The 115,343-nt window shown below is 54.0% G+C and carries 109 protein-coding genes and 1 tRNA gene (1 of these 110 only partly in view); 54 read left to right on the forward strand and 56 right to left on the reverse strand.

Going from position 1 to position 115,343, the window contains the following annotated elements; genetic code table 11:
• The 4 genes from gorA to QT230_RS16100 all read left to right on the forward strand — a co-directional run.
• Positions 1-57 carry the final stretch of a glutathione-disulfide reductase gene (gene gorA / locus QT230_RS16085; protein ID WP_308323043.1) on the forward strand. Its footprint begins 1,326 nt before the window's first position, so 57 of the gene's 1,383 nt are visible here — the last part of the coding sequence; the start codon falls outside the window, past its left edge; the stop codon is at positions 55-57.
• A gap of 166 nt (positions 58-223) precedes the next feature.
• Positions 224-802, forward strand: coding sequence for a diaminobutyrate acetyltransferase (gene ectA, locus QT230_RS16090; RefSeq protein ID WP_308323044.1), 579 nt, complete (start codon positions 224-226; stop codon positions 800-802).
• A 103-nt stretch (positions 803-905) separates the two neighbouring features.
• Positions 906-2,174 carry a diaminobutyrate--2-oxoglutarate transaminase gene (gene ectB, locus QT230_RS16095; protein ID WP_308323046.1) on the forward strand — a complete coding sequence of 423 codons (1,269 nt, stop codon included), beginning with the start codon at positions 906-908 and terminating at the stop codon, positions 2,172-2,174.
• 103 nt (positions 2,175-2,277) lie between these two features.
• On the forward strand, positions 2,278-2,670 hold the full coding sequence (locus QT230_RS16100; protein ID WP_308323048.1) for an ectoine synthase: 393 nt from the start codon (positions 2,278-2,280) through the stop codon (positions 2,668-2,670).
• Positions 2,671-2,691: 21 nt separating this feature from the next.
• Here the strand turns inward: QT230_RS16100 and idi are convergent, their stop codons facing one another.
• A complete protein-coding gene (gene idi / locus QT230_RS16105) occupies positions 2,692-3,279 on the reverse strand; it encodes an isopentenyl-diphosphate Delta-isomerase (protein ID WP_308323050.1) in 588 nt (195 codons plus the stop codon).
• Positions 3,280-3,351: 72 nt separating this feature from the next.
• Positions 3,352-4,272: a UbiA family prenyltransferase gene (locus QT230_RS16110; RefSeq protein ID WP_308323052.1), complete on the reverse strand. Its 921-nt coding sequence runs from the start codon at positions 4,270-4,272 to the stop codon at positions 3,352-3,354.
• A gap of 589 nt (positions 4,273-4,861) precedes the next feature.
• Between QT230_RS16110 and QT230_RS16115 the strand changes: the two genes are divergently transcribed.
• Positions 4,862-5,476 (forward strand): NAD(P)H-dependent oxidoreductase, encoded by a 615-nt coding sequence (locus tag QT230_RS16115; protein WP_308323054.1) that lies wholly within the window; start codon positions 4,862-4,864, stop codon positions 5,474-5,476.
• A gap of 16 nt (positions 5,477-5,492) precedes the next feature.
• Here the strand turns inward: QT230_RS16115 and QT230_RS16120 are convergent, their stop codons facing one another.
• Positions 5,493-6,899, reverse strand: a complete 1,407-nt coding sequence (locus QT230_RS16120) for a PLP-dependent aminotransferase family protein (RefSeq protein WP_308323056.1) — start codon at positions 6,897-6,899, stop codon at positions 5,493-5,495.
• Between the two features lie 171 nt (positions 6,900-7,070).
• Here QT230_RS16120 and QT230_RS16125 point away from each other — a divergent pair, with 171 nt between their 5' ends.
• From QT230_RS16125 to yidD, 8 genes are all read left to right on the forward strand, one after another.
• A complete protein-coding gene (locus QT230_RS16125; protein ID WP_308323058.1) occupies positions 7,071-8,159 on the forward strand; it encodes a redoxin family protein in 1,089 nt (362 codons plus the stop codon).
• A gap of 39 nt (positions 8,160-8,198) precedes the next feature.
• Complete coding sequence (locus QT230_RS16130) at positions 8,199-10,331, forward strand: protein-disulfide reductase DsbD domain-containing protein (protein WP_308323059.1); 2,133 nt, start codon at positions 8,199-8,201, stop codon at positions 10,329-10,331.
• A gap of 331 nt (positions 10,332-10,662) precedes the next feature.
• On the forward strand, positions 10,663-11,499 hold the full coding sequence (locus tag QT230_RS16135; protein ID WP_308323060.1) for a RimK/LysX family protein: 837 nt from the start codon (positions 10,663-10,665) through the stop codon (positions 11,497-11,499).
• A gap of 38 nt (positions 11,500-11,537) precedes the next feature.
• On the forward strand, positions 11,538-13,061 hold the full coding sequence (locus QT230_RS16140) for an inactive transglutaminase family protein (protein ID WP_308323062.1): 1,524 nt from the start codon (positions 11,538-11,540) through the stop codon (positions 13,059-13,061).
• Complete coding sequence (locus QT230_RS16145) at positions 13,058-14,056, forward strand: alpha-L-glutamate ligase-like protein (RefSeq protein WP_308323064.1); 999 nt, start codon at positions 13,058-13,060, stop codon at positions 14,054-14,056. Before QT230_RS16140 ends, QT230_RS16145 begins: the two co-directional genes overlap by 4 nt.
• 48 nt (positions 14,057-14,104) lie before the next feature.
• Positions 14,105-14,560 (forward strand): transcriptional repressor, encoded by a 456-nt coding sequence (locus QT230_RS16150; protein ID WP_308323066.1) that lies wholly within the window; start codon positions 14,105-14,107, stop codon positions 14,558-14,560.
• A gap of 13 nt (positions 14,561-14,573) precedes the next feature.
• A complete protein-coding gene (gene hisI, locus QT230_RS16155) occupies positions 14,574-15,050 on the forward strand; it encodes a phosphoribosyl-AMP cyclohydrolase (RefSeq protein WP_308323068.1) in 477 nt (158 codons plus the stop codon).
• Positions 15,051-15,103: 53 nt separating this feature from the next.
• Positions 15,104-15,412, forward strand: a complete 309-nt coding sequence (yidD, locus tag QT230_RS16160) for a membrane protein insertion efficiency factor YidD (RefSeq protein WP_308323070.1) — start codon at positions 15,104-15,106, stop codon at positions 15,410-15,412.
• Between the two features lie 11 nt (positions 15,413-15,423).
• Here yidD and QT230_RS16165 read toward each other — a convergent pair whose 3' ends face one another.
• Positions 15,424-15,840: a SufE family protein gene (locus QT230_RS16165; protein WP_308323072.1), complete on the reverse strand. Its 417-nt coding sequence runs from the start codon at positions 15,838-15,840 to the stop codon at positions 15,424-15,426.
• 42 nt (positions 15,841-15,882) lie between these two features.
• Entirely contained in the window at positions 15,883-17,028 is a 1,146-nt protein-coding gene (locus QT230_RS16170; protein WP_308323229.1) for a site-specific integrase, read from the reverse strand.
• A gap of 250 nt (positions 17,029-17,278) precedes the next feature.
• On the opposite strand from QT230_RS16170, the gene QT230_RS16175 reads away from it, so the two are divergent.
• Positions 17,279-18,328: a DNA-binding protein gene (locus QT230_RS16175; protein ID WP_308323074.1), complete on the forward strand. Its 1,050-nt coding sequence runs from the start codon at positions 17,279-17,281 to the stop codon at positions 18,326-18,328.
• Positions 18,329-18,390: 62 nt separating this feature from the next.
• Here the strand turns inward: QT230_RS16175 and nfuA are convergent, their stop codons facing one another.
• On the reverse strand, positions 18,391-19,014 hold the full coding sequence (nfuA, locus tag QT230_RS16180) for a Fe-S biogenesis protein NfuA (RefSeq protein ID WP_308323076.1): 624 nt from the start codon (positions 19,012-19,014) through the stop codon (positions 18,391-18,393).
• Positions 19,015-19,280: 266 nt separating this feature from the next.
• Here nfuA and metH point away from each other — a divergent pair, with 266 nt between their 5' ends.
• From metH to QT230_RS16200, 4 genes are all read left to right on the forward strand, one after another.
• Positions 19,281-22,976, forward strand: coding sequence for a methionine synthase (metH, locus tag QT230_RS16185; protein WP_308323078.1), 3,696 nt, complete (start codon positions 19,281-19,283; stop codon positions 22,974-22,976).
• A gap of 54 nt (positions 22,977-23,030) precedes the next feature.
• Positions 23,031-24,302, forward strand: a complete 1,272-nt coding sequence (locus QT230_RS16190; RefSeq protein WP_308323231.1) for an MATE family efflux transporter — start codon at positions 23,031-23,033, stop codon at positions 24,300-24,302.
• A gap of 156 nt (positions 24,303-24,458) precedes the next feature.
• Positions 24,459-26,111, forward strand: coding sequence for a nitrite/sulfite reductase (locus QT230_RS16195; protein ID WP_308323080.1), 1,653 nt, complete (start codon positions 24,459-24,461; stop codon positions 26,109-26,111).
• Complete coding sequence (locus tag QT230_RS16200; RefSeq protein WP_308323082.1) at positions 26,104-26,658, forward strand: DUF934 domain-containing protein; 555 nt, start codon at positions 26,104-26,106, stop codon at positions 26,656-26,658. Before QT230_RS16195 ends, QT230_RS16200 begins: the two co-directional genes overlap by 8 nt.
• An 81-nt stretch (positions 26,659-26,739) precedes the next feature.
• Here QT230_RS16200 and smrA read toward each other — a convergent pair whose 3' ends face one another.
• Entirely contained in the window at positions 26,740-27,330 is a 591-nt protein-coding gene (gene smrA / locus QT230_RS16205; RefSeq protein WP_308323084.1) for a DNA endonuclease SmrA, read from the reverse strand.
• Positions 27,331-27,518: 188 nt separating this feature from the next.
• Between smrA and QT230_RS16210 the strand changes: the two genes are divergently transcribed.
• The 3 genes from QT230_RS16210 to QT230_RS16220 are packed head-to-tail and all read left to right on the forward strand — an operon-like array spanning position 27,519 to position 29,045.
• The gene (locus QT230_RS16210; protein ID WP_308323086.1) at positions 27,519-27,998 is read left to right on the forward strand and encodes a gamma-glutamylcyclotransferase family protein; all 480 of its coding nucleotides are present in this window, start codon (positions 27,519-27,521) and stop codon (positions 27,996-27,998) included.
• A gap of 28 nt (positions 27,999-28,026) precedes the next feature.
• Positions 28,027-28,650 (forward strand): NAD(P)H:quinone oxidoreductase, encoded by a 624-nt coding sequence (gene wrbA / locus QT230_RS16215; RefSeq protein ID WP_308323087.1) that lies wholly within the window; start codon positions 28,027-28,029, stop codon positions 28,648-28,650.
• On the forward strand, positions 28,647-29,045 hold the full coding sequence (locus QT230_RS16220; RefSeq protein WP_308323088.1) for a DUF2069 domain-containing protein: 399 nt from the start codon (positions 28,647-28,649) through the stop codon (positions 29,043-29,045). Before wrbA ends, QT230_RS16220 begins: the two co-directional genes overlap by 4 nt.
• On the opposite strand, the gene QT230_RS16225 is transcribed toward QT230_RS16220, so the two are convergent.
• Positions 29,042-29,731: a cytochrome b/b6 domain-containing protein gene (locus QT230_RS16225; RefSeq protein ID WP_308323089.1), complete on the reverse strand. Its 690-nt coding sequence runs from the start codon at positions 29,729-29,731 to the stop codon at positions 29,042-29,044. The genes QT230_RS16220 and QT230_RS16225 overlap by 4 nt on opposite strands.
• Before the next feature lie 299 nt (positions 29,732-30,030).
• Between QT230_RS16225 and pdxH the strand changes: the two genes are divergently transcribed.
• Positions 30,031-30,675, forward strand: a complete 645-nt coding sequence (gene pdxH / locus QT230_RS16230; protein WP_308323090.1) for a pyridoxamine 5'-phosphate oxidase — start codon at positions 30,031-30,033, stop codon at positions 30,673-30,675.
• A gap of 71 nt (positions 30,676-30,746) precedes the next feature.
• Here the strand turns inward: pdxH and QT230_RS16235 are convergent, their stop codons facing one another.
• Positions 30,747-33,494, reverse strand: coding sequence for a bifunctional acetate--CoA ligase family protein/GNAT family N-acetyltransferase (locus QT230_RS16235; RefSeq protein ID WP_308323091.1), 2,748 nt, complete (start codon positions 33,492-33,494; stop codon positions 30,747-30,749).
• Positions 33,495-33,596: 102 nt separating this feature from the next.
• On the opposite strand from QT230_RS16235, the gene QT230_RS16240 reads away from it, so the two are divergent.
• Together QT230_RS16240 and QT230_RS16245 are read left to right on the forward strand one after the other, a co-directional pair.
• The gene (locus tag QT230_RS16240) at positions 33,597-34,541 is read left to right on the forward strand and encodes a histone deacetylase family protein (RefSeq protein WP_308323092.1); all 945 of its coding nucleotides are present in this window, start codon (positions 33,597-33,599) and stop codon (positions 34,539-34,541) included.
• Between the two features lie 113 nt (positions 34,542-34,654).
• Positions 34,655-35,287 (forward strand): XRE family transcriptional regulator, encoded by a 633-nt coding sequence (locus QT230_RS16245; protein ID WP_308323093.1) that lies wholly within the window; start codon positions 34,655-34,657, stop codon positions 35,285-35,287.
• Positions 35,288-35,327: 40 nt separating this feature from the next.
• On the opposite strand, the gene QT230_RS16250 is transcribed toward QT230_RS16245, so the two are convergent.
• The 5 genes from QT230_RS16250 to QT230_RS16270 form a co-directional block, all read right to left on the reverse strand.
• On the reverse strand, positions 35,328-35,678 hold the full coding sequence (locus QT230_RS16250; protein ID WP_308323094.1) for a TusE/DsrC/DsvC family sulfur relay protein: 351 nt from the start codon (positions 35,676-35,678) through the stop codon (positions 35,328-35,330).
• Between the two features lie 2 nt (positions 35,679-35,680).
• Positions 35,681-35,971 carry a sulfurtransferase complex subunit TusB gene (gene tusB / locus QT230_RS16255; protein WP_308323095.1) on the reverse strand — a complete coding sequence of 97 codons (291 nt, stop codon included), beginning with the start codon at positions 35,969-35,971 and terminating at the stop codon, positions 35,681-35,683.
• Between the two features lie 20 nt (positions 35,972-35,991).
• Positions 35,992-36,357 (reverse strand): sulfurtransferase complex subunit TusC, encoded by a 366-nt coding sequence (gene tusC, locus QT230_RS16260; protein WP_308323096.1) that lies wholly within the window; start codon positions 36,355-36,357, stop codon positions 35,992-35,994.
• Positions 36,358-36,368: 11 nt separating this feature from the next.
• Complete coding sequence (gene tusD, locus QT230_RS16265; RefSeq protein ID WP_308323097.1) at positions 36,369-36,758, reverse strand: sulfurtransferase complex subunit TusD; 390 nt, start codon at positions 36,756-36,758, stop codon at positions 36,369-36,371.
• A gap of 97 nt (positions 36,759-36,855) precedes the next feature.
• Positions 36,856-37,536: a Bax inhibitor-1/YccA family protein gene (locus tag QT230_RS16270; RefSeq protein WP_308323098.1), complete on the reverse strand. Its 681-nt coding sequence runs from the start codon at positions 37,534-37,536 to the stop codon at positions 36,856-36,858.
• 161 nt (positions 37,537-37,697) lie between these two features.
• On the opposite strand from QT230_RS16270, the gene QT230_RS16275 reads away from it, so the two are divergent.
• Complete coding sequence (locus QT230_RS16275) at positions 37,698-38,456, forward strand: dienelactone hydrolase family protein (RefSeq protein ID WP_308323099.1); 759 nt, start codon at positions 37,698-37,700, stop codon at positions 38,454-38,456.
• Positions 38,457-38,550: 94 nt separating this feature from the next.
• Here the strand turns inward: QT230_RS16275 and QT230_RS16280 are convergent, their stop codons facing one another.
• The gene (locus tag QT230_RS16280; protein WP_308323100.1) at positions 38,551-38,721 is read right to left on the reverse strand and encodes a hypothetical protein; all 171 of its coding nucleotides are present in this window, start codon (positions 38,719-38,721) and stop codon (positions 38,551-38,553) included.
• Between the two features lie 112 nt (positions 38,722-38,833).
• On the reverse strand, positions 38,834-39,016 hold the full coding sequence (locus QT230_RS16285; RefSeq protein ID WP_308323101.1) for a hypothetical protein: 183 nt from the start codon (positions 39,014-39,016) through the stop codon (positions 38,834-38,836).
• A 131-nt stretch (positions 39,017-39,147) separates the two neighbouring features.
• Between QT230_RS16285 and QT230_RS16290 the strand changes: the two genes are divergently transcribed.
• The 5 genes from QT230_RS16290 to QT230_RS16310 all read left to right on the forward strand — a co-directional run bounded on the left by QT230_RS16290 (position 39,148) and on the right by QT230_RS16310 (position 41,669).
• Positions 39,148-39,630, forward strand: a complete 483-nt coding sequence (locus QT230_RS16290; RefSeq protein WP_308323102.1) for a hypothetical protein — start codon at positions 39,148-39,150, stop codon at positions 39,628-39,630.
• Positions 39,631-39,733: 103 nt separating this feature from the next.
• The gene (locus QT230_RS16295; RefSeq protein WP_308323103.1) at positions 39,734-39,904 is read left to right on the forward strand and encodes a hypothetical protein; all 171 of its coding nucleotides are present in this window, start codon (positions 39,734-39,736) and stop codon (positions 39,902-39,904) included.
• Between the two features lie 71 nt (positions 39,905-39,975).
• A complete protein-coding gene (locus QT230_RS16300) occupies positions 39,976-40,302 on the forward strand; it encodes a hypothetical protein (protein WP_308323104.1) in 327 nt (108 codons plus the stop codon).
• The gene (locus QT230_RS16305) at positions 40,299-40,442 is read left to right on the forward strand and encodes a hypothetical protein (RefSeq protein WP_308323105.1); all 144 of its coding nucleotides are present in this window, start codon (positions 40,299-40,301) and stop codon (positions 40,440-40,442) included. Before QT230_RS16300 ends, QT230_RS16305 begins: the two co-directional genes overlap by 4 nt.
• Positions 40,443-40,697: 255 nt before the next feature.
• Positions 40,698-41,669 carry an ion channel gene (locus tag QT230_RS16310; protein ID WP_308323233.1) on the forward strand — a complete coding sequence of 324 codons (972 nt, stop codon included), beginning with the start codon at positions 40,698-40,700 and terminating at the stop codon, positions 41,667-41,669.
• Between the two features lie 220 nt (positions 41,670-41,889).
• On the opposite strand, the gene QT230_RS16315 is transcribed toward QT230_RS16310, so the two are convergent.
• Positions 41,890-41,980, reverse strand: a tRNA-Ser gene (locus tag QT230_RS16315).
• 49 nt (positions 41,981-42,029) lie between these two features.
• Complete coding sequence (locus QT230_RS16320; RefSeq protein WP_308323106.1) at positions 42,030-43,736, reverse strand: potassium/proton antiporter; 1,707 nt, start codon at positions 43,734-43,736, stop codon at positions 42,030-42,032.
• Between the two features lie 152 nt (positions 43,737-43,888).
• Here QT230_RS16320 and QT230_RS16325 point away from each other — a divergent pair, with 152 nt between their 5' ends.
• Complete coding sequence (locus QT230_RS16325) at positions 43,889-45,091, forward strand: ABC transporter substrate-binding protein (RefSeq protein WP_374694477.1); 1,203 nt, start codon at positions 43,889-43,891, stop codon at positions 45,089-45,091.
• Positions 45,092-45,418: 327 nt separating this feature from the next.
• Here QT230_RS16325 and QT230_RS16330 read toward each other — a convergent pair whose 3' ends face one another.
• The 3 genes from QT230_RS16330 to QT230_RS16340 form a co-directional block, all read right to left on the reverse strand.
• Positions 45,419-46,222, reverse strand: coding sequence for an alpha/beta fold hydrolase (locus tag QT230_RS16330; RefSeq protein WP_308323108.1), 804 nt, complete (start codon positions 46,220-46,222; stop codon positions 45,419-45,421).
• A 53-nt stretch (positions 46,223-46,275) separates the two neighbouring features.
• A complete protein-coding gene (locus tag QT230_RS16335) occupies positions 46,276-46,944 on the reverse strand; it encodes a 7-cyano-7-deazaguanine/7-aminomethyl-7-deazaguanine transporter (protein ID WP_308323109.1) in 669 nt (222 codons plus the stop codon).
• 150 nt (positions 46,945-47,094) lie between these two features.
• Positions 47,095-49,056: a propionyl-CoA synthetase gene (locus QT230_RS16340; protein WP_308323234.1), complete on the reverse strand. Its 1,962-nt coding sequence runs from the start codon at positions 49,054-49,056 to the stop codon at positions 47,095-47,097.
• Between the two features lie 330 nt (positions 49,057-49,386).
• Between QT230_RS16340 and QT230_RS16345 the strand changes: the two genes are divergently transcribed.
• Complete coding sequence (locus tag QT230_RS16345; protein WP_308323110.1) at positions 49,387-49,707, forward strand: metalloregulator ArsR/SmtB family transcription factor; 321 nt, start codon at positions 49,387-49,389, stop codon at positions 49,705-49,707.
• A 19-nt stretch (positions 49,708-49,726) separates the two neighbouring features.
• On the opposite strand, the gene sohB is transcribed toward QT230_RS16345, so the two are convergent.
• Positions 49,727-50,770 (reverse strand): protease SohB, encoded by a 1,044-nt coding sequence (sohB, locus tag QT230_RS16350; protein WP_308323111.1) that lies wholly within the window; start codon positions 50,768-50,770, stop codon positions 49,727-49,729.
• 169 nt (positions 50,771-50,939) lie between these two features.
• Between sohB and QT230_RS16355 the strand changes: the two genes are divergently transcribed.
• Positions 50,940-51,251, forward strand: a complete 312-nt coding sequence (locus QT230_RS16355; RefSeq protein ID WP_308323112.1) for an SCP2 sterol-binding domain-containing protein — start codon at positions 50,940-50,942, stop codon at positions 51,249-51,251.
• A gap of 25 nt (positions 51,252-51,276) precedes the next feature.
• On the opposite strand, the gene nudC is transcribed toward QT230_RS16355, so the two are convergent.
• From nudC to QT230_RS16375, 4 genes are read right to left on the reverse strand one after another with little or no spacing between them, the layout of a single operon-like run.
• Positions 51,277-52,059, reverse strand: a complete 783-nt coding sequence (gene nudC / locus QT230_RS16360; RefSeq protein ID WP_308323113.1) for an NAD(+) diphosphatase — start codon at positions 52,057-52,059, stop codon at positions 51,277-51,279.
• The gene (dnaQ, locus tag QT230_RS16365) at positions 52,052-52,789 is read right to left on the reverse strand and encodes a DNA polymerase III subunit epsilon (protein ID WP_308323115.1); all 738 of its coding nucleotides are present in this window, start codon (positions 52,787-52,789) and stop codon (positions 52,052-52,054) included. Before dnaQ ends, nudC begins: the two co-directional genes overlap by 8 nt.
• Positions 52,790-52,803: 14 nt before the next feature.
• Positions 52,804-53,259, reverse strand: a complete 456-nt coding sequence (gene rnhA, locus QT230_RS16370; RefSeq protein WP_308323116.1) for a ribonuclease HI — start codon at positions 53,257-53,259, stop codon at positions 52,804-52,806.
• A gap of 15 nt (positions 53,260-53,274) precedes the next feature.
• Positions 53,275-54,081 (reverse strand): methyltransferase domain-containing protein, encoded by an 807-nt coding sequence (locus QT230_RS16375; RefSeq protein WP_308323117.1) that lies wholly within the window; start codon positions 54,079-54,081, stop codon positions 53,275-53,277.
• A 111-nt stretch (positions 54,082-54,192) separates the two neighbouring features.
• Between QT230_RS16375 and gloB the strand changes: the two genes are divergently transcribed.
• The 6 genes from gloB (at position 54,193) to QT230_RS16405 (ending at position 62,031) form a co-directional block, all read left to right on the forward strand.
• Positions 54,193-54,960, forward strand: a complete 768-nt coding sequence (gene gloB / locus QT230_RS16380) for a hydroxyacylglutathione hydrolase (RefSeq protein ID WP_308323119.1) — start codon at positions 54,193-54,195, stop codon at positions 54,958-54,960.
• A gap of 30 nt (positions 54,961-54,990) precedes the next feature.
• Positions 54,991-56,217 carry a transglycosylase SLT domain-containing protein gene (locus QT230_RS16385; RefSeq protein ID WP_308323121.1) on the forward strand — a complete coding sequence of 409 codons (1,227 nt, stop codon included), beginning with the start codon at positions 54,991-54,993 and terminating at the stop codon, positions 56,215-56,217.
• Between the two features lie 43 nt (positions 56,218-56,260).
• On the forward strand, positions 56,261-58,225 hold the full coding sequence (locus tag QT230_RS16390) for an extracellular solute-binding protein (protein WP_308323123.1): 1,965 nt from the start codon (positions 56,261-56,263) through the stop codon (positions 58,223-58,225).
• Between the two features lie 77 nt (positions 58,226-58,302).
• Positions 58,303-59,376 (forward strand): microcin C ABC transporter permease YejB, encoded by a 1,074-nt coding sequence (locus QT230_RS16395; protein WP_308323125.1) that lies wholly within the window; start codon positions 58,303-58,305, stop codon positions 59,374-59,376.
• 2 nt (positions 59,377-59,378) lie between these two features.
• Positions 59,379-60,455, forward strand: a complete 1,077-nt coding sequence (locus tag QT230_RS16400; RefSeq protein ID WP_308323127.1) for an ABC transporter permease — start codon at positions 59,379-59,381, stop codon at positions 60,453-60,455.
• Positions 60,448-62,031, forward strand: coding sequence for a dipeptide ABC transporter ATP-binding protein (locus QT230_RS16405; RefSeq protein WP_308323129.1), 1,584 nt, complete (start codon positions 60,448-60,450; stop codon positions 62,029-62,031). The genes QT230_RS16400 and QT230_RS16405 overlap by 8 nt, the downstream gene beginning before the upstream one ends.
• Positions 62,032-62,161: 130 nt before the next feature.
• Here the strand turns inward: QT230_RS16405 and QT230_RS16410 are convergent, their stop codons facing one another.
• Together QT230_RS16410 and QT230_RS16415 are read right to left on the reverse strand one after the other, a co-directional pair.
• Positions 62,162-62,866, reverse strand: a complete 705-nt coding sequence (locus QT230_RS16410) for a pseudouridine synthase (protein WP_308323235.1) — start codon at positions 62,864-62,866, stop codon at positions 62,162-62,164.
• A gap of 2 nt (positions 62,867-62,868) precedes the next feature.
• Positions 62,869-63,681 carry an amidohydrolase gene (locus QT230_RS16415; protein ID WP_308323131.1) on the reverse strand — a complete coding sequence of 271 codons (813 nt, stop codon included), beginning with the start codon at positions 63,679-63,681 and terminating at the stop codon, positions 62,869-62,871.
• Positions 63,682-63,744: 63 nt separating this feature from the next.
• On the opposite strand from QT230_RS16415, the gene rarD reads away from it, so the two are divergent.
• From rarD to QT230_RS16460, 9 genes are all read left to right on the forward strand, one after another.
• Positions 63,745-64,653, forward strand: coding sequence for an EamA family transporter RarD (gene rarD / locus QT230_RS16420; RefSeq protein WP_308323132.1), 909 nt, complete (start codon positions 63,745-63,747; stop codon positions 64,651-64,653).
• Between the two features lie 129 nt (positions 64,654-64,782).
• Entirely contained in the window at positions 64,783-66,483 is a 1,701-nt protein-coding gene (locus tag QT230_RS16425) for a sulfate permease (RefSeq protein ID WP_308323133.1), read from the forward strand.
• Between the two features lie 223 nt (positions 66,484-66,706).
• Entirely contained in the window at positions 66,707-67,867 is a 1,161-nt protein-coding gene (locus QT230_RS16430; protein WP_308323135.1) for a TAXI family TRAP transporter solute-binding subunit, read from the forward strand.
• A 50-nt stretch (positions 67,868-67,917) separates the two neighbouring features.
• Positions 67,918-69,924 (forward strand): TRAP transporter fused permease subunit, encoded by a 2,007-nt coding sequence (locus QT230_RS16435; RefSeq protein WP_308323136.1) that lies wholly within the window; start codon positions 67,918-67,920, stop codon positions 69,922-69,924.
• A 28-nt stretch (positions 69,925-69,952) separates the two neighbouring features.
• On the forward strand, positions 69,953-71,101 hold the full coding sequence (locus QT230_RS16440) for a TAXI family TRAP transporter solute-binding subunit (RefSeq protein ID WP_308323137.1): 1,149 nt from the start codon (positions 69,953-69,955) through the stop codon (positions 71,099-71,101).
• Between the two features lie 75 nt (positions 71,102-71,176).
• Positions 71,177-72,586, forward strand: coding sequence for an enoyl-CoA hydratase/isomerase family protein (locus tag QT230_RS16445; protein ID WP_308323138.1), 1,410 nt, complete (start codon positions 71,177-71,179; stop codon positions 72,584-72,586).
• Complete coding sequence (locus tag QT230_RS16450; protein ID WP_308323139.1) at positions 72,586-73,779, forward strand: acyl-CoA dehydrogenase family protein; 1,194 nt, start codon at positions 72,586-72,588, stop codon at positions 73,777-73,779. Before QT230_RS16445 ends, QT230_RS16450 begins: the two co-directional genes overlap by 1 nt.
• A 10-nt stretch (positions 73,780-73,789) precedes the next feature.
• Complete coding sequence (locus QT230_RS16455) at positions 73,790-74,908, forward strand: acyl-CoA dehydrogenase (protein WP_308323140.1); 1,119 nt, start codon at positions 73,790-73,792, stop codon at positions 74,906-74,908.
• Positions 74,909-74,918: 10 nt separating this feature from the next.
• A complete protein-coding gene (locus QT230_RS16460) occupies positions 74,919-75,698 on the forward strand; it encodes an enoyl-CoA hydratase-related protein (RefSeq protein WP_308323142.1) in 780 nt (259 codons plus the stop codon).
• Here the strand turns inward: QT230_RS16460 and QT230_RS16465 are convergent.
• The 7 genes from QT230_RS16465 to QT230_RS16495 form a co-directional block, all read right to left on the reverse strand.
• On the reverse strand, positions 75,680-76,639 hold the full coding sequence (locus QT230_RS16465; RefSeq protein ID WP_308323143.1) for a nitronate monooxygenase family protein: 960 nt from the start codon (positions 76,637-76,639) through the stop codon (positions 75,680-75,682). The genes QT230_RS16460 and QT230_RS16465 overlap by 19 nt on opposite strands.
• 79 nt (positions 76,640-76,718) lie before the next feature.
• Entirely contained in the window at positions 76,719-77,645 is a 927-nt protein-coding gene (locus QT230_RS16470; RefSeq protein WP_308323144.1) for an FAD-binding protein, read from the reverse strand.
• 42 nt (positions 77,646-77,687) lie between these two features.
• On the reverse strand, positions 77,688-78,437 hold the full coding sequence (locus QT230_RS16475) for an electron transfer flavoprotein subunit beta/FixA family protein (protein WP_308323145.1): 750 nt from the start codon (positions 78,435-78,437) through the stop codon (positions 77,688-77,690).
• 155 nt (positions 78,438-78,592) lie between these two features.
• A complete protein-coding gene (locus QT230_RS16480; RefSeq protein ID WP_308323146.1) occupies positions 78,593-79,981 on the reverse strand; it encodes a hypothetical protein in 1,389 nt (462 codons plus the stop codon).
• Complete coding sequence (locus tag QT230_RS16485; RefSeq protein WP_308323147.1) at positions 79,978-80,421, reverse strand: PaaI family thioesterase; 444 nt, start codon at positions 80,419-80,421, stop codon at positions 79,978-79,980. The genes QT230_RS16480 and QT230_RS16485 overlap by 4 nt, the downstream gene beginning before the upstream one ends.
• A complete protein-coding gene (locus tag QT230_RS16490) occupies positions 80,418-82,019 on the reverse strand; it encodes a class I adenylate-forming enzyme family protein (RefSeq protein ID WP_308323149.1) in 1,602 nt (533 codons plus the stop codon). The genes QT230_RS16485 and QT230_RS16490 overlap by 4 nt, the downstream gene beginning before the upstream one ends.
• Complete coding sequence (locus tag QT230_RS16495) at positions 82,019-83,170, reverse strand: acyl-CoA dehydrogenase family protein (RefSeq protein ID WP_308323151.1); 1,152 nt, start codon at positions 83,168-83,170, stop codon at positions 82,019-82,021. Before QT230_RS16495 ends, QT230_RS16490 begins: the two co-directional genes overlap by 1 nt.
• 205 nt (positions 83,171-83,375) lie before the next feature.
• On the opposite strand from QT230_RS16495, the gene QT230_RS16500 reads away from it, so the two are divergent.
• From QT230_RS16500 to QT230_RS16510, 3 genes are all read left to right on the forward strand, one after another.
• Positions 83,376-84,899, forward strand: a complete 1,524-nt coding sequence (locus QT230_RS16500; protein ID WP_308323152.1) for a 3-hydroxyacyl-CoA dehydrogenase — start codon at positions 83,376-83,378, stop codon at positions 84,897-84,899.
• A 29-nt stretch (positions 84,900-84,928) separates the two neighbouring features.
• Positions 84,929-86,137 (forward strand): 3-oxoadipyl-CoA thiolase, encoded by a 1,209-nt coding sequence (locus tag QT230_RS16505; protein ID WP_308323153.1) that lies wholly within the window; start codon positions 84,929-84,931, stop codon positions 86,135-86,137.
• Positions 86,138-86,240: 103 nt separating this feature from the next.
• Positions 86,241-87,068, forward strand: coding sequence for an IclR family transcriptional regulator (locus QT230_RS16510; protein ID WP_308323154.1), 828 nt, complete (start codon positions 86,241-86,243; stop codon positions 87,066-87,068).
• Here QT230_RS16510 and QT230_RS16515 read toward each other — a convergent pair.
• The 10 genes from QT230_RS16515 to QT230_RS16560 all read right to left on the reverse strand — a co-directional run bounded on the left by QT230_RS16515 (position 87,061) and on the right by QT230_RS16560 (position 99,727).
• Positions 87,061-88,917, reverse strand: a complete 1,857-nt coding sequence (locus QT230_RS16515) for a protein kinase (protein ID WP_308323237.1) — start codon at positions 88,915-88,917, stop codon at positions 87,061-87,063. The genes QT230_RS16510 and QT230_RS16515 overlap by 8 nt on opposite strands.
• Before the next feature lie 41 nt (positions 88,918-88,958).
• Positions 88,959-90,215 carry a 2-oxo acid dehydrogenase subunit E2 gene (locus tag QT230_RS16520; protein ID WP_308323156.1) on the reverse strand — a complete coding sequence of 419 codons (1,257 nt, stop codon included), beginning with the start codon at positions 90,213-90,215 and terminating at the stop codon, positions 88,959-88,961.
• A 16-nt stretch (positions 90,216-90,231) separates the two neighbouring features.
• Positions 90,232-91,209 carry a transketolase C-terminal domain-containing protein gene (locus tag QT230_RS16525; protein WP_308323157.1) on the reverse strand — a complete coding sequence of 326 codons (978 nt, stop codon included), beginning with the start codon at positions 91,207-91,209 and terminating at the stop codon, positions 90,232-90,234.
• 1 nt (position 91,210) lies between these two features.
• Entirely contained in the window at positions 91,211-92,413 is a 1,203-nt protein-coding gene (locus QT230_RS16530; protein ID WP_308323158.1) for a thiamine pyrophosphate-dependent dehydrogenase E1 component subunit alpha, read from the reverse strand.
• A 184-nt stretch (positions 92,414-92,597) separates the two neighbouring features.
• The gene (locus tag QT230_RS16535) at positions 92,598-93,299 is read right to left on the reverse strand and encodes an ABC transporter permease (RefSeq protein WP_308323239.1); all 702 of its coding nucleotides are present in this window, start codon (positions 93,297-93,299) and stop codon (positions 92,598-92,600) included.
• Positions 93,300-93,363: 64 nt separating this feature from the next.
• Complete coding sequence (locus QT230_RS16540; RefSeq protein ID WP_308323159.1) at positions 93,364-94,326, reverse strand: ABC transporter ATP-binding protein; 963 nt, start codon at positions 94,324-94,326, stop codon at positions 93,364-93,366.
• A complete protein-coding gene (locus tag QT230_RS16545) occupies positions 94,323-95,522 on the reverse strand; it encodes an ABC transporter permease (protein WP_308323160.1) in 1,200 nt (399 codons plus the stop codon). Before QT230_RS16545 ends, QT230_RS16540 begins: the two co-directional genes overlap by 4 nt.
• A gap of 26 nt (positions 95,523-95,548) precedes the next feature.
• Positions 95,549-96,478: an ABC transporter substrate-binding protein gene (locus tag QT230_RS16550; RefSeq protein WP_308323161.1), complete on the reverse strand. Its 930-nt coding sequence runs from the start codon at positions 96,476-96,478 to the stop codon at positions 95,549-95,551.
• Positions 96,479-96,636: 158 nt separating this feature from the next.
• Positions 96,637-98,028: a cysteine--tRNA ligase gene (cysS, locus tag QT230_RS16555; RefSeq protein WP_308323162.1), complete on the reverse strand. Its 1,392-nt coding sequence runs from the start codon at positions 98,026-98,028 to the stop codon at positions 96,637-96,639.
• A gap of 19 nt (positions 98,029-98,047) precedes the next feature.
• Positions 98,048-99,727, reverse strand: a complete 1,680-nt coding sequence (locus QT230_RS16560; RefSeq protein WP_308323163.1) for a glutamine--tRNA ligase/YqeY domain fusion protein — start codon at positions 99,725-99,727, stop codon at positions 98,048-98,050.
• A 180-nt stretch (positions 99,728-99,907) separates the two neighbouring features.
• On the opposite strand from QT230_RS16560, the gene QT230_RS16565 reads away from it, so the two are divergent.
• Positions 99,908-100,408, forward strand: a complete 501-nt coding sequence (locus QT230_RS16565; RefSeq protein WP_308323164.1) for a peptidylprolyl isomerase — start codon at positions 99,908-99,910, stop codon at positions 100,406-100,408.
• A 13-nt stretch (positions 100,409-100,421) separates the two neighbouring features.
• Positions 100,422-101,195 carry a UDP-2,3-diacylglucosamine diphosphatase gene (locus QT230_RS16570; protein WP_308323166.1) on the forward strand — a complete coding sequence of 258 codons (774 nt, stop codon included), beginning with the start codon at positions 100,422-100,424 and terminating at the stop codon, positions 101,193-101,195.
• A gap of 82 nt (positions 101,196-101,277) precedes the next feature.
• Here QT230_RS16570 and QT230_RS16575 read toward each other — a convergent pair whose 3' ends face one another.
• From QT230_RS16575 to QT230_RS16610, 8 genes are all read right to left on the reverse strand, one after another.
• Positions 101,278-103,098: a SurA N-terminal domain-containing protein gene (locus QT230_RS16575; RefSeq protein WP_308323167.1), complete on the reverse strand. Its 1,821-nt coding sequence runs from the start codon at positions 103,096-103,098 to the stop codon at positions 101,278-101,280.
• A 126-nt stretch (positions 103,099-103,224) separates the two neighbouring features.
• On the reverse strand, positions 103,225-103,497 hold the full coding sequence (gene hupB, locus QT230_RS16580; RefSeq protein WP_308323168.1) for a nucleoid-associated protein HU-beta: 273 nt from the start codon (positions 103,495-103,497) through the stop codon (positions 103,225-103,227).
• Positions 103,498-103,690: 193 nt separating this feature from the next.
• Positions 103,691-106,102, reverse strand: a complete 2,412-nt coding sequence (lon, locus tag QT230_RS16585) for an endopeptidase La (RefSeq protein ID WP_308323169.1) — start codon at positions 106,100-106,102, stop codon at positions 103,691-103,693.
• Between the two features lie 256 nt (positions 106,103-106,358).
• Positions 106,359-107,639 (reverse strand): ATP-dependent Clp protease ATP-binding subunit ClpX, encoded by a 1,281-nt coding sequence (gene clpX / locus QT230_RS16590; RefSeq protein ID WP_308323170.1) that lies wholly within the window; start codon positions 107,637-107,639, stop codon positions 106,359-106,361.
• A gap of 75 nt (positions 107,640-107,714) precedes the next feature.
• Positions 107,715-108,332: an ATP-dependent Clp endopeptidase proteolytic subunit ClpP gene (clpP, locus tag QT230_RS16595; protein WP_308323172.1), complete on the reverse strand. Its 618-nt coding sequence runs from the start codon at positions 108,330-108,332 to the stop codon at positions 107,715-107,717.
• 67 nt (positions 108,333-108,399) lie between these two features.
• Positions 108,400-109,752, reverse strand: a complete 1,353-nt coding sequence (gene tig / locus QT230_RS16600; RefSeq protein WP_308323173.1) for a trigger factor — start codon at positions 109,750-109,752, stop codon at positions 108,400-108,402.
• Positions 109,753-110,014: 262 nt separating this feature from the next.
• Positions 110,015-110,383, reverse strand: a complete 369-nt coding sequence (locus QT230_RS16605; RefSeq protein ID WP_308323174.1) for a hypothetical protein — start codon at positions 110,381-110,383, stop codon at positions 110,015-110,017.
• Between the two features lie 3 nt (positions 110,384-110,386).
• The gene (locus QT230_RS16610) at positions 110,387-110,851 is read right to left on the reverse strand and encodes a flavodoxin domain-containing protein (protein WP_308323175.1); all 465 of its coding nucleotides are present in this window, start codon (positions 110,849-110,851) and stop codon (positions 110,387-110,389) included.
• 143 nt (positions 110,852-110,994) lie between these two features.
• On the opposite strand from QT230_RS16610, the gene QT230_RS16615 reads away from it, so the two are divergent.
• Positions 110,995-111,201: a DUF2788 domain-containing protein gene (locus tag QT230_RS16615; protein WP_308323176.1), complete on the forward strand. Its 207-nt coding sequence runs from the start codon at positions 110,995-110,997 to the stop codon at positions 111,199-111,201.
• Positions 111,202-111,373: 172 nt separating this feature from the next.
• On the opposite strand, the gene QT230_RS16620 is transcribed toward QT230_RS16615, so the two are convergent.
• The 3 genes from QT230_RS16620 to pheS form a co-directional block, all read right to left on the reverse strand.
• Positions 111,374-111,676, reverse strand: coding sequence for an integration host factor subunit alpha (locus tag QT230_RS16620; protein WP_308323177.1), 303 nt, complete (start codon positions 111,674-111,676; stop codon positions 111,374-111,376).
• Positions 111,677-111,807: 131 nt separating this feature from the next.
• A complete protein-coding gene (pheT, locus tag QT230_RS16625) occupies positions 111,808-114,189 on the reverse strand; it encodes a phenylalanine--tRNA ligase subunit beta (protein ID WP_308323178.1) in 2,382 nt (793 codons plus the stop codon).
• A gap of 26 nt (positions 114,190-114,215) precedes the next feature.
• Positions 114,216-115,235, reverse strand: coding sequence for a phenylalanine--tRNA ligase subunit alpha (pheS, locus tag QT230_RS16630; RefSeq protein WP_308323179.1), 1,020 nt, complete (start codon positions 115,233-115,235; stop codon positions 114,216-114,218).
• Between the last annotated feature and the right edge of the window lie 108 nt (positions 115,236-115,343).

The following is a 115,343-nucleotide window of genomic DNA, read 5'->3' on the forward strand; positions in this document are numbered from 1 at the left end:
ATACATCCTACCGGGGCGGAGGAGTTCGTGACGCTACGGACGCTTACGCGCACCTAGGCGCTGGTGTGTAAAATTAACTGCCTATATGTAAACCGCTGGGGCTTTAAATCTCAGCCTCATAACAAATAATTATGGAAGAGGGCGTAGGCAATAATATGATTTTTGAATTGGTAATAATCAGCTGTTATAGTAATCACCAAATTCGCAACAGCGAAGCATAACTATGAGCACGCCGATACAACCTTTTACGCCCTCTGCTGATCTTGCTCGACCGACGGTTGCAGATGCCGTGGTGGGTCATGCGGATATGCCGCTTTATATTCGCAAACCCAATGCGGACGACGGCTGGGGGGTATATGAGCTTATCAAGGCTTGTCCACCGCTGGATGTAAACTCTGCCTACGCTTATCTACTGCTCGCCACTCAGTTTCGCGATACCTGTGCCGTAGCTACTAATGAAGAGGGCGACGTAGTTGGTTTTGTCTCTGGTTACGTCAAGGACAACGCCCCAGATACTTTTTTCCTCTGGCAAGTGGCCGTGGGTGAAAAAGCACGTGGTACAGGGCTTGCGCGGCGTTTGGTAGAAGCGATTATGTCGCGCCCGGAGCTTGACGATGTGCACCATTTAGAAACAACCATCACGCCTGACAACCTCGCTTCATGGGGCTTATTTCGTCGGTTGGCCGCGCGCTGGCATGCGCCACTCAACAGCCGCGAATACTTCTCTACCGAACAGCTCGGTGGCGAGCATGACCCGGAGAATCTGGTTCGTATTGGGCCATTTCAAACCGACCGCATCTAATGCGGCTTTGAGCCTATGAGTCTCCAGCTCATGATTTTCCCGCTTATGCTGCTCATAGCAGCTAGTGCCTGAAAGGCAAAATGATTAACTAAGGAGGTCGCTAATGCAGACCCAGACGCTTGAACGCATGGAATCCAATGTACGCACTTATTCTCGTTCATTTCCGGTGGTATTTACCAAAGCGCAAAATGCGCGCCTGACCGATGAGAACGGCCGTGAGTACATTGATTTCCTCGCCGGCGCGGGCACTCTGAACTACGGTCACAATAATCCGCATATGAAGCAGGCAATGATCGATTATCTGTCGACTGACGGTGTCGTTCACGGTTTAGATATGTGGACTAATGCCAAACGCGATTATTTAGAAACGCTCGAAGAAATCATCTTCAAACCACGCGGGCTTGATTATAAAGTGCACCTGCCTGGCCCAACGGGCACCAACGCGGTTGAAGCGGCTATTCGTTTGGCGCGTGTTGCTAAAGGTCGTCACAACATTGTCACGTTCACCAACGGCTTCCACGGTGTCACCATGGGAGCGCTGGCCACCACGGGTAATCGTAAGTTCCGTGAAGCGACTGGTGGCATCCCAACCCAGGGCGCTAGCTTCCTGCCTTACGATGGCTACATGGGTGAGCATACCGACACCCTGGACTATTTTGAAAAGTTGCTGGGCGACAAGTCTGGTGGCCTGGATATTCCTGCTGGCGTGATCATTGAGACTGTACAAGGCGAGGGCGGTATCAACGTTGCAGGCCTGGATTGGTTGAAGCGTTTGGAGAGCATCTGCCGCGCTCACGACATTCTGCTGATTATTGATGACATTCAAGCTGGCTGTGGCCGTACCGGTAAGTTCTTCAGCTTTGAGCATGCGGGCATTACACCCGATATTATTACCAATTCAAAGTCACTTTCTGGATTTGGCTTACCGTTCGCCCATGTGCTGATGCGACCAGAGCTGGATAAGTGGAAACCGGGCCAATATAACGGCACCTTCCGTGGTTTCAGCCTGGCAATGGTAACGGCCACTGCCACACTAAAAAAATACTGGTCCAACGACACCTTTGAGCGCGATGTTCAGCGCAAAGGATGCATTGTTGAAGAGCGTTTCCAAAAGCTAGCGGCGCTACTTACCGAAAACGGTATGCCTGCCACTGAACGTGGCCGTGGCTTGATGCGCGGTATTGACGTGGTATCGGGTGATATCGCCGATAAAATCACCGGCAAGGCCTTTGAGCATGGCCTAGTGATTGAAACCAGCGGCCAGGGCGGCGAAGTAGTTAAGTGCCTGTGCCCGTTAACGATTACTGATGAAGATCTGCTTGAAGGCCTGGATATTCTCGAAATGAGCGTTAAGGCTGTTATTAGCGAGTAATTAGGCGTTAGTATTTGGTGCTAGGATAAAGTGTCAGTTAACGTATCCTGGTTAGAGATATCGCGGCTGGTAGTCGCCAGCCGCTTTGCAACGGAGTACTCCTATGATCGTTCGTAATCTTGAAGAAGCGCGCAAAACAGAACGTCTAGTGACCGCTGAAAACGGTAACTGGGATAGCACACGCCTTGTTCTGGCCAACGATAATGCTGGTTTTTCGTTCCATATTACCCGTATTTTTCCTGGTACTGAGACCCACATTCACTATAAAAACCACTATGAAGCGGTATTTTGCTACGAAGGTGAAGGTGAAGTCGAAACTTTAGCTGACGGCAAAATCTGGCCAATCAAAGCCGGTGATATTTACCTCCTTGATCAGCATGACGAGCATCTATTACGCGGTAAAGAGAAAGGCATGACCGTTGCGTGTGTCTTCACGCCGCCGATTACCGGCAATGAAGTTCACCAGGAAGATGGCTCTTACGCAGCATCAGAGTAAACTGTGTCGGCTGGGGCGACCCTAGCCGTTCAGCAGATCGACCACCGTAGACCAGTACGCGTCGCGAATGCGCGGCCACTCGAGCTTGACCCACGGCGTGTAGTTATCCGGATGCTCGGTCAATGCCACGTCGAGTAGTTCGGGCGACATAAAGGAGAAGTCGGCGATTTCGTTTGGATTACCCACCACCGGTGCATCCGAACAGGCTATGAATACCGAACAGAGCTCATGCTCGGCCCCGATGTCGCCGAACTGGGCTTGGTATTCGAATTTGTACAACCAGGTGACATCCGCGTCGACACCGATTTCTTCGTGCAACCGACGTTTAGCGGCCTCAGCTATGGTCTCGCCGCGACGCGGGTGGCTACACACACTGTTCGACCAAAATCCGCCCCAGAGCTGTTTGGACTCGGCACGCTGTTGCATCAACACGTCGCCCACACTGTTGAACAGGAAGATCGAGAACGCGCGGTGAAGAACACCCTCGCCAGCATGGGCTTGGGCCTTGAGCATGTGACCGAGCACATTATCGTCCGAATCGACCAAAATTAGCGGTTCATCGTCGAAGGAGACGATGTCGGCGACAACTGCATCGATACTCGTGCTCATGGCGTTTCCCCCCAACCGATATAGATTAAAACTTCCGCCATACTGCCTATGGCCGCGCTCATGCCCTTGCGCTTACGTCAGCAGGAGCGGGGCGGACGCGCAGGTCAGGACCCATGTGAGGCAGTATAATAGATACGTTCGCTTGTCGGCGTCGTGACCTTGCAGGCAAAGTGCACGGGCGGCGCAAGTCCAGGATAGAGCACCGATAATAACTGCAGCCAGCAAGCCTCTCCAATCATCTGCGCCGGACATGCGAGCCAGCACAAAATAAAAGACTGGCAGAAATATCATGAATACGGCGAAAAAACGACATATAAAAGCTCGGCCTAATACTATGGCCAGAGTGATGCGTCCAATAGCCCTGTCTCCCTTTATGTCGCGAACGTCTTCGATGACGTAGGCTAAAGTAAAGTAGGCTGACACAGCTAGAATCCAAGACCACGCGCTGGCATCAAGGCTGGTCGAAAGATGCCACCCGGTGGCGAACATTAAAACCTGACAGATGTAATTGCTTACAGGTTTCCACCACAGATAGCCTCGCTCAGGAGCCCAACGAGACTGCACCACGATGATAAATGGCCACAATAATGCCCATACCCAAAGGCCGAGAAGCCACACCATCACAATATATAAAACTGAGCCGATCCAGGCGCGCTGTTGTAGACTCTGAGGAGTGGCTAGGCCTGCTGGGATAGGGCGATATGGTTTGTTGAACGCGTCTTCTTTGAGTGAGTGGATTTGGCCCCAAGAATCATATACGTAAGCAAATAGAAATCCGATCACTAGGGCTTTACTAGCATTTTCCAATATGTCTGCGCCGCTCAGACCTTCGCCAATGCCAGAACTTAAAGCGAACAGGGATACGGGAAAGATGCCTATGGGCAAGTTGTCGCGGACCATGCGCCACGTAATAAGGGCCTCCGCGCGTATCCATTTCCGAGCCAGTGCTAATGTCGACGTACCGCTAACGCCTTGTTCTTCTGTCGTATTCATTAGTGTTATCCCCTGCGAGCCTCAATGACCTGCCGCGTGCGGCGTATTGTTCGCTGCTACATTTTCGTGGGGGGCGACGGGAAGTCGATGTTCCAGAACACGTCAAATGTCCCAATTCTTCGACATAATAGCCGTGTAGGGCATTCGAGACTGTTTGCGTGCTGTGCCTCAATTCGGCTGATGGATGTGCCAATTTCAGAACAGCCAAGACAGCTATTCATTGGATCCCTGCACCCGCGTTTCTGTTCCAGGCTGGTCAAGCCAGAAAGGTCTAGCACTTGGAATAAGATTTAGCACTTGGAATTATGCTCGGCTTCTTGCGATTTTGTTTTTAAGATAAGGATTATTAAGTTTTAACTTACCGTAGAAGGCCGCCGAGCTGATGTCAAGATACCGGAATTACCACTGTATTCGCATAATATATATTATGTTAAATAATACGGCTATCCATTTTGATGCATGCGATTTGGGTCCGTATCTTCCAAATTCTTTGTTTGAGCTCTCTCTCCAAAAATTCCAAACTAAATGACACCTTCCGCGCAATCCGGCGTGGTTTAGCATTGCAGTTTGCCATTAAGAAGAGAGTTTCATGAATAACATCTTATTCATTCACGCCAGCCCGCATGGTAAGTATGCGTTAGGCTATCGCTTGGCTCAAAAAATTCTGACAGAGGGAACATTCTCCAGGGTGAGTTTGGTAGAGCGTGATTTGCTAGCCGCCCCGCTGTCGCCTCTGACTCACCGTTATGCCTCTGCGCTGGCCAGCCACAACATCGGTGACAGAATTGATGCTGCCCTGACAGAGTCCGAGCAGTTGATTAGTGAGCTGGAACAGAGTGACCGTTTATTAATCGCGACGCCAATGCACAACTTCAGCGTACCGGCGGCGCTGAAGCTTTGGATAGATCATGTGGTGCGTGTTAACCGTACCTTTATCGCCTCGGCTGAGGGCAAGCAGGGATTATTGCACGATCGCCCGACCACTGTGCTGGTGAGCGCTGGTGGCATGTTGCAAGGAGATAACCCGCAGCCGGATTTTCTTACTCCCTACCTCACGCTTATTCTCAACACCATCGGTATCCAGAATATCCACTTCGTGTATCTGCAGGGTTTAGCGTTTGGTGAACCCGCTATCGCCAACGCATGGAACCAGGCACAGGCTGCACTGACCAGGGCTGGCGTACTGACTAACGAAATACCATAACGTGAAAGCCCAGCCTTTATGGCCGATAGCGAGCGACAAGCTCCGCCAGCTGCTGATAACCCTCTTCGAGTGCAGGGCTCGATAGATTGGTCATGCCCAAGAGTAAACCTTTTCGCACCTGGGTGTGCGTGGCATACCAGGGTGACAGCGGTGCCGGTGCCAAGTTAAAGGCCTTGGCAGCCTCGGCAATAGCAACATCATCTGCGTTATCATCCAGGGGAAGCAATAGTGACAAGCCTGCTATATTGTTCACTGAAGCCGATGGGCCCATGAACGCAAGCAGTGCATCCCGGCGCTGTATATATAAACGCTTCATACGCCGAATATGGCGCAAGTAATGACCATCGCGCAGAAACTCCGCAACAGCCAGTTGGCCAGGCAGTCCAGACGCTGGCGACAATGCGGCAGCCGTATCGCCAGCGCGCTCCGACAAGCTGGCCGGTACTACCATAAAACCCAGCCGCAAGCGTGGGCTGATGGTTTTACTGAAAGTGCCGATGTGAATCACCCTGCCGTCCCGATCCAGCGAGGCGAGTGCCGGTGTTGCTTGGCCCCTTAGTTGCAGCTCGCTTAGATAATCATCTTCGATGATCCAGCCAGCCTTTTCTTGAGCCCATGCTAGTAGTGCCTGACGCCGCTCCAGCGACAGCTGTACCCCCAAGGGGGCTTGCTGGCTTGGCGTCACAATCGCCAAGCGGGCATCCGCTGCCAACGCTATCCCCTGCTCCACACAAATCCCCTGATCATCCACAGGAACGGGAACCGCAGTATATCCTGCCAGCGATAAGGCGTGCCCCGTCAGCGGATAACCCGGATTCTCGACCCATACTCGGCGTGAATTCAACCGCAGCAAGTGCAATGTCAGGCCCAGCGCACCCGCATAACCATTGGTGATGATAATTTGGTCGGCAGAGCAAAGCAGCCCGCGGGACACGGCCAGATAAGCAGCAATTTCTTTGCGCAATACCCGTTCTCCGCGTGGGTCTGGATAACGCAGTGGCTCGGCCACCGCCTGTCGCGAACAGCGCAGCATGATGCGCGACCAATGCTTAAAGGGAAACCCGTCTTGTGCAGGCACGCCCACTTGAAAAAGCTTGGGTGCGCTATCCAGATCCTGATAAAGGTCAGGCAGTGGCAGGCGGGAGGCCGCAGCGAACTCTTTCGGCGCTGCGGGCAGCGCGGAGCTAACGAAGGTGCCCGCAGCCCCCTTGGAAATAACTAGCTGATCATCGTTTAGCCGATCATAAGCCGCTTTAATGGTGCCCCGCGAAACGCCCAATTGCGCCGCGAGATCACGCCACGAAGGCAGTCGCGCGCCCTCATACAAATGCCCCTGACGAATGGCATCAGCGATGCTCGATCGTATTTGCTCTGGAAGAGATTGCGCGCCTTGGCGATCAAGTGAAAAGCGAAGTCTGCTCATGGCGCTATGGTACATTAAAGTCCGTCATTCTTGGTGCTTTTTTTAGACCATGGTGTCGCTCACAATCACACCCTACACGACTTTTATCGGTCTGAATCTTTATGCTCGTTCTTTGTATTAGCCCAGAACGATTGAGCCAGGCCCGAACAATTTGCCAAAAGGATCAAACCAATGCGGATAACAAACACGCGGTTTTCAGTTGCGTTACTGCTCGCCATGTTGGTCGGCTACGTTGGGCCGGTGCCAGCGAGCGAACCCGCCGATCAACAAGAAGCCGATCAAACCTATGATCAGGACGCCGATGGTGAACAGCGTGCCAGAGCGGCTGGCGAGTCGCTAATTGGTCAACCTGGTCCCGAGCTGAGCGTTACCACGCTGGATGGTGACATCATTGATCTCAGTGCGCTGTATGGTGTCAAGCCGGTGTATATAAAGTTCTGGGCAACCTGGTGCGTGCCCTGCCGTCAGCAGATGCCGGGGTTCCAGGCCTTCCAGGAAGCGCATGGTGACGACGTTCAAGTCATCGCAGTGAACACCGGTTACGCTGATACCGAAGAGTCTGCACGTGAGTATCGTGAGGAAATGGGCCTGACCATGCCTATCACGGTGGATGACGGCACGTTGGCCGAAGCACTGAATCTACGCGTCACCCCGCAGCACGTACTGATCGATCGCAGTGGCCACATCACTCACATTGGCCATCGTGACGATCAAGCGCTGGAAGAGGCGCTACAGGCAGTGCTGGAACCCACTGACTTAAACTCAGCAATAACCGAAGGAACCGCTGTCGAGGATATCGACACCAACGCCTTAAAGGTAGGCGATGAGGTTACTGATTTAAACGTTACCACGCGTGACGGCGATACCATCGACCTGACCCGAGCAGCGACAGATAAGCCACTGGGTGTGGTGTTCTTTGCCACGTGGTGCGAGTCTTATCTTGCCGAGAGCCAGCCGGACACCTCCGCCGCTTGCCGCCGCGTGCGCGAAACCGTCAATCAACTGAGCAAAGACCAAAACGTACAATGGGTGGGCATTATTTCTGGCCTTTGGACCAAAGAGTCGGATGTCGAAAGCTATCTTGAGTCCACCGAGACGGCGATTCCCGTACTGCTCGACGCCGACGGCGAAATACACCGTCGCTTCGGCATTCAACAGATACCAACCGTTGTGTTAATCGATACCGACGGCAAGGTAGCCGAAAAGCTAGGGCCACAAGATACCGCATTAGCCGAATCCGTCGAGCGCATCAGCCAATAACCCTCATGGAGCAGCCCGTCTCAAGCGGGCTGATAGCCAATGCCCCCATTCCTTTACCGCTACTGTGTCCTCTTTTGTCTGGCTTGCGTGTTGATACCTCAACTCGGCGCTGCTCAGGAGTTTCCCGGCACCTCGGGCGAGGTACTGATCACGAACAGCTTGATAGCGGAAACGGACCAACCCGCAGCCGGCACTTCCAGCACGTTAGCTGTTTTCATGGAGCCGCAGTCGGGGTGGCATGGGTATTGGAAACAGCCGGGCAGCATTGGCCTGGCACCTCAGTTCGACTGGCAATTGCCGGATGGTGTCAGCGTGGGCGATGCCGCCTTTCCAGTGCCGCATACGCTGATGACCGGCGACCTGATGAATCATGTCTATGAGCATCCTTATGCGCTATTGCTACCCGTTGAAATAGATGCCTCGGTGGCGTCGGGAACGTCACTGCCAATCAGCGTCTCTTTCAACTATCTTGCTTGCCGCGCTGACGCCTGTGTTCCCGAACAATCAACGCTTGCCATTACCCTCACCGCAGGCGATGGCCGCATTACAGATGAGCGCAAGGCGCGCTTCGATGAATGGCGCCAGAAACTACCCAGGCCACTAGGATCACAAGCCAGCTTCGTGACGAACGACGATAACCGGCTGCGTGTCAGTATTCCCCTTCCCGCTAGTGTCGAACTCAACAATCCACACTTATTTGTTGCCACCGACAACATCGTGGATCCCGCGGCTGAGCAGATATTCAGCCGTGAAGACGATACGTTGACGGTCGAAACCAAGTTGTCCAAATCCTGGTCGGCAAGTAGCCCGCCTAGCGAGTTCGAGGCGCTGTTGTCATTGGGCACCGGTACCGGTTTGTCACTGGTTGGCCATAGTGGTGGAACGCCTGCGGCGATTGAAAGCGGGTCTCAAAGCTCTTCCACCGCAAGTGCCGCCAGCGTACAAAGCAGTTCTACTCTATTACTGACAGCATTTCTCGGCGCCATACTGGGCGGCGTTCTGCTCAATATCATGCCCTGCGTTTTTCCAATTCTGAGTCTCAAGATACTTAGCCTTGCGCATCTATCCGGTGGTGAGCGCGAGGCCCGGCGCGAGGCGTTAGCCTATACTGCCGGTGTGGTTATCGTTTGCTTACTACTTGGCGCAACGATTATTGCCCTGCGCGCAGTGGGTACTCATGTTGGCTGGGCATTTCAACTGCAAGACCCGCGAGTTATCGTGGTGCTGACACTGTTGACCGTCGCCATCGGTTTTAATCTGGCAGGCCTTTTTGAGCTGGGCTCCATCAATGCCGGTGGCGACTTGGCAAGCCAGGACGGCGTGGCTGGTGCATTCTGGACAGGCGTACTGGCCGCCTTCGTCGCAACGCCTTGCTCCGGCCCGTTTATGGCCACGGCTCTTGGTGCCGCCTTGGTACTCCCCGCGTTTGCCGCCCTGACGGTGTTCGCGGGCCTGGGTTTGGGCATTGCCCTGCCGTTTTTGCTGCTTGGTTTCGTGCCGGTGCTGCGTCGCCTCCTTCCTCGCCCGGGCCCTTGGCTTGCCAGCTTCCGGCATATCATGGCCATCCCCATGTTCCTAACCGCTCTAGCCTTGGCTTGGGTGCTTGGCCGCCAGCTCAGTAACAACGGCATGATTGCGAGCCTCGCTCTGATCTTGTTGCTGGCGATAGGGCTTTGGTTCACCGGCCTGCGCCAACGAAGCGCTAAGCAACTGAGCTGGCTTCCGGCAGGACTAGCGGCCGGGCTCGCGTTAGCAGGAAGTGTCCTCGTCCCTGGCTCTTTTGCCCAGCAAGAGGAGGAGGTCAATGCGCAGGTTAGTTCAGCCGAAACACGCCTACTCGACTTCGACGCGGCCCGCTTGAGCGAACTTCGGCAACAGGAGCACGCCATCTTCGTCTACTTTTCCGCAGACTGGTGTGTCACTTGTAAGATCAACGAACAGCGAGCCATCGATATACCCAGCACGCAGCAGGCATTCGAGCAGGCGGATGTGATCACAATGAAGGGCGACTGGACCAATGGCGACCCCACCATCACCGCTTTTCTGGAGCAGCACGGTCGTTCAGGGGTGCCTCTCTATTTATGGTACGCCCCAGGCGAAACAGAGCCAGACGTTCTTTCACAGATCCTCGCGCCCAATGTTTTACCTACGCTAGCGAACAAGTCTGATTAACTCCCCCCCCCCCTTTCTGGTAATCCCCTCTTTTTAAAGGAGGCAACCTGTTTTTGTAGGGGGATTACTCTACAATTATTCCCTGTCAGTTCATGCGTTGACACAAATCCAGCTGTACGAACAAACTTCATGCAACAACATCTTTTTTGATTCTGTTAATATCATTGGCTTCCTTTCTTCGGTCAGGCTCATGAACCTAGTCACCGTGCATGATTTAAATTAAATAAACTATGTGTTTGAAATTAGACGTTCAAAAGCCGCTATGGCGTTGGACACTAGTCTCCCTTCTCCTTATCATTCCCCCACCTATTGTCCAAGGATATCTCATGTTATGCGCCCAGGTGTTTTGTGGCTAATAGCTGGCTTGTCGCTTTCGATCGCTGGCTGCGCAACTACCCAGCCCGAATCCAATGCCCCGCCACCTTTAAGCGAAGCCTCTTTTAATTCCCGAATTGTCGAGTTGGAGATCCAGTTAGCCCAGCAATGCGACTCCAGCGCTGAGCTACAGGAACGCCAGTTGAACCAACAGCAAGTGCTGACCGCCGATATGCGCGAAGTAGGCAGTCTGCTGCGTTATTTGCGTCAAGATGTACAGCAGTTGGAAGCGCGCGGCGATGAGCCCGTCATTATTCGCGAAGAGTGCGAAATTGATGAGACCTTAACCACTAAAACACTGCTGGGTCGCAGTGAATGGGTGGGCTTGCCGAGCCTGGGCACTTATCTTAAGGCACGGATTGATTCAGGTGCCAACACTTCATCGCTTTCAGCCTCCGATATCACGCGTTTTGAACGTGATGGCGAAGACTGGGTGCGTTTCAAGTTAGCCCTTAACGATGACGATGTGGTGGTTGAGTCACAGCGTGACGAATGGATCGAGGCGCCTATTGTGAGGCGTGTACGTATCTTACAAGCCTCTGGAGAAGATTCACGCCCTGTGATCTCACTGCTTATGACGTTAGGCCCGATTCGTGAAAACGTTGAATTTACCCTCAATGATCGCTCGCATCTGGATTACCCCGTGCTGCTTGGGCGCCGCTTTTTGATGGATATTGCGGTGATTGACGTCGCCGACACCTATTTATATGACCGCCCCGAGTTTCCTGGTGGCGAGCCAGCCGATGAAGCTGCTGAAGATGAAGCAGTGGATGAAGACGATACCGAAGAGTAACTGTTCTCCCCTGGCGCTTTACACTGAAAGGAATCTCCATGTCACGGTTAATGTTTTATATTATTGTCGGCCTGCTATTGGTCGTGGGTATTGCAACCAGTGTGCATCGCCATGTGCAGTTTGAGATCCCCTGGCTGCCTGGAGAGCAGCGCCAGGTGTGGGAAATTGAAGCCGGCATTAACTTTAATGCTCAGGGCGGCCCCGTCGAAGTCGACATGGCGTTGCCTTCGCATCAAGCAGGCTATCGGGTGTTAACTGAAAACACGGCATCATCAGGCTATGGGCTTGCCTATCGGTCAGATGAACTAGGCCGCACCGCCCAGTGGACAATTCGCGAAGCGGCAGGAAGCCAAACCCTCTACTACTCGGTTCAGATGCTGGTCTCGCAAGATGCCCGCTCGCCGGTTCAGACACCACCTGAAATGACGCCTGCAACGCCATGGGAAAGCCCCTATGACAGTGCCGCCGAACAATTAATTGAGCAAGCATGGGCGCAAAGTGCCAATAACGTCACTTTTGCTCGTGAGCTGATTCGTGATATCAACGGTGAGCGACAGGAAGAGAATGCCCGGCTGCTGCTATCACAAGAGAGCCCGGCTGCGTTAGTGGTGCGTCTGCTCAACCAAGCGGGTGTGCTCGCACGAGAAGTCAGTGGCCTGCTGCTGGAAGATGGTCGCCGTCGCCAAACACTCAGCAGTTGGGTTCAGGTATTTGATGAAACTGGTGAGCAGTGGGAGATTTTCAACCCGTTGACCGGTGAGCAAGGTAAGCCTGACAACCTGTTGTTATGGGAAACCGGTGGCCGTGCCGTACTCGAAGTGCTGGGTGGCACCAACTCGCGGGTTACCTTCTCGATGATGACCCACGACCAGCCAGCCTCAGCGGCAGTGCGTAACCATTATTCAGAAGACACGCTGCTGAATTTCTCGATTCACAGTCTGCCGTTGGAAGAGCAAGCCCTGTTCCAAACCATTCTGCTGATACCAATTGGCGCATTGATGGTAGTATTTTTAAGGGTGCTGGTTGGCATCAAAACGTCCGGGACGTTTATGCCGGTGCTGATCGCCCTCGCCTTCATTCAGACCACTCTGCCGACGGGCTTGATTGGCTTTCTGCTCATTGTTGCCGTGGGGTTGGTGATTCGTAACTACCTCTCCTATTTGAATTTACTATTGGTGGCCAGGGTGTCGGCGGTGATCATAACGGTCATTGCGATCATCTCGATATTTACCGTCTTGGCTTACCGGATGGGGCTCAGCGCAGGTTTAACGATCACCTTCTTCCCGATGATTATCCTTGCTTGGACTATTGAGCGGATGTCGATTCTATGGGAGGAAGAAGGTCCTAAGCAGGTGTTAATCCAGGGCGGTGGCAGTTTGATTACGGCTATCCTGGCCTACTTGGCAATGAATAACCCTTGGGTGCGGCACATCACATTTAACTTCCTTGGCGTTCAGCTGATATTGATGGCGCTCATTCTATTGCTGGGCAATTACACGGGCTATCGTCTGCTAGAGCTGCGACGTTTCAAACCAATTACTGATGATGAGAAACCCTCATGAGCTGGTTGAAAAACTGGGCCTGGCCCACGCACTTGCGTGAAAAAGGTATCATTGGCATGAATCGACGCAATATTCGCTATATTGGCCGCTATAATAGCCGTCGCCTTTATCCATTAGTGGACGATAAGCTCAAAACTAAATTGCTGGCCCAGCAGTATGGGATTACCACGCCAGAACTTATCGGTACGGTCACCACCCAGTTTGGTGTCAAGCATATTGGCGAGATGCTCACCGGCCACGCTGGCTTTGTCATCAAGCCAGCCAAGGGCAGCGGCGGTAAAGGTATATTAGTGATTGAAAAGGTAGAAGATAATACCTTTATCAAGCCCAGTGGGGCGCATCAGTCGCTTACCGATGTTGAGCGGCATGTGTCGAATATTCTATCCGGCCTCTATTCATTGGGCGGCTCGCCTGATGTGGCGGTTATTGAAACGCTGATTAATTTTGATGAAAGCCTGATGGACTACACCTATGAGGGCGTTCCCGACATCCGGGTCATCGTGTTCAAGGGCTATCCTGTGATGGCCATGATGCGCCTCTCCACCGCGGCGTCTGATGGTAAAGCTAACTTGCACCAGGGTGCGGTGGGCGTTGGTTTAAATATTGCCTCAGGTGCTGCTTTGAGGGCCGTTCAGTTTGACCGCCCCTGCTTTAGCCATCCCGACACCGGGCACGATTTGGCCAGCTTAGTAGTGCCTCAGTGGGAAACGCTGCTCAACTTGGCCGCCGGCTGCTATGAAATGACCGGGTTAGGTTATCTTGGTACTGACATGGTGCTCGACCGCAACCACGGGCCGATGCTGCTCGAATTGAACGCGCGGCCAGGCTTGGCTATTCAAATGACCAACGGTGAAGGCTTGCGCCGCCGCCTTGACCTTATTGAGCGTCAGCCCGACGGCGTGCCAGCCAAAGAGCGTGTGGCCTTTGCCCAGCACCACTTTGCTCGCCAAAGCGAGCTGGTAGAAAGCCCTGACACCACCTCCGCCAGCGCGTAGACTAGGCTTTTACCAAGCCTAGGCTGAATAACGTCCAGCGAGTTGCCCATGACCCAAGCGAATATAATACTGCAGCAGGCTGAGTCTCAGTGCCATATTAATGGGGTAAGATTCACCCCTATTCGGCGACGCGTGCTCGAACTGATTGCTGAAAATGGCGGTGGACTGAAAGCCTATGATCTGCTCGACAAGCTATCCACCGAGCATGCGGCGGCTCGCCCGCCAACGGTTTATCGTGCATTAGAGTTTTTGATTGATCAGGGCTTAGTGCACCGTATCGAGTCACAAAACTCCTACGTAGCGTGCGCCTGCCCAGAACATGTTCATGGTTTTCAACTATTGATCTGCCGTCGCTGTGGCTATGTGGAAGAGCTGCATTTAGATGAGATCAGTGACCAGCTGGCGGCGCTGGCAAAACGCCAAGGCTTTAACGTTGAGCGCCAAACCATTGAGCTGCAAGGGCTCTGCCAAGACTGCCGAACAGCTACCGCCTCAGACAGCTAGCGAGTAATAACCCATGTCTCAGTTTGATCATGTCGCGCCCGAGGCTTTATTTAAACAATTGGAGCGCGCAACTCCCCAAGATAGCCTGCCCGCTGTCGCCACCCTACTGGCGGCCGTCCGCTTTAACGACGACGGTTTGATACCGGCGATTGCCCAGCAGCACGACTCCAAAGACGTGCTGATGATGGCATGGATGAACCGTGAAGCCTTGGAAGAAACCTTAACCACTCAGCGGGTCTGCTACTACTCGCGCTCGCGGCAAAAGCTCTGGCGCAAAGGCGAGTCATCGGGCCAGCAGCAGCAGTTAGTATCCGCGGCGCTCGATTGCGATGGCGATACGCTTTTACTGCAAGTTGAGCAAACCGGGCCTGCCTGTCACACTGGTCGGCGTAGCTGTTTCTATATTGCTGTGGATGATGGTAAGGCGGCGATCACTAGCACACCGCTGATTGATCCTGACCAACTCTACGGCAACAGAACCTCGTCTTAATTATGAATTTTCGCTGGCTTTCTTCATGGCGTTCAGGTCCGCGTTGGGCAGTAATGAAGGTGATGATTGGTTGCATCAGGGTTTATCAGTACACGCTTAGCCCACTGTTAGGCCCTCGCTGCCGCTTCTGGCCTAGCTGTTCGTCTTATACCATTGAAGCCATTCAGGTCCATGGGCCATTTAAAGGTGGCTGGATGGCGGTTAAGAGAATCGTTAAGTGTCACCCGGGCAACCCAGGTGGCATGGATCCGGTACCCGGTGGCCGCAGTGAGCGGCTTTGCCAGGAGGATGAGCAAGAGAATCAGCAAAAGAGTGAGAGAGTATCACCCCCTCCACCCTGTTGTGATCATCACTCCCGTTAAACCACTTTTGGTTAGTTCTGCTGGGCAACCTGGTAAATCTTCTCCAACATGGCGTGTAAACCATTGCTGCGCGTCGGCGAAAGGTGCTTATCCAAGCCCAAGTCCGCCAAAAAATGCGGTTCGGTCGCGCGGATTTCAGCCGCGGTGCGATTGCTGTAAATTCTTAGTAGGACGGCAATCAAGCCGGAAACTATCGCCGCATCGGAGGTCGCTTTAAAAACCAGATTATCGCCCTCCTCTTCGTGGCGCATCCACACGTTTGACTGGCAGCCCTGAATCTTAAACTCTTCGGTTTTCCATGCCTCAGGGAAATCAGGTAACTGCTTGCCCATATCGATAATGTATTGATAACGATCCATCCAGTTATCAAATATTTCAAAATCTTCAATCAGCTCTTGCTGGGCCTGCTCGGCGCCGGAAGTGCTCATGGTGTTTCCTTCTGCTGGGTATTTTTAACTAACGTCTTCAACTCAATCTACCCCATTATAACGGCTCGACGAGGGCTTGAGGGGCGTTGTCTCAGAATTGGTTAGCCGATGGCGCTGCTGTTCGCGGTGCCACTCACTATCTTCGTTATGTAAATAGCGTGAGGTGGTATCGAGCCGCGCGTGACGGGCGCTCTCGGCCAGGTGGCGCAAGCTGATACCTGCCTGAGCTTGGTGGGTGATGGAGGTGTGGCGTAACCAGTGTGGCGTCGCTTGGCGCAGCGCAGAGACATATTCAGGCGTGCCCCCGTTGGCTTCAAGGAGGAGTGCTGCCTGCTGAAACGTCGCTTTAATAAGACGATAAAGCTGATTATGACCAAGGCCTCGCTGACCGTCTAAGGCTCGCAGCGCAGGGGCTGTGGCTTCTAACGAGCTAGGGTATTTAGACAAGCCCAATGTCTGGCGCCACTCGGTTAGGCACTCGAGCATGTCCTCAGGTAACGGAATGCGCGCCACCTTACTGCCCTTACCCACCACGTGCCACCACCAGCGCCCTTCGCTGCGCTGGAAATCGCCCATATGCGCATCTGCCATCTCGCTAATGCGTGGTGCGAGCAGATAGGCAAAGCCAAAAATAAATCGCCGCCTCGCCTGTTCAAACTCGCCGCGACTGCCCTTCTCTATTGATGGTCTATTGAGCCACTGCCATAGCCAAGCCCAAAGATCACTCTCTAGATAGCGTTCAATGCGTGGCGTTTGATTATTTAAGCGCCGCGATTTATCGCGCATAAGGCGAAACGGATTGTGGCTAACCCATCCAGCCTCGACTAACCAAGCGAACATCCCTTGCAGAATGACCAGGCTCTGGCGTCGACTAGCAGGCGATAAAGCGCCGCGAAATGGCCGCCATGCAGGGTGCGCGCGCGGTTTCGAAGGGCCCACCCACTGCTCCCTGGGCTGAGGGTCGGCCAAAAAGGCTTCAAATTGGCGGAGGGCTTCACGATTTAAGTCGGCCAGCGACAGCCGTTGACTCGCTAGCCATAGCAAAAGCCGCTCCGATTCACGGCGATACGCTTTCCAGGTTTGCGGGCTGTCAGTGTACTCATCAAGCCACGCCATCACCGCCTGGGCATCGTTTTGGGCATCAATTCGCGCGCTCAAAAGCTCATCATTGCCTGCTTTTTCAAGCATTGATGGGGTTTCTAAGCTAGCGGTCAGCTTATTTGCCATTGCTAAAAGCCCTCTTCGCTGCCTGTTTAAAATGACGCTCAAGTAGCGAAGTGTGACGCTGTAGCGATAGAAATTCAAGATAATACGGGTAATCTTGAATTTATACGGCTATTGATAAATATTATTACGTTTTATGTATTACGTAATATTGCCTTTTGGTTAGTCAGCGCTGACAATAGAGGCATTAAATACCGCAAAGAAGGAATCACCCATGGCCCGCAACGGCATTCAATACAGCGACGTTCAACAAGCCATTGATGCACTGCTCGCCCGTGGTGACACGCCTAGCGTTCAGCGCATTCGTGATGTTTTGGGCACCGGAAGCTTTACGACGATCAGCGATCATTTTCGCCAGTGGCGCAGCGAACGAGAGCAAAATCGTGATGTGCCGCCGCCCAAGGGTGTTCCTGAAGTCGTTGTGACGATGGCGAGTGAGCTGTGGCGGGAAGCGCAAGAGGTGGCCAATCAAACCCTGCTCCACTATCGCGAGGATGCTAATCGTCAAGTGGAGGCTGCCCAGCAGCTCGCCGAAGAGGCTAAGCAGCAGGCGGCAAACGCTGAACAGCGTGAAAGCGCCCTTGCTGAGCATTTACGCCATATAGACCAGCGCATGGAAGCGCTAAGCCGTGAATTGGCGACCAGCCAAGCGAGCGAAAGCCACTGGCAGCACTTAGCCGAGGAGGCACGACGAGATGCTACCCAGTTAAAACAAGTACAGCAGCAGTTAGAGACTCAGACTGAGGCGCAGCGGAAGGCTCATAATCAAGCCCTCAGCGAGCAGCAAACAGAATTTGAACAGCGACTTACACAGGAAGAGCAGCGCCACGAGGCGGCGGAAGGCAGACTGATGGCCATGCTGGATAATGCCCAGCAGGCGCGCGCCCTAGAAGAGAAGAACTACCAAAAACGGATACAGCAAGGTGAGCAGCGTATTGAGGCATTGAGCCAAGAGCTAACCGCCAAACAGCAGGTTGTTCATCAGTTGCAGCTAGATGTCCGCGAGCGGGAGCAGCAGCTTACTGCAAGCCAGCAAAAAATGACCGCGCTGGAGAAGCAAGCTGAGTCATTAAGCCAGCAAAATGAGCAGGCGCAAGCGGCGCTAACTCGACAGGCCGAGCAGCAAGCAGAGCGTGAAGCGGCGCTACAACAGGCATGGCAAGAGAAGCTCTGGAGTCGCATGGAAGCACTACAAACGCAGCTAACAGCGCTTCCCGATACACTTTCAAAACAGAGAAATGAGGATAGTGGCGCTAAAAATTGAACAATCCTAAGGCATAAAAAAGCCCAGCTACCGAAGCTGGGCCTTGGCTCTAGATAGCGAGTTTAGCGGTAGTAAGCGTTGGTCGTATCGGTATGGTCGGTGACATCGCGAATACCGGCAAGCTCGGGAATGCGCTCCATCAGGGTTTTCTCAACGCCGTCTTTCAGGGTTAAATCAACCGCTGCACAGCCCTGGCAACCTCCACCAAAGGCTAAGATGGCGTATTGTTCCTCAGTAAGCTCCACCAGCTTGATTTCGCCACCGTGGGCCGCCAGACCTGGATTGATTTCGCTGTAAAGCACGTAATTAACGCGGTCTTCCAGCGGGCTGTCGGCATTTACCTTGGGCATCTTGGCGTTGGGCGCTTTGATGGTTAGCTGGCCACCCATGCGGTCGGCGTTGAAATCCACCACCGCCTCTTCCAAAAAGGCGAGGCTATTTTTGTCGAGAAAGACGTTGATTTTCTCGAGCTCCAGTAGCACATCAGTAGGTTCTTCTTCGCCGGGACGGCAGTAAGCCAAGCAGGTTTCCGCGTAGGGCGTGCCCGGCTGAGTAATAAAGATGCGTACAGCAATACCTTCAACGTTCTGCTTTTCCAGCAGTTCTGACAGGTACTCTTGCGCGCTGTCCGTAATATCAATACCTTGGGTATCGACTTTAGTTTCTTTTTCGCTAGTCGTGGTCATGAGGGCTGTCTTCCTCCCGTGGTAGTGGCGGCGCCACTTCACATGTCATTTGTCCCTATGGTAAGCAAAACGGCGCGCTGACACAATCCCGACTGTTTTAGTCGGCTATTTTAATTATCTTTCCTTATGCAGCGGATAGCCTTCCCAGGGGCGCCTTTTGCCCTCCCTTTTGTTATCATTATGCGCCTCTAAACGACAGATGCTGCTTTTTCCGACGATAACAACATCCCCTTTGACGACTGTGACGCTGGAGAACTCCCCCTGCCATGGCTGATAGTGCTTTGATCGCGACCCTCACCCAACGCCTTGCCGAACGTATCCTGATTCTGGACGGCGGCATGGGCACCATGCTGCAGAATGCTCAGTTAAGCGAGGAGGATTTTCGTGGCGAACGGTTCAGCGATTGGCCTTCGGATCTCAAAGGGAATAATGATCTGCTCGCGCTCACCTGCCCCGATGTGGTCAAGCGGATTCACCGCGACTACCTGGAAGCTGGTGCCGACATTATTGAGACCAACACCTTTAACAGCACTCAGCTGTCACAGTCCGATTACGGCATGGAGTCGCTGGTGGTTGAGCTCAACCGCGAATCAGCGCGCCTGGCTCGTGAAGTATGCGATGCGGTGGCCGCTGAAACCGGCGTACCCCGCTATGTTGCGGGTGTATTAGGCCCCACCTCGCGCACCGCCTCGCTCTCGCCGGATGTGAATGACCCCGCCAAGCGTAATGTCACCTTTGATGAGTTGCGCGAGAACTACTATGAAGCCGCCGAAGCGCTGATTGCGGGCGGTGCCGATCTGATCATGATTGAAACCATCTTCGATACGCTCAACGCCAAAGCAGCGATCTATGCCCTTGAAGAGCTGTTCGATGCCCGCGGTGAGCGTTTGCCGGTAATGATCTCCGGTACGATTACTGATGCCTCGGGCCGCACGCTTTCGGGTCAAACCACAGAGGCTTTCTGGAACTCGGTACGCCATGCTCAACCCCTCTCGGTAGGCTTAAACTGCGCGCTGGGCGCCGAAGAGTTGCGCCCCTACCTGGAAGAGCTCTCTACCAAGGCTGACACCTTTGTCTCCGCGCACCCCAATGCGGGCCTGCCTAACGAGTTTGGTGAGTATGACCAAACACCGGAGGAGATGTCGGAAATCGTCAGCGAGTTTGCCGCCAGTGGGCTGGTCAATATTATCGGAGGATGCTGCGGCTCGACGCCTGAGCATATCCGCGCGATTGCCGACTCTGTGCGCGATATGGCACCACGGGTAATCCCTGAGCGCAGCCGCGCCTGCCGTCTGTCCGGTCTAGAGCCGTTCAACATTGAAGCTGACTCGCTGTTCGTCAACGTCGGCGAGCGCACCAACGTCACCGGCTCGGCACGCTTTAAGCGCTTGATTGTGGAGGAGGACTTCACCACCGCGTTGGAAGTCGCTCTTGAGCAGGTCGAGAGCGGCGCCCAGGTCATCGATATCAATATGGACGAGGGCATGCTCGAGTCCAAGGAAGCCATGGAGCGCTTTCTTAACTTGATCGCTGGTGAGCCGGATATCGCCCGTGTACCAATTATGATCGACTCCTCCAAGTGGGAGATCATCGAAGCGGGATTGAAGTGCGTTCAGGGCAAGGCTGTGGTGAACTCCATCTCACTCAAGGAGGGTGAAGCCGCTTTCCGCGAACAGGCCACCAAGTGCCGCCGCTTTGGCGCCGCCATCGTGGTTATGGCCTTTGATGAAGAGGGCCAGGCGGATACCTTCGCGCGCAAAACCGAAATCTGTCAGCGCGCCTACCGTCTGCTAGTCGATGAGATCGGCTTCCCCGCCGAAGATATCATCTTCGACCCCAATATCTTTGCTATCGCCACGGGCATTGAAGAGCACAATAACTACGCGGTCGACTTTATCGAAGCGACCCAGTGGATTCGTGACAACCTGCCCCATGCCATGGTTTCCGGCGGCGTGTCCAACGTCTCGTTCTCGTTCCGTGGCAATAACCCGGTACGCGAAGCGATTCACTCAGCTTTCCTGTACCACGCCATTCGCGCGGGCCTCACCATGGGGATCGTCAACGCGGGCCAGCTCGCCGTTTATGACGACCTGCCTGCCGAACTGCGCGAAGCGGTTGAAGATGTGGTGCTTAACCGGCGTAGCGACGGCACCGAACGGCTGCTGGATATTGCCGACAAGTATAAAGGCGACGGTAGCGGCGCAGTCAAGAAAGAAGACCTGGAGTGGCGCAGCTGGCCGGTTAACAAGCGTATTGAGCACGCGCTGGTGAAAGGCATTACCGTCTATATCGAAGATGACACCGAACAGGCTCGCGCCGAGGCCGAGCGGCCCATTGAAGTCATTGAAGGCCCGCTGATGGACGGCATGAACGTGGTGGGCGACCTGTTTGGCGATGGCAAGATGTTCCTGCCTCAGGTGGTTAAGTCAGCGCGGGTAATGAAACAGGCCGTGGCTTACTTGATCCCCTACATCGAAGCCGAGAAGAGCGAAGACACTAAGGCCAAAGGCAAGATCGTGATGGCCACGGTCAAAGGCGATGTCCACGATATCGGCAAAAATATCGTCGGCGTAGTGTTGCAGTGTAATAACTACGAGGTCATTGACCTTGGCGTAATGGTGCCCGCCGACAAAATCCTCCAGGCGGCCAAAGAGCACAACGCCGATATTATTGGTCTCTCCGGCCTGATCACTCCGTCGCTGGATGAAATGGTTCACGTGGCCAAAGAGATGCAGCGCCGTGGTATGGATCTACCGCTACTGATTGGCGGTGCCACCACCTCTAAAGCGCATACCGCAGTGAAAATTGAGCCCCAGTATGAGCACCCGGTGATTTACGTTACCGATGCCTCCCGCGCCGTTGGCGTAGCGGGTAAATTGCTCACACCTGCTTTAAAAACACCCTATGTTACCGAGATTCGCGAAGAGTACGAAAAGGTTCGTGAGCGTAACGCCAAGCGTCGACCCAAGGCGGCGGATCTGGACTACACCCAGGCGCGCAAGCGGCGTTTCCGCACCGATTGGAGTACCTACACCCCCGCCGAGCCCAATATGCTCGGGCTGAAAACCTTTGACGACTACGATCTCGAAGAGCTGATCGAGCGCATCGACTGGACGCCCTTCTTTATGAGCTGGCAGTTGGCGGGCAAGTACCCCAAAATCCTCAACGATAAAGTCGTCGGTGAAGCGGCTCGCAACCTGTTTGAAGACGCCAAAGTCATGCTGCGCAAGCTAGTTGAAGAGAAGCGCGTCCAGGCCCGCGGTGTTATCGGTCTATGGCCCGCTAATAGCGTCGATGATGACGTCATTGAAGTCTATGCCGACGAGTCGCGTAGCGAAGTCGTGGAGCGATTGCATCATATTCGTCAGCAGACCACTAAAGGCCGTGACGGTATCTGCTACAGCCTGGCCGACTTTATTGCCCCCAAAGAGAGCGGCAAAGCCGATTGGATTGGTGGCTTTGCGGTCACTACCGGTCATGGCGTCGATCAGCTTTCCAAAGCTTATGAGGCCGCTGGCGACGATTACAATGCGATTATGGTGCAGGCATTGACGGATCGCCTTGCGGAAGCCTTTGCCGAGCGCATGCACGAACGCGTGCGCAAAGAGTTCTGGGGCTATGTGCCGGAAGAAACCCTGGATAACGATGCCTTAATCGCGGAGAAATACCAGGGCATCCGCCCTGCCCCTGGTTATCCCGCCTGCCCGGATCACACCGAAAAAGCCACGCTGTTCCGGCTGCTCGATGCCACTGAAAACACGGGCTTAGCGCTAACGGAAAACTTCGCCATGTGGCCTGCGGCGGCGGTGTCTGGCTGGTACTTTGCGCATCCACAGTCGAAATACTTCTCGACCGGCAAAATTACCCGGGATCAGGTCGAAGCCATCGCCACGCGTAAGCAGATGCCCCTGGAGGAGATGGAGCGCTGGCTCTCACCGGTACTCTCCTACGACCCGAGTTGATTAGTGCTGTTTGCAAACCGCCATGGCAGGGTGTTGCGCCTTGCCTTACCCATCATGCTGGGCATGCTCTCGCAGAGCATGCTCAACTTGATCGATGCTGCATTGGTAGGGCATCTAGGCGAGGTAGCACTAGCGGGTGTTGGCGTGGGCGGTTACGCCATGTTTATGCTGACCGCGGTAGTGTTTGGTCTATCTTCCAGCGTACAGTCACAAACTGCCCAGCGCGTGGGGGCTGCCCATAGGCATATCGCCCACCCGCTTAACTCGGGGCTAGCGATAGGGTTTGCGGTAGGCCTGCCGCTATCACTCTGGGCGTGGTGGCAAGCGCCCCTGCTGATGGGCTTGATTAGCCAGGCCGATGATGTTCAAAGCGTTGCGGTTAGCTATTTTCGTTGGCGGGTGGTGTCACTAATCGCCATTGCGTTAACACTCTGCTTTCGTGGTTACTGGAACGGTCGCCAGCAGACGCATCTCTATTTGCGTATCATCGTGTCAGTTCACTTGATTAACGTGGCGACCAGCGCTGGTTTAATCTACGGTTTAGCCGGGCTACCGCAAATGGGTGCGAGCGGTGCGGGTGCGGGAACGACACTGTCACTGTTTATTGGCTTGATGGTGTGGTGCTGGGTGAGCACCAAAAGCTTTTCTTTAAAACGTTTTTTAAAACAGCTGCCACGTTTGGCCACCCTGCGCACTACCCTGATACTGGCTGCTCCCCACTCTTTACAGCAGCTTCTATTCGCAGCGGGTTATGCGGTACTCATTGGGCTCTTGAGCCAGCTGGGCACCGCCAGCGTCGCGGTTGGCCACGTGTTGATTAATTTATCACTGCTGCTGATTTTGCCAGGAGTCGGAATAGGCGTTGCGGCGATGAGCCTGGTAGGCGAAGCGTTAGGCCGGGATGCTCAGTATGAAGCCCACCGCTGGGGGCTGGATGCGCTGCGGGTGGCTTGGCTGTTACTCATTATGTTGGCGCTACCCATGCTGGTCTTGCCCGAGCAGGTACTCGCCCTCTTTTTCACCAACAGCGAGCTAATCGCGCTGGGTAAACTCCCGCTACAGCTAACCGGCGTGATGATTGTGCTGGATGCTGCGGCCCTGGTGCTTGCCCAGGCATTAATGGGCGCGGGCGCTCAGCGCACGGTGATGATGCTTACCCTGGGGATGCAGTGGCTGCTTTTTTTACCTCTGGCCTGGTGGGTAGGCATCGGTTTAGACCAAGGCTTATTAGGTATCTGGCTTATGCAACTGCTTTACCGATTGGTAAACTCGGCCGGATTTTTATGGGTATGGCAGCGCCGCCGCTGGTTGGCCCCCGCCTTCTAACGGGCTGCCAAACTCATACTATGGTTTCTAAATAGCTTTTAGAGATAAAAAGATAATTATATATTCTTTTGTAGAATATGACGCCCGCGTTAAGGTGAGGCTACATTAACGTCCGTCTCAACGTGACTATTTCGCTTTTTAGCAGGATCGTGCCACATGTACCGTTATGATATTCACGACCAAACCCTAGTTGATGAACGCGTTGCTCAGTTCCGCGATCAAATGGAACGTTACAGCGCTGGGCGTTTGGGAGAAGAAGAGTTCCGCCCACTGCGGTTGCAGAACGGCCTCTATATTCAACGCCATGCGCCCATGCTACGTATTGCGATCCCTTACGGCATGCTAGCGGGTCATCAGCTACGTGCCCTGGCCGAGATCACTCGTCGCTATGACCGCGGCTACGGTCATTTTACCACGCGGCAAAATTTGCAGTTGAACTGGCCTGCCCTTGAAGACGTGCCAGACATTTTGGCGGATCTGGCCAAGGTGCAGATGCACGCGATTCAAACTAGTGGTAACTGCATTCGTAACACCACCAGCGACCAGTTTGCCGGCATTGCCAACGATGAAGTGGAAGACCCGCGCCCCTGGTGTGAGTTGATTCGCCAGTGGTCTACCCTGCATCCGGAATTCGCCTATTTACCGCGCAAGTTTAAAATCGCCGTCAGCGGTGCGGCCCAAGACCGCGCTGCCATTCAGGTGCACGATATTGGTTTGCGCCTATGGCACAACGCCGACGGCGAGTTGCGTATCAAAGTGTTAGCCGGTGGCGGCCTGGGCCGTACGCCGATGATTGGGGACGTGGTTCGTGAAGACCTGCCTTGGCAGCATCTACTGACCTACCTAGAAGCCTGCGTGCGGGTTTACAACCAGTTTGGTCGTCGGGATAACAAGTTCAAGGCGCGGATTAAGATTCTGGTCAAAGCTCTGGGCATTGAGGAGTTCCGCCGTCGGGTGGATGAAGAGTGGGCGCACCTGAAAGATGGCCCACAAACGCTTAACCAAGCAGCGGTTGATGCGGCCAAAGTGCACTTCCCCGAGCCTGATCGTCGCCCGGTGGCAGCAAATGCTAGCGAAGAATTTGATCGTTTACGTGCTGAAAACCGCAGTTTCGCGCGCTTTGTTACCAACAACGTAACTGATCACAAGGTGTCTGGCTATAAAGCCGTGACGCTGTCGCTAAAACGCCGCGAGCACGCACCTGGTGACGTTACTGCCGACCAAATGGAAGCTGTCGCTGATCTAGCCGACCGCTACAGCTTTGGTGAAGTGCGCGTTACCCACGAGCAGAATCTGGTGCTTTCTGATGTGCCGGTGGATGAGCTGGAAGCGCTGTGGCAAGAGCTTGAGGCACTGGGTATGGCTAACCCCACTGTGGGCACGCTCAACGATATTATTTGCTGCCCCGGCGGTGACTACTGCAGCCTGGCCAATGCGGTCTCTATTCCCATTGCCCAAGCGCTACAGGAGAAGTTTGAAGACTTGGACTTCCTGTATGATCTTGGCCCGCTGGACCTGAATATCTCCGGCTGCATGAATGCCTGTGGGCACCACCACGTGGGCCATATCGGCATCTTGGGCGTGGATAAAAAAGGCGAAGAGTATTACCAGATTTCGATTGGGGGAAACTCCACCGACGATGCCTCGCTAGGCAAGATTCTGGGCCCGTCGTTTTTCCGCGAAGACGTACCCGGCGTGGTCGAGAAAGTGCTGGACGTCTATGTCTCACAACGCCATGAGGACGAACGCTTCTTGGATACCTATCGCCGTATTGGTCTAAAACCCTTTAAGGAGCGTGTTTATGCCTGATAAATCCTTGCCAAACGACACGCAAGCTGAAGCAACTGAACTGATGCCGGTTCATGTTGATCACTTGATTGCTAACGGCGAGCTGGCGGCAGAGAACGCTTGGTGCGTCTCCTATGATGCAGACACCCTGCCCGAACAGCGCCCAGCGTTTGTACCGCTGGCGCTGTGGCAAGCTAATCAGGATGACGCTGAACTGGCGCCGTTACTTACCAGTGATACCGAGCTGACGGCCGAATTGGCTCAACAGCTGGGTCAATCAGCGGCGATTGCCGTTGATTTCCCTGCTTTTACCGATGGCCGAGGCTACACCATCGCTCGTCTACTTCGCGAGCGTTATGGCTACAGTGGCGAAGTCCGTGCGGTGGGCGACGTATTGGTTGATCAGTTGGATTACATGCGCCGCTGTGGTTTCAATGCGATGGCACTGCGCGACGACCAGCACCCAGAGGATGCCCTGCGCGCGCTAAGCTTTATCAGCGTTCGCTACCAGCCCGATGTGGAAGAGCGCCAGGCGCTGTTTGAGCGTCGTTTAGCTGCAGATAAGTAAGCGCAGAGAGTGACGTTTGTAAACTCAAAAGGGCAGCTTCGGCTGCCCTGTTTATTTAAAAATAGTTTTATTTATAAACATTTATCCTCGGCGTTTTTGCTGGCGCTCGCGGTTATTGGCTTTGGCGCGATCGCTTTTACGCAGCATCACCCAGGTAGCGCCTAGTCCCCCTTCTGAAGGCTGTGCCGATACGTACGCCTGCACTTCTACAAACTGAGTGAGCCACTTGGCTAGGTATGAACGCAGCACATTAGCGGGGCTGTCAATTTCACGGCCACGACCGTGAACGATTAGTACCGAGCGTAAATCGTGCGCATAAGCTTCCTGAATAAATGGAAACAGCATGCGACGGCACTCGCTCAAGGGACGACGCAGCATATGTAGCTGCGACTGCACGCTATAGCCGCCGTGCCTTAATTTATCGACAACACCCTGCTGAATGCCCTCGCGACGATACTCCATAGGGTCAAAGGGTGGCAGCAGATCGACAAAGTCATCGGATAGGAAGTTCTGCGATCCAAGCTCTTCTGCTGCCCATTCACGCCGGGCCAACTGCGATTCGGAGGGGCTTTTGCGATTAGTGCCGGGGTCTGCTCGGTTAGTGGGTGGTAGCGGCTCAACATCACCTACGAGAGCTCGGAAATCCATCTCATCACGAAGTGGCTGATTCATTGCAGGCTCCTCCGGTCGGGTCTAGTGACTAGACTAGTTCTCAGACATAGCCTAGAAACATAGCCTAGCAAATCCAGACACTTTGCTTAAGCCAATAAAATAAGTCGATAACATAGAACTTGTCATCGTCTATTTGTAACGCCAAGCTAGGCAGCCTTATGGCAATCCACCCTTAGAGGCATTACGGTTTGGCTAAAAAAGTCTGGCTAAAACGCCTATTTACTGCCGTCGCTGTAGCACTACTCGGTGTAGCTGGATGGCTTTGGTTAACCATGCTCAGCCCGTGGTTTTATGACCGCCCTGCTGACCTTCCTGCTATTGAACAGCGCACCCATCAAGTCTTTGTATACGGCACGCTGCGCTATGCGCCTATCCGCTTGGTGGTAATGGGGAGTTTTGGCGATCCAGAGGAGGCAGTGCTTGAAGGGTATCGGCGCAACGGGCTCGATCTTTCTCCCCAGCCAGGCAATCGCATACAGGGGCTGCGGTTACGGGTCGATGCTGTTGAACTCGCCCGGTTAGACCGCTATGAAAGGCTGGGAATTCGCTATGAGCGAGTGGTTAAAACCCTCGACGATGGCTCACGTGCGTGGGTCTATTTACGCTTACCAAAAAAACAAAATGCGCTTTTCCACGACGCGGTTATGCCAATAGCTCTGGTACCATAGACATCAAAGACTTTTTTCAGGAAAGCTAATGAGTGACATGACACCCTATGTTTTAGTTCTTTACTACTCGCGTTCAGGCGCGACGGCTACCATGGCGCAGCAAATTGCGGCGGGTGTAGAGAGTGTACCCGGCATTCAGGCACGGCTGCGCACGGTGGCGCCGGTTTCTACTACCTGTGAAGCCGTAGAGCCCGAAATTCCTGCTGAAGGGGCTGTTTATGCTGAACTGGACGACCTGCGCAACTGCAGCGCGTTGGCATTAGGTAGCCCTACCCGGTTTGGCAATATGGCCGCGCCACTTAAATACTTCATCGACTCCACCAGCAGTCTTTGGATGAACGGTGCCCTGATCGACAAGCCCGCGAGCGCCTTCACATCGACTTCAAGCTTGCATGGTGGCCAGGAGAGCACGCTGCTCACTATGCTAGTCCCGCTGCTGCACCACGGCATGGTCTACGCCGGCGTGCCTTACAGTGAAACCACTTTGCTGGAGACAACCACGGGCGGTACTCCTTACGGTACAAGCCATGTGGCAGGCACACGTAACGACCGCTCGGTCGATGAGCACGAGCGCGCGCTGTGCGTTGCCCAGGGTAAACGTTTGGCACGACTCGCCCTGGCACTGCACGCAATGCGTCAGGAGGCTGTATGAGGCAGTGGTTAGAAGATGTAGAAGAGCTTCATGGAATTGACAAGCTCACGCAGAGAACCCGCCAACTGGTATTGGCCAGCTTTACCATTCTGCTGTTGCTGGTAATTTTCCGTGGTTTCTTGGTCCAGGGAGATGAGTTTAACTGGCGACCAGTGGTGGCTTTCGTGCTCCCGCTAGTGCTGTTCTTGCCCTCAATCATTGGTCAACGTGCACGGGGGCATGCATGGCTCGCGTTTGTCAGCTTGCTCTATTTCACCCAGGGCGTAATGCTAGCAACGCTGCCAGGACAAAGCCTGCGTGGGATTGTAGAGGCTGCCGTATCACTGGCTCTCTTTGCTGGGTGCATGGGTTACGCGCGCTTTCGTAGTCGCCAGCTCCGTCAAAGAGAGCGTTAAAACCATAGCCATAGAACAACGCCAGCTGCAATGAGCAAGGCTCCGATCGCGCGTATACGCAGTGTGGTAGAAAGCGAAGACTCGTTACGCGCATCGACCGGCTGTTGGCTAAACGTTTTCTTACCCGTCACCATGGCGGTCAGCAATGGCTCGCCCAGCAGCCGATGTATCACCACCCCTAATATGTGCAGTCCGATTAAGATAATCAGCAGATCGCTGTTCAACTGATGCAGCGTTCTCAATTGACTGCCAATCCCATCTCCGAATGCGCCATACAAGGGTGCCTGGAAAAAAATATCGTCGCTTAAAAACAGGCCGCTAAGTGCCTGAAAACTGAGTGACAGCAGCATTATCAACACCATCCAGCCGCCCAACGGGTTATGGCTGGCGTAAGCGCTGTTTTGACCCTTTAAGAGCCCTTTGGAATAGCCTAGCGTTTTACTAGGGGGATATAAAAAGGTGCTGAGTCGTGCGTATACACTCCCGATCACGCCCCATATCCAGCGGAAAACGAGTAGACCTAAAACCAAATAACCCGCCTGCGCATGGACTTCGATTGGAAATAGGAACGGCTCGCCGCTGGTCTTAGTGGTATAAAAAGACACTAACACCGCTGCTACTAATCCCCAGTGAAACAGGCGAATCCATAAATCCCATACCTCAATCGCTACCCTAGCGTTGCGCATTACTTCGTCCTCTCTCAGCCCATGGTAGGCCCGCTGGTGTGAGCTAAATCATTGATGAGCCAACATTGTAAGCTAGTAGTTGGTGAGAGATCTTCGCATTTATTCCCGCTTTCTCATAGAATTCGAGACAGTAAGTCGCCACCCTCCTTCACTGGCAGTAATTATACGGATACAGAGAGCCATAGCACCGGCTAAGATAATGGCAGTGGATGAGCGCGTTAAACATCCATTGATAGCGGTCACTTGAGCTTTAAACAGAGACCAGCGAACATGGATGAAATTCAAGGGAGAAGCATGCGATGACACGCAACATAGCCGATATCAGGCGTGATTATGAAGGCGGGAGGTTAGATGAATCCCAAGCCCCCGACGATCCATTTGTGCTTTTCGACGAGTGGTTCACCCTCGCACTGGAAAAAGAACAGAAAGATGGCAATGCCATGACGCTCGCCACCGTTGATAGCCAAGGCAGGCCCCACGCCCGAGTTGTGCTGCTAAAAGGCTTTGATGAGCATGGCATGGTGTTCTACACAAACTACCATAGCCATAAAGGCAGCGAACTCAATAATGTTCCTTACGCTGCGCTAACCTTCTGGTGGCCCTCGCTATCGCGCCAAGTGCGTATTGAGGGCCCTGTGGAGCAGGTCTCAGCAGCAGAGTCCGATGAGTACTTTGCCAGCCGTCCGCGGGGTAGCCAGTTAGGGGCTTGGGTTGCCACTCAGAGCGTTGTAATTCCTGGCCGTAAATGGATTGAAGAGCGCCAGAAGCGTTTTGAACAGGCCTACAATAATCAGGATATTCCCCGCCCGATTCACTGGGGGGGCTATCGTATCGCACCGGAAATGATCGAATTCTGGCAAGGGCAGCCTAGCCGCCTTCATGACCGGCTACGCTTTGAGCGCCGCGACGGCGGCGAGTGGAGCCGCTTCCGCATGGCGCCATAAGGCTGCCCAAAACGAGTAATAAATTAATGCGTAAGGCCTGCTGTTAGTGACGCAGGCCTGTCCTGGTAAAACTAGTCCGGCAGGCTCTCCAGCCTGTGCCGCTGCCACTCACTTTCGGGTTCGTTGAGACGCAGAACAGCGTCAATTACCTGCTCTTCCATGTTGTAACGGCACTTAAAGCCTAAGTGTTTCATGAGTGCACGCATTGGGTGGTTATCGACCATGATTTTGCCGATCATCTCCAGGGTGCCAATGTTAGTACAGTAATCGATCATCTTCTTCATCAGCAGGCTGCCAATTCCGAGCCCCTGCAAATCATCACGAATAATCACTGAAAACTCAGTGCGAATATTATCTGGATCGTTCCAAACCCGCACCACACCCAGCATCTCTTTACTGCCATCATCGCCTAAATACTCGGCAATGAACGCCATCTGCCGGTCATAGTTAATATGCGACAGAATCGATAAGTCACGCTGGGTAAGATTGGATTTATTGTGGAAATAGCGAAAACGGATGCTCTCTTCCGAGAGCTGGCGGTGGAAGGTCGTAATCAAATGGGCATCTTCAGCACGAATAGGCCTTACCTCGACCTGCCAGCCGTTTTTGAGCTTAAACCATTCACGCAACTCTTCTGGGTACGGCATGATTGCGAAGCGCGAAGGTGTGCCGAGATCCATAGCGAAATCGACGGCAACCATGCCATCGCGATTAAGCAGCAGTGGGTTAATTTCCAGCCCGCGTAGATCGCTTAGATCAGAGGCCATTTGCGAGAGTTTAACGAGCATTTGGCACAGGTGCGCAACGTCGCGTTCAGGGTCTGCGGAGTGTTCACGAATTAACGACGCGGCATGGGTTCTACCCACTATATCGGCCGCCAAACTCATGTTTAATGGCGGTAGTGCTATCTGGCGGTCAGCGAGCACATTGACTTTATAGCCGCCAATGCCAAACACAATAAGCGGCCCAAAGACCGGATCGCGAGTAATCCCCGCACAAATCTGCATGGAGTGCTTGCCACGCTGCATGGGCTGCAAACAGTACTCACGAATGGCGTACTCAGGGAATTTTTCAGCCACTTTTTCGCCTAGCGTTCGAACGCCTTCCGCCACTTGCTCAGGCGTCTCCAAGTCCTGCAGCAAGCCCGCTGAAATTTTATGCGGATGCTTGCGGTAGCGATAAGGGCGACAATTACCTTCATGAACCACTTTAAGCGCTTTGGTACCGGCTATTTCGGTCGCCCTGGCAAGCGCTTCATCCGGGTTGTTCAAATAAACACTCGGCGCTGTCGGAATGCCGTACGCTTCAAGCACCTGGGCCGTTTCAGAGTGGGTCAAGGTCTGCCTACCCTGCTCTTTTGCCTGTTTAATCAGCAGGCGGCACTGGGCACGTATTTCGGGGCTGGTGGAAAATGGCAGACTGGGCGGAATCTCCTGCAACAGCGCCTGGACGCGTTGATAAATCACCATATGCATAAAAGCCTTAACGGCTTTTTCGGGTGAAATATAGGTTGGAATCCCTGCGATATTGCAAACGTGGCGGGCGTTAAGCGCCTCTTTTAAGCCCATCCAACTGGTGAGCAGATTGCGGCGAAATTTCTTGCGGTTATCGATTAGCGCCTGGGCCGTTACCAGTGAAGGCGCCATCCGAGTGGGGGCATGAACCACCAGCACCGCATCCACGTTGGCATCAGCGGCAACAATTTCCAACGCCTGTACAAACCGCTCGGGCGAGGCGTTACCGCCCAGATCCACCGGATTTTCGCCCGGTTTGCTCATGTCGACTTCGCTACGATGCAGCGCAGCCTGGGTTTCGGCGCTAAATTCGGCTAGTTTCCCGCCCGCACTGATCAACTTGTCAATGGCCAGCATCGCGGGACCTAAGCCGTTTGAGACGATGGCTAAGCGGTCGCCTTTGAGGGGCTTCATACGTGACAGGGTTTCCAGCGCATCAAGCAGCTCATCAGAGTCATCAACACGCACCACGCCTGCCCGGGCAAACGCTGCGTCAAATACCACATCTCGATTGGCAATCCCTGGTGTAGGCGCCATGCCGGAAATATCTGACTCGGGCGTTCGGCCACTTTTTATCGCTAGCACTAATCGATTACGCGAAGCGTCACGCACTGCGGTCATAAAGTGTTGAGCGTCGCTGATTCGCTCTAAGTGGAGCAAGATGGCCTGAGCTGGCGAAAATTGATTAACGTAATCAATCAAGTCCGGCAACAACACATCCACACTATCGCCCACGGTGATCAAATGCGAAAAGCCAACGTCGCGACCCGCTGCCCAGTCAATCATGGCATTGGCCAGCATGCCCGACTGGCCCAGGTAAGCGACACGGCCCGCTTTCACCGGCTGGCTAGCGTAGGAGGCGTTGAGTTTTTTACCCGGCACAATGAGCCCCATACACTCGGGACCGAGCACACGAATACCCGAAACCCGTGCCGCACTCAGCATACGTTCGCGGATTGAACCGACATTACCCTTATCGCGATCTAAATAAGCGCCGCCGGAGAGCACCAACGCCGCTTTGACACCACGCTGGCCAAGCTTTTTAATCAGGCTAGGAACGCCTTCAATAGGAGAGCACACCACGGCCAAATCCGGCACTTCGGGTAGCTCGCTGACGCGGCTAACGCAGGGCACGCCAAAGACCTGCGAGTAGCCTTTCAGGTTGACTGCCCAAAGCGGCCCTTTAAAGCCGCCCTCTTGAATATTTCGCAGCACTAAACCGCCCAATGACGCGGGCTTTTCAGAGGCACCAAACACCGCTAACGTGCGAGGTTCAAAAAAATGGTGCAAAAAGCGCGTACTCACAAGTGAGTCTCCTGAAATAGATAGCGGCTGTACGACTTAAGGACACTGTCGCCTAGAGCCTATAGGCGATTATGGTGGCATCAATAATAATGGAGCGTTTGAATGATTACTGCCTACCTTACCCATCCAGACTGCTCATTGCACCATATGGGGCCGGAGCATCCTGAAAGCCCCCAGCGACTGGAGGTCATTCGCGCTCGTCTATCGCTTGCCGGGTTACTGCAGCAAACCATGCAGGCGGATGCGAAAGAAGCCTGTGAAGAGGCGTTAGCCAGAGTACACCCGTTGCGCCACTTACGCGCCCTGGAAAAGTGTTTGCCCCAACAAGGCATCGTGACGCTAGACAGCGATACCATGATGAACCCTGATAGCTTGCAAGCTGCCCGAGTAGCAGCAGGCGCGGTCATTCGAGGGGTAGACCAGGTGTTCAAGCGTCAAGCCGATAATGTCTTTTGTGCCGTTAGGCCACCTGGCCACCACGCGGAAGCCAGCGATGCCATGGGCTTCTGTTTCTACAATAATATCGCCGTTGGCGCTGCTCATGCCCGCGCGAAATATGGCGCTAAGCGTATCGCTATTTTGGATTTTGACGTTCATCAGTGCAACGGCACCATCGATATCTTTAAAAACGACCCAGAGGTACTGATTTGCACTAGCTTTCAATATCCGTTTTACCCGTGGCGCTATCTGCGCAGCGAGTGGCAGAACGTGGTGAATACGCCACTGGAAGTAGGCACCGATGGGGCTGAGTTTCGACGCATTGTTGAAAACCACTGGCTCTCCGCCCTGCACGCTTTTAAACCTGACTTGGTGATGATCTCAGCCGGGTTCGATGCCCACCGAGATGACCCAATGGGCGATATCTGTCTTGAAGATGAAGATTTCTATTGGGTAACTCATATGGCTATGGAGATCGCCACCCTGTATGCCGATAACCGCTTAGTCTCGGTGCTGGAAGGCGGCTATAATCCAAAATCATTGGCGAGTGGCGTGGAAGCGCACCTTAAAGCGCTGCTTGGGCTGCCATTTAGCGAAGTGCCGTCTTAGCAGACTTCTTCTCGCTACACTTTAACAGCCCCTCTTGGCGGCTTTTGGGCTGTGGTATCATGCGCTTTTTTAAATACTTAAGCCCACGCTAAAGCCGCCAATGTGACGACCCTATGACCGCTACCTCTGAAGAGCACGCCGCGCTGCGTATCGCATCGGGAAGCAAACCGTTTGTTGAACCGCTGCGCCTTGGTGAGCGGCTCAAGCAAATCCGCCTTGCCAACCTGTGGACTCTGGAAGACGTTAGCCAGCGCACCGGGCTTGCACGCTCAACGCTGTCAAAAATTGAGAATGACCAAGTCTCACCAACGTTTAGTGTGGTGCAAAAACTGACTACCGGACTCAATATCGATCTTCCACAGTTGCTCACACCGCCGAAGCGGGAGCGTTATACTATGGGGCGGCGCGATTTAACCCGCAAAGGCAAAGGGCAGTTGCACCCTACCCCGACTTACGAGCACGAATTATTGGGTCACCAGCTTGCTCAGAAGCGCATGATTCCCTTCAAGACAATCATACGGGCACGCAGTTTTGACGAGTATCACCAGTGGGTACGCCACGACGGGGAAGAGTTTTTGATCGTGCTGCACGGGGATATCATGCTCTACACCGAGTTCTATGCTCCGCTAGTGTTGGCCGAGGGCGACAGTATTTATTTCGATAGCGATATGGGCCATGCATTGGTTTCTACCAGCCCAGATGATGCGGTGGTGCTATCAGTCTGTACTCGCGGCGATGCAGCATAGCTCTATCTGAATCTGAAAATTTGCGCGCAGGTCACTTTGGCTACAGGCAGTTAGTCGGTTTGGGTAATCCTGCCAGGCGGGCAATTCTCTTTGGTGGGCTGCCGGGGAATAGCTGCATGAGGTAGATTGAGCGCCCTTTCTCTTCACCCAGCACACTCTTCGTCGCTTTGACTAGCGGTCGCATTGCCGGTGCCATTTCGTAGCGTTGATAAAAGGCCCTAACGACTTTGATTACTTCCCAATGCTCGGGGGTAAGCGTTAAGCCTTCTTCTTGCGCCATTAAATCAGCCACAGATTCGTTCCATATCGCTTGATTAACTAGATACCCTTCTGGATCTAGCGGATACTTTTTTTCAGAATCAAGATAACGGTATATTTTCGGATCAGGCATATTTAATACCATGTAACTGTCTTTTCATACTGCTCAGTAAGCGCCACGAAGTCGTCTACGTCCATGGTGGGAAGCTGGTGCTTAGCGGCAATGTGAGTAAGCCCACGGGAAGTTAGATCCTCTGACAATAAAAAAATACGCGACCGATATTTTTGCCAGGCGGCCCAAGCCGGATTAAGTGCCGCAGTGACCGCTTCTTCGATCAGCAACACGCTATCCTGGTTGCCTAGCGCCTGCTGCATTTGAGTCGCTGCACGGCTGTCAGGCGCTTTAGTGAGGATGTGTAGAATCATAATGCGCTCACTCTTAAGCCCTAAAAGTTAAGTATTGTAGCGTGTTGCTGCATTAACCCAGGGATTTCTTGGTCTGCTATCAGGGTGACGCCCTCTACCAGAGAACCCGTGGATAGTTGCATACTTTTCAGTTCCCCTTCAGACACCCAGAGCTGTTCAATATCGTACATTTCCAACATATCGATGGTAGGCAGCGTGGCCTTTTGGCCCGGCGCCCCACTTCCCTGCTCTTTTAACAGCGCCATTATACCCTGCCCCATGAAGAGTAAATGCACGGGTTGGCCAAAGGCTGCAGCAACTAAAGCGGCATCTAAACCTTCGCGTAACCAATTAGAGCTGTGAGGTGCATGGCGAATAATTACCAGCAGTGCATTAGGTACCGCCATGGGTTTTCCTTTTAAGCAAACGTAATAAAGCGATCCGAGCGGTGCTGTAACTCAAGCAACTGACCAAGACCGGTTAACTCAAAGGGAGAGACTATATTAAATGCCTGCTTACCGTGCCGCAGTGCTTCCGATTCGCTCATTAACCCTCGGCGCAGTGCCGCTGCAATGCAAACATCTAGCGCAACGTCGTGATACTGATGCAGTTCAAGCCAAGCCTCACGCAGATTAAGCTCGTCTTGCGGAGGCGCCATCAGTGATGAGGCATTATGCACGCCGTCATGATAGAAAAACACACCGGCTAGTTGATGCCCTCGCGTAATTATAGCGTGGGCAAACCGCAGCGCAGAGTGCGGAGCCGGACTGCTATAAGGTGCACCCATAACAAGTAAACCGTACTGCATGATATTAATACCTGATGGCGTTACCCTAAAAAAAAGACAGGCCCCGAATAGGGCCTGCCATGTTACCTAGCGCGATTGAGCTAGCACTGGCTAAGCATCAATCGTTGCTCATGATACCCAAGATCGACAATAGGCTAACAAATAGGTTGTAGATGGAAACGTAGAGCGTGACCGTAGCGAGAATGTAGTTAGTCTCGCCAGCACGGTGAATAATTTCACTGGTTTGATACAGAATCGCTGCTGAAGCGAACAGCACAAAGCCAGCTGATACCATCAGCGAAAGCGCCGGAATGTTAAAGAACAACCCAGCCACCATGGCCAGAATCAACACGATGGCACCAGCCATCAGGAAGTTGCCTAAGAAGCTAAAGTCTTTCTTAGTGGTTAGCGCGACCGCTGACAGGCCAACGAACGTTAAACCGGTCATAGCCAGCGCATTCATGATCAATGCACCGCCATTCGGCAGGGTTAAGTAGGCTGACAAAATAGGCCCTAACGTAAAGCCCATAAAGCCTGTAAATGCGAACGTTGCCAATAAACCAGCTGCAGAGTTTGCGGTTTTATGGACAAGAAACATCAGTCCGTAAGCACCAATAAAGAACACAAAGATGTTCATTTGCTGGATGCCCAGAGCGACAGCCGCACCAGCAGTGACGGCTGAGAACAGCAGAGTCATTGCAAGTAGCGCGTAGGTGTTACGCAACACCTTGTTCGTACTAACACTATCGGAAACGCCGCCCGACTGAGGACGTACCGTACGTGAGTCGTTGTAAGCCATGTTTTCATGCTCCCTAATGGTATTTCCAACAACGGACAAGAATGCCGTTACTGAGTTCCAGACGCAAGCCCTTGTCTTCCACGCAAATAGTTATTCAACGTTGAATCAGCTTAGCAAGCATTGTCTATGCTTGCTTAACACACCCGTTGGACACTGCCAAAATGCAAAAGATTCTATTGCCTATCGCCACTTTAGCACTATTTTCCCAGGCTGCTCCCCTCCTTGCGTACTCACCAGCAGGCGAAGATATTGATTACAGTGTGAATGATGAAGCCTTCGAAGGCTATTTTGTATCGGCAAGCGAAGCTGCCCAAGCAACCGTTCTGATTGTTCATGACTGGGATGGGCTGGATGATTATGAGCGCCAGCGCGCTGATATGTTGGCCGATGAAGGCTACGACGTATTTGCCGTTGACCTCTATGGCGCGGGGAACCGCCCTCAGGAAGTGGAAGACAAACAGGCCGCGACCCGTAGCCTTTATGAAGATAGAGAGCGCATGCGCACCCTGACATTGGGTGGGCTAGCACAAGCCCGAGAGCAAGGAGCCGCCGAAAAAACCATTATTATGGGGTACTGCTTTGGTGGTGCCGTGGCGTTGGAGATTGCCCGTTCCGGTGAAGCAAGCGATATCGCAGCCTATAGCAGTTTTCATGGTGGTCTAACAACGCCAGAGGGACAGGCCTATTCAGCGGATACAGCGCCAATCTTTATTGCTCACGGCGGTGCCGACAGTTCAGTGAGCTTAGATGACGTTGCTACCTTGGCGGATGAGTTGGAAACCGCTGGTATTGACTACGAGGTAGGTATTTATTCCGGCGCGCCACACGCCTTTAGCGTGTTTGGCAGCGACGCTTACCATGAAAGAGCCGACCAGCGCTCATGGGCGACATTTACTGATTGGCTAGAAGAGGTGCTATAGCGGTCACTGTGGAGGCTACATAAACGACACCTAGCAATATCATGCACCGCTAGGTGTCCATTCATCATTCAATATGGCAAAAGTTAACCGCTATTTAACTCTGAATTTCCTCTTCGTCATCTTTTTCATCTTTATGCGCAGTGACCGTCGTTACTGCCGTTTGACGAGCATCTTGAGGAGAACTGTAGAGACGTGTATCAACCAAATGCAGCACCGCCAATTGCGCGAATAAAACCGCAAAGCAGACGATCAAACCTTTCAACATGACGGTATTTCCTTAGGGGACTAATAAACGCATAGTAGCCGAAAGCGCGCTTAATACCATCTATATTATTAGGTACGAAATTGCGTTAACGGAGCGGCTCATAGCGGTGGTGCTACTTCTTGACAGATACTTTGCGGAGATCCTCCACCGAAACCCCTTCGGGCAAATCAGACTCCTCCGCAGGCAGCCAGACAGGCGAGAGATCGCTGTCTTCTCGACCATCATCAAACTGATGGCCTGGAATTCGATAAACTACTTGGCTGTGGTGGTGATCCCACGCAAATACACGGTCCATATGCTTTTTTCCTAAAAAACGAATACAACGTTAGGACATTCACTTGCACCATGATGTTCCTTCGTTGATAACGACATAGTGGCCTTTATGACGCCAACCAAATTTCACCGATGAAATAGGAGAGATAAGCCGTGAGGTTTACAGCAGTCGTTTTATCCACTGGAATCGCCAGCCTTTACTTGGCAGCTTGTTCTCAGCAAGTCGATACAAACAACATTGAAGTACAGAACATACCTAACAGCGAGCCTTCTCAATATGGCTTATCCGCCCTATCTGAGGAGGATATGCGCAACACTACACTGCAAGGAGAGCTTGGCTGCTCCTTCACAGCTAGCAACGAAGACGTACTGTTGATTGCGAAGGGATATGTCGGCTCGTCTGAGCCCAGCGAGGGAGTTATTAAATTAGACAGAGAGCTTCTCCAAATCAAATCCCCTGGTGGCTTTGATGGTATGGTGCGCGGAACCACATTTGAGGGAGAAGACTACACTGTCCTGGTCACAGTAACGGGAGATGCAACCGTCAATGGCGAGTCCCCGCCCTATCCAGGAGAGTTAACATTAAAGGGTGCTGATCAATCGGTTATCATAGGCCAATGGGTTTGTGGCCCATGAAACTACTCTGCCCGGCAGAAAGACTGACAGGCAGTTAATCCACACATCAGTTATTTATAATGTTAAATATGAATATTTATAACTTTCCAACAAGGAATTATTAATGAAAACGCTTATTACCCTTTGCCTGGTCACTTTTATTCTGGCTGGCTGCAGCTCAGGTCCTACCTCCTCCAGAACCGCCGATTGCCGCAAAGTTGCTGAGCGTTCAGGCGATACAATGGCTTATGGCGACTGCATGCGCGGAACACAGATTAATAAATCTGGTTTTTGATGACGCTTAATATTCAACGTTTCTCAATGCAGTTTTTAGCAACTAACTGAAAGCACCATGATGGAGACCGCTTGAAAGAGCCTCACAAAGATAATGAGCCACAAAGCGCGTTGCGCGCCAGGCTCAAGAAAAGCTTGCAAGAGCATAAAGCCTCGGCGCTGCGCCGGAGAGTCGGTGCCCGGGCGACCCGCCAACAGTTCTTGGAAGCAACTCGCAATGTGGGTGTCATTGTGGTAGCAACCTGCTTCACTGCGGGTTGGGTAGTCACCAACCCCAGCCTAAACACCGATAATGTATGGCTAGGCGTGGGGCTGGGTATACTCTTGATCTTTGTGGGGTCATTCGGCTATGGTTATGTGGAGCGGGACAAAACCTCAGATGAGGAAGATAAGCCATGAACGAATTTATTCTTGCCGGAATGCTGCTTAGTCTTGCAGTTGTATCAGGCGGCATGGTGTGGAGCCAGCACCGCGAGCATCACGGTAAAAAATCGCTAAGTGATAGCGCATTTTCCTGGATCGCCAAGCGCTTCGCTTGATAATTTTCGTCAACAAATTTGAAAGGGTCGCTTCATAGCGGCCTTTTTGTTTATTTGACCAACAGCAAGAATAAACGCCCTCTTCATCATTGATAGTCGCCTGCCCGATGAAGGCCTGAGCCGAGCACTGTAAACTCTGGCGCATCATCCCTCTAAGAGACCACTATGCCTGTTATCCAGCGACTACTCCGCGTCCTGAAAGCCTCTACGCTGCAAATCTCTTGGACATTCCTTTTGCTTGTTGTACTTGGACACATGGGAACTACCTGGGCGTTTTTTTCGTGGGCTGGAGAGGCCATGGCCGATTCCCTTACCGACTGGCTGTATTTTTATGTCGTGGTCGCTAGCACAGTGGGCTTCGGTGATTTTAGCCCCGAAACAGCATTCGGTAAGTGGATAGCCACTCTCTATCTCATTCCGGGCGGTATTTCGTTATTTGCTGCACTGATCGGTAAAGCCACCGTTACACTTTCAATTTTTTGGAGACTGCAGATGCAAGGGAAAGGAGATTTTAGCCATCTATCCGGCCATACTCTGGTTATCGGCTGGCACGGGGAGACCACAGAACGCATTTTGGACATCCTCAAAGCAGATAAAAGCCTGCCAGATGAAATAGTACTTTGCGTTACTAAAGAGATGAGCAACCCTCGTCCAGCCGATTTAAAATTTATTAAAGGGGAAAGCTTCTCCAACGCAGAACTACTCAAACGTGCGGGTGTTAAGAGCGCCAGCCGCATCATCATTTACGACACGAGTGATGACCGTGTAGCCACTGTCGCACTAAGCGCCTATAGCCTTAAAGGAGAAAATGCCCACCTTGTCGCGCACTGCGCTAACCCAGATACCGCGGCAATGTTGCGGCGCACTTTACCGGGTATAGAATGCACCCAAGCACTAGCACTGGAAATGCTTGTGCGCTCAGCCTCTGATGCGGGAATTTCAAGGGTTGTCAACGAATTACTCGCGGTAGATCGAGGTGCAACGCAGTATCAAACTACGTTAAGCCATCCACCCAGTGGTGCCACTTTTGGTGATCTTTTTGTGCAAGCAAAAAATGTCTGTAACGTTACCGTTCTAGGACTCGCCGATGACAGCACAAAGGTTAGTGGCAATATGCTCAACCCGACTAACGATAGGCCACTAAAGGATGGTGACATCGTGTATTACATGGCGAATACTCGTCTTTCACAACAGCAGATGGAAGAACTGCTCAACGACGCTCGCTGAACCAGAAGCACAGCTAATTCAACGGAGACTTTCTATCTGATGCTTACTTCAGTCGCACCTGCATCATGCTCAGCAGCGTCTCTCCCCTTTCTCGGCCTCCTGCTCCAGACCTACTAGCGATGGCCTAGTGCCTAGTATTCATTCGCAGACATTCAGGGATACTGATGATAGATCTGAAACTAAAAAAGCCCCTGACGAATCAGGGACTTTAGTATCGAGGTGGCGGAGGGACAGGGATTCGAACCCTGGATAGGCTATTAACCTATGCCGGTTTTCAAGACCGGTGCATTCAACCGCTCTGCCATCCCTCCGGCTTACGGGTGCATATACTATCAGCTTTTCCTTGGAAGTCAACGCCTTTTAGTACAACCGGAGACCGACCCGGGTAATTTTTCCACCTTCCATATCGCTAACCACCCAGTGAATGCCGTGCCAGTCTACATCATCGCCAACAACCGGGTGGCCACCCACGCGCAGGGCAATGAACTCAGCCAGGGTCATGTTTTGTTCACCGGGACTAAGCGTTAAGCCATACGCCTGAGCGATGTCCTGCATTTGCGCACTGCCATCCAACGTGAAGGTGCCGAAGAAGGCACGCTCCTGCTTGAGCTTGGCGTCGCCGTTAAACAACCTGTTTAAGGCATACAAATCTTCAGATCGGCCGATAACACAAATGACATCGCCTAATTTTAGGCGTGTACTGCCTTTGGGATGAAGCATGTTGTGGTCACGGAAAAGTGCTGAAATCAGTGCGCCTGAAGGGAAGCGTAGCAGGCGAATGGGGACATCCTCCAAATCCTGGTTCTCTACTCCGTACACAAATAGCTCAAAATCATTTTCTGGCAGGATACCCAACGGCCCGCGTCGGTTGGGCACGGTGCCAACCGGCACTTCTACCCTCAACCACTTGGCCATCAGCGTTAGCGAGCCACCCTGAATCAGCAGCGACATCAACACCACGGCAAAGGCGATGTTAAAATAGAGCGAGGCATTTTCGACCCCGCCAATTACCGGGAAGATAGCCAGTACAATCGGTACGGCGCCTCTTAAGCCCACCCAGGCAATGAAGAAGGTTTCCCTCCAGCGAAATTTAAAAAACGGCTTGATGGTGATTAGTACGGCCAGCGGACGGGCGATAAATATTAACGCCAGTGCCACCAACCCCGCAGGCAGTGCGACATCCCAAAGCTCACTGGGCGTCACTAACAGACCGAGTACCAGGAACAAGCCGATTTGGCTTAGCCATGCCAGACCATCATGCACAGGAAGGATAAAGTTGAGGTGGCGCCCAGGCTGATTGCCAATCATCAAACCAGCGAGATAAATCGCCAGGAAACCACTGCCGCCCAGCACGCTGGTCAAACCAAATACACTGAATCCCAGTGCCAATGCCAGCATAGCGTACAGGCCTGGCGCTAAATCCAACCAGCGCAACAACTTGGCGCTTAGCCAGCCACCCCCGATCCCCACTATCAACCCGATACCAAACTGGGCGATGAAAAACAGCAGCGTTTCAGTCGGGCCACCGATATCACCCACTAACAGTTCTACCAGCATTAAAGTCAGGAAAATCGCCATCGGATCGTTGGTGCCGGACTCAATCTCCAGCGTGGCGCCTACCCGCTCGTTAAGATTAACGCCTCGGCCACTGAGCATTGAAAAAACCGCAGCAGCATCGGTGGAGCCTACAATGGCGCCGACCAGAAGGCCCTGCACAATGGATAGATCAAAGATCCACATGGCGATTAAGCCAACGATGGCGCTGGTGATAAACACACCAAAGGTCGCTAGGGAAAGCGCGGGCTTAAAACCGACCCGGAAGGTTTTGAGACGAGTACGTAAGCCACCGTCTAGCAAAATCATGGCAAGCGCGAGGTGACCTATCGCAAACGCCATAGAGTAGTCATCGAATACAACGCCCAGTACGCCCTCTTCACCGGCCAGCATGCCAAGCCCAAGAAAGATCAGCAGTAGCGGGACACCCATCATTGACGATAAGCGGCTGGCCAGAATACTGAGCGCCATCAAAGAACCGCCTACCAAAAAGAACATATAAATTGCGTCCATGACTCTCCGTCTCTACATCAATACAGCGCTATTATTACATGTAACCATTGAATTTACTGTGCCTTCTCAGCACACACTTATGTTTAAAGGGCTGGTCAGAAGCTTTCTCTGGCGGCTACACTTCGCCGTTACAACATTTGGAGTTACTGACTATGTTGCGCTGTCTAACACGTTATTGGCCCCCTATCCTGCTGACGCTACTTTTCACCTTATTATTTTTTAATTCAGCTAGTTACGCAACCGAAGAGAGTCCAGAAAACAGTGAAAGTTCTGAAAATAGTGAAAGTTCTGAAAACAATGAAAGTGCCGATAACACTGAAACCTCCGAGGCAGCAGCACCACTGATGCTGGACACTGAGGTAGAAGTACCCCATGTGTTATGGCGTCCCGTCGATAGCGAAGAGGTCAAGGAAGAAGTACCCACCATGGCGTTGACCCCGGCTCCCCCGCTTGAGCCGCCTCCACTCAAAAGCATCACGCTGATGCTGGATTGGTACTTAAGTCCTCAGCACGCAGCCTTGCTGATTGCTAAAGAGCGCGGTTTGTATGCCTTACAGGGGCTAGACGTGAATATTCAGTCCCCCGCCGATCCTTCTATTGCTATCAAGCTCCTGTCCGCAGGCGAAGTTGATTTAGCATTAACTCGACAGCCGCTGCTACATTTGCAGGCCCATAGCGGCGCGCCGATCACTCGTATTGCGACGCTGATTGAAACGTCGTTAACTGCAGTGATTGTGATGGGAGAAGAGCAAGCGGAAACCGAGAATACCCTGGCGGGATTACATTACGGTTATACCACTGGTGAGGGGCGCGAACTGAGCATTCCGCGTTTATTGCCCCGCTCGGTACAGCAAACCGATGATTTCAGCCCACCGATCAACCTGCACTTCGATCCGACAAGGGCACTACGGGAGGGTCAAATTGACGCCGTGGCGGATGGCTTTTACCACTACCTCCCCCAGCAACTGGCCACCGAAGGTATTAGCACCCACATTATTCGCTTCGCTGAGCTGGATATTCCACGCCATGATGGCCTCGTGGTATTGGCCAATAGAGATACGCTTACCCGCCGTGCCGAGACCTGGTCTCGCTTTACGCTTGCTCTCGAAGAAGCGAGCCACTGGATCATCGATAACCCTACTGCCGCTTGGGAGCTATTGATTAGCGCGTATCCGGTGCTCGAAAATGACGCTAACAGCGCCGCATGGAATGATATTCTACGCCGCATGGCGCTTAGCCCCGCGGCGCTTGATAGCCGCCGTTATAAGGCTTTTGAAACCTTTTTACTCAACGCAGGCCTTATTGAAGCGACTCTGCCAGTATCGCGCTTGGCGGTAGATCCTCATTCGATATAACGTTTACCACACTCACACTCACCCTACCCCTATGGAGTCGATAGCCGCGCATGCTCAACGTGCACAGGTGACGCTAACTCAGCTACAGGTCAATGTATGGCCCTGGCCCGGCAGCATCGCGATTGAAGAAAAGCCGACTGGCAATACCGCCCCGGCTTGACATGTTGTTCGCCAGTGGAGTTATCTCGGTAGCGCCAAAAACGCAGAAAAAGCGCAAACCATCGCGGATACGCCAGCGACCTTTGACATGGATACGAATCCTAAACCGCTTTTTGCGCAACCCCGCGTCGCATGGCCTAACCATCACACCGCTCGGGTAAAACAGCACTATTGAGCATCAACGAAGGTGATAACCGCCTGCTGAAAGGCTTCTGGCTGATCGGCGTGCAGCCAATGCCCGGCGTTTTTCAGCGTCACCACACGGGCGCGCGGCAGCACTTCCCGCAATGTGGGCAGCATGTCGTCAGCGACATAGTGAGAATCACCGCCACGCAGTACCAGCGATGGGCCATCGTAGGCGCGCTCACCGTCCGGCAGTCCAATAATATCGCTATAGCCACGCTTGATCTCGTCCAACCCTACCCGGAGCGCCATCACGTTATCGTCATTGCGCACCAGATTGGTGGCTAAGAATAGCCGTGTGGGACGAGAATCAACATGCTCACCAAGCAGCTCATCGGCTTCGCGGCGATTTTTGGGCTGCCCTTCCCGTACGTTATCGAGCGCGGCAAACACATCATCGTGGCCATGCTCATAAGCCACCGGCGCGATATCGGCCACAATCAGCGATGCCACCCGTTCAGGGGCTAAACGCGCCATACTGATCGCCACCTTGCCCCCCATAGAGTGGCCAAGCACGTGAGCGCGCTCAATCGAAAGCTTATCGAGCAGTGCGACGACGTCAGCTACCATCGTGGCGTAAGCCATGCCTTCCGCGTGAGGCGAGCGACCATGATTACGTAGATCGAGCGCGATCACCCGGCGGCTGCGCTGCCAAACTTTTAGATGCGAGCGCCAATTATCGGCACTCCCCAGCAGGCCATGGATCACCACCAGCGGCGTCGTATCCGCGCCACTATCGTCGGCGGGCATATCGATAAAATGGAGATCAACGGTGGCAGCGTCAGTCATGCTAGCTCCTAAACCTTGGCGATGAGCGAGTGGAATAACCTACTATAACGCGTTTAGGCAGTGCGTGGGGCTGCGTCCACTTGACCTGTCCAGACCACTAAGCGGCGGGTTAGCCAAGCGAGTAACAAGCCGTACAGCGGCAGGAAAAACAGCAGGCTAATGGCGAGTTTAATCGCATAGTCGACGGCGGCAATTTCTACCCAATTGGCGGCCATAAACGGGTCGGGGCTGTTATAGAACGCCGCTGAGAAAAAAGCAAAGGTATCGGCTAAGTTACCCAGCACCGTTGAGCATACCGGCGCGACCCACCAGGCCCACTGGCGCAAACGGTCAAACACCTGAACATCCAGCAACTGGCCAATCACGTAGGCTAAAAAACTGGCGAGCGCGATACGCGCGACAAACAGATTCCACTCACTGAGTGCTCCAACTCCTGCAAAACTGCCGCGGGGAAACACGACAGAGACCAAATATGACACCACCAACGCTGGCAGCATAACCCGCAAAATAATCGACCTTGCAGGACCTTTGCCAAACAGGCGTACGGTCAGGTCGGTAGCCAGGAAGATAAACGGAAAGCTAAACGCGCCCCAGGTGGTATGAAAACCGAACAGTGTAAAGGGCAGCTGAACGAGATAATTGCTGGCGGCAATAATGCCTATATGAAAAGCCACCATTACCAATAGACAACGGCGGTGCTGCGCCTCACTCAATGCAAACATGCGGATAGACCTTTTTTAGATAAGAGGGGTTAGGGAACCCTCGTTGGATGGCTAGCGGCGGCCATGATGGGAGCGGCATTATACGGCTTCTGCATGATATTAAAAGCCAGCCAATGAAAGCCGCCAAGAGGGCTGGCGGCTTATGAGCGTTCAATCAAGTGGTTTGGCTTTGTCTGCAGCGCCTACCGAATGCTCGCGCATGGCAGCGTGAACATCCGCCAGACTGGTGGGGTCATCAATAGTAGAGGGAATACCGTACTCTTTACCGTCGGCAATGGTACGCAGCAGCTTGCGTAATATCTTACCCGAGCGGGTTTTAGGCAAACGGTCGACCACTAATACCTGCTTGAAACAGGCAATCGGCCCGATATGGTCACGCACCCGCGCAATCAATTCGGCCTCCAGCGTCGCTTCATCGCCATCAAAACCATCCTTAGGAATCACCAGGCCGATCGGCAGTTGGCCTTTAAGATCGTCATGAATACCAATGACCGCGCACTCGGCCACCGCAGGATGGGCGCCCACGACCTCTTCCATTTCGCCGGTCGAAAGCCTGTGCCCTGCTACGTTAATCACGTCATCGGTGCGGCCCATAATGAATAGGTAGCCCTGCTCATCGAAATAGCCGCCATCGCCAGTTAAGTAGTAGCCGGGAAACGCGGCCATGTAGGCGCTATGAAAACGTTGCGGGTCACGCCAAACGCCGGTCAAACACCCCGGTGGCATCGGCTGTTTAATCACCACACTGCCCTGCTCCATAGGTTTGGCCTGCTCACCGTCGCGATTGAGCACCTGCACGTTGAAGCCCGGCACGGGATACGTCGATGAACCTGCTTTGGTCGGCGTTGACTCAATGCCCGGCAAGTTGGCCGCGATGGGCCAGCCGGTTTCGGTTTGCCACCAGTGATCAATAACTGGCACGTCCAGAAGGTCATCCAGCCAGTGAAACGTAGGGGGGTCGAGTCTCTCTCCCGCCACGTAAAGATGCCTGAGGCTGCTAATATCGTATTTCTGCAGCAGTTTGGCATCAGGGTCCTCTTTTTTAATCGCCCGGAAGGCGGTGGGCGCAGTGAAAAAACTCTTCACTTGGTACTCTTCGATCAAGCGCCAAAAGCTGCCCGGATCCGGAGTTTTTACCGGTTTACCTTCGTAAACGACGCTGGTGCACCCCACCAATAAAGGGGCATAAACAATATATGAGTGCCCGACGACCCAGCCCACATCCGAGGCGGTAAAAAACACCTCACCCGGCTCCATGGCGTAAATAGCCTGCATCGAATAGGCCAATGCCACTGCATAGCCGCCGGTATCGCGCATCACGCCCTTAGGCTTACCGGTAGTCCCGGAGGTATATAGAATATACAAAGGGTCGGTGCCTTTAACGGGCACGCATTCGGCAAACGGTGCTTTGGCTACCAAAGCCTCCCAATCGTGATCGCCAGTTGCCAATTCTGCCCGATACGCTTCGCGTTGATAGACCACGCAGGCAGTCGGCTTATGAGCGCTTAACGCAATGGCTTGGTCGACCATCGGTTTATAGGGCAACACCTTGCCCAATTCGATGCCGCAGGAAGCGGCCACTACCACTTTTGGCTCGGCGTCTTCAATGCGTGCGGCGAGCTCATGGGGCGCGAAGCCACCAAACACCACCGAGTGGATAGCGCCCAGCCGAGCGCAGGCATACATGGCCACCAGGGCTTCGGGAATCATGGGCATATAAATCACCACCCGATCTCCCTTGGCGACGCCTAGCTGCGACAACGCCCCCGCAAAGTAAGCTACTTTGTCACGCATTTCGCGGTAGCTAATGGCCTGCTTGGCCTGGGTAGCGGGCGAGTCCCAGAAAATAGCCGCTTGGTCAGCGCGGCCATTCTCTACATGATAATCCAGTGCTGCGTAGCTAAGGTTCATTTCTCCATCGCTAAACCAGCGCGCATGCTTCTCTCCTCCAAAACTGTCATTGGAGCTTTCATCAAAACTTTCATCAAAACAAAGGATAGTGCTAGGCGGCGTATACCAGGGAATACGTTTGGCCTGCTCTGCCCAGAACGTTTCCGGGTGTTCAATAGATTGGTGGAAGGTCTGCTGGTAGCGGCTCATGGCGTCCTCAATCTTTTTTGTACTAGCTAAATTGTAATGGCGAAATGGCAATAACGGCTCAAAGCAATTGTTGACACTGTATAAAGTTAATTGCCGTTTCACCCTGCTACTATGAGCTAAACATCGACCAAAGCGGTAGCCAGCGGCAATATATTGTCGACAGGGGACTAGCGACCTACCATTGATTAATCGTTAAACAGCAGTTTGGACAAAACTCGCTAAATTACTGATCATTAATCAACTTGCTCCTCGCGACGCGATGATGCCTCGACAACGTATAACAATACTCATAAACAATGCTTATAAAACGCTGATGAAAACAGTGTAGGCAAGGAGATCATTATGTCTGCTTCTACAAGCGCCGCAGCACGCCTGCTTGACCATAATTGTCGTGCAATTGAGGCGGGAACCAACCTTCTCAAAGCGCTGGCAAACGAAAAACGCTTACAAATTCTCTGCCTTCTTGCCGAGAAAGAGCTGTCAGTAACGCAAATTAATCAACAGCTTGCATTAAGTCAGTCGGCCCTTTCCCAACACTTGGCCATTTTGAGGCGGGACAACCTCGTCGATACGCGTCGAGAGTCTCAAACAATTTATTATTCGTTGAGCAGTGAAAGTGCCAAGGCTGTGATTGATACCTTGGCACATCACTACGCAGCGTAAGCTTTCAACCACAAATCGCTTAGCGCCGCTGCCAGCCAGCGGCGTCGATCAGGCCAAGTGCTTTCAGCGTGGCCTTTTCAACGCCTTCTGAAATTGCCAAACCTAATTTACGGCTCATGGTTTTGGGCGGTTCAAGCTTGACAGTAAACACTCGCGCTTCTGCCATGCGCTCAACCAGATAGGCTTCACTGGTGCCTACGCTGTCGACGAGCAGTTGTGACAACGCCTCACTGCCGTACCAAATCTCGCCGGTGGCGAGAGTATCAATCTCCATACTAGGGCGACGCTCTGCCACATAGCTCTTAAATAAGCGATGGGTGTTCTCTAAATCCTCTAAGAACTTGGCTTTTCCCTCTTCGGTATTCTCACCCAGCACGGTTAAGGTGCGTTTGTATTTGCCAGCAGTTAACAGCTCAACGTCAATATCATGGCGCTTGAGCAGCCGATGAATATTGGGAACTTGGGCGACCACGCCAATAGACCCTATCACCGCAAAGGGCGCGGCTTTAATATGTTGTGCGGTACAGGCCATCAGATACCCTCCGCTCGCCGCCACTTTATCGATACACACAGTGGTGGTTAGTCCTGCGTCTCGCAAGCGGTCTAACTGCGCGGCTGCCAGTCCGTAGGCGTGCACCAAGCCACCCGCGGATTCCAAGCGCACCACCACCTCATCATTTTTACTGGCAACATCGATAATCGCCGAGACCTCCTGACCAAAGTGCTCCGTTTGCGATGCTTTTAAATCACCGTGAAAATCCAATACCCAGACGCGTGGTTCTTGAGCAGCGTCATCCACAGACTTGTGAGACTTATGGCGCTTTTTATTCTCACGACGAAAGGCTTTGAGCAGCTTTTTGCGTGCACCGGGCATTGTCGCGGCTAAACGCAAACGTCGTCCCCGGCGGCGACGCTGATCATTAAGCGGTTCAATTGAGAGCTTCAAATCGCTCTCTTTGTCATTTTTTGTGCGCGTTACAAGGAGTAAGCCAATGACTATTAGTGCCATCACGATGGTGGTTTGCACCACAAACGTGGCTATTTCTGCTACCCATTCACTCATTGAAGCTCTCCATATAAAGAGTTGAATTCATCATACTGGTATTTTGGCGGCGTGTTTCTACAATGCTTGATTGAAACGATTGTATGAAATAACCTCGCTCGCCTATGCGGTTGTTTCTTTAACCGCTATCGCTAGCCTTAGTCTAAATTGCCTAATTGAGAGAGATATTATGTCAACCAACACCCTTGAGAAGTTAAAAGCGCGTTTCAACCCTGAAGCAGCCGAGGGCATGAATGAAGTTTTTCAATTTCATTTTTCTGATGCAGGCAGCTATTACCTCAATATCCAGGATGGCACGCTAGATGTTCAAGAGGGTGAGCACGATGATCCTTCTGTCAGCTTAAGCCTAACCACTGACACACTAAAAGGCATTATGAATGGCGATATCAATGGCATGACCGCCTTCATGACGGGAAAGCTAAAAGCGACCGGCAATGTCATGCTAGCCACTAAACTGACCAGTCTATTCCCTAGCGAATAATCGTCATACCGGCACGCTGCGCCGCCTACTCCCGCCAGCGTGCCAAGTGGGTTTCAATTAGCTCGCGGGAAATCGAGTACGGCGGGGGTAAGGAGGGTAACTGGCGCGGCGAAAACCATGCTGCATCGCTAATCTCAACCCCGTCTATACGAATACGCCGCGTCGTGGCTTCAGCAAAATAGCCAAACATCAGAGAATGAGGAAATGGCCACGCTTGGCTTTGGTAGTAACGCAACTGATCTATATGCACGCCCACTTCTTCAAACACTTCACGATGCACTGCTTCTTCCGCCGACTCCCCTGGTTCGATAAAACCTGCCAAGGTTGAGTAGCGCCCCGGTGGAAAGCGCGGGCTACGAGCAAGTAGCATCGCCTCTCCGCTCGTCACCAACGTAATGATGCACGGTGAAATACGCGGGTAGTTGCGATGTCCGCAGGCATGGCAATGCATCGCAAATTCAGCGGTAAGCTTAGTGGCAGGCGCGCCACATCGGCCGCAGAAGCGGTGATTCTCTAGCCAGGCCCCCACCTGCAAGGCGGTTGAAAGCAGACTAAACCAAGCCGTGGAGAGTTCACTCATCCACTGACGACCGTCAATCCACCCGCTTTCAGCCTGAGGCTCAACCAGCAGCGCTACTGGCTCATCGTCCCAGTAGCACAGCGGTTGCATCTGCTCTGTCCAGGGTTGATGAGGCTGTAGCGGGGTTAAATCTTCGCTGCCGTTTAACGGTGCGGGCGCCAAGAGGCTCCGCGACAAGCGAATCACCCGCCCAGCTTGTTCATGATGGGGAATTTCTCGCCTAAGCATCGCTGGCCGCACCCTCCAACCAATGAAGCTTATGCGCCTCGCATTTGGCGTTGTGGGCCGCCTGCTCCTCTTCGTTGGGGCGCACTACGCGCAGTTGGCCGGGTGTTAAAGAAAGACGTTGAATCGACAGCCCTTCATTAGACGTATCCGCCTGCTCCTGTTCTGCGGCAGAGGCAGCATCCAAGGTCAGCGCGGTTTGCCCCCCTGTCATCGCCAGATACACCTCGGCGAGGATTTCAGAATCTAGCAGAGCGCCGTGCAGAACCCGGTGGCCGTTTTCGATATCGTAACGTTTGCATAGCGCATCAAGGCTATTGCGCTGCCCAGGGTGCATTTTGCGCGCCATGGTCAGCGTATCTAATACGCCGCAGTGATCACGTACGGGTCCCAGCGGTGCCCCACTACGCCGCTGATTAAGCATGCCCAATTCGTGGTCAATAAAGCCCACATCGAAGGGGGCGTTATGAATCACTAACTCGGCGCCTTGAATAAAGGCCCAAAATTCGTCAGCTATTTTTGCGAACACCGGCTCATTGGCAACTTTGGCGTCATCGATCCCGTGAACAGCAACGACCTCAGCATCGATATGACGCTCGGGATTTATGTATTGGTGATACGTGCGACCAGTAAAGCGCCGATTGACCATCTCAATAGCACCAATTTCGACTAGGCGATGACCATCTTTAGGGTCGATACCCGTCGTTTCAGTATCTAGAATCACCTGACGCATCATGCTCTCCTTTTTTAGTGCTCATCAATGGCTTCATTGGCCAGCGTGTCGGCACGCTCATTGCCTGGGTGGCCGCTATGTCCTTTTACCCAGTGCCACTCGACTTTATGGCGCTGGGTCTCTTCGTGCAGGGTCTTCCACAGTTCGGCATTTTTGACCGGCTGCTTGGCTGCGGTTTTCCAGCCGCGTTTGATCCAGTTGTGGATCCATTGGGTAATGCCCTGACGTACATATTGGGAGTCGGTCCACAACGCTACTTCACAACGTGTATTCAGTGTCCGTAACGCCATAATCGCAGCCATCAGCTCCATGCGATTATTAGTGGTATCTGATTCATAGCCTTTCAAGGTTTTTTCATGCTCGCCACTCGCCAGCACCACGCCCCACCCGCCGGGCCCAGGATTACCCCGGCAAGCCCCGTCGGTGTAGACCGTTACCCGGGGTAACTGCTTGGCAGCCTCTTTAGTCAATCTCTTGATCCTTATTTAACTATGTTTTTTAACTGGATGAGCTTGTGCCGGATGCTCTGAACAGGGCTGATAGTGAGCGGATGAGCCTGAGCGGGTAACACCTAATGAAGCGGGCGAGGCGGGTGCCTTTAAACCAAACTTCAAGCGCTGCACCGGCGCATGACGCTGCCGCCTTCGCGCCTGAATCATATAACTTTCACCCAACGGCAGGTTATGCCGACGCCCCAAAGACTCCCAATACTCACCACATTTGGCATTCATGCGCCCGCGAAAGCAGCAATAGTCTACGCGCTCCACCTCAAAGTCGACAAACGCCAACCAGTCGCGCAGACGATTAACCGAGCGCCAGGTGCCGCTCCAGGGAAACTCCTGCTGGCGCTTACGCCACTGGCGAACCACGCCCCCTAAACCAATGGGGTTAAAACCAAACAGCACCATCATGCCATTGTCTGCGGTGACACGTGCGGCCTCTTGCAGCGTGAAATGGGCGTCGCTCAAATGCTCAAGCCAGTGGTGAATCACCATCACATCCAGGCAGCGGTCCGGTAGCGCCAATTGATCAGGAGGGCATATTAAGGAGCTATCGTTTTGGGCTAAGGCTCGGGAAGGCGTCCAACGTATGGGATGCGGGATCGACGACATGGTCATTAGCGCTGGCCCCATGCTCATTTCCAAGCTATGACCACCGACCCTCGATTCCACCACAGGCCCTAGGCAGGCTCGTTGAGTTTCCCATAGCGAACGCCCCGCCTCGGTTTGCCAATAGGGCTGGCTAGATTCCAAGCGCTTTACCAGCGACGTGGCCGTGGTCGAATTTGACATAAACAGCGCTTCCCTCCACAGTAACGGCTTTTTGACACCTTTTACGTACTGATTTAGCGCTAATAAGCGCAAAGTTTGATGTTTTTTTTCGTAACTTAAAGGATCTCGCCGATGATGAGCGTGACACCGATCCCCGCCCTTAGCGACAACTATATTTGGCTATTAAGACAGGATAACAGTCAAAGTGTTTGTGTGGTGGATCCCGGTGAAGCAGCCCCGGTGATCGAGTTTCTTGAGCGCGAGTCGCTAACCCTAAGCTGTATACTGATTACCCACCACCATCATGATCATACCGGTGGTTTAGCGGAATTAATTAAACGCTACGCTCCTCACGTTATCGGCCCGGCCAATCCTGAGATTAAAGGCATTGATGAAACCGTGGGCGACGGCGACGAAGTACGCATTATGGGTCGCTTGTTTGATGTCATGGCGACCCCTGGCCATACGCTTGATCATATCAGCTACTTTACCGCGGGTATCCCGGCACTACTGTTCTGCGGTGATACACTTTTTTGCGCAGGTTGCGGTCGTTTATTCGAGGGTACACCAGAGCAAATGTATACCGCGCTGAAAAAAATTGCGGAACTCCCTGAAGATACACTGGTCTTTGCAGCCCATGAGTACACTCAGGCAAACCTAACGTTTGCTCGTGCTGCGGATCCTGAAAACGAAGACGTCAAACACGCCTTGCAGGAGTGTGATAAGGCGCGGGCCTTGGATCGCCCCACCTTACCCAGCACGATAGGACGCGAGCTGAAAATTAACCCCTACCTCCGTGTGGGCACTGATAGCGTGCGCCAGGCGGCAGGTACCCAGGGTGTTAATAATGATGATCTCGCAACGTTCACCACTCTACGCGAGTGGAAGAACCGTTTTTAAGAACGCTATCGAAACCAAACGAATGCAACTATGACCTATCGAACGATTCGCCAGCGCTTGATGCTGAGCGCCGGCAGTACCGTAATTATGGGCCTAATGTTAGCCGCTGCGGCAAATTCTCAAGCCTCTGCCACAGCCTATGAAAGACCAACTTCATTAGCAGGCACGTCAGTAGACGCTACAAAACCGCACCCCACGCCATTCCATATCCATTTTTGGGAAGCGCTGGAGCTGGAACCTCAAGACGCCTGGACAACACTGCGTAAAAGCTTTCAGTGGCAAGAGAAGTCACTGCCCGCCGAGGCCCAGGCGCGGGTAGACGAATGGATTGAGTACTACCGTTCAAGCCCCGAAAATATTGCCACGATCACCGAACGCGCTACCCCTTGGCTTGCCTGGATTACCCAACAGGTTAGCGAGCGCGGCCTGCCCGGTGAAGTTGCATTAATTCCTTTCGTAGAGAGTTCCTTCGACCCAGGCGCACGTAGCCACCGCGGGGCCGCAGGGCTATGGCAATTTATGCCTAGCACCGGTGATGCATTGGGTTTGATTCGCAATGGCAATTACGATGGGCGATTAGATGTATTAACCTCCACCGAAGCGGCGCTGGACTACCTGGAAATGCAGGCTGATCAGTGGTACGAAGGTGATCTGATGCTGTCATTAGCCGCTTATAATGCCGGGGCAGGAACCATTAACCGTGCTCTACGACAAGCCCAAAGCCAAGGCTTAAACGGCGATTACTGGGATCTCTCGCTACCCTATGAAACCATGCAGTATGTGCCCAAGCTGAAAGCGATCGCGACAATCATTAACGACCCTGAACAGTACGGCGTAAGTTTACCGGAAATACACGTTGACCCGGCCTTCGCGAAAGTTAAATTGGCCCACGCGGTGACACTCTCGGAAGCCTCTCAACTGCTGGATGTCAGCCAGACAGCGTTAGCCGAGCTAAATCCAGGCCTGCTGAATGGCAGTATCGATCCTCGCAGTGCCCAAACACTGCTGGTGCCTGAAGAAGTAGATACACAGATGCTTGCGCAACTTTCACAGGGCGGTGGCAACCAAGCACAAGACAGCAATCAAGCGTTTGCGCAAAACAGCAGTGGCAATACCCATCGCGTTGAAAGGGGCGATAGCCTCTCAGCGATTGCAGCCCGGTATAATATTGAGCAGCAAGACCTTATCCGCTGGAATGCGATTGACCGACCCAGCGCTTTACAACCAGGCCAACTGCTGACACTTTCAGGGCGGTAAATCGGGTTAACATAGTTGGCTTTGTTCACATGGGATGTCACCAATGCCGCGTGGTTTGTTTTTTGCGAAAACGCTTCTACTCATCAGTGGCCTGCTATTCAATGTGTCGGTACTGGCTTCAGAGAGCACCGTTTCGAAGGCCAGCGCTGCAGAAACAGCGTCTAACAGCGATGCGTTTGAAACAACCTCCAGCACCAATGTAGTGGGTGATTTAAATAGCGACGCGAATAACGTGGTGCCGGTTGAAACCGTTCACGGGTTATCGCTGTACGATAGCCCCGAGCTACCCGCAGATTTTCCCTACTTCCCTCACGTAAACCCACAGGCCCCCAAAGGTGGCACGATTACGCATACCGCCGTGGGAAGCAGTTTTGACTCGACGAACCCGTTTATTATTCGCGGTACGCCGGTTACCGGTATTTCACAAATTTACGACACCCTAATGGCCAGCAATCCCAATGAGCCATTTAGCCTTTACGGCCTGCTGGCTGAAGGTGTTCGTCTAGACCCAGACAGGCAATGGATTGAATTCGACCTGCGCCCGGAAGCACGTTTTCAGGATGGCGAACCGGTCACTGCCTACGATGTGGTTTTCTCGCTTAACTTGCTTCGTGAAGAGGGGAATCCGTTTTACGCCAGCTACTACGCTGGGGTGGAGGAAGCCATTGCTCTAAACGAGCACCAGGTACGCTTTACCTTTAATGATACCGACTCCCGAGAGCTACCGTTAATCGTTGCACAGTTGCCCATCCTCCCCCGCCACTATTGGGAGCCCCGCGACTTCACCTCACCGACCCTAGTCGCGCACCCAGGCTCCGGCCCCTACCGCATTAGCGAAGTAGACCCGGGTCGACGAATTGTCTACCAGCGCGATGAGAACTATTGGGGTAAAGATTTACCGGTCAACGTTGGTCGTTACAATATTGATCGCATCATTTACGACTACTACCGTGACCGGGATATTGCCTGGGAAGCGTTTAAAGCAGGCCTGACCGACTTTCGCACAGATGCCCGTGCCGCCACTTGGGCGATTGGCTATAATTTTCCTGCCTACGAAGAGGGCTTGGTCAAGCGGCTGACCGTACCGGACGTTAACCCATCCTTGATGCAGGCGTTTGTCTTCAACCTGCGTAAAGAGAAGTTTCAAGACCCGCGGGTGCGAGAAGCATTGAGCCTTACCTTCGATTTTCCGTGGCTTAATACCAATATTTTTTACGGCACTTACCAGCGCACCGAGAGTTTTTTCCAAAATTCCGAAATGGAAGCCACCGGCTTACCCTCTGAAGAAGAGCTGGCACTATTGGAGCCTTTCCGTGAAGAGTTGATAGCCTCTCACGGCTCTGACCGCCTCTTCACCGAGCCGCTGCCCATTGAGCAGCCCACTGATTTACGCGAGAGGCTACGCAAAGCACTCGACCTGCTACGTGAGGCAGGTTACCGGGTTGAAGACGGTGTATTAGTCAATCAGGATACCGGACGACCGTTAAGCCTCGAAGTATTGCTCTACGACTCAGGCCTTGAACGGGTCGTTCAACCCATGCTGCGCAACATGGCCCGCTTAGGGGTGCAGACATCGCTGCGTATCGTTGATATTAATCAATATTTAAACCGGCAGCGTAATTACGACTATGACATAGTGATCAGCCATTTCCCGCAGTCGAACAACCCGGGCAATGAGCAGCGCGATTTCTGGACCAGCGCCGCCGCCGAGGCACCGCAAAGCCGCAACCGGATGGCACTGGCGCATCCGGCAGTCGATGCACTGGTGGAGGAGATCATTAGCGCCGATGGCCGTGAAGAGCTGGATACCGTCACCCGCGCGCTGGATCGAGTTCTACGCTGGGGATTTTATGTGATTCCCCACTACCACTCTGGAGAGACCCGTATCGCCATTTGGGATAAGTTTGGCTACCCAGAGCCGTTCCCAGCGTATGCCATGGATCTGGATGCGTGGTGGGTAGACACTGACCGTGAAGCAGCACTACAGCGCCGTCAACGGGGCCGCTAACGCTGGCTGAATGACAACTACTTAATCGCAACGGCTTATCCTCAACGGTTTCATCGTCATAAACCTCGGAGTGCTCTGTGGCCCGCTATACCCTACGCCGACTGCTGCTAATGTTTCCGACTCTCTTCGGGATCATGCTTCTCAATTTTATGATTGTTCAGGCGGCGCCAGGCGGGCCAATTGATCAGATGTTGGCGCGTTTTGAAGGCGCTAACGCCATGGCCAGCACCCGCTTGGATATGGGCGGCGCCGATGTCCAGGTCAGCGATGACTCACGGGGCGCCCGGGGGATCGATCCGCGCTTTATCGAACAGCTGGAACAGCAGTTTGGTTTTGACAAGCCCGCCCACGAACGCTTTATCGGCATGATGGCGGACTACCTCACCCTCGATTTTGGGACCAGTTTCTTCCGTGATCGACCGGTCACCGAACTGATGATCGAGCGGCTGCCGGTCTCCATATCGTTAGGGCTCTGGACGACGCTGCTGGTCTATTTAATCTCCATTCCGTTAGGAATTAAAAAAGCGCTTCGCCACGGCTCCCGGTTTGACGTCTGGTCGTCGGGCTTAGTGATCGTTGGTTATGCCATTCCAGGCTTTCTGTTTGCGATTCTGTTGATTGTGCTGTTTGCCGGGGGCACCTACTGGGACTTATTCCCTTTACGCGGCTTGACCTCCCCTGACTTCGACCAGCTTTCCGCCTGGGGCAAGGTAAAGGACTACTTCTGGCATATCACCCTTCCGGTTATTGCCGCCTCGATTGGCAGCTTTGCCACACTGACAATGCTGACCAAAAACAGCTTTCTCGATGAGATTCACAAGCAGTATGTAATTACCGCCCGCGCCAAGGGCGCCGACGAACGGCGCGTGCTCTATGGCCATGTGTTTCGCAACGCCATGCTGATCATTATCGCGGGCCTGCCCGCCGCCATGATTGGTATTTTCTTCACCGGCGCGCTGTTGATCGAAGTGATCTTCTCCCTGGATGGGCTGGGCCTGCTCGGTTTTGAGGCGATCATGCAGCGGGATTACCCGGTGATATTCGGCACCCTCTTCCTGTACACCGTCATCGGCTTAATCCTCAAACTGATTTCCGACTTGACCTACGTGTGGGTAGACCCGCGTATCGACTTTTCGACTCGGGAGTCGTGATAATGGCCTCCTTATCGTTACGCTTATCGCCTATCACTCGCCGTCGATTGGCCGCTTTCAAAGCCAATCGTCGTGCCCGGGTATCACTCTGGCTATTTGCCACGCTGTTTATCCTTAGCCTGTTTGCCGAGCTGATTGCCAACGACAAACCCATCGTTATGCAGTACGACGGTCAGTGGTATTTCCCCATGTTGGTGGACTACCCAGAAACCGAATTTGACGGCTTTCTACCGACCCGAACGGACTATCTGGATCCTTTTGTTCAGCAACAGATTAAAGATCACGGCTGGGCGCTGTGGCCCATCATTCCTTTTTCCTACCAGACCCTGGATATGAATATGAACCGCCCCTCCCCGGCCCCGCCGGATAGCCGCCACTGGCTGGGCACCGATGACCAGGGACGGGATGTAACGGCACGGGTAATTTATGGTTTTCGGCTTTCGGTGGCCTTTGCCCTGGTGCTCACTGCAGGGTCGTTAGTCATTGGTGTCGTGGTGGGCGGCGTGCAGGGCTACTTTGGCGGCAAAATTGATTTGATCGGTCAACGGTTCACCGAGATATGGTCAGGTCTGCCGGTACTATTTTTACTGATTATTTTAGCCAGCTTTGTTCAGCCGGGGTTCTGGTGGCTGCTAGGAATTATGCTGCTTTTTTCGTGGTTGGGTCTGGTCGATATCGTACGCGCCGAGTTCCTGCGTGCGCGTAATTTGGAGTATGTACGCGCGGCGAAAGCCATGGGGTTGCCGTCACGCTTGATCATGTGGCGCCACGTGCTACCCAATGCCATGGTCGCCACGCTAACATTTATTCCCTTTCTGTTTACCGGCGCCATTGGCACCTTGACCGCGCTGGACTTCCTCGGTTTCGGCCTACCCCCTGGTGCTCCTTCGCTAGGTGAACTGGCGGCACAGGGCAAAAATAATCTACACGCACCATGGCTGGGTATCACAGCGTTTATGACGTTAGCGATCATGCTGTCACTGCTGGTATTTATCGGCGAGGGCTTGCGCGATGCCTTCGACCCCCGCCATGTGCAGCAGCGCCAGGCAGGCCCCGCCCAGGAGACTCAGCATGCCTAATCCTCTACTGCGCATTGAGCATCTTGATGTCACCTTTGATGGCACCCCGGTAGTGCACTCACTCTCACTCACTCTCAATGCGGGTGAAACCCTGGCGATTGTCGGCGAGTCCGGCTCGGGAAAGTCAGTATCGGCGCTGGGGATGGTGAATCTATTGCCTAGTAATGCCACCGTTCAGGGCGAGCGCTGGCTGGTTGATACCAATCTGGCCAATTTAACGGAGACTCAGTGGAACGCCGTGCGCGGCAATCGCGTTGGTTTTATCTTTCAGGAACCGATGACCTCGCTCAACCCTCTGCACCGAGTGGGTAAGCAGATAGGCGAAGCGCTACGCCTTCACCAGGGGCTGCGGGGCGAGGCCGCCCGCCAACGCAGCAAAACGCTACTGGAACAGGTGAAACTACCGCGCCCGGACGAACTGCTGGATGCCTGGCCCCACCAGCTCTCGGGTGGGCAGCGCCAGCGGGTGATGATTGCCATGGCGATTGCCAACAACCCATCGCTGCTGATTGCCGACGAACCCACCACCGCGTTGGACGTTACCGTTCAGCAGGAAATTCTCGCCCTGCTACGTGAACTGCGCGATCACCATGGCATGGGCATGCTGTTTATCAGCCACGACTTGAATCTGGTGCGCCGTTATGCGGATCGTATCTGCGTTATGTATCAGGGCCGCATACAAGAGATCGGTCCGGTAGAGCAGGTCTTTCAGCACCCGCAAAGCGATTACACCAAAGCACTACTTGCGGCTGAACCGGAAGGTAGGCCCCAAGCCATTGAGCAAACAGCCCCCCTACTGACAGCACGTCAGTTGAGCGTCAGTTTCAAGCGGCCTAAAACCGGCTTGTTCAAGCGTCAGCCGCCCGCTTTTGTGGCGCTTCAACCCACTGATTTTCAAATTGCACCGGGTGAAACCCTGGGCATTGTGGGTGAGTCCGGCTCGGGTAAAACCACGCTGGCGTCGGCGGTCATGCGGCTGGTCACCAGCCAAGGTGATGTAACTCTTGGCAATGATAAACTAAGTGCCCTAACCGGCGATGCGTTACGCCGTCATCGGCATCGCTTACAGATGGTGTTTCAAGACCCCTATGGCGCCCTTTCACCGCGTATGCCGGTGTTCGATATCGTCAGCGAGGGGTTGCGCTTTCACTACCCTCATCTCTCTATTGAGGAAATCGCCCAGCGGGTCAAGCAAACGCTGCACGAGGTAGGTTTGCCCGAGAGCTGTGCCGCCCGCTACCCTCATGAATTTTCCGGCGGTCAGCGCCAGCGTATTGCCGTGGCAAGGGCGATCATATTAGAGCCAGAACTGCTGGTGCTTGATGAGCCCACCTCAGCGTTAGATCGTACCGTGCAGAAGCAGCTAGTCGCCCTGTTGCGCGATCTACAGGCACGCCGTCAGCTGAGCTATCTGTTTATTAGCCACGACCTGGCCGTCGTCCGCGCGATGGCCCACCGTATTATGGTGCTCAAGGATGGCGAAGTGGTCGAACAGGGCTCCTGCCTGGAGGTTCTTTCAGCGCCACAGCACGCTTATACTCAAGCGCTAATCGCCGCAGCGCATCTGACGCACTAGCGAAATAGCGAAAATTGCCACGGATCTTAATGCTTTTAATGCTCGAACTAAGATAACGGTATAAGTATCGAAGTGAAATAAAGCCGCTTACCATTTTGGAAAGCGGCTAATGGAGACCTTTACCAAGGGCTCAGAAGAGCGCGATTTCGTCGGCGGTTAATTCTCGCCATTCACCGGGCGCCAGATTGGCATCCAAGGCTAAATCACCGATGGAGCTACGATGCAGTGAGTTCACGTGATTGCCCAAGGCGGCAAACATTCGCTTCACCTGGTGATAGCGTCCTTCGGTAATGGTGAGTTCTGCCTGAGTGGGCGACAGCAGTCGAAGTGTTGCGGGCTGCGTCGGCGTCTCCTCCCCATCCAGCATCAGACCATCGGCAACTTGGCCAATTGCCCACTCCGCCGACGCGCCTTCCATAGGCTCCGCTAGCTCGGCGATATACACCTTGGCACAGCGATGGCGCGGTGACGTGACACGGTGCGACCACTGGCCATCATCGGTTAACAGCAGCAAGCCCGTGGTATCCACATCTAACCGCCCTACCGGCTGTAACCGATCCGCTTTGGGTAAATCAATTAGATCGATTGCTCTTTTATAGAGACCGCGACGGGCGTTACATTCAACGTCGACGGGCTTGTGCAGCATAATGTAGCGCAAGCCTACCAACCCCAACCTCTCACCGTTGAGCACCACTACATCGTTATCGGTATCGATTTGGGTCGCCGACTGTTTTATCGGCTCACCGTTTAGGGTCACTTCGCCATTTTTGAGTGCCCGCTTAGCGAGGCTACGAGTCAACGGTGAGGTTTCACTCAAAAAACGATCAAGGCGCATCATTAACCCACTCCTGGCAGCAGCTTAAAGTGGTCGGCATCTTGCCAGGCAGGAAATTTTTCACGAAAAGCATCAAGGGTAGTTTTATCCAGCGTGCCCGTTTCTATAAACGGGGTATGGGCAGGTTTATCAATCAGCGGTTCACCTTTGAAGTCGACCAACAAGGAATCGCCGCTGTAGGCAAGCCCTTTGGCATCTTCTCCAACGCGGTTAACGCCAATCACATAGCTTAAATTCTCTACCGCGCGGGCCTGTAGCAGCGTGCGCCAAGGGTGACGACGCGGTGCTGGCCAGTTGGCGATACACAGCAGCGCATCATACTCGAAATGCTCCCCTTCTGCTGGCTGCTGACGCATCCACACCGGGAAACGCAGGTCGTAGCACACGCTCAGTAGCAGTTTGAAGCCGTTAAGCTCTACCACCTTTCGCTCACTGCCCATGCCGTAGCGCTCATGCTCACCGGCCATGCGGAACAGGTGACGCTTGTCGTAGTGGGTTATCTCACCCTCCGGTGTCGCCCAGATCAGGCGGTTATAAAACTCGCCGTGCTCTTGGATGGCGACACTGCCGGTTACGACACAGTTGCGTGCCTTCGCCTGGGCTTGCAGCCAGGCAACGCTTTGACTTTCCGCCATCGGCTGAGCCATTTCGCGTGAGTTCATGGTAAAACCCGTGGCAAACATCTCCGGCAATACAATAAGATCCGTATCGCGGCTATCGAGCTCGCCCAGCAACTGCTCAAGATGAGCGTGGTTGGCCTGGGGGTCTTCCCAGCGCAGATCGCACTGCACTAGCGTGTTCCTAAGTTGACTCACGTAACACCTCCATTTCGTCAGTCCGTTTATGCTAGATTAGCATCTTTAAATAATGAGGCTGCTATGCTTCCTACTCCAACACGCGACCCTGCCGCCGTCAAAGGCGTTATGTTTGGATTAACCGCCTACATCATGTGGGGCTGCTTTCCGCTCTTTTTTGCCCTGTTTGACGGTGTTCCCGCCTTTGAAATATTGATTCATCGTATCATTTGGGCGTGTCTGTTCTTGGTCGGTTTGATTACCTTGCTGCGCCGCTGGCCTCCAGTGGTCACTGCACTAGGTGAACCCAAGCGGCTTGGGCGGGTGCTGGCCTGCGCGTTATTAATTGCGTTTAACTGGGGTATCTATATCTATGCGGTGGAGTCTAAGCAGGTACTGCAGGCAAGTTTGGGCTACTTCTTGACCCCGTTAGTGAATGTCGCCCTGGGCATGCTGGTACTGCGGGAAGTGATGGCAAAACTGCAGTTGGCCGCTTTGGGCTTGGCCAGCGTTGCCATTGCCATCCAATTTGTAATGCTAGGCGAACTGCCTTGGATTAGCCTGGTGCTGGCATTAAGCTTTGGCAGTTACGGCCTGTTTCGTAAGCAGGTGCCGCTGGACGGTTTATCAGGCCTATTTGTCGAAACCCTGCTGCTATTTCCTCTCGCCCTCATCGCCTTAGCCTGGCTAAGCTGGAACGGCAGCTCACATTTTCTACAAGAACCATCAACAACGGGCCTTATGATCGCTAGTGGGGCTTTGACCGCACTGCCGCTTATGGCCTTCGCAGGTGCGGCTCGCCGCTTGCGCTTGGCGACGCTGGGCTTTTTGATGTACATCAATCCGACCATCCAATTCCTCATTGCCTTAACCGTTTTCGGCGAGCCCTTGGGCATTATCCAATTGGCCACATTTGTGCTTATTTGGATTGGACTCGCGCTTTACTCCTGGTCGGCATGGCAGTCACGCACCCGCTACGCGGCGGTTGATTAATGCCAGCGGAGCGATGAGCCAGTGATTAGCCATTTTTGAACACCACAGTGCAAGTGAATATAAGCGCTGAAACAAAATGGAATATCCCTTACTCTTTCTGTTCTGCTTCACTCACTACATCTGGAAACCATGCTAAAGCGCTATTTGCCCATATTGACGTGGCTCCCCCACTATAATAAGCGCTTGCTGGGGGCCGACCTGCTGGCGGGTTTGATCGTCACCGTGATGGTCATTCCCCAATCGCTCGCCTATGCGCTACTGGCCGGTCTCCCTGCGGTGGTTGGCCTGTATGCCAGCATACTGCCGCAACTGGTTTACACCCTATTCGGCACCAGCAAAACCCTCGCCGTCGGGCCAGTCGCGATTATCGCGCTGATGACCGGTGCCGCGCTCTCCTCCGTGGCGGCTACCGGCACGGAGACTTATTTACAGGCAGCGCTCATATTGTCTCTGCTTTCCGGCGGCATGCTCGTGACCATGGGCCTATTGAGAATGGGCTTTTTCAGCAATTTTTTAAGCCACCCGGTTATTTCTGGCTTCTTAACGGCATCGGGTATTTTGATCGCCGCTAGCCAACTTGGCAGTTTGCTGGGCGTCGAGAGTAGTGGCTTTACCCTGGTGGAGCGCTTGACGACCCTGGTACCCAATTTAGACACGTTCAACCTACCTACTTTACTGATCGGTGGTAGCACCCTGCTATTTTTAATCACCATGCGCCGCCACGGAAAGTCAGCGCTGCATAAGCTTGGGCTGCCGCTACTTCTGGCGGATTTAATCGCCAAAGCAGGTCCCGTTTTTGCAGTGGTGATCACTACCTTGGTAACTTGGCAGTGGCAGCTAACAGAGCGCGGCGTTGAAGTGGTAGGGCAGATTCCCGGCGGGTTACCCACGCTTAGCTTTCCAATAGGCGACTTCTCGCTCTGGAAGGCGCTATTAATTCCAGCGCTGCTGATTAGCTTAGTCGGCTTTGTGGAGTCGGTTTCCATGGGGCAAATGCTGGCCGCTAAACGGCGTCAACGTATTTCACCCAACCAAGAGCTTATCGGCCTGGGTGCGACGAATCTGGCCGCGGGATTTACCAGCGGCATGCCGGTAACCGGCGGCTTGTCACGTACCGTGATTAACTACGATGCCGGCGCGCAAACGCCCGCGGCAGGTGCTTTTGCAGCATTAGGCATTGCACTGGTGACGATGTATTTTACCGGTTGGCTCTACTATTTACCTATCGCGACCTTGGCAGCGACGATTACCGTATCGATTTTGACCCTGGTGGATATTGCCATGCTGCGCCAAACTTGGCGCTACTCCCGCAGTGACTTTGCTGCCATGGCGGTGACCATACTGCTCACCCTTTGCGAAGGGGTCGAAGCAGGCATCATCAGTGGGGTCACCCTTTCGATCGCGCTATTTTTATATCGCACCAGTCGCCCCCATAGCGCTCTGGTAGGCCGGGTGCCGGACACGGAGCATTTTCGCAATACCGCGCGCCATGAAGTCGAAACCGTTAGCAATGTAGCCCTGCTACGTATCGACGAAAGCCTCTATTTTGCCAACGCCCGCTATCTGGAAGACACCGTCTATAACCTCGTAGCGAGCCACCCGGAACTTGAGCATGTGGTATTGATCTGCTCAGCGGTCAACCTGATCGATGCTTCGGCGCTTGAAAGCCTGGATGCTATCAACGCCCGCTTAAAAGACTCCGATGTAAAACTGCACCTATCCGAAGTCAAAGGGCCGGTGATGGATCGACTTAAGAACAGCGATTTTCTAGACGCTCTCACAGGCCGCGTTTTTCTCAGTACCTACGCCGCGTGGCGTGAATTCTCCTAACAATTAACATACGCGATATAGCTCTAAAGCCAGGCAATTGCCTGGCTTTTTTACGCGTGTCTAATACTAGCTAGGGCGCGCAATAACATCGTCGTTGACATTCACCCGACCGCTTCTCTACTATCAGTCGACCACTTAGCAAAACTAAGTACCGCACAGCAAAACACTATGTAGCACAACGTAACCAAAACCAAAAGCACAACCACAATAAAGGAGCATCGCAATGCATCCATTGACTCACCGCCTACTCATCGCCGCTTTACCTCTATCACTGCTCAGTGCCGCTGTTAGCCATGCCAGCGACGTTGAACTACCCGGCACCATGGCCTGGACCGCCTATGGCACCAACTCAAGCGGCTACGCCCAAGCCGTGGCCATCGGCAACATGCTGCAGAATAAATACGATTCATCGGTGCGTATTTTGCCCGGTGATAATGACGTATCACGTATGACACCGCTCAAGCAGGGCCGTGTTGACCTGTGCGCCTGCGGAATATCCAGCTACTACGGGGCGGAAGGCGTGATGATGTTTGCCGACCCAGACTGGGGACCTCAACCGCTGAGAGTCATTACCACCTCAACCGCTTCGTTTGGCCTTTCCCTGGCAGTGGCAGGCGACTTAGACGTTGAAACACCCGCCGACCTCAAAGGAAAACGCATCGCCTATATCCGCGGCGACGACGCACTCAACAAAGGCACCGAAGCATACCTAGCATTTGGTGGCCTGACCTGGGATGACGTCGAGCGAGTGGATTACCCCGGCTACGGACGTTCTTTCGACGGTATTATCGCCGGTGATGTCGACGCCTCGTTCACCACTACCGTAACCCCGCCCGCCCAGCAGCTTGCCAGCAGCCCACGCGGCATTAGCTGGCCGGTACTAGACCCTGAAGATGAAGCGGGCTGGGAGCGCATGACCGAAGTGGCGCCCTATTTCCGTCCCCATGAAGTCACCGCAGGCGCGGGGGGGATTAGTGCTGACAACCCAGTGCCCAGCGCCAGCTACCCGTACCCCATTGTGGTTGCCAATCAAGACCTGGATGACAACGTTGCTTACGGCTTGATCAAGGCCATGCAGGTAAATTTTGACGACTACAAAGACAACGCGCCCGGCGCCCTTGGCTATGCCTTGGAAGAACAGGATTTTCAATGGGTCATACCCTTTCACGATGCGGTCGTGGAGTACTACAAAGAGATCGATGTGTGGACCGATGAAATGCAGGCCCACCAGGATAAGCTCGTTGAACGCCAGGATGTACTGCTAAGCGCCTGGGAAAGCTTTATGCAAGACGCACCTGATGAGGAAGAAGCATTTACTGCTGACTGGATGGAAGCTCGCGCCGCCGCACTCAGCGAAGCTGGCTTCGAACCGATCTTTGAGTAATACGCCACGGGGCGGCGCTCGCCGCCCCTGCTGATTGACCGGATGCCCCCATGACTACAGAAACCTCGCCTGCTAATCCTCAGCAGGTTAAAGAAAAGATCAGCCAAATTCGTCAGCTTCCCACCGCGCTGCAATGGATTCCAGCCACTGTCACCGTTGTCTTGATGCTGATGACGCTGGATTACCTGTTCAATATCGGCTGGCTTACCTTTGTTACTGGCCTGGAAACGCAGTTTTACTATGCCGTCGTCGCGCTGCTACTTCCATTGGTTTTTCTGCTCTGGCCCCTACGTAGCAGCCTACAAGAACAGCCTATTCCTTGGTATGACTACCTGCTCAGCGCTTCGACACTCATTGTTGGGGGCTACTTTGTTTATAACGCTGTGCCAATACTGGAGCGCGGTTGGGCGTTTGCTGCCCCGGATGTGGCAATTTACGCCAGCTACGCTTTTTGGCTGCTGATTATTGAAGCATCACGCCGGGCGGGTGGTTTACCGATTGCAATTATTGCGGGCGTGTTCTCGCTCTACCCGCTGGTGGCAGATATTGTCCCTGGCCCTATTCAGGCGTTTCCTTCAAGCCTTGAAGAGACGGCCATGTACCACACCATGAGCACCGAAAGCATCATGGGTGTACCGCTGCAGGCATTCGCCGGCCTGGTTATTGGTTTTTTGGTGTTTGGTGTCGTGCTGCAAAAAAGCGGCGGTGGTAAATTTTTTATTAACCTAGCCTTTGCCTTGTTGGGCCATGTGCGCGGCGGCCCTGCCAAAGTATCGATTTTCTCCAGCGGCCTGATGGGCTCAATGAGCGGCAGCGTGATCAGTAACGTGCTGACCACCGGCGTGTTATCGATTCCCGCCATGCGCCGCATTGGCATGAGCCGCTCATTTGCTGGTGGCGTGGAGGCCTGCGCTTCCACTGGCGGCGTATTGATGCCCCCGGTGATGGGTGCCACTGCCTTTGTGATGGCGATGTTTTTGGACGTTCCCTACGCCACCATTGCCCTGGCGGCAGTGATCCCTTCCATTCTCTACTTCCTAGGGCTGTTTATCCAGATCGACGCCTACGCCGCGCGTAACGATATTAAAGGCTTGCCCGCCAATGAACTGCCGTCACTTTGGCAAACCCTGAAAGAGGGCTGGTACTTTATTTTCGTCTTTGCGCTATTGGTGTGGATGTTGCTGATTATGCAGCGTGAAGCCGTCGCTCCTTTTTATGCGACTGCACTGCTACTGGTGCTCAACCAGTTCTCAAAGCACAACCGCTGGGGCTGGAAAGATGTGTCTGACACGCTCTCATCCGCCGCCAAGCTGTTTGCCGAACTGATCGCCATTTTAGCCGGCGTGGGCATGCTCGTGGGTGCACTCTCCATGACCGGGCTCTCTGGCACCATTGCTAACGACTTTATCAACATTGCCGGTGGCAGCGTACCGCTACTGCTGCTTATGGGTGCCGTGACCAGCTTTGTGCTGGGCATTGGTATGACCGTCACCGCTGCGTATATCTTCCTCGCCGTCGCGTTGGCGCCTGCGCTGATTCAAGGCGGCGGGCTCGATCCCATGGCAGTGCATATGTTCATCCTTTACTGGGGCATGCTGAGCTTTATTACCCCGCCGGTGGCGCTGGGTGCCTTTGCCGCCGCCACTGTGGCTGGCGCCAAGCCCATGGAAACGGGCCTGCAAGCCATGCGTTTGGGTAGCGTGATTTATTTTATTCCTTTCCTCTTCGTGCTTAATCCCGCACTGATTATGCAGGGAGCGCCACTGATGATCGTGGCCGTATTTATCCAAGCCATCATCGGCATCATTTTATTTGCCTCAGCCATGCAGGGTTACCTGATGGGCGTCGGAAGACTGGGCTATGGGACGCTCCAAGAGGGCATTATTCGTGCCCTGGTATTAATTGCCGGCCTGCTATTGGCGCTTCCCGGCGGCGGCATGGTACCGCTTAGTCAATGGGAGTTAATCGGCCTCGGCGCTGCGGCACTGCTACCCGGGGTCGTTTTGGCTCGACTGAGTCAGCGCCATCATCAACGCTCGCTTTCTGCCAGCGCTTAACCTAGCAGGCAAACACACAAGGAAATTTATGCACACAATAACAAGACGCCCTCTTGCAGTTGGCAGCGTGGTAGCTGGAATGCTGCTGCTCGCCAGTCATGTCAACGCCATGCCCAGCACCCTTAACTGGACCGCTTATGGCACAGGCACCAGCGGCAACGCGCAAATCATGGCAATTAGCCAATTGCTGCAGGAAGAGCATGGCACCCAGTCGCGGGTGATCCCCGGTGAAAATGACACCATGCGCATGACGCCATTAAAAACGGGTCGCGTTGATCTTTGCGCCTGCGGCATCGCCAGCTACTACGGCTCCGAAGGCGTGATGATGTTTGCCAGACCTGATTGGGGGCCTCAGCCCATCCGCGTCATTTCAACCTCGATGGCGACCTTTGGGCTAGGCATGGCGGTGGCCGGCGACGTTGAGATCGACTCAATCGCTGACCTGGAGGGCAAGCGGCTGGCTTACCTGCGCGGTGATGACGCGCTAAACAAAGCCGCCGAGGCGTATCTGGCATTTGCCGGGTTAACCTGGGACGACGTTGAACGCGTCGACTTCCCCGGCTATAACGCCGCCTTCGATGGGATTATCAGCGACCGTGCCGATGCCGCCATCACCACAACGGTCACGCCAGCGGCACAACGTCTTTCGGCAAGCCCACGCGGGCTTCAGTGGCCCGAACTGCCCGCTGAAGATGAAGCCGGTTGGGAACGCATGCTCGACGTGGCGCCCTACTTTCAGCCACACACCGTGACCTCGGGGGCAGGTATTGATGCCGATCAGCCGCTTGCCAGCGCCAGCTATCCCTACCCCATCATGGTCAGCAATGCCGATCTTGCCCCTGAAACCGTTCGTGGCTTGATCACCACGCTGGTCGAGTCCTTTGACGAATATAAGGACAACGCTCCCGGCGCCAGCGGCTATGCGTTGGAAAACCAGAATATGACCTGGGTAGTGCCTTTCCACGATGCGGTGGTCGACTATTACCGAGAAACTGGCATCTGGACAGACGAGATGGAAGAGCACCAGAACGCCCTGGTTGAACGCCAAACGCTGCTAATGGAAACGTGGCAGGACTATAAGGCTGAGGCGCCGGATGATGAAGAAGCGTTTATAGCGGGATGGATGGAGACGCGTCGTACAGCGCTTGAAGCGGCCGGGTTTAACCCCGTCTTCTAACACTTGATCGTGACGACTGTATAAGCCGCCAGCGGGCGGCTATTTATTCCGCAAAGCGAAATATGGGAGCAAGCAATGTCCGTTCATTACCAGCGCCACGGCGACATAGGCGTTATTCAAATTACCAATCCGCCGGTCAATGCTTTGAGTCGTGCGGTACGCCGTGGCTTAGTCGATGCGCTTGACGAGGGTGTTACTGACGCAGATGCTAAAGCGCTGGTCGTGCTAGCCGATGGCCGCACCTTTATTGCCGGAGCGGATATTCGTGAGTTCGGCAAGCCGCCTCAAGACCCTCTACTGCCCGATTTGATCACCCAACTGGAAGCCTGCCCAAAACCGCTGATTGCCGCGCTACACGGCACGGCCCTGGGCGGCGGTCTTGAAGTGGCGCTAGGTTGCCACTACCGAGTCGCGCTGGCGGGAACCCGCGTTGGGCTTCCGGAGGTAAAGCTTGGCTTACTGCCAGGCGCCGGTGGCACCCAGCGTTTGCCGCGCTTAGTGGGCGTTGAGCACGCCTTAGAGATGATTACCAGCGGGCGCTTTGTAGAGGCTGAGGAAGCCTTGGAGGCGGGCATTATCGACGCCATCAGCAACGCAGAAACGCCGCTTGACGCGGGCCTAGCGGCAGCTAAAGAGGTACTGGCAGGTAACCAAACGTCGCGCATCACTGGTCAACTACCACCTCCTTCAGCTGATTCCCAAGCGATCGACTCTACGCTGTCGCGTCTTCACCAAGAATCTCCCGATCTCTTCTCGCCGTTTCGCATTGTTGAAGCGGTGGAGGCCTGCGTGACGGCTGAAACGCTTCAAGATGGCCTGCGCCGCGAGCGGGAACTGTTTTTGGCCTGTATGGACTCCCCCCAGCGCGCCGGACTCATTCATCTGTTTTTTGCCGCGCGCGGCCCTCACGTAGTGCCAAATATTGAGAACGCCAAGGCGTTTAATCACGTCGCCTTAATAGGCGAGCATCAGCTATTTGAGCGCCTGCAAAAAACCGCTCAACGGGCGGGGATTACCCTCACTAGCGCACCTGATGCTGCCACCGAGCTATGTCTACTGGCGCCGAATACACCCATGGATGCTGCCGTGGGATGCCCCGTCATCAAACTGGACAAGATCGGCATCAGCAGCGGGACTGAGACAGCATTACAGTTAGTCATCGCCGAAGGCGGCCGCATGGTAGAGCTGGTCAACTCAAGCGCAGAGCCACTGATTCAGCAACAGGCTGCTCTCACCTTAAAAGCGCTAAAAGTCAACGTCGTGGTCAGCCAACAACAAAGCCTACTGAATACCCTGCACGGTGAGATTGAAAAAGCACCTGCCAGCGAACGGCAATCAGCTTTAGAACGGACGAGCCTTAGTATCGCTAAAAACGGCTTCTGTTACCGCGAGAGTGATATCGATTTGCTGGCGGTAGAAGCATTGGGCTATCCGCGCCATTTAGGTGGGCCCAACCGCCAGGCAACCCTTAAGGAAACACATTAATGAACCTCACTTTTAGCCCCGAAGAGCAGGCATTCCGCGCAGAGGTACGCCATTTTCTAGCCGATGCGCTACCCAGCGATATTAGCGAACGCGTGCGCTTGGGCCGACACCTGCGAGCCGATGATCACCTACGCTGGCAGAACACTCTCAGCGAACAGGGCTGGCTCGCCTCTAACTGGCCAAAAGAACACGGCGGCCCTGGCTGGGGACCGGTACAGCGGCATATTTTTGATGAAGAGTGCGCCGCCGCCCACGCGCCGACGGTCGTGCCTTTCGGCGTCAACATGGTGGCTCCGGTCATCATGAAATTCGGCAGTATCGAACAGCAACAGCACTACCTGCCGCGCATTTTGAGCAATCAGGATTGGTGGTGCCAGGGCTACTCAGAGCCCGGTGCGGGTTCCGATTTGGCAGGTCTGAATACCCGCGCGGTACGCGATGGCGACCACTATATCGTCAATGGTCAGAAGACCTGGACCACCTTGGGCCAGCACGCCAACATGCTGTTTTGCCTAGTGCGTACCGACCCAGAGGCTAAAAAGCAGGCGGGCATTAGCTTTCTGTTGATCGATATGCAAACGCCGGGGATTACCGTACGACCCATTATTACCCTGGACGGTGCCCACGAAGTTAATGAAATCTTTTTAGACAACGTGCGGGTGCCGGTTGAAAACCGCGTCGGAGAAGAGGGCCAGGGCTGGACCTGCGCCAAATTCCTGCTCACCCACGAACGCACCGGCATTGCAGGGCTTGGCCACGCCAAGCAGGCATTGCGCCACCTGAAGTCTCTCGCCAGCCGGGTTGAGCATCGTGGCAAACCGCTGTTGGACCTGCCCAGTTTCCGCCAGCGGGTGGTCAAAGCCGAGCTTGAGCTGATAGCGCTGGAAGTAACCAATCTACGCGTGATAGCCGCAGCCCGGGATGGCGGCGTGCCCGGCGCAGAAAGCTCGCTGCTGAAAGTGCGTGGCTCAGAGCTGCGCCAGGAGCTAAGCGAGCTCACCCGCCGCGCCCTTGGCCCTGCTGCTCTGCCGTTCTTCCCCGACTTCCTGCATGGTGATGCCAGCCTTGACGATGAGCGCGCCCAAAGCGCCTCCGCCAGTGCTCAATACTTCAATCGCCGCAAGCTGTCGATTTATGGCGGCTCCAACGAAATACAGAAAAGTATTGTCGCCAAAACTATTTTAGCTATGTGAGGAAGTCACCATGGATTTTGCTTTAACCGACGAGCAACGCATGCTCGAAGAGACGCTCTCTCGCTTAGTGGCCGATCAGGTTTCCGCAGAGCAGCGCCGTGCGATGCTTGCCGCTGCCCCCGAAGGTGCTTCTGCACTCTGGCGCACCTTTGCTGAGCTTGGCCTACTGCATATGCCCTTTAGTGAAGACGTAGGTGGGCTGGGTGGCGATGGCACCGACCTGATGATTATTATGCAGGCACTCGGGCGAGGCCTGGTGCCAGAACATTATCTTGCGGGCCTTGTGCTACCCGGCCAGTTATTGGCCCTGACCGCTAACAGCGAGCAGCAGAAACACTGGCTAACCCCACTACTTGAGGGCAAACACCAATTGGCGTTTGCCTGGCAGGAATATAGCACCCGCTATGATGCCTTTACGGTATCTACCCAAGCTAAACAGCAAGACGGTCAGTGGCAGTTAAATGGCAGAAAAGATGTCGTTTTGAACCTCGAAGCGGCGGCAGCTACGCTGGTCACGGCACAGTTGGAGAGCGGCAAATTAGGGCTATTCATTGTGCCCACGGGTGCGCCCGGCGCATCGTCGCACCTTTATCGCACTATCGACGACCAAGCTGCCGGTGATCTCACGCTAGACAAGGTTACACTGCCGTTAGCCCATTGCCTGAGCGAAGATATCAGCGATGCGCTGGCCGAGGTTCTGGCCCTAGGTCGCGCGGCAATCTGCGCTCAAGCCATCGGCGCAATGGAAGAAGCCTGCGACCAAACCCTGGCCTATCTTAAAGAGCGCAAGCAGTTTGGCCTGCCACTATCCACCTTCCAGGCGCTGCAACACCGCATGGTGGATATGCACTTACACCTGGAGCAATCCCGCTCCATGGCGATTTTAGCGGCAACCAGCCTTACCCTGCCTTCCAGCGAGCGGGATTACAAAATTGCCGCGGCCAAGGCGTACTGTGGCGAATCAGCGCGCTTTATTGCCGAACAGGCCATCCAGCTTCATGGGGCAATGGGCATGACCGAAGAGTGCTATGTCGCGAACTACGCCAAGCACCTGGTGATGTTCGATCACTACCTGGGCGATAGCGACTACCATCTCGAAACGGTCAGTGATCTGTTAAGCGTTGCCTAGGGAGCATGATATGTCCGATCGCACCGGCGAATTAGTCACTGTCAGCGCTAATGAAAACGGCGTTGTCGAAGTAGCGATTGCGCGCCCAGAAGTCCGCAATGCCCTGAATGAAACCACCGCCCTGGCGCTCAATCAAGCGCTGGCGGCGGTAGCGACTGATGAACGGGTTCGCTGCGTCATTCTGCGCGGTGAGGGCAGCGCGTTTTGTGCGGGGGCTGATCTGTCGGAGTTTGAGAAGGCGACGTCTCAGCCCGCCAGCGAGCGGCTGGAAAAGCTCTTTCTGCCCGCCCTGCGCAGTTTAATGACGATGGAAAAGCCGGTGATTGCAGCGGTTAGTGGCGCCGCGGCAGGCATAGGGGTTTCCTATGTGCTGGCCAGCGATATGGTGGTCATGGGCCGTTCCGCTTACTTGAAGCTTGCCTTTATCAATATCGGTTTGATCCCCGACGGCGGCGCCTGCTGGCATCTGGTACGCAAGCTTGGTCACGCCCAGGCGTTTGAGATGGCCGCCTTGGCGACCCCCATTTCGGGTGAGCGCTGCGTGGCGCTCGGCTTGGCTAACCGGGTCGTTGAAGATCACCAGGTGCTAGCAGAAGTGCGTTCGTTGGCCCAAGCGCTGGTGGGTCAATCGCCTCAGGCGTTAAGTGCCACCAAACGCGCGCTGCGTGAAGCCGCACAGCGATCGTTGAGTGACACAATGGCGTTAGAGGGCGAGCTACAGGATCAGTGCAAGGCCTCTGAGGATTTCCAGATGCGAGTGGCGGCGTTTCGTCAAAGCCGCCGTAAATGATTCTGCGCCTGCTGATAATCTGCGCGTAGCGTGGCGACTTCTTCGGCCACGCTATTCAGTGTGGCAATACTACCCACGCCCTGCCCTGCGCCCCAAATATCCCGCCACGCTTTTGCTTTACTGCTACCGCCTGAGCCGTAGCGCATCGAGCTTTTATCGCCTTCAGGTAGCGCATTAGGGTCTAATCCCGCCTTTTCAATGCTTTGTCGCAAGTAGTTACCGTGCACGCCGGTAAACAGGTTGGTATAGACAATGTCTCCCGCTGCAGCGTCCAGCACCATCTGTTTGTAGGCGGCTTGAGCATTGGCCTCTTGAGTGGCAATAAAACGCGTGCCCATATACACCAAGTCGACGCCTAGCGCCTGGGCGGCAACGATCTGCTCGCCTTGGGTGATCGCCCCCGCCAGCACCAGCGGCCCGTCATAGAAGCGGCGCACCTCGGCCACAAAGGCAAACGGATTTAAACGCCCGGCATGACCGCCCGCACCGTGGCACACCAGTATCAAGCCATCGACGCCTGCATCCACTGCCTTCTTGGCATGGCGTAGCGTGGTAACGTCATGAAAGACCAAGCCTCCGTAGGCATGTACCTGTTCCACTACGCGATTAGGCGCGTGCAGACTAGTAATCACCAGCGGCACTTTAAACTCGGCGCACAGCGCGACATCGTGCTCTAGACGGTCGTTGGTGGGATGAACAATTTGATTAACCGCAAAAGGCGCCGAAGGCTGTTCTGGGTGCCGCTCGTCATAGTCGGCCAGGGTTTGGGTGACCTGCTTCAGCCACTCGCGCAGCGCTTCCGCTGGACGGGCATTGAGCGCTGGAAAAGCGCCTATAATGCCTGCCTGGCACTGGGCAATCACCAACTCAGGCCCGGAGACGATAAACATGGGAGAGCCGATCACCGGCAGAGTTAACGAGGCGGTTAGGCGCGTTAGCATAGGCAAAACTCGCTGGTTGTTATTTTAAGGTCGTTAAAAAGCCCCTTACGGGGCTTTTACGAGGCTCTTTTCAAGGCGTTTACAGCTTACTTTCCAGTTCCGGCAGGATCTCAAACAGATCCCCCACCAAGCCGTAGTCGGCGACCTGGAAGATCGGTGCTTCGTCGTCTTTATTGATCGCGACGATCACCTTAGAGTCCTTCATGCCCGCCAAGTGCTGAATGGCACCGGAGATGCCCACGGCGATATACAGCTCCGGGGCAACAATCTTGCCGGTCTGGCCGACCTGCATATCGTTGGGCACAAAGCCGGCATCAACGGCCGCACGGGAAGCACCAATCGCCGCGCCTAGCTTGTCGGCAATGCCATCGAGCAGCTTGAAGTTCTCGCCGTTGCCCATACCGCGGCCGCCGGAGATCACCACCTTAGCGCCGCCCAGCTCGGGGCGATCCGATGCCGCCAGTTCTTCTTTAACAAAGCTGGACTGGCTGTTTTCCACCACGGTGTCGACGGCTTCTATCGTGGCACTGCCCCCGTCGCTGACCGCATCAAAGCCGGTGGTACGAATGGTAATGACTTTTAGCGTATCGTCGCTTTTCACCGTGGCAATGGCGTTACCGGCGTAGATCGGGCGCAGGAAGGTGTCAGCGCTTTCCACCCCCAGTACATCCGACAGCTGGCTCACGTCTTTTAGCGCGGCTAGTCGCGGCAGCACGTTTTTGCCAGTGGTGGAGGCGCTAGCGAGAACGTGGGTATAGCCATCAGCCAGCTCGACCAGCAGTGCGCCCATGGGCTCGGCCAGTTGGTGGGCGTAAACGGCGTTATCCGCGACGCGCACTTTGCTCACACCATCCAGCTTGGCGGCAGCGGCGGCGGCGGCCTGAACGCCTTCACCGGCCACCAGAACGTCAATATCGCCACCGATGGCTTTCGCGGCGGCCACAACATGGGCCGTCGCTCCGGCCAGTTGGCCTTCATGTAGATCGGCAAGTACCAAAATGCTCATAAAATCAGCTCCTTTCAAAGCGCTTGTCTTAAAGCACCTGGTTCAAAGTACTTTGGCTTCGTTTTTGAGTTTGTCGATCAGCTCGTCGACCGAGGCGACTTTAACGCCACCTTTGCGCTCGGCTGGGGACTCGACCTTCACCAGGCTCACCTTGGAGGCTACCTCGACGCCGTAGTCGGCGGGGGTTTTGACATCCAGGGGCTTTTTCTTGGCCTTCATAATATCGGGGAGCTTGGCGTAGCGCGGCTCATTCAAACGCAGGTCGGTGGTCACAATCGCCGGCAGTGTTAGGGCGATGGTCTGCAGGCCGCCGTCGATTTCACGGGTGACGTTGACCTTGTCCCCGTCGACCGCAACCTCTGAAGCAAAGGTGCCCTGGGGCAAGCCGGTCAGCGCAGCGAGCATTTGGCCGGTCTGGTTGTTGTCAGTATCGATCGCCTGCTTGCCGAGAACGACCAGGCCGGGCTGCTCTTCTTCGACCACTTTAGCCAATAGTTTAGCCACGGCCAGGGATTCGGCGCGCTCGTCGGTTTCGATATGAATAGCGCGATCCGCGCCCAGCGCCAGCGCGGTGCGCAGTTGCTCCTGGGCCGCTTTGGGGCCGACCGTCACTGCGACCACTTCGGTGGCGACGCCCTTCTCTTTCAGGCGCACGGCCTCTTCCACGGCAATTTCGCAGAAGGGGTTCATGGCCATTTTGACGTTGGTAAGGTCGACGTCAGAGTGGTCCGCTTTGACACGGATTTTGACGTTATAGTCGATGACGCGTTTCACCGCGACGAGAATTTTCATAAGGCGTGCTCCAAATGCTTAGCTAATCAATCCAGTTAATTTCGCCTGCGTTCTGCAAAGCGAAATATGATTTCACTTTATAATAAGAACATTAAAAAAACGCCGAATAAAGGTCAAGTGCTTCCTTGTGCTGGCACCTCTTAAACGGGTAACACCTAAAAAGGAGACCACATAAACCACGCGGCCAATAGTGGAATCGAGGTTACCAAAAAGCGACCGTTCCAGCGGTAGCCAATACGCGTGGCGGGTACGCCGGTAAACCGCGATAGAATCAGCATTGATGCTGTCATCGGTGACGACATTAATGCCAGCGCCCAGCCTACCATCAGCGAGGCGCCAATAAGGGGTGGGGTCAGTCCTTCAATACCCAATTGCGGCAGCAGCCCCACCAGCAGCGTCACCGTCACAATTGGATTAACGCCTACCTGGGCAAGCCCCACGACCATCAGCATGGCCAGCACAGCATTAAAGGCGCCCCATTGATTTAGCACCGTTAACAGCAGTGCCAACTGCTGAGTATCGACTAGCCCTACGCTCAAATGCCCCAAGTAACCCGCCGCGCCCAGTACCACAATCTCATTGGCACTGGGCGATAGCAGCCATGGCAGTTGGCGATGCACCGCCGTTATGGCCCCAGGTAGCCCGCCATAGCCGAGCCTGCGCCTCTGCCAGGCAAGCCATAGAAGTGCCCCGGTGGGCGCGCCCAGCAACGCGGCAATAGGTAGCCGTAAATCAAGCAGCCAGGCAATAGAAAACACCAGTGCGACAATACCGATAAGCAACACGCTAAACTGCGCCAGCGGTCGTAACGAAGGCGTTGTTGCCAGGGCTTTATTGGCAGGCGGGTGCGGCCCGGTTAAGTAATCCACCGCCCAACCGGCTAGAAAAATCAGCGCTGCAGCGCCCAAAATATACGGTGCTAGCTCAAGCCAGGTAACTTGGGGCAGGCTCGATAGCACCACCGCCACCCCAATGCCCATGGGCGAAATCAGCGGCGCCAGGGAAAAACCACGCAGCAGCGCCAGCATCATGCGCCGCTGGCGCGCCTCACGAACCCAGGCACGTCCTTGCGCGGCACCTAGCGTATTGCTCTTTTCGATCATGGAGGCGAACAGATTAAGCACGCCGATATTGAGAATGATGCCAAACAGCGCCGAGCCTGATGACAAGATCGGGTAACGGCGGCTGGGCAGTTGCAGCAGCATGCTCTGGCCGCAGCGACGCACCAAACGGGAACGATAGGCAGGTAAGCGCAGCATACTCAGCGCCACCACAAAGGTGGCAAAAAAGGCAAAACGCCCACTGGCCTCGAACAGCAGTTGAGCGGGGTTCGGCGAACGCCATAGCGCTAGTAAAGATAGTGCCCCTGCGGCCAGCAATAACCCTTTGGCCATTCGGGTTAGCTGACCGCCAAGCGTTGATAAATAAAATAGCAGCGCGGCAACACCAACGGCCTGCAAAAACTGGCTACCGATCACCAAATGCAATAGCGTTGCCAGGGTAACCAGCAGTAACAGCGAAACCCGCAGGCGGGCTAGGCTCACTCAGAACAATCCTCGGGAAATCCTTCAGGCGATTCGCTGCCGCTGCGACGCCGAAACGATCCCTCCCCCATCGCTACTAGATTGCCTTTTTCGTCGGTGATCTCACCGCTGGTCATATAGGTCTTTTGCCCACCACCACGCAGGATTCCCGTTGCCCGCAGCACACCCTGCCGAGCGGGACCCACAAACGTGGTCGTCAGAGACAGCGTCATCCCCCGGCGAATATTGCCCGGCACCTCACAGTGCAGGCCTGCCAGACTCAGGGCACTATCCAGCATCGAGGCCAGCACGCCACCGTGCACATTGCCACTGCGGTTCAGGTGCTTGGGCTCAATGGTGAGTTCAACCACGGTGCGATCTTGGTGCCATTCAACCACCTGCATACCCAGCAGTTCGTGATAGCCCATCAGTGCGTGTTGCGAAGTATCCGACTGGCTCATGAGGCGCTCTCCTGCTGCGCCAAGTCACGCAGCCGCCCCTTGAGAATTTTGCCACTGGCGGTGGAAGGCAGCGTATCCATTAAAACAATTTGAGTGGGTCGCTTGTAAGGCGCCAGTCGCTCAGCAATAAACGTTTTAAGCTCCGCCAGATCTACCTCAACGCCCGGCTCGCACTGCACAAAGGCCACTACTTCCTCATTCCCGGCGATTTGACGCCCTACCACGGCGGTAAGCGTGACGGCAGGGTGCTCGTTGATCACCGCTTCCACGTCAGGTGGGTAGATATTGAAGCCCGAACGGATTATCAGCTCTTTGCTACGCCCCACGATATACAGTTGGTCAGCGTGATCGAGTTTGGCAATGTCACCCGTATTGAGCCAACCATCTGCCGTCAGCGTGGTACGGGTGGCTTCCGGTTGGCGAAAGTAGCCTTTCATTACATTGGGACCACGGACCCACAGTTCACCCACTTCTTCACCGGGCGGCTCGGAAGTGCCGCTATCGCTCAGCGGCTCCAAGCGATACTCGAGCAGGGGGAGCACGCGGCCAACGGTGCTGTTGGCATGGCGATCATTAATACGGGTTTGGCTAATGGTGGGACTCGCCTCGGTTAATCCATAGCCATTGTGTAGCGTCAGGCCAAAGACTGCTTCCACCCGTACTTTGGTGTCGCTGTCTAACGGCGAACCACCCGCAGACATGTAAATCAGACCGGGCGCTTCGAGGGTGCGCTGCTCGCGCTTCAAGAACTCTAACGCCCGGGCATACATCGCAGGCACGCCCTGGAGCACGGTAATACGTTCCTGCTTTAGCGTATCCAGCATATGCCCGGCATCAAAACGCGGCACGGTATACAGGCAGGCACCGTTATACAGCGATCCCATGCACACAGAAGAGAGGCCAAACACATGAGACATGGGCAGTACGCCATATACTCGCTGCCCTTCGCTTAAATGGCGCATGCCCCCGGAGATCGAGGCGATATAGAGAATGCCGCGATGGGTCAGCATGACGCCTTTAGGCGTGCCGGTAGTGCCCGAAGTATAGATCATTGCGGCCACCTGCTCGGCACCGCTGGCATAGACCGGCTCGGGCTCACTGGCGTATAGAGGTGAAATCGCCAACCCACCCAACTGAGGGTGCTGATAGCGGTCGGCGGCGTGGCGCTCGGCGTGCTGGCACGCCTCTGGCGACGCATCGCAGGTATAGAACACTCGCCGGGGCAGGCAGTTGCCCTGAATCAGATCGACTTCCTGGGCAGACAACCGCGAGTTCACAATCGCCACCCAGACATCCATTTCGCTGGCGGCGAGCAGCAACACAATCAGGGCGCGACAGTTTTCGCCTACCGTCATAATCCGGTCACCGGGGCGAATATCCAACGTACTTAACCAATCACAGGCGGCGTGTATTGCTTCACCCAGTTCCGCATAGCTCCAACGCACACTGCCATCTACGATGGCGGGTTGGTCGCCAAGGCGCTTAGCGTTTTCAAGCACGCGGGTGCTAAGCCGCTCGGGGAGCTCAGCCACGAGCTCGCTGGCGAGACGCCCAAAAATATTTTCGTCCGGCGCTTGGTAAGGTACCGACAAAGCCATTAGGACGCCTCCCGCACCATATTCCTGGCAATCACGATTTGCTGAATTTGAGTCGTACCTTCGTAAATACGGAATAGCCGTACATCACGGTAGAAGCGCTCCACCGCGTACTCAGACATATAGCCCGCGCCGCCGTGAACCTGCACCGCGCGATCGGCCACTCGGCCAACCATCTCTGCACAAAACAGCTTGCAGCAGGAGGCCAGCGTCGAAACGTTTTCGCCGTCATCTTTGCGCCGCGCGGCATCCATTACCATGGTTTTACCGGCATAGGCTTCGGTTTTGCTATCCGCCAGCATGGCTTGAATCAGTTGGTGTTCGGCAAGCGCAGCGCCAAACTGTTTGCGCTCCATGGTGTAGCGCAAGGACTCTTCGACTAAGCGTTCAGCAACACCAACGCAGACCGCAGAAATGTGCAACCGCCCGCGATCCAGCACCTTCATGGCGGTCTTAAACCCCTGCCCCTCTTGACCACCAATAATGTTGACGGCAGGCACCCGGCAATTATCGAAAATAATATCGCAGGTGTGAGCACCCTTCTGGCCCATCTTGTTATCCGCCGGGCCGCGCACTAAACCCGGGGTATCACCTTCGACAATAAACGCGGAGATGCCGCCGGCGCCTTTATTATTGGTATCAGTGCGCGCCATCACGGTAAACAGATCAGCTTCAGGGCCATTGGTGATATAGCGTTTGGTGCCGTTCAAAATATAGTGGTCGCCATCGCGCACCGCCGTCGTCCGCAGGCTGGCCGCATCGGAGCCTGAATCGGGCTCGGTCAAACAGAACGAGCTGAGAATTTCCCCCGTTGCCAAACGCGGCACATACTTGGCTTTCTGCTCGTCGGTGCCATCAATCAAGATACCTTGGGCACCGATACCGTTATTAGTGCCGAATACCGAGCGAAAGGCGGGCGACGTTTTGCCAATCTCCATCGCCACCAGCGCTTCCTCCTCCATGGTCAACCCCAGGCCGCCGTACTCTTCAGGAATCGAAAGCCCAAACAGGCCCATCTCTTTCATTTCGGCAAGAATTTCCGGTGGTACTGCATCCTCTTCGGCTAGGCGTGCCTCATTGGGGATTAGGCGTTCACGGACAAAACGGCCGATGGTATCGACAAGCTGATTGATTAATTCGGGATCTCGGATCATGACGGCTCCTGGTGGCAACGGTTTTTATGATTAGTGTTAGCGCTGAGCGTGGACAGTACGCATGTTCTGCATAGCAAAACCATAGTCCACTATTCTTGTCAGGCACTTTTGCATAGCCTAGGATGACAGTCAATAATTGGAATTCTATTTTGCAATGCAGAATCAAAACACCAAATAGCACCCATTTGCAGAGAGGACTTAGCGCATGGCTAGCGAATCAACACCTTCCCCTTTTAACACGCTTGGTATCGTCGGCACCGGCGCTATGGGGCGTGGCATCGCGCAGTTGGCTGCTCAGGCAGGTCTAGACGTCATGCTGTTCGACGTTAAAGAGGGTGCCGTACAAGAAGCTAAAACCTTTATTAATGGCCTATGGCAGAGAAGTGCCGAAAAGCAGCGCATTAGTGAGGACCAGGCTCAGCAGTACAGTGAACGGTTGATCGAAACAAGCGAGCTCGCCGCGCTGGCCCCTTGCGACATAATCGTCGAAGCGATTGTTGAGAAGCTAGAGGCCAAGCAGGGTCTGTTCAGCGACTTAGAAGACATCATCAGCCAACAAGCGGTATTAGCGACCAATACATCATCGCTATCTGTCACAGCGATTGCCGCCGCCTGCCAGCACCCGGAGCGGGTTATCGGCTTTCACTTCTTTAACCCCGTACCGCTGATGAAAATTGCCGAGGTCATCCCTGGCCTACGTACCGCCGAAGAGGTGACCCAGCAGGTGAATGCCCTGGGCGATGCCATGGGCCACTTCACCGCTCAGGCCACCGATACGCCGGGATTTCTGGTCAACCATGCCGGACGCGCCTTCGGCACCGAAGCGCTGCGAATTTTAGGTGAAAACGTCACTGACCCAGCCACCATTGACCGCATTATGGTTGATCAGGGCGGGTTCAGGATGGGCCCCTTTACCCTGCTTGATCTGACCGGGCTCGATGTTTCCCACGCGGTGATGGAGTCGGTTTATCACCAGTATTATGAAGAGGCGCGTTTTCGCCCATCCCCACTGACCCGGCAACGCTTGGCTGCAGGCTTGCTGGGGCGTAAAACCGGCGAAGGCTTTTACCGCTATGTGGAAGGCAGGCAACAAATGCCGGGTGAGCCGACTATCGCTGCGGTGTCTGCTTGCCCGGTGTGGATCAGCCAAGACGACCCCGAATCCGCCGCATCGCTCACTGAACTAGTCAGCACGGCGGGCTGGCCATTAGAGAGCGGCACACAACCAACTGGGCAAGCGCTCTGCCTGCTGACGCCTTTTGGCGAAGACGCCACCAGCTGCGCGCTGCGCCAGGGGTTAGACGCCAAACAGTGCGTGGCCGTGGATATGCTCGCGGGGCTCGGTAAACGCCGCAGCCTAATGACGACACCGCTAACCCAACACACGTTTATTCAAGCAGCGCAAAGCCTACTCAATCAAGACGGCACGCCGGTGAGCACCCTTCAGGACAGTAATGGCTTTGTGCTTCAGCGCATTACTGCGTGCATCGTTAATGTCGGCGCTGATATTGCCCAGCAGGGCGTTGCGGAACCCGCCACTATTGACCGCGCGGTTGAGCTTGGCTTGGGCTACCCGTTTGGGCCCTTGCGCATGGGCGATCACTACGGTGCAGCACGCATTATGACGATACTTAATAACCTGCTAGAGGCCACCGGTGACCCGCGCTATCGACCCAGCCCCTGGCTGCGCCGCCGCGCCGCGCTAAACGTATCGCTCACCACCGCTTAACGCTTACACCAATAACAAGGAGCACCATCATGCAAGACGCCTATATTTACGACGGCATCCGCACCCCTTTTGGTCGCCACGGCGGCAGCTTGGCGGCCATTCGGCCCGATGAACTGCTGGGTCTGACCCTCAAAACGTTGGTAGCCCGCAACCCTTTCACGCCAGAAAGCTATGAAGAGGTGCTGGCAGGCTGTACCAACCAGGCAGGCGAGGATTCACGTAACGTGGCCCGCCACGGGGCGCTACTCGCTGGCCTTCCCATTGAGGTCGCTGGGCAAACCGTCAACCGTCTTTGCGGCAGCGGCTTAGCAGCGATGATGGATGCCGCCCGTGCAGCACGGCTGGGCGAAGGCGAGCTGTTTTTAGCCGGTGGCGTAGAGTCTATGTCCCGTGCGCCCTATGTTCTGGGCAAGGCGGACTCCCCGTTTGCGCGTAATCAACCGATGTACGATACGGTAATCGGCTTGCGCTTTCCCAACCCCAGAATTGGTAAGGAGTACGGTAGTCACAGCATGCCGGAAACCGCTGATAACATTGCCCATGATCTCAACATTGGCCGTGATGCCAGTGATGCCTTTGCCGCCCGCTCCCAGGCGCGCTATGCGAAATCGCTTGCCGCTGGTTTCTACGACGGCGAGATGTTTGGCGTTGAGGTGCCCCAAGGGCGCAAACAGCCGCCGCTATTAGTGGATAAAGACGAGCATCCACGCCCACAAAGTACTGAAGATAAGCTTGCAACCCTAGGCGCACTGTTTGAGGGCGGCGTGGTGACCGCAGGCAACGCCTCAGGTCTTAACGATGGCGCCGCTGCCCTCATTGTCGGAACTAAGGCTGCCGGTGAGCGTGTCGGCTTAACGCCGCGTGCGCGTATTGTCGCCAGCGCTGTTGCCGGTGTGGCTCCGCGCGTGATGGGCTTAGGCCCGGTGCCCGCCTCGCAAAAGGCACTGGCGCGCGCAGGTCTTACGCTTGAGCAAATGGATGTGTTCGAAATTAACGAGGCGTTTGCCGTGCAGGTGCTTGGCTGCGTTCAGCAGTTAGGGCTTTCCGCTGACGACTCGCGTTTAAACGTTAATGGCGGCGCGATTGCTATTGGTCACCCCTTAGGAGCCTCCGGCGCACGCTTAGCGCTGACGGCCCTACGCCAACTTGAAGCTAGTGGTGGCCACTATGCATTAGTCACCATGTGTATCGGTGTCGGTCAGGGTATCGCCACCATTATCGAGCGTCTGGACGGCTGAGTTCATTTTACAACCGACGCCAATCCGTTGATGGGCATGAAAGCTGCACCAAAGTAGATATGCGATACTGGGCACCATAAACCACTTATTGTTGGAATAATGAATGCAACCCACCGACACTGATGCTGACGACCCGCAGCTGCCTGGAAAAGATCGAAATTTTGTGACCGCGCTGGCGCGCGGTTTAGAATTGCTGCGCGCGTTTGGCGCAGGTGAAGAGTATTTAGGCAATGCCGAACTCTCTAACCGTACGCGCATACCCCGCCCGACGGTGTCACGGTTAACCTACACCCTCACCCAGCTGGGTTATTTGCAGCACAATACCCACCTAGAGAAATATCGTCTTGGCCCTGGCGTGTTGGCGCTGGGGTATCGCTTTCTCGCCAATATGGGTATTCGCGAAATCGCCCGCCCGCATCTGCAGAAATTCGCCGATGCCACCGACTGCAACGTTAGCCTGGGCGGTGCCGACCGCAGTGATATGGTTTATCTGGAAACCTGCCACGGTCACGGTCCACTCATTATTCGCTTGGATACCGGCTCCCGCCTACCCATTGCCACGTCCGCCATTGGTCGCGCCTGGCTATGCGGCTTACCAGGCGAACGCCGCCAGCAGGTGCTGCAAGAATTGGCAACCGAATATGGTGACGATTGGCCGCAGTACGAGGCAGGCATTCAGCAAAGTCTTAAAGACTATGCCCAGTATGGTTTTTGTCTTTCAGAGCAGGACTGGCAGCGCGATATTAGCGCAGTCGCCATGCCACTGATTTTGGAAGATGGAGCCGAGGTCATGGCCATTAACTGCGGCGGTTCCAGCCTGCGTTTGGATCATGATCGGCTGGTCAATAACCTTGGCCCGCGCTTGAAAGAGGTAGCGGAACACATCCGGCAGGAGCTAGCGCCCCGACCTCGGTACCGCGCTGTTAGGTAACATCTCGGCTCGCAGCGCGTTTAATATACTCCCGCGGGTCACGGGGGTAATAACGCTCTGGCTGGTTTTCCAAGTGTGTAAAGTAGCGGGTGTCTTTATAGGGCATTTTCATGTAACCCGAGACGCCCAGGCCCTCTATTTGATCTACCGAGGCGAGAATGCGCGCCAGCAGCGTGCGGAACTCGCCCTCTCGAGCGGGATCCAGCAGTCGGTAGTAGCTGTGTATTTTGAGGTGCTGAGGCAGCGCCTCGAAAATGATCATACCGGTGTGATGGATATCGTTTAGCTGCTTGAGTGCCCGCATAATGGCCTCTGGAAGGATGAGTAACTCTTCCGGGTCGGGTCCATCTTCAAAATAGCTATGCTGACGGGTGCGGTCTTCAAGCTCCGGCACGGCGCTCAGCTCGTAGCCGATGGCCATGCTGGGTTCGCTGATAAATGCCTCCTCAACAGAAGCGCGCTCCAAATGCAGTGTTTGGCGAGCGTTGAACAGGCAACTTTTAAACACGCCCTTACGGTGAATCGCCCGCGCCAGATGCACCATATTATTAACCGCTTCGATAAAGGCGGGCTTGAGCGCCGGGTCATGCAGGTTTAGCGACGAGTCGATATACACCCCTTCCCGCTCCCAGCGTACCGCCAAGCCCCCCACCACTGGATACTTGCCCAATCGGCTGACCGATGCCAGGAAGGCTTTTTCTGTTTCGCCCATGCCCTGCATAAACTGCTTGTAGTAGCGGTCTAACTGGACATCGTTGACATCATTAAGGGTTTCTTGGGCATTCGCCTCACGTAGAAACGCCTTGCGTGAGCTATACACCACGGTATCGATTTCCTGCAGAGCTGGGCGGCCCCATACCGGCACTAGCGGCAATTGCACGCCGCTCGGTAGATCAATCATCACCACTCTGGCCATTTTGGGCATCGCGTGCAGAAAGTAGTCGCCGGCGGTGCGCCGCACCTGGGGGTCTGGATCAAGCATGCCATCCAGGGTGCGGGCAAACTCCATGGGTAAACCCAGCGAGCTGGCGGGAATAGCCCGATGGCCAAAACGACAGGACTGCGCCGATGCCAGCGCATACAGCGTGCCCGCCACGCCCTGCTCGTCAAAACGCGGGGATGACAGCGCGCCGTTTAACTGCTCTTCGCCGATAAAGTAGACATCGCCCAAGCGGGCGTTAGTTTGCTGCAGGTTGTTCGACATCAGCTCCATTACATTGGCACCGACAAACTGCAGTTGGGCATCGAGCTGTGCAAATACCGAAGAGCCCCAATCGATTAATGCAATGGACTCGTGCTTAGGGTCAAAGACTAAATTGGAGGGTTTAATATCGCCGTGCACCACTGGCCGCGACAGGGGGCCTGACTCACGGCGTAGCGCGATCAATATATCAGCCAACTGCTCCGCGATACGCATAATCAAGCGCGGTGATAGACGACCCTGTTTAAGCGATACCTGCTCTAAATTCCAGCCGGGGGCGCGCTCCATCACCAGAATGGATTGTCCCCGAGAGCGCTGGTAGGCAATTAAACCAGGAATTCGCGGATGCGAAACCTGGTCGAGCATAAACGCCTCTTCTTCGAGGCGCTCCTGCAAATGGACGGGTAACGTAATACGCGAAAACTTAAACACGTAGTGGGCGGTCGTGCCCTGATGAGGCGCGCTGCCTGCAAATACAAAGCCGTAAGCCCCCTTTCCGATTAATTCGATGCCTTGATAGCCCAACTGGGTGAGCTGTGCCTGGCACAGCGCCACCCAGTCTTTAAGCTTACGGGCATCGTGATGACTCAGCAGGTAGACCGACTGCTCTTCGGGTATATAAAACTGCTGGAGCGGCGCCTGAGACATCATCTAGTTTCCAACGGCTTTTTCAAAGGCCTTTCTGAGGGCTATGCCAAATGGAGCAGCATGCTGTCCGGGGCCTCTAGAAAGCCTTTCCAAGCATTACAAAAGCGCGCGATAGTCCCACCGTCGATAAAGCGGTGATCGCCCGCCCAGGTAATCGTCATGATAGCGCGACGCTGCACGGCCCCCTGCTCATCAAAGCGCGGCAGCCACTGAGTTTTACCAATCGCCACAATGGCCGCTTCCGGGGCGTTAATGATCGGCGCCGCGTAGGTGCCGCCCAGCGCGCCAATATTAGAAATGCTGATGGTGCCGCCTTTAAGATCCGCCTGATCAACTCGCCCTTCCCGTGCCGACGTAGTTAGCCGCCCCACCTCTCGGGCAATCTCTAGCAGTGTTAAGCGCTCAACGTTTTTAACATTGGGCACCATCAGACCCGTTTTACTATCCACTGCCATACCAATATTGCACTGGGAGTAATAGTGCAGCTCATTGCCCGCCGCATTTAGCTGGGCATTAACGATGGGCTCTTCCGCTACCGCTAACGCCATGGCTTTCATAAAAAATGGCATAAGCGTTAGCCGCTCACCCTCAGCCTCTGCCAGTGGCTTTAAACGCTCACGCAAAGCCAGCAGTGCAGTAACGTCGATCTCTTCGCCATACTGGAAGTGAGGAATAGTGCTGGCCGCTTCCACCATACGTTTCGCCATCACCGCCCGCACGCCGCGCAGTGGCTCCACCCTGGGGGCTTGCGTGTCGGCTTGGCTTTTAACGGTTGTTTGAGCTGAGGCGGATATTTGCGAAGCTTGATCCAGATGCGCCAGCACGTCTTCTTTTAGCACCCGGCCGTCTTTGCCACTGCCGGAGATATCCGTCAATTGCAGCGCATGTTCGCGCACAATGCGTCGCACGGCAGGGCTAGCGGGGACCTTGTCATATAAGCGGCCAACAGCAACGCCGACAGCGAGAGAATCAGACGCTATCGATGCTTCTGACGTCTGTTCTTTAGGCTTTTCGTTGGTGGCCGGTTGTGCAGCTTCTAACTTGCTCTCAGTCTCGCTATCTTCATCCACCTGATAGGCATACAGCGGCGCATGCACTTTGGCAATTTGCCCCTGGGCCACATACAGTTTGGTTACGACACCGGCTTCGGGTGCGGTAATCTCCACCAGCGCCTTGTCGGTCATGACTTCAACGATGGGCTGGTCTTCTTCAATTTGATCACCTTCAGCGACGCGCCATTCGACTACTTCGCACTCGACAATACCTTCGCCAATATCCGGCAGTAAAAAATCGTTCATTGTTGTTCTCCTAGCGCTAAAAGTTGACGCTTTCGCGAATCGCTTCAAAAATCTTCAGGTGATCGGGCAGGTACTCTTTTTCCAACACCAATGGAAAAGGCGTATCCAGCCCTGTCACCCGGGCAATGGGCGATTCCAGGTAGAGAAAACAACGCTCTTGAATGGTAGCGGCAATTTCACCGGCAAAGCCGCCGGTTAATGGCGCTTCATGACTCACTACGAGCCGGCCGGTTTTTAGCACCGACTCAGCCACCGTGTCAGCATCCCAGGGTAGCAGCGAGCGTAGATCAATGACTTCACAGGCAATGCCCTGCTCTTCGGCTAACTCAACCGCTTTGCCGATCACTTCCATCTGCGCGCCCCAGCCCACCACGGTAATATCCGTACCCTCTTTGGTGATTTCAGCTTCGCCAATGGGTAACTGATAATCCTCTTCGGGCACCTCGCCTACCGCGGCACGATAGAGGCGTTTAGGCTCTAGAAACAGCACTGGGTCTGGGTCGCGAATAGCGGCGAGCAGCAGCCCTTTAGCCTGATAAGGGTTGCGCGGCACTACTACTTTCAGGCCCGGCGTATGGGTGAAATAGGCCTCCGGGGATTGGGAGTGATAAAGGCCGCCAGCAATACCGCCACCGTACGGGGTACGAATAGTCAGCCCGCCGACGTTAAACAGATCGCCCGAGCGATAGCGAAACTTGGCAGTTTCGTTAACGATTTGGTCAAATGCCGGGAAGATATAGTCGGCAAATTGAATTTCAGCGACGGGCACCGACCCTTGTGCCGCCAAGCCGTTGGCAAAGCCGATAATGCCCTGCTCGACCAAAGGGGTGTTAAAGCAGCGCGCCTTGCCGTACTTCTCTTGCAGGTGGCTAGTGGCACGAAATACGCCGCCAAAAACACCCACGTCTTCGCCAAAGCAGATAACTTTTTCATCCTCTGCCATGGCGATATCCAGGGCGTTATTAATCGCCTGGAGCATGTTCATAGTGGCCATGTTACGCCTCTCCCTGCGAATCAGTCTCTGTGCCAACGTCTAAGTCCAACGACTTTGCTCCACGTGGGTAAGCCTCAGGATAGCGGCGAATATGGCGTTTTAACTGATCGAATTGGCGCTGCAGCGCTGGGGTTATATCCGCGTATACATCGCTTATCAAGCTCTCTAACGGCGGGGGTGAACGCTTCTCTGCTCGCTTCATGGTTTCCAGCACTTCACGGCGCAGGCTTTCCTGCTGAGAAGCCTCTTCTTCCTCACTCCACCACTGTTTTTTCAACAGCCACTTTTGCAGACGCAGCAGGGGATCTTTAGCGCGCCAAATTTCTTCTTCGTCTTTTGAGCGATAGCCGGAAGGATCATCAGAAGACGAGTGCGCGGCTAGACGGTAGCTCATGGCTTCAATCAATACTGGCTGATTTTGCTCAACGGCAATCTTGCGTGCCTGACGGGTCGCTTCATAGACCGCCAGCACGTCGTTGCCGTCTACCCGAATCACGTGCATATGGTAGCCAAAGGCGCGCGGGGCAATGCCATCGGCCGCAAACTGCTCGACGGCAGGCGTGGAAATGGCATAACCGTTGTTACGGCAGAAGAAAATTACCGGCACCTGATGCACTGAGGCCATATTCAGCGCGGCGTGGAAATCACCTTCCGACGCTGCCCCTTCACCAAAGAAGGTTAGCGTGCAGTGGCCATTCCCGGCGAGTTTTTGGCCATAAGCGTAGCCCGTCGCCTGAGGAATTTGAGTGGCTAAGGGGGATGAAATCGTCATGTAATGCAGCTTGCGCGAGCCGTAATGAATCGGCATTTGGCGACCTTTACCGTAGTCCAGCTCGTTGCCGAACAGCTGATTCATAAACTCGTCGATCGAGAAACCGCGATACATCAGAGCACCCTGCTCGCGGTACTGCGCCATTATCATATCGGCGTCATTAAGCGCGGCGGTGGCGCCCACTACGGCGGCCTCTTCGCCGGTACACTGCATATAAAAACTCAACCGCCCCTGGCGCTGGGCGGCCATCATCCGCTCATCCAGAATCCGCGTCGCCAGCATTGCTTGGTAGATACGCCGGGCGTGATCGCGCTCGAGCTCAGGCTCAACAGCGCCGCTATACAGTTCGCCTTCTGGGTTGAGCAGACTAAAGGTAGCAATCGAAAATTCGTCGCCGGTCATAAAATCCGGCTGGTGTACGTACTGTGTCATCACTATTATCCTTGTTTTACCCCTTTTGAGGGCAGTGTTGTTGGTATTGGCCGTTTTTGCCAGTGGATTTATCTGCCATTGGCCAACACAACATCTTGAGCTACCACAACACTTAGGACAGTAACGCAGCACACGCATTTTAGGGATGCTACTTAAGGCGCAGAGAAATTAACACAGAGAGGATTCAAGGGGCAGACAGGCGCGAGTGTAGCTTGCGTTGCAGCAGTTCAAATAGGCTATCGACCGCTAGCGCTAGCAACGCAATAGTCAATGCGCCCTGCAGCACATAGGCCATATTGCCGTTCACAATGCCGGCAATAATTGGATCACCCAGATTACTGGCGCCCACGGTTGCCCCAAGGGCAGCCGTAGCGATATTGATCGTGACCGAGGTGCGAATGCCCGCCAAAATTACCGGTGCTGCCAACGGCAGTTCGACTTGGCGTAGGATTTGCGTCGGCGTCATACCCATAGCATGAGCCGCCGTTTTAATATCGCCCTCGACGCCCTGCAGACCGGCAAGGGTGTTGCGCACAATAGGCAGCAGCCCATAAAGCATCAGCGCAACGATAATCGGCAAAGTGCCGAACCCCAGTACGGGTACCGCCAATGCCAGCACGGCCACCGGAGGGAAGGTTTGCCCTAGCGATGCTAATTGACCGACCAGCGGTAGAAAATCACTGCCGCGTTGGCGAGTCACGGCAATGCCAGCTAACACGCCAACCACAATCGTCACGATCGCGGCAATCCCCACTACTAACAAGTGGCGACCTAGCAGCACATAAAAATCAGCGCGGTCGTAAACCACCTGCCGGGCATCGGGTTCTATCCAGTGAAACAACGGCTCGGCAGCGGGCATCCCTACCACGCTAACCACAAGCAGCATCACCCACACTAATGGCCAACGCCATTGAGGTGCCTGTTTACGTGCCTGCACAGCGCCTAGCGCGTTACTCACGTATGCTTCCTTTGTCCAACTGAGCCTCTTTAATAACCCTACGCAGCGACAGGTCGCCGATCGGTACATCGTGTTGGTCGACGACGGTGAGCCGGTCAGTATGATCACGCAGCATCATGGAGAGCGCTTGACGCAGCGAAAAATTCACCGGGATGCGTGACTGTGCGGGCAAGGTTGGTCCCATGGAGGTCATGTGGTCTTTAACACGCGTTAGAGCGGCCTGCTTCAGGCCGCGCTCAAGGCCACCCAGCATTGACTCAACAAAGGGATCACTGGGGTGCTGTAGTAGCGCCAACGGTGATCCTTGCTGGATGATTCGGCCTTCACGCATGACAACGAGATGATCCGCTAGCTTAAGGGCTTCATCCATATCGTGGGTCACAAACACCACGGTTTTATGGAGCCGCGCCTGTAGCTTGGCCAGTTCCTCCTGCAGCTTCTCACGCGTAATAGGGTCGAGTGCGCCAAAGGGTTCGTCCATCAGCAAAATATCCGGGTCTGCCGCCAAGGCACGCGCAACGCCTACTCGCTGGGCCTGCCCCCCTGAAAGCTGGTGAGGATATTTATGTGAGAACTCGACTACCGGTAAGCCGAGCAGGTCCATTAGTTCTTCCACACGCGCCTGAACATCGGCCGTAGACCATTTTAACAAGCGCGGCACGAGGCCAATATTGCGGACTACATTCCAGTGCGGAAATAGCCCGGTATGTTGGATGACATAACCAATTCGACGCCGCAGCCTTACCGGGTCATACGCCCCAATTGACTGCCCGTCGAGAGTGATATCACCCTCGCTATGCTCAATGAGACGATTGATCATACGTAGCGTGGTTGATTTACCGCAGCCTGAAGTGCCGACCAATGCACAAAATTCGCCTTTCGGCACACGTAGTGAAATATCATTCACAGCGGTTTCGTCACCAAACCGCTTGGATACGCGGGTAAGCTCAATCATTGTGCTCCTCCGGGGCGCAGCGCTTCGGCTAGGGCGCCTAAACTTGCATCCACCACCAGAGCCAGCGCTAAAATAGGCAGCGCACCGAGCAAAACCATGTCCATAGCGGCTTGACCTAAGCCTTGAAAAATAAACGTCCCCAGCCCACCTGCGCCAATTAGCGCGGCTACCGCCGTCAGCCCAATGGCCTGAACAGTGGTAATTCGCACGCCTTCCAGCAGCACCGGTAGCGCCAGCGGGAGCCGTACTTGCCAAAACCGCTGGCCAGCACGCATTCCCATTCCTTTGGCGGCTTCCAACGTATCAGGGCTAACTTCTTCTAACGCGGTATAGGTATTACGCACCATGGGAAGCAGGCTGTAGGCAATCAGCGCAATGAGCGCAGGTGTGGTTCCGATACCGCTAACACCCAGTTGCGCCAAAAACGGTACGTTGCTAGCCAGCCAGGCAAGTGGCGCCAATAGCAGGCCAAATAGTGCCAGGCTAGGAATCGTTTGTAGAAAGTTGAGTACTGCAAATGCCCCCTTCTGCAGCCGTGCGTAGCGGCGCATTAGCATCGCCAGCAGCAAGCCCAACACCACACTGCTACTAACAGCGATGCCTACCAGCCTAAGATGTTGGCCGATAGCAGTTAGAAATAGCTGATTACGTGCGTTGTACTCCTGCACTAACGCGAGACTATCTAGCCATAACGCAGCGCATAACCACCACACCAGCGCGACACCGCAGAGCAAAAGCGTTGGCCAGAATCGCGTTAGGTTTAAGCGTAAGCGGATTTCAATTAAGCAAAGCAGCAGGACAAACAGTACGACCCAATACGCCGCGCCCAAACCTAAGCGCGCCTGGGGCAGTTCAGGGTCAATCAGCAAATAACTGCTGGCAATTAACCCCACCGGCATAAGTACCATTAATAGCACCACTGCGACTATCAACGCTCGGTAGTGGCGGTGACTCGGCTGCCAGGCTACAACACCAATAGTGACGAGCAACAGCGTGGCCAGCAATGTACCAGGCCAGCCAAAGGCCTCCAGTGCTCCATACCCCGTTCCCGAGACTATCCGGTTAGGGGCCATGCTAACCACGTCAAATGCCCAAAACGCGACCAGCATGATAAGGCTAAGGCTAACAAGCACAACGTTAGGGTGCCGTCCCTTCCAGCGTATCCGTGGAGTGGGCATTGCATCCAGTAGCGACATCAACTAGTTATTCCACTCATCGAACATTAGTTATCAAGCGAGTCGAGATAGTCGCTAGCCACTTGAGCCGGCGATAAACCGTTGACGGCAACATCCGCATTGAGCTCTTGTAGAGTGACTAAATCGAGGCTCGTAAAAACATCGTTGAGCAGGCTTTCAATGTCAGGGTATGTTTTCAGAATGCTCTCACGCACCACAGGCGCAGGCTGATAAACAGGCTGCACGCCCTTAGTGTCTTCTAGTACGACCAGGCCAAGCGCGCTTAAGCCACCGTCGGTGCCATAGGTCATGGCACCATTAACGCCGCTGGTCTGCTGAGCGGCAGCCCGCATGGTGGCGGCGGTATTCCCCCCCGAAAGCACCAGCAGTTGATCATCGCTAAGCTCAAAGCCATAAGCTTCTTGGAACGCGGGCAGTGCTTGAGCAGACTCGACAAACTCAGCGCTTGCCGCAAACTTAAACTCGCCGCCGTTATCCAAGTAGGTAGCAAGGTCTTCGAGACTCACTAAACCGTGCTCTTCAGCAACGTCTTCCCGAATACTCATTGCCCAGGTGTTATTAGCACTGGCGGGCTGTAGCCATACTAAACCTTGTTCTGCATCACGCTCGCGCACGGTTTTGTAGGCCTCATCAGCATTGTTCCATACTGAGCTGTCGGTCATATCAAAAAAGAACGCGCCATTACCCGTGTACTCGGGATATAGATCAATCTCGCCCGCTTCTATCGCCGAGCGAACCACGCTAGTGCCGCCCAGCTGTAAACGGTTTTCCGTCGAAATATCGTGGCGTTCCAGGGTTTGAATGATCAGTTCACCCAACACTGAACCTTCCGTGTCGATTTTGGATGACACTACCACGGGCTCGTTGGCGCTGACCTGAGAAAATGCTGCTAGGGATACGGCACCACAGGCAGCAATAAAGGTCTTAGCAATGAGAGAATTAGCTGAAAAGCGCATCTTTGAATTCCTTTTGAAGTGAGCTTTTTTGACTGAGGCTCTTAATGAGTATAAGAGCCTTCAGCGTGTTTACTATAAAAAGCCTTCAGCGTGTTTGCTATAAAAGCCCCCTGCGTTTAAGTTAGCGCCAAAGCCACCAACGTGGTCAAGGGTAAGACTTAAGGCGCCTCAAATACCCAAGACGTGCCCTCCCGGGAGTCCTTCAGAATAATCCCCAGAGCTGCGAGTTCATCGCGAATCGCATCCGCCTGAGCAAAGTTTTTACTTGCCTTGGCTTCAATGCGCTGGGCGATTTTCGCTTCGATCTCGTTCTCGCTAAGCGGCATGCCTTGCTGCTGGGTGCCTTTTAAGAACGTTTGCGGCGCTTGCTGAAGAAGCCCCAAAATATCCCCCAGCTGTTTTAACTCCCCCGCCAGCTTGGCAGCTTCGTCTGGCTGCTCCTGCTTAGACCGGTTGAGCTCGCGGGCTAATTCAAACAGCACTGCCAGCCCTTCCGGAGTATTGAAATCATCATCCATTACCTGGATGAAGCGCTCCCGGTATGCCGAAGTGCCGCTGCCTCCATCGTCCGGTTCAACCCCTTCCAGCGCGGTATACAAACGCGTTAGCGATTTACGCGCCTCGTTAAGCGAATCGACCGAGTAGTTAATCGGGCTACGGTAATGGCTGGCCACCAGCAGAAAACGCACCACTTCTGGATCGTGCTCGGCCAACACATCGCGAATGGTGAAGAAGTTACCCAAGGATTTGGACATCTTCTCTTGGTTCACGCGCACGGCACCGGCGTGCATCCAGGTGTTGACGTAGGTTTTACCCGTCGCGGCCTCTGATTGAGCGATCTCGTTTTCATGGTGGGGAAAGGTTAAATCCGGCCCGCCGCCATGAATATCGAAGGTATCACCCAAGCAGCAGGTCGACATGGCCGAGCACTCGATATGCCAACCAGGCCTGCCATTGCCCCAGGGTGACACCCAGTGCTCCTCTCCCGGCTTAGCAGCTTTCCAAAGCACAAAATCGAGCGGGTCTTCTTTATGAATGTCTACATCAACCCGGCTGCCTGCGCGCATATCATCAAGCTGACGGTTATTAAGTTTCCCGTAATCGGCAAATTTGCGTACCCGATAGTAGACATCGCCATTATCTGCGGCGTAGGCGAAGTCTTTTTCAATCAGCGTTTCAATCATGGCCACAATATCGTCGATATGGCCGGTAGCGCGAGGCTCATGGCTGGGCGGCAAAACGTTGAGTCGCGCTTCATCCTCATGCATGGCAGCAATCATGCGCTCAGTCAGCGCTGAGATACTTTCGCCATTCTCGTCGGCGCGCTTGAGGATCTTGTCGTCGATATCGGTAATATTGCGCACGTAGTTAACGTCGTAGCCGCGCTCACGCAGGTAGCGGGTGATCACGTCAAAAGCAACCATAACGCGAGCATGCCCCAGGTGGCAGTAGTCATACACCGTCATGCCGCAGACATACATGCTCACTTTGCCCGCTACTAATGGGGTGAAAGGTTCTTTGCGACGCGTCAGCGTATTGTAAATATACATATGGCTATCCATGTTTTTCTTAGCCCTTCTGCTTGATTTTGGCCCAGCTGTCTTTCAATCCCACGGTACGGTTAAAAACCAAATGTTCGGGCGTGGAATCGTGGCGGTCAGCGCAGAAGTAGCCGACGCGCTCAAACTGGAAGCGTGACTCGGGGGTGGCTTCGGCAAGGCTTGGCTCGCCAATTGCTTGGCATATGACCAGAGATTTCGGGTTCAGGTGCTCTAGAAAATCGACATCTTTGTCGCGATCGGGCTGCTCAACGGTGAACAGGTTGTCATACAGACGCACTTCCATCGGTACGCCGTGAGCGGCACTGACCCAATGAATAACGCCTTTGACCTTGCGCCCTTCGGGGTTTTTGCCCAGCGTATCGAAATCCACCGAACAGTGCAGTTCGTTGATTTCACCGGCAGCGTCTTTGATCACCTCATCGCAGCGAATCACGTAGCTGTTACGCAGGCGTACTTCTTTACCCGGTGCAAGCCGGAAGAACTTTTTAGGCGCGTCTTCCATGAAGTCGTCTTGATCAATATACAACTCACGGGCGAACGGCACCTTGCGTACTGTCATATCCTCACGGGCGGGGTGGCCCGGCACGTCGTATACTTCTTGGTGATCCTCCGGCACGTTAGTGAGGACGACTTTTAACGGATTTAGCACACACATAGCGCGCGGGGCATTGTCTTCAAGATCCGAGCGAATCGCATGGGTCAGCATGGCAATATCGACTAAGCCACCGTCGGCGCGGGTAACCCCAATCATTTCGCAGAATTTACGTATAGAGGCTGGCGTGTAACCACGGCGACGCATACCGGAAATGGTCGGCATACGTGGATCATCCCAACCATCGACGATTTTTTCGTCGACCAGTAGCTTTAGTTTGCGCTTGGAAGTCAGCGTGTAATCGAGATTCAACCGGGCGAATTCGATCTGGCGCGGCTTCGCCGGTACCGGCAAATTATTTAAGAACCACTCGTAAAGCGGACGGTGATCCTCAAACTCCAACGTGCAGATCGAATGGGTAATGCCTTCAATGGCATCCGACTGTCCGTGGGTAAAGTCGTAAGAGGGGTAAATTTTCCACTTATCGCCCGTTTGATGGTGGCTGGCGTGGCGAATACGATAAATAATCGGATCACGCAGATTAATATTAGGTGATGCCATATCGATTTTAGCCCGCACCACCTTTTCGCTTTCGCCAAACTCGCCATCGCGCATGCGCTCTAGCAAGTCCAGGTTCTCGTCGGCACTGCGCTCGCGGTAAGGACTAGGCTTACCCGGTGCGGTTAAAGTACCGCGATACTCTCGTATTTCATCCGGTGAAAGGTCATCAACGTAAGCCTTGCCTTCGTGCATTAAGTGCTGTGCCCAGGCGTAAAGCTGGCCAAAGTAATCAGAGGCAAAGCGAACGGGGCCAGCCCATTCAAAGCCTAGCCAACTGACGTCTTCTTTGATCGCATCGATGTAGGCCTGGTCTTCTTTGGCGGGGTTGGTGTCGTCAAAACGCAGATGACACTCGCCACCCAGTTGCTCCGCCAACCCGAAATTGAGACAGATCGACTTCGCATGGCCGATATGCAGAAAGCCGTTGGGCTCGGGGGGGAAGCGCGTCACGATTTTAGTGACCTGGCCGCCCTCGATTTCGTCGCGTACTTGGTTGCGAATGAAGTTCGGCGCTGGGGTGGTCTCGTTGGTCATGGCGGTGTTTGATAACCTCGTGGTGGATGGCGTACTGAGCCGTGAGGGCATGCTGAAAACATGCCGTGAAAACATAGGATACGCCTATGGCCCTTCGCGGTGCAGGGCAAAACCGCTATTATAGCGTGACGCCGATGCACAGCGCCAAGGCGAACGCCTTTATTGAACAGGAATTTATCTATGATCGTATTACAGACGAACCATGGTGACATCACCATCGCCCTTAACCACGAAAAAGCGCCGATTAGCGCAGCGAATTTTGAGCAGTACGTTCGCGACGGATTTTATGACGGCACCCTGTTTCACCGGGTCATCGACGGTTTCATGGTACAAGGCGGCGGTTTCGATAAAGAGTTTAACCAAAAACCGACCCGAGCCTCCATCGACAACGAAGCGGACAATGGCTTGAAAAATACCATTGGCACATTGGCAATGGCGCGCACCCAGGACCCACACTCGGCGACGGCCCAGTTTTTTATCAATGTGGGCAACAATAGCTTTCTTGATCACAGCGGTAAAAGCCTGCAAGGCTGGGGCTATGCAGTATTTGGTGAAGTCGTTGATGGAATGGACGTGGTAAACGAGATCAAAAACGTCGCCACAACGCGCCGGGGCATGCACGCCGATGTGCCTACTGAAGATGTGATTATTGAGCGCGCTTACGTCAAGGACGCGGAATAACCCTGGGAGCCTTATGCGCACACTGCTTGTTGCCGACCTGCATCTAAGTAGCGATACCCCTGAGATTAACCAGGGATTTTACCGTTATCTAGAGCACACAGCCTCAGGGGCCGATGCTTTGTATATTCTGGGCGACTTGTTTGATGCCTGGATTGGCGATGACCTGCTCGACGCCAATAACCACCCGCTAAGCGTCGTGGCCCAAGAGATCATTCACCGGTTACGCACGCTGAGTAGCGAGGGTACAGCGGTCTATCTAATGCATGGCAACCGCGATTTTCTGCTCGGCGAACGCTTTGTGGCCGCCTGTCAGGCAGCGCTGCTACCTGATATTCAAGCAGTAGAAATTCAGGGTGTGCCTTTAGTGGTGCTGCACGGCGACAGCATGTGTACCCAAGATGAGGCCTATATGACTTTTCGCCAGCAGTCGCGCAACCCAGAGTGGCAGGCACAAATGCTTGCCTTACCGTTAGAACAACGGGTGGCGCTAGCACAAAGCCTGCGCATGCAGTCGGGCGAGGCCAATGCGAACAAAGCAGAGGCGATTATGGATGTGACCCAACAAGAGGTCGTCACACTGATGGAGCGTTACGGCGTTTCCACCATGATTCATGGTCACACCCATCGGCCGCACGTACATGACCTAACGGTAGAAGACGTACCAGCCAAACGCTATGTATTAGGCGATTGGGACGCCCAGCACGGCTGGGATATCGTCATTGAACGCTCTGATCACACGATGCCCAGGTTACGGCAGTTTTCATTAACTGCTTTACCTGATGCTTAAGCATATTTTTCTAGAATAAAAAAGCCGATCGTGAGATCGGCTTTTTTAGGTCCTGCTGATTTTAACTCAAGCTTGAGCGATCTTATCGCTCAATGTCTGCATCACTGCGCAGGTCGTCAATCAGCCCCTGGAGTACCGATTGGGCCCGCAACTGCTCGGCCATTTGAGAAACAAAGGTTTCCATTTCCTCGTTGACCTCACCGTCGCTGACACTATCTAGAGCAACTAGGGCTACGCCTTGCGGTAGTTCAACGGCCCTATAAACGCTTTCGCCCTCTTCAGGACGCGACATACGGAAGGCTTCCTGCACGATCAGTTGAGGCACGGTAGAATCCGCTTGGCGACTAATGTCGTTCGCTTCTAACCAATTTAGATCAACCGTTTCATCGGCCTGAAGCTCTTTGATCAGTGCCTGCGCTTCTTCACGCAGCACTTGTTGCTGCTGCTCAGCAGCCACTGAAATTTCGACCTGCTCACGCACCTCATCAAGGGGTAACAACGTCGCATCGCGCTGTTCTGCGACCCGCAGCACCAACCGGCGGTCCTGATCCAGTTCAATGACTTCGCTGTTGTAACCTTCCTCTAGCACATCATTACTAAACGCTGCCGACATTACACCAGGCTCTGATAACACGCCCTCTGCTTCGTCATTCCGGGCAAGCCAATCACTCTCGTTAAGTGTTAACCCAACTTGATCGGCAACGCTCTGCAAATCATCTGCAGCAAAGCTCTCATCAATGAGCAGTTGTACCTGCTGATTAAACTCATCATCAACGTCGCGTAGCGCTACTTCGCGCGCCAACTGATCACGCTGCTCCTCAAAAGTCGGGCCTTGAATATCCGTCACCTGGATAATGTGAAAAGCACCATCCAATTCGACCGGTTGAGAAATCTCGCCCTCTTCCAATCCAAAAGCAGCTTCATCAAAGGTGTCACCAAAGAAACCACGGCTAATTACACCAAGATCACCACCCTCTTCCGCACTGGCAGTGTCATCTGAATAGCGTAGTGCGGTCTCCTCAAACGACTCACCGCTATCTAACGCTTCCCGTGCGGTGTCTGCTACTTCCTGAGCTTCCTCACGTGAGCGCTCATCGCCAAAAGTGACCATGATATGTGAAACACGACGATCCGCTGCACGGTTTTGCTCACGCCACGCTTCTCGTAATGTCTGCTCGTCAACATCACGCCCTTCAGCCATGGCTTGACGGTCAAGCAAAACATACTCAAGGCGCACCTGTTCAGGGCGCTCATAGCGTTCCCGATGGGCATCATAGTACGTTTGTAGATCGTCTTCGCTAACATCGATGTCGGATTCCACATCATTACCATCAAGGATGACATAGCGAAAGCTGCGCTGCTGCCGCTGCAGCTCAGCTAGTCGCTCTTGCTCATTGGGGAGAGTGAAATCGCTGAAAGCGAGGCCTTGCTGTAGATGCTGGCGCTGAATATCAACACGCAACTCTTCACGAAATGATAGTGGTGTATAGCCAGCACCTGCTAAGCGATTACGAAACACCTCAGCCGAAAAACGTCCGTCCTGATCGTGAAACTCAGGCAAACTGACAATCATCTGATCTAACTGCTCATCAGAAACGCTAAAGCCGCCATCCTCAGCATACTGGGACAGCAACTGCTGTGTGATGAGCTGATCAAGCATATCGCTGCGCAGGGCGCGCTCTTGCTCTGGAGGCACTTGACCTGAACGTAACGCGCGCTGAACTTCAAGCTCGACTTGCTGACGCATAATCGGCTGACCGTTGACGCTCGCGACTTCATTTGGATCATCGCCAAAAAGTCCAAACAGTGACTCAATCCCGAAAAGTGCCATGGCCGCGACCATAACACCGATAATAATTTTGGCACCCCAGCTCCTGGAGCCATCTCGAATACTTTGCAGCATGCTAGCCTCAGATAGTCACAGCCAAACAGATCGGCCCGCTAACCCGTCATAAATAGTGGGTCAGAAAATAACATGGGCGCATCGCCAATGCGATGCGCCCATTAGGTTACAGCAAACGCGGTCAAATTAGTTGACGGCGTCTTTCAGCGCTTTACCTGCTTTGAAGCTGGGTACTTTGGCTGCGCTGATCTGGATTGGCTCACCCGTTTGTGGGTTGCGGCCAGTACGAGCAGCACGCTCTTTGATCGCGAAGGTACCAAAACCTACCAAAGATACGCTGTCGCCTTTCTTAAGGCTATCGGTGACAGACTCAACCATGGCATCCAATGCGCGGGTTGCCGCTGCTTTGGGAATATCTGCAGACGCGGCAATGGCTTCAATCAGCTCGGACTTATTCACTCTTCACCCCTTGACTGTTTCAAAAAATGGCTCTGAACGGCATGGTCACCGATGGATTCGACGATCAAAGCATAGCTAGGTTTTATAGCAATGCTTTGAAACATCTGTCAAGCAACCATGCTGCGAGATACCCACCACACGAGCGGCGGGAAAATATTAAGTAAAATTAAAGACCAACAAGGACTTTAACAGCTTAATGGGTACTAGCAACAACGGTTTTACTAAACGATGCTTCGGCACTTTTCAATGGCGCACCGTCCTCTACCTTATCAGCTAGCGCTACGGCTAAGACATCATCTATCCAGCGTACCGGACGAATATCCAATGCTCCTTTGATATTGTCAGGTACTTCCTTGAGATCACGACGGTTTTCTTCAGGAATTAGCACTGTCTTTATACCACCGCGGCGGGCTGCCAGCAATTTCTCCTTCAACCCACCGATTGGCAATACTTCTCCGCGCAGATTGACTTCACCGGTCATTGCCACATCACAGCGTACCGCACGCTGGGTGTAAGCGGAAACGATCGCCGTCACCATGGCAATGCCCGCACTGGGGCCATCTTTCGGTGTTGCCCCTTCCGGCACGTGAATATGCAGATCCTCTTTTTCGAACCGCTCGGGGTCAATGCCATAAGCTTCAGCCCTGGCACGCACCACTGTTTGGGCAGCACTCACCGATTCTTTCATCACATCGCCCAGCGATCCGGTCTTGTTAATTCGACCCTTACCCGGCGTCACCACAGACTCAATGTTGAGCAACTCACCACCTACCGATGTCCAGGCAAGCCCTGTGACGCGGCCAATCTGGTCGTCCTGCTCCGCCAAGCCGTAGCTGTAGCGGCGAACGCCCGCATAGTGTTCAATTTGCTCGGCCGTTAAGCTCTGCCCCGCTTGGATGGCTTGCGGGTCACGCTCTTTTTCAATTTGCTCACGCAATACCTTGCGCGACACCTTGGCAATCTGACGCTCCAACTCACGCACGCCCGCTTCACGGGTGTAATAGCGAATAAGCTCTAAAAGCGCGCTATCTTCCAGCGTTAACTCATCGCCTTTCAAACCGTTCGCGGCTAGTTGCTTGGGTAATAAGTAGCGCTTAGCGATCGCCAGCTTTTCATCTTCGGTGTAACCCGGCAGACGAATAATCTCCATGCGATCCAGCAAGGCACTGGGGATATTCATCGAATTGGCAGTGCAGATGAATAGCGTCTCGGAGAGATCGTAATCAAGCTCAAGATAGTGATCGCTAAAGCTATTGTTCTGCTCAGGATCCAGCACCTCGAGCAATGCAGAGGCGGGATCACCACGGTGATCCATGCCTAACTTATCGACCTCATCCAGCAGAAATAGCGGGTTTTTAACGCCTGCGCGACTCATGCGCTGCATTAATTTACCCGGCAACGAGCCGATATAGGTACGCCGATGGCCGCGAATCTCAGATTCATCACGGACGCCACCCAGTGCCAGACGCACATATTTGCGGTTAGTGGCTCGGGCAATTGACTGCCCTAGCGAAGTTTTACCTACCCCGGGCGGGCCAACCAAACACAGCACGGGCCCTTTCATCTTGCGTACACGCTGCTGCACGGCGAGATATTCAAGAATTCGCGCTTTAACCTCTTCCAGCCCGTAGTGGTCCTCGTCCAATACTTGCTGCGCCTTGACCAAATCATGCTTAACCCGCGTACGCTTTTTCCACGGCACGGCGACTAACCAATCCAGATAAGAGCGCACCACCGTAGCTTCGGCAGAGTTTGAGGCCATCATTTTGAGCTTATTCAGCTCTTGAGTCGCTTTCTCAGACGCCTCCTTCGGCATACCAGACTCTTTGATCGCCAGCTCGTACTTCTCAGCCTCATTGGGCACGTTATCCAGCTCACCCATCTCTTTCTGGATAGCTTTCATTTGCTCGTTGAGATAGTACTCGCGCTGGGTCTTCTCCATCTGCTCCTTGACTCGCGAACGGATGCGCTTCTCTACTTGAAGCAGGTCAATTTCAGACTCAATCAACGCCATCAGATGCTCAATACGATCGCGAACGCGATCCATTTCAAGCAGCTCTTGTTTGTCACCAATTTTAAGCGACAGATGGGCACAAATGGTGTCCACCAAACGGCTTGGATCTTCAATCCCCGACAGCGAGTTAAGCACTTCGTTAGGGACTTTTTTGGAGAGCTTAACGTACTGCTCGAACTGGTTGACTAGCACACGCACCAGCGCTTCTTGTTCACGACTGGTCAGCGGCTCACTCTCACGCGGCGTTAAATGGGCCTGAGTGTAGCCTGCGGAATTCTCTTCGACATTCAAAACATCCGCTCGGAAATTGCCCTCAATGAGGACTTTGACCGTACCATCGGGCAACTTAAGCAGTTGCATGATATCGGCCACGGTGCCCATTGCATAAAGATCCGCGTTGTCAGGCTCATCTTGAGACGCTTCACGCTGAGCCACCAGTAGCACACGTTTATCAGCCTCCATCGCCGCTTCGAGTGCCTGGATAGACTTTTCACGACCTACAAAAAGGGGAATGACCATTTGCGGATAAACAACCACATCGCGCAATGGTAACAGGGGTAGACATTGTGTCTGTTCGGCGTTCTGCTGCATCGCAGACGTTCCTCGGCAAATCGGATGAGTACTTAAAAGGAGTACTTGGAAAAGTACTACGCAGTCGTCAATACGCTGGATATAAATACGTTCGCATTGAATTGGCTACGCAGTGACACTCTTGAGCAATGCTCAGCAACAACCGTCTTTAACAGTCTGCTATAAGAACAGTCCTATATAAAAGCAAAGGGCCGCCTAGGCGACCCCTTGGTTTAGTGCAAGCGGATGAAGCTGGGCCGCGCTGCTCGACTAATCACTAACCATCAGTGCCGTCAACACGTGCCTCTTCCTGCTGAGAATAGATCAGCAGAGGTTCGCTCTCTCCGGCAATCACTGAGCCGTCGATAACCACTTTACTAACACCCTCCAAGGAAGGAATTTCGTACATGGTATCCAACAGCACCGACTCTAAAATAGAGCGCAGACCGCGTGCCCCTGTTTTTCGCTCCATGGCTTTCTCTGCCACCGCACGTAACGCTTCATCTCTAAACTCTAGCGCTACATCTTCCATCTCAAACAGCTTAGCATACTGCTTAACCAGCGAGTTTTTGGGCTCGGTTAGAATCTGCACCAGCGCATCTTCAGTAAGCTCCATTAGCGTCGCTATGATCGGCAAACGACCCACAAACTCTGGAATCAGGCCAAACTTAACCAGATCATCAGGCTCTACGTCGGCCAGCAGCTCACCCACCCCACGGGAGGACTCCTTGCTTTTCACCGCCGCATTAAAACCGATGCCACCCTTTTCAGCGCGATCGCGGATAACTTTATCCAGCCCCGCAAACGCACCGCCGACGATAAACAGAATATTGCCCGTATTAACTTGGACAAACTCCTGCTGCGGGTGTTTGCGTCCGCCCTGGGGCGGCACAGAAGCCGTCGTGCCTTCAATCAGCTTCAGCAATGCTTGCTGAACGCCCTCACCCGACACGTCGCGAGTAATTGAAGGGTTATCCGATTTACGTGAAATCTTGTCGATTTCATCGATGTAGACAATACCGCGCTCGGCCTTTTCAACGTCGTAATCGCACTTCTGCAACAGTTTCTGGATGATGTTTTCAACATCTTCACCGACATAGCCGGCTTCCGTCAGCGTGGTTGCATCTGCAATGGTGAAAGGTACATTCAGTAGCCGTGCCATGGTTTCCGCTAGCAGCGTTTTACCGCTACCGGTGGGACCAATCAGCAGAATGTTTGATTTACCTAGCTCTACATCGCCATCACGAACATCTGTTTTTAGACGCTTATAGTGGTTATAGACCGCTACTGAAAGCACCATTTTGGCGCGATCCTGCCCAATGACGTAGTCGTCCAGTGTATAACGTATTTCGCGGGGCGTAGGTAAACGCTCCTCGTCGCTCTCGGCATCGGCTTCGAGAACTTCCTCGCGAATGATGTCATTACATAAGTCGACACACTCATCGCAGATATAGACGGACGGACCCGCAATTAATTTACGTACTTCGTTTTGGTTTTTGCCACAAAACGAGCAGTAAAGCAGTTTGCCACCTTCGTCTTTGCCTTTGCCGTCGGCCATTCGAATACCTCTATCACTGCGGCGGCTTTACGCCGCCGGAAAAGCTCGTTAGAAAAGCAGAATACCATCACGCTATCAGGATGTAGGCCGCTTATCCAGCACTGCGTCAATCAAACCATACTCTTTGGCTTTATTGGCGCTCATGAAATTATCTCGGTCGGTATCACGCGAGACAGTTTCAAGATCTTGACCTGTGTGATGAGCAAGAATTTGATTCAACTTCTCGCGAATACCTAAAATTTCACGGGTGTGGATTTCAATATCAGATGCTTGCCCTTGGTAACCACCTAGCGGCTGGTGAATCATCACACGTGAATTGGGTAGGCAGTAACGTTTTCCTGCCGCACCCGCTGTTAATAGCAACGCGCCCATGCTGGCCGCTTGGCCAATACATACGGTGGACACATCAGGCTTAACGAACTGCATCGTGTCGTAAATCGACATGCCCGCAGTCACCGACCCACCTGGCGAGTTGATATACAGGTGAATGTCTTTGTCCGGGTTTTCCGACTCGAGGAACAGTAATTGAGCAACTACTAGATTAGCCATGTAATCTTCTACAGGGCCTACCAAAAAGATCACGCGCTCTTTTAACAGGCGTGAGTAGATGTCGTAGGCTCTTTCCCCTTTGGCGCTTTGCTCAACCACCATGGGCACTAAACCGCCGGCGTTTTGAATATCAAACTCACTCATTCAGGTGATTCCTTGCGTCCGGGAAGGGAAAGGCGCACCGACAAAGGGTGCGCCACGTTCCAGGGTGTTAGGCGCTGGCTTGCTCGCCTTCTTCAGCACCCTCATCTTGCTCGGCTTGCTTTTGCGCCACGGCAAGGGCTTGCTGGTAAGACATTTCAACGTCTTTAATGTTCGTTTGCTCAAGCAGCTTAGCGACCGCTTTCTCTTCGAGAATGGCAGACTTCACCTGGGTTTTCAGCTGCTCGTTACCCATGTAATAGCTAACGACTTCTTCAGGGTCCTGGTACTGCTCTGCCAATTCGGTCACTTTTGCCTTAATAGCGTCATCATCAGCGTCAAGCTCGTTGGCTTTGATTACTTCAGCCAACAAAAGCCCAACCTGAACACGGCCTTTGGCCTGCTCTTCAAATAGTTCATTAGGCAGTTGGCTGACATCAAAATCTTCGCCCAAACCGAACTGCTGTGCTGCTTGACGCTTCATACCGTCTGTTTCTTGCTGCACAAGTGAGCTTGGCACTGGAATCTCATTAACCTTTTTAAGCGCATCCAACACCTGCTGCTTGACGCGATTATCCACGGCCTGCGAAGCTTCACGGGTCATGTTTTTCTTAATTTCAGCGCGGAATTTTTCTTGATCACCGCCTTCAACGCCAAAACGCTCAATAAATTCGTCATCGACTTCTGGCAGTTTCTGGCTACTGACTTTGTGAACCGTGACTTTGAAGGTAGCTTCTTTACCAGCCAAATGCTCAGCCTGATAATCCGCCGGGAAAGTGACGTTGAGCGTCTTCTCTTCGCCCGCTTTAGCGCCAATTAGCTGCTCTTCAAAACCGGGGATAAAGCTGTTAGAGCCAATGACCAGTGTGTGCCCTTCTGCACTACCGCCTTCAAACGGCTCATCACCGATGTAACCCTGAAAATCGATAGTAACCTGATCGCCGTCGGCAGCAGCGACATCAACTTCTTCCCACTCTGCGTTTTGCTTACGCAGCGTATCGATCATCTCATCAACATCCGCATCACTTACGGATACGACAGGGCGTTCAATATCAGTTCCTTCAATTGAGGTTAACTCTACCTGTGGGTAGACCTCCATCACGGCAACGAATTCAAGGTCTTTACCCGATTCATTGACTGACGGCTCAATTTGTGGAAAACCAGCGGGGTTTAAGCCCTCTTCGGTAATTGCGCGCACATAACGCTCACGCATAACTTCGCTAACTACCTCGTTACGAACGTCTTGGCCATAGCGCTGCTGAACAACAGCCATTGGCACCCGGCCTTGGCGAAAACCATTCAAGCGAACATTCTTCGCGGTATCTTTCAAGCGAGCACTAACGGCCTCGTCAATTTCGGCAGCCGGCACCTGAATAGTAATACGGCGTTCGATCTGGGAGGTCGTCTCGACAGAAACTTGCATGAATTGTCCTCTAACGGCTGGGCGTTGTGTTGATTGCTAATAATAAGTTTAAGGGGGCAATTTTAAGAACCCCAACGCATAGTGGCAAGCGCCATGCTCGCAACATGGGGGCAGCGATTTTAAAAACAAGGGAATATGCGAGCAATTAACCGCTATATGGCATGTTTGGCTTCACTATTAGCCCTATGCTGCGTAGTTTATATCATTCTACTGCTTTGTCCGTCTTGCAGCGACTTTTTCAATCACTGTGTCGCTAGCGAGTTTAACGCCCCCCTGTCCACCACAGACTGAGGGCGTGGAGTAATACGCCTAGGGTTGCGCCATGAGAAATGAATACCTGCCAGCTTATCCAGTCTGTAAACAGCGCATGCCAGACGCCCATGACAGCCATTCCTAACAACAGCATAGCTGCTAACCGCTTTAATAGTCTGGGTAGTCTTTGTCGCGCCTGCGCTGACAACAAACGCCACTGAACCGCAGCCGCCACTGCAACCAGCACTAACGCAAAGATAATTAACGTTTGGCGAGTTTCATGTCCGCCTGCCATATAGCGAGGCAGTGCGGCCAACATAACCATACACAAACCTAGCGCGACGCTAATACGTTCAGGCGAGGAAGGAGCACCCTGCATCGCTTAAGCCACCTCTAGCTGCTGAGCAATGATCCACTCTTCCACCCAAGGAATTGCCGCGTCATCAGCCATAAAGGTTTCCATCGCATCAATTTCCAGGCGCTCACCCAAGCGGGTAGCACCATGGTCTGCCAGTAACGCATCTAATGCCCTACCTGCACCACAAAACGTGTCGCCGTATGAACTATCGCCCAGCGCGATGAGACCGTAGCGCAGCGACGTAAGCGAGGGGCTTTGGTCATGCAAATTACGCACGAAGGGCACGAAGTTGCCGGGATAGTCCCCGCTACCCGTTGTGGACACACAAAAAAGCGCTAAATCAGCGTTGCTGTCAGTGATATCGGCAACGGAAGGCTGTTCAATGACTGCTACAGTATACCCGGCCTGCTCAAACAGTGGCTTCACTTGCTCAGCGGCATCTAGCGCGCCACCGTACATCGTACCCACCAAAATACTCAGCTTCGGCATCGTCACTCCCCTGTCAAAGTGTCACAGTGCCAACCGTCAAGTCGACAAATACCCGATGAATTTGCTCAAATATTAACATGACTGATTAAAATGAAACACATCGCTCATGGCGGGTGGTCAAGACATATTGGATAGGAGTGGCTATGCAGCAAACTTTCGAAGCTTGGATCACCCCATTGATGATTGGCGGACTCATCGTATTTATGTGTTTTATTATTTGGGATTTGGCCAAAAAGTCGAACGCTGGCAAGTTTGGCACCATCATGCTGTTTGTGGTGCTCGGCGCTGGCATGCTGGGTTACGTCATAAAAGTGGTGATTACTTGGCTGATTGAGGGCGGAGGCATTTGAGAGGCACCAAATCTCATCATTACAGAGGCGCTCACATCACAACACCCTCCACAACGACGACCACAAATAAAAAAGGAGCGCCCGAAGGCACTCCCCTTAACAGGCAAGGGTCTTGCGCAACCCATCACCTTGACATCAATTGTGCCCCTAAGACCAAAAAACTACTCACCACCTACATATCACCACCTACGTAGTGCTCGACCTGCTGTTTGAGCTTTTGGCCTGGACGAAACGTTACGACTCGACGAGCAGAAATAGGTATTTCTTCACCGGTTTTGGGATTACGGCCTGGTCGTTCGCGCTTATCACGCAAATCAAAGTTACCAAAACCCGAAAGCTTTACCTGCTCGTTTTCACGCAGACAGGCTCGAATCTCTTCAAAAAAAGCTTCGACCATGGCCTTCGCTTCTCGCTTGGACAGGGCTAGCTCAGCATGCAAATGCTCAGCCAGTTCTGCTTTGGTCAACGCACCCATAAGGGTTCTCCTTATCCTTGCAGCAAAAAAAGCAACAAACGCTCTGCATCCAAATACACAGTAGCAACCGCATTGCCAAGAACGTGATAAGCATCGTGGCGTGGCCCAGGCACTAATTTCTAGCTACTTACTTAGCCGCGCAGCTCCGTATCCAGCTTGACACGCACTTGTGTCACAATTGAATCGACCAACTGGTTGATTTCCTCATCGTTTAGCGTGCGCGATGGATGCTGCCAGGTCAAGCCCAATGCAATGCTCTTGCACCCTTCAGGAACACCTTTACCGGCATAGACATCGAAAAGCTTGATATTCTGCAGATATTCGCCCGCTTGTTGCTTGGCACAATCCAGTAGCGCCTGCACAGGTGTCGCTTCTTTGAGTATAAACGCCAGATCACGGCGCACCTCAGGAAAACGTGATAGCGGTTCAAAAGCAGGAATCCGACCTTGACTGAGCACATCCAGGCGCACTTCAAACAGCACTGCATCCATTTTTAAGCCAAGCGTTGCGCGCACCTGCGGGTGCAGGGTGCCAATCCAGCCAGCGGGCTCTCCGCAGTGCAGTAGTTGGGCACTCTGGCCAGGATGCAGCGCCGGGTGCTCAGCAGGCTCAAAGCGCCATGCATCGGCGTTACCGCCCAAGGCCAGAAGGCTTTCTAAATCGCCTTTTAGGTCATAGAAATCTACCCGATCTTTCGCATCACTCCAGCCCTCGGCCTCACGGAAGCCACATACCAAAGCGCCGAGCATCGGTACTTGCGACAACGCATCCAACTCACCGTTAAATACTAGCCCGGTTTCAAATATCCGCACGCGCGTTTGCTGACGATTGAGATTATGCTCCATGGTACGAACCAAACCAGGCAGCAGGCTTGCCCGCATTACCGACAAATCGGACGATATAGGATTTGCCAGTACCGGGCTCACCGCCTCTGGCAACATCGCAGCCTGCAGCTCAGGAGCCACAAAACTGTAGGTTATAGCCTCTTGAAAGCCACGAGCCACCATTTGACGGCGTACCAGGGCCTGGGTAAGCGTTGCCTCATCTGCAGAGCGCAGCGCCAAGCGTGCCGCAGGGCGACGCACCGGCAAATTATTGTAGCCGTGGATACGCGCGACTTCTTCGATGAGGTCTTCTTCGATAGCCAGGTCAAAACGCCAGCTTGGCGCGATAACCGCCCAACCGGCATCCTCTACGCTGACATCAAGCCCTAGTCGTTGCAAAATATCGGTCACATCATCACTATCCAGGGCCTTGGAGAGCGCCCTTTCCAAACGCGCACTGCGTAACAGTATCGCGCGATCTGCAGGCATATGCTCAGCACTTTGAGCCTCAACAACAGGCCCAGCCTGACCGCCGCAGATCTCAATCAAAAGCTGCGTGGCACGCTCGACGGCGACTGGCGTCAGCTGCGGATCAACACCACGCTCAAAGCGATGTGATGCATCGGTATGCAGCCCGTAGGAGCGCGCTTGCCCCGCAATGGCAAGTGGTGTGAAGAAGGCTGATTCCAGGAAAATAGTCTGGGTAACTTGATTAACACCGGAGTTTTCACCCCCCATCACCCCTGCCATGGCTAGCGGGCCGGACTGATCGGCAATCACCAGCGTCTCAGGACGCAGCGCCACTTCACTACCATCAAGCAGCGTTAGCTTCTCGCCTGGCTTAGCCATGCGCACAACCATGCCGCCTTGCAGGTTATCACGATCAAAGGCGTGCATCGGCTGGCCTAATTCCAGCATGACGTAGTTGGTAATATCCACCACGGGGTCAATAGAGCGCACGCCACTACGGCGCAACCGCTCGACCATCCACAGTGGCGTTTCAGCCTTAACGTTAACGCCTTTGATAATGCGACCGAGATAGCGGGGGCACTGCTCTGGCGCCTCAATGCTAACCGCAAAGCTATCGTCAACCTCAGCCGCCACCGGTGCTATTGCCGGCCCACTAACCGGCAAGCGGTTAAGTACGCCGACTTCACGCGCCATCCCTTTAATACTTAAGCAATCGCCACGATTAGGCGTCAGATCGACCTCAATGGTCATGTCATTAAGGTGCATGAACTCTCGGAAATCGACACCCACTGGCGCTGAAGCCGACAGCACCAGAATGCCCGGCGACGCCTCCTCTTCAAGCCCCAACTCGGAGGCAGAACAGATCATCCCCTGCGATTCAACGCCCCGCAGTTTGGCTTTTTTGATCTTGAAGTCCCCCGGCAGCACGCCGCCTACCTGGGCAAAGGGAACTTTCTGGCCAACGGCCACATTGGGCGCCCCGCAGACAACCTGCACAGGCTCGCCACTGCCGTCATCCACGCTGCACACATTGAGCTTATCTGCGTCTGGGTGCTTCTCTTTACTCAGCACCTCAGCCACCACCACGCCGCTGAAGGGCGCAGCGACCGCTTCAACAGCGTCGACTTCCAAGCCCGCCATGGTGATTTGATCGGCCATTGCCTGGGTTTCAAGCTGCGGGGATACCCACTCACGCAGCCACTGTTCTGAAAATTTCATGGTTGATCCTGTATTCGGCGCCGGTCTTAAGCGAATTGACGTAAAAAGCGCAGATCGTTTTCAAAGAACAGGCGTAAATCATTCACGCCGTAGCGCAGCATTGCCAAACGCTCAGCCCCCATTCCGAAGGCAAATCCAGTATAGCGCTCGGTATCAATGCCCGAGTGACGGAACACCTCAGGGTGCACCATGCCGCAACCCATCACTTCCAACCAGCCGCTATGGGAACAGACACGGCAGCCTGCCCCACTACACATCACACACTGAATATCCACTTCGGCGGAGGGTTCAGTGAACGGAAAGTAGGAGGGACGGAAACGCACCGAAAGATCGTCGCGCTCAAAAAATGCCTGAAAAAAATCTTCGATTGTCCCTTTAAGGTCAGCAAAACTAACCCCTTCATCCACCAACAAACCCTCCACTTGATGGAACATCGGCGTGTGGGTCAAATCGGAGTCGCTTCGATAGACGCGCCCTGGACAAACGATACGAATGGGCGGCTCGCTGCTTTTCATGGTGCGCACTTGCACCGGCGAGGTGTGAGTACGCAGCAAACGTGTGGCGTCAAAATAGAAGGTATCGGCCATGCCACGCGCAGGATGGTGTGCGGGAATATTGAGGGCTTCAAAATTGTGATAGTCGTCTTCAATTTCAGGCCCTACCGCCACGTCATAACCAATACGTGTAAACAGGCCCTCTATACGTTCGAGAGTACGCGTCACAGGATGCAACCCACCACTGGCCTGGCCACGCCCCGGCAAGGTGACATCGATACTTTCAGCGGCCAAGCGGGCATTCAGCGCAGCGCTTTCAAGTTGCTCGCGCTTAGCATCAATTTCGTCCGCCAGCGTTTGCTTGGCTTGGTTAATACGCTCGCCTGCCGCCGGGCGCTCTTCGGCTGACAGCTTACCCAGGCCTTTCAGTAAGGCAGTTACCTCACCTTTTTTACCTAAGTAGCGTACTCGTAACTCGTCTAGTGCGGCGACACTCTGCGCAGCCTGAATGGCGTCGCGCGCCTCAGAGACCAGAGTAGGAAGGTGATCCATCCGTTTCACTCCGAATTAAGCGGTGCCCATCGGTAAAGATGGCGTGGCACGTTGAAGGTGACAAAAAAACAGGGGAAGAGCGGCTGCTCTTCCCCTGGATGGGTCACT

The organism is Halomonas sp. SpR8 (assembly GCF_031010195.1).
In the GTDB taxonomy this organism is placed as follows: domain Bacteria; phylum Pseudomonadota; class Gammaproteobacteria; order Pseudomonadales; family Halomonadaceae; genus Vreelandella.

Excerpts from the sequence above, each read along its gene's own strand:
- QT230_RS16195 (WP_308323080.1), top strand. The coding sequence starts at position 24,459 with ATGTACCGTTATGATATTCACGACCAAACCCTAGTTGATGAACGCGTT.
- clpP (WP_308323172.1), bottom strand. The coding sequence starts at position 108,332 with ATGAGTGAGTTTGATATTCAAAACGCCGGCGGTTTAGTGCCCATGGTG.
- QT230_RS16560 (WP_308323163.1), bottom strand. The coding sequence starts at position 99,727 with ATGACCAACGAGACCACCCCAGCGCCGAACTTCATTCGCAACCAAGTA.
- QT230_RS16190 (WP_308323231.1), top strand. The coding sequence starts at position 23,031 with ATGCTGGGCATGCTCTCGCAGAGCATGCTCAACTTGATCGATGCTGCA.
- ectB (WP_308323046.1), top strand. The coding sequence starts at position 906 with ATGCAGACCCAGACGCTTGAACGCATGGAATCCAATGTACGCACTTAT.
- nfuA (WP_308323076.1), bottom strand. The coding sequence starts at position 19,014 with ATGACCACGACTAGCGAAAAAGAAACTAAAGTCGATACCCAAGGTATT.
- QT230_RS16225 (WP_308323089.1), bottom strand. The coding sequence starts at position 29,731 with ATGCGCAACGCTAGGGTAGCGATTGAGGTATGGGATTTATGGATTCGC.
- QT230_RS16615 (WP_308323176.1), top strand. The coding sequence starts at position 110,995 with ATGCAGCAAACTTTCGAAGCTTGGATCACCCCATTGATGATTGGCGGA.
- QT230_RS16355 (WP_308323112.1), top strand. The coding sequence starts at position 50,940 with ATGTCAACCAACACCCTTGAGAAGTTAAAAGCGCGTTTCAACCCTGAA.
- QT230_RS16515 (WP_308323237.1), bottom strand. The coding sequence starts at position 88,917 with ATGTCTCAGGCGCCGCTCCAGCAGTTTTATATACCCGAAGAGCAGTCG.
- tig (WP_308323173.1), bottom strand. The coding sequence starts at position 109,752 with ATGCAAGTTTCTGTCGAGACGACCTCCCAGATCGAACGCCGTATTACT.
- QT230_RS16445 (WP_308323138.1), top strand. The coding sequence starts at position 71,177 with ATGTCCGTTCATTACCAGCGCCACGGCGACATAGGCGTTATTCAAATT.
- QT230_RS16305 (WP_308323105.1), top strand. The coding sequence starts at position 40,299 with ATGAACGAATTTATTCTTGCCGGAATGCTGCTTAGTCTTGCAGTTGTA.
- cysS (WP_308323162.1), bottom strand. The coding sequence starts at position 98,028 with ATGTATATTTACAATACGCTGACGCGTCGCAAAGAACCTTTCACCCCA.
- QT230_RS16220 (WP_308323088.1), top strand. The coding sequence starts at position 28,647 with ATGAGGCAGTGGTTAGAAGATGTAGAAGAGCTTCATGGAATTGACAAG.
- QT230_RS16490 (WP_308323149.1), bottom strand. The coding sequence starts at position 82,019 with ATGGCTTTGTCGGTACCTTACCAAGCGCCGGACGAAAATATTTTTGGG.
- QT230_RS16110 (WP_308323052.1), bottom strand. The coding sequence starts at position 4,272 with ATGAATACGACAGAAGAACAAGGCGTTAGCGGTACGTCGACATTAGCA.
- lon (WP_308323169.1), bottom strand. The coding sequence starts at position 106,102 with ATGCAGCAGAACGCCGAACAGACACAATGTCTACCCCTGTTACCATTG.
- QT230_RS16430 (WP_308323135.1), top strand. The coding sequence starts at position 66,707 with ATGCATCCATTGACTCACCGCCTACTCATCGCCGCTTTACCTCTATCA.
- QT230_RS16320 (WP_308323106.1), bottom strand. The coding sequence starts at position 43,736 with ATGGACGCAATTTATATGTTCTTTTTGGTAGGCGGTTCTTTGATGGCG.
- hisI (WP_308323068.1), top strand. The coding sequence starts at position 14,574 with ATGTCTCAGTTTGATCATGTCGCGCCCGAGGCTTTATTTAAACAATTG.
- QT230_RS16200 (WP_308323082.1), top strand. The coding sequence starts at position 26,104 with ATGCCTGATAAATCCTTGCCAAACGACACGCAAGCTGAAGCAACTGAA.
- QT230_RS16510 (WP_308323154.1), top strand. The coding sequence starts at position 86,241 with ATGCAACCCACCGACACTGATGCTGACGACCCGCAGCTGCCTGGAAAA.
- QT230_RS16135 (WP_308323060.1), top strand. The coding sequence starts at position 10,663 with ATGCGCCCAGGTGTTTTGTGGCTAATAGCTGGCTTGTCGCTTTCGATC.
- QT230_RS16485 (WP_308323147.1), bottom strand. The coding sequence starts at position 80,421 with ATGAGCCAGTCGGATACTTCGCAACACGCACTGATGGGCTATCACGAA.
- QT230_RS16390 (WP_308323123.1), top strand. The coding sequence starts at position 56,261 with ATGCCGCGTGGTTTGTTTTTTGCGAAAACGCTTCTACTCATCAGTGGC.
- QT230_RS16240 (WP_308323092.1), top strand. The coding sequence starts at position 33,597 with ATGATTACTGCCTACCTTACCCATCCAGACTGCTCATTGCACCATATG.
- QT230_RS16120 (WP_308323056.1), bottom strand. The coding sequence starts at position 6,899 with ATGAGCAGACTTCGCTTTTCACTTGATCGCCAAGGCGCGCAATCTCTT.
- QT230_RS16425 (WP_308323133.1), top strand. The coding sequence starts at position 64,783 with ATGCTAAAGCGCTATTTGCCCATATTGACGTGGCTCCCCCACTATAAT.
- QT230_RS16570 (WP_308323166.1), top strand. The coding sequence starts at position 100,422 with ATGCGCACACTGCTTGTTGCCGACCTGCATCTAAGTAGCGATACCCCT.
- nudC (WP_308323113.1), bottom strand. The coding sequence starts at position 52,059 with ATGCTTAGGCGAGAAATTCCCCATCATGAACAAGCTGGGCGGGTGATT.
- tusB (WP_308323095.1), bottom strand. The coding sequence starts at position 35,971 with ATGATTCTACACATCCTCACTAAAGCGCCTGACAGCCGTGCAGCGACT.
- tusC (WP_308323096.1), bottom strand. The coding sequence starts at position 36,357 with ATGGCGGTACCTAATGCACTGCTGGTAATTATTCGCCATGCACCTCAC.
- QT230_RS16245 (WP_308323093.1), top strand. The coding sequence starts at position 34,655 with ATGACCGCTACCTCTGAAGAGCACGCCGCGCTGCGTATCGCATCGGGA.
- idi (WP_308323050.1), bottom strand. The coding sequence starts at position 3,279 with ATGAGCACGAGTATCGATGCAGTTGTCGCCGACATCGTCTCCTTCGAC.
- QT230_RS16310 (WP_308323233.1), top strand. The coding sequence starts at position 40,698 with ATGGGAACTACCTGGGCGTTTTTTTCGTGGGCTGGAGAGGCCATGGCC.
- yidD (WP_308323070.1), top strand. The coding sequence starts at position 15,104 with ATGAAGGTGATGATTGGTTGCATCAGGGTTTATCAGTACACGCTTAGC.
- QT230_RS16465 (WP_308323143.1), bottom strand. The coding sequence starts at position 76,639 with ATGCTAACGCGCCTAACCGCCTCGTTAACTCTGCCGGTGATCGGCTCT.
- tusD (WP_308323097.1), bottom strand. The coding sequence starts at position 36,758 with ATGCAGTACGGTTTACTTGTTATGGGTGCACCTTATAGCAGTCCGGCT.
- QT230_RS16440 (WP_308323137.1), top strand. The coding sequence starts at position 69,953 with ATGCACACAATAACAAGACGCCCTCTTGCAGTTGGCAGCGTGGTAGCT.
- pheT (WP_308323178.1), bottom strand. The coding sequence starts at position 114,189 with ATGAAATTTTCAGAACAGTGGCTGCGTGAGTGGGTATCCCCGCAGCTT.
- QT230_RS16100 (WP_308323048.1), top strand. The coding sequence starts at position 2,278 with ATGATCGTTCGTAATCTTGAAGAAGCGCGCAAAACAGAACGTCTAGTG.
- QT230_RS16565 (WP_308323164.1), top strand. The coding sequence starts at position 99,908 with ATGATCGTATTACAGACGAACCATGGTGACATCACCATCGCCCTTAAC.
- QT230_RS16540 (WP_308323159.1), bottom strand. The coding sequence starts at position 94,326 with ATGATTGAGCTTACCCGCGTATCCAAGCGGTTTGGTGACGAAACCGCT.
- QT230_RS16295 (WP_308323103.1), top strand. The coding sequence starts at position 39,734 with ATGAAAACGCTTATTACCCTTTGCCTGGTCACTTTTATTCTGGCTGGC.
- QT230_RS16455 (WP_308323140.1), top strand. The coding sequence starts at position 73,790 with ATGGATTTTGCTTTAACCGACGAGCAACGCATGCTCGAAGAGACGCTC.
- dnaQ (WP_308323115.1), bottom strand. The coding sequence starts at position 52,789 with ATGCGTCAGGTGATTCTAGATACTGAAACGACGGGTATCGACCCTAAA.
- QT230_RS16150 (WP_308323066.1), top strand. The coding sequence starts at position 14,105 with ATGACCCAAGCGAATATAATACTGCAGCAGGCTGAGTCTCAGTGCCAT.
- QT230_RS16505 (WP_308323153.1), top strand. The coding sequence starts at position 84,929 with ATGCAAGACGCCTATATTTACGACGGCATCCGCACCCCTTTTGGTCGC.
- QT230_RS16275 (WP_308323099.1), top strand. The coding sequence starts at position 37,698 with ATGCAAAAGATTCTATTGCCTATCGCCACTTTAGCACTATTTTCCCAG.
- QT230_RS16450 (WP_308323139.1), top strand. The coding sequence starts at position 72,586 with ATGAACCTCACTTTTAGCCCCGAAGAGCAGGCATTCCGCGCAGAGGTA.
- smrA (WP_308323084.1), bottom strand. The coding sequence starts at position 27,330 with ATGAATCAGCCACTTCGTGATGAGATGGATTTCCGAGCTCTCGTAGGT.
- QT230_RS16470 (WP_308323144.1), bottom strand. The coding sequence starts at position 77,645 with ATGAGCATTTTGGTACTTGCCGATCTACATGAAGGCCAACTGGCCGGA.
- QT230_RS16495 (WP_308323151.1), bottom strand. The coding sequence starts at position 83,170 with ATGATCCGAGATCCCGAATTAATCAATCAGCTTGTCGATACCATCGGC.
- QT230_RS16375 (WP_308323117.1), bottom strand. The coding sequence starts at position 54,081 with ATGTCAAATTCGACCACGGCCACGTCGCTGGTAAAGCGCTTGGAATCT.
- sohB (WP_308323111.1), bottom strand. The coding sequence starts at position 50,770 with ATGAGTGAATGGGTAGCAGAAATAGCCACGTTTGTGGTGCAAACCACC.
- QT230_RS16400 (WP_308323127.1), top strand. The coding sequence starts at position 59,379 with ATGGCCTCCTTATCGTTACGCTTATCGCCTATCACTCGCCGTCGATTG.
- metH (WP_308323078.1), top strand. The coding sequence starts at position 19,281 with ATGGCTGATAGTGCTTTGATCGCGACCCTCACCCAACGCCTTGCCGAA.
- QT230_RS16605 (WP_308323174.1), bottom strand. The coding sequence starts at position 110,383 with ATGCAGGGTGCTCCTTCCTCGCCTGAACGTATTAGCGTCGCGCTAGGT.
- QT230_RS16330 (WP_308323108.1), bottom strand. The coding sequence starts at position 46,222 with ATGACTGACGCTGCCACCGTTGATCTCCATTTTATCGATATGCCCGCC.
- QT230_RS16475 (WP_308323145.1), bottom strand. The coding sequence starts at position 78,437 with ATGAAAATTCTCGTCGCGGTGAAACGCGTCATCGACTATAACGTCAAA.
- QT230_RS16165 (WP_308323072.1), bottom strand. The coding sequence starts at position 15,840 with ATGAGCACTTCCGGCGCCGAGCAGGCCCAGCAAGAGCTGATTGAAGAT.
- QT230_RS16130 (WP_308323059.1), top strand. The coding sequence starts at position 8,199 with ATGCCCCCATTCCTTTACCGCTACTGTGTCCTCTTTTGTCTGGCTTGC.
- QT230_RS16270 (WP_308323098.1), bottom strand. The coding sequence starts at position 37,536 with ATGGCTTACAACGACTCACGTACGGTACGTCCTCAGTCGGGCGGCGTT.
- rarD (WP_308323132.1), top strand. The coding sequence starts at position 63,745 with ATGCTTCCTACTCCAACACGCGACCCTGCCGCCGTCAAAGGCGTTATG.
- QT230_RS16170 (WP_308323229.1), bottom strand. The coding sequence starts at position 17,028 with ATGCTTGAAAAAGCAGGCAATGATGAGCTTTTGAGCGCGCGAATTGAT.
- QT230_RS16550 (WP_308323161.1), bottom strand. The coding sequence starts at position 96,478 with ATGCGCTTTTCAGCTAATTCTCTCATTGCTAAGACCTTTATTGCTGCC.
- QT230_RS16610 (WP_308323175.1), bottom strand. The coding sequence starts at position 110,851 with ATGCCGAAGCTGAGTATTTTGGTGGGTACGATGTACGGTGGCGCGCTA.
- QT230_RS16525 (WP_308323157.1), bottom strand. The coding sequence starts at position 91,209 with ATGGCCACTATGAACATGCTCCAGGCGATTAATAACGCCCTGGATATC.
- QT230_RS16500 (WP_308323152.1), top strand. The coding sequence starts at position 83,376 with ATGGCTAGCGAATCAACACCTTCCCCTTTTAACACGCTTGGTATCGTC.
- wrbA (WP_308323087.1), top strand. The coding sequence starts at position 28,027 with ATGAGTGACATGACACCCTATGTTTTAGTTCTTTACTACTCGCGTTCA.
- QT230_RS16145 (WP_308323064.1), top strand. The coding sequence starts at position 13,058 with ATGAGCTGGTTGAAAAACTGGGCCTGGCCCACGCACTTGCGTGAAAAA.
- QT230_RS16530 (WP_308323158.1), bottom strand. The coding sequence starts at position 92,413 with ATGACACAGTACGTACACCAGCCGGATTTTATGACCGGCGACGAATTT.
- clpX (WP_308323170.1), bottom strand. The coding sequence starts at position 107,639 with ATGGCCGACGGCAAAGGCAAAGACGAAGGTGGCAAACTGCTTTACTGC.
- QT230_RS16335 (WP_308323109.1), bottom strand. The coding sequence starts at position 46,944 with ATGTTTGCATTGAGTGAGGCGCAGCACCGCCGTTGTCTATTGGTAATG.
- QT230_RS16280 (WP_308323100.1), bottom strand. The coding sequence starts at position 38,721 with ATGTTGAAAGGTTTGATCGTCTGCTTTGCGGTTTTATTCGCGCAATTG.
- pdxH (WP_308323090.1), top strand. The coding sequence starts at position 30,031 with ATGACACGCAACATAGCCGATATCAGGCGTGATTATGAAGGCGGGAGG.
- QT230_RS16250 (WP_308323094.1), bottom strand. The coding sequence starts at position 35,678 with ATGCCTGATCCGAAAATATACCGTTATCTTGATTCTGAAAAAAAGTAT.
- QT230_RS16545 (WP_308323160.1), bottom strand. The coding sequence starts at position 95,522 with ATGTCGCTACTGGATGCAATGCCCACTCCACGGATACGCTGGAAGGGA.
- QT230_RS16385 (WP_308323121.1), top strand. The coding sequence starts at position 54,991 with ATGACCTATCGAACGATTCGCCAGCGCTTGATGCTGAGCGCCGGCAGT.
- pheS (WP_308323179.1), bottom strand. The coding sequence starts at position 115,235 with ATGGATCACCTTCCTACTCTGGTCTCTGAGGCGCGCGACGCCATTCAG.
- QT230_RS16405 (WP_308323129.1), top strand. The coding sequence starts at position 60,448 with ATGCCTAATCCTCTACTGCGCATTGAGCATCTTGATGTCACCTTTGAT.
- QT230_RS16620 (WP_308323177.1), bottom strand. The coding sequence starts at position 111,676 with ATGGGTGCGTTGACCAAAGCAGAACTGGCTGAGCATTTGCATGCTGAG.
- QT230_RS16410 (WP_308323235.1), bottom strand. The coding sequence starts at position 62,866 with ATGCGCCTTGATCGTTTTTTGAGTGAAACCTCACCGTTGACTCGTAGC.
- QT230_RS16575 (WP_308323167.1), bottom strand. The coding sequence starts at position 103,098 with ATGCTGCAAAGTATTCGAGATGGCTCCAGGAGCTGGGGTGCCAAAATT.
- gloB (WP_308323119.1), top strand. The coding sequence starts at position 54,193 with ATGATGAGCGTGACACCGATCCCCGCCCTTAGCGACAACTATATTTGG.
- QT230_RS16285 (WP_308323101.1), bottom strand. The coding sequence starts at position 39,016 with ATGGACCGTGTATTTGCGTGGGATCACCACCACAGCCAAGTAGTTTAT.
- QT230_RS16345 (WP_308323110.1), top strand. The coding sequence starts at position 49,387 with ATGTCTGCTTCTACAAGCGCCGCAGCACGCCTGCTTGACCATAATTGT.
- QT230_RS16460 (WP_308323142.1), top strand. The coding sequence starts at position 74,919 with ATGTCCGATCGCACCGGCGAATTAGTCACTGTCAGCGCTAATGAAAAC.
- QT230_RS16435 (WP_308323136.1), top strand. The coding sequence starts at position 67,918 with ATGACTACAGAAACCTCGCCTGCTAATCCTCAGCAGGTTAAAGAAAAG.
- QT230_RS16140 (WP_308323062.1), top strand. The coding sequence starts at position 11,538 with ATGTCACGGTTAATGTTTTATATTATTGTCGGCCTGCTATTGGTCGTG.
- QT230_RS16125 (WP_308323058.1), top strand. The coding sequence starts at position 7,071 with ATGCGGATAACAAACACGCGGTTTTCAGTTGCGTTACTGCTCGCCATG.
- ectA (WP_308323044.1), top strand. The coding sequence starts at position 224 with ATGAGCACGCCGATACAACCTTTTACGCCCTCTGCTGATCTTGCTCGA.
- QT230_RS16520 (WP_308323156.1), bottom strand. The coding sequence starts at position 90,215 with ATGAACGATTTTTTACTGCCGGATATTGGCGAAGGTATTGTCGAGTGC.
- QT230_RS16115 (WP_308323054.1), top strand. The coding sequence starts at position 4,862 with ATGAATAACATCTTATTCATTCACGCCAGCCCGCATGGTAAGTATGCG.
- QT230_RS16175 (WP_308323074.1), top strand. The coding sequence starts at position 17,279 with ATGGCCCGCAACGGCATTCAATACAGCGACGTTCAACAAGCCATTGAT.
- QT230_RS16535 (WP_308323239.1), bottom strand. The coding sequence starts at position 93,299 with ATGCTGCTTGTGGTTAGCGTGGTAGGGATGCCCGCTGCCGAGCCGTTG.
- QT230_RS16325 (WP_374694477.1), top strand. The coding sequence starts at position 43,889 with ATGTTGCGCTGTCTAACACGTTATTGGCCCCCTATCCTGCTGACGCTA.